Origin of the sequence: Jeotgalicoccus coquinae (assembly GCF_014207425.1) — a bacterium.
Classification (GTDB): domain Bacteria; phylum Bacillota; class Bacilli; order Staphylococcales; family Salinicoccaceae; genus Jeotgalicoccus; species Jeotgalicoccus coquinae.
In genome coordinates, this window is record NZ_JACHFF010000003.1 from 115,344 (window position 1) to 230,686 (window position 115,343).

Annotated in this window: 117 protein-coding genes, 2 tRNA genes, 3 pseudogenes and 1 riboswitch (2 of these 123 cut by a window edge); of the genes and pseudogenes, 86 read left to right on the forward strand and 36 right to left on the reverse strand. The window is 40.5% G+C overall.

Annotated features, from left to right (window positions below):
- Positions 1-956, forward strand: a pseudogene (locus HNR41_RS09350) (alcohol dehydrogenase catalytic domain-containing protein); it begins 175 nt to the left of the window's first position.
- A gap of 185 nt (positions 957-1,141) precedes the next feature.
- On the opposite strand, the gene HNR41_RS09355 reads toward HNR41_RS09350, so the two are convergent.
- From HNR41_RS09355 to HNR41_RS09380, 6 genes are all read right to left on the reverse strand, one after another.
- On the reverse strand, positions 1,142-1,978 hold the full coding sequence (locus tag HNR41_RS09355) for a PPK2 family polyphosphate kinase (RefSeq protein ID WP_184284003.1): 837 nt from the start codon (positions 1,976-1,978) through the stop codon (positions 1,142-1,144).
- 145 nt (positions 1,979-2,123) lie between these two features.
- A complete protein-coding gene (locus tag HNR41_RS09360) occupies positions 2,124-3,146 on the reverse strand; it encodes a tellurite resistance/C4-dicarboxylate transporter family protein (protein WP_184284005.1) in 1,023 nt (340 codons plus the stop codon).
- A gap of 47 nt (positions 3,147-3,193) precedes the next feature.
- Positions 3,194-3,472: a hypothetical protein gene (locus tag HNR41_RS09365; protein WP_184284007.1), complete on the reverse strand. Its 279-nt coding sequence runs from the start codon at positions 3,470-3,472 to the stop codon at positions 3,194-3,196.
- A 21-nt stretch (positions 3,473-3,493) separates the two neighbouring features.
- Positions 3,494-4,366, reverse strand: a complete 873-nt coding sequence (locus HNR41_RS09370) for a hypothetical protein (RefSeq protein WP_184284009.1) — start codon at positions 4,364-4,366, stop codon at positions 3,494-3,496.
- A gap of 750 nt (positions 4,367-5,116) precedes the next feature.
- Complete coding sequence (locus HNR41_RS09375; RefSeq protein WP_184284011.1) at positions 5,117-6,058, reverse strand: ornithine cyclodeaminase family protein; 942 nt, start codon at positions 6,056-6,058, stop codon at positions 5,117-5,119.
- Positions 6,059-6,079: 21 nt separating this feature from the next.
- Positions 6,080-7,390, reverse strand: a complete 1,311-nt coding sequence (locus HNR41_RS09380) for an MFS transporter (RefSeq protein ID WP_184284013.1) — start codon at positions 7,388-7,390, stop codon at positions 6,080-6,082.
- A gap of 147 nt (positions 7,391-7,537) precedes the next feature.
- Here HNR41_RS09380 and HNR41_RS09385 point away from each other — a divergent pair.
- The 5 genes from HNR41_RS09385 (at position 7,538) to HNR41_RS09405 (ending at position 10,293) form a co-directional block, all read left to right on the forward strand.
- Positions 7,538-7,609 (forward strand) — tRNA-Val (locus tag HNR41_RS09385).
- Between the two features lie 141 nt (positions 7,610-7,750).
- Positions 7,751-8,473 (forward strand): ABC transporter ATP-binding protein, encoded by a 723-nt coding sequence (locus tag HNR41_RS09390; protein ID WP_184284014.1) that lies wholly within the window; start codon positions 7,751-7,753, stop codon positions 8,471-8,473.
- Entirely contained in the window at positions 8,470-9,546 is a 1,077-nt protein-coding gene (locus HNR41_RS09395; protein WP_184284016.1) for an ABC transporter permease, read from the forward strand. Before HNR41_RS09390 ends, HNR41_RS09395 begins: the two co-directional genes overlap by 4 nt.
- A gap of 22 nt (positions 9,547-9,568) precedes the next feature.
- On the forward strand, positions 9,569-9,952 hold the full coding sequence (locus HNR41_RS09400) for a VOC family protein (protein WP_184284018.1): 384 nt from the start codon (positions 9,569-9,571) through the stop codon (positions 9,950-9,952).
- Positions 9,953-9,963: 11 nt separating this feature from the next.
- A complete protein-coding gene (locus HNR41_RS09405; protein ID WP_184284020.1) occupies positions 9,964-10,293 on the forward strand; it encodes a GNAT family N-acetyltransferase in 330 nt (109 codons plus the stop codon).
- Positions 10,294-10,379: 86 nt separating this feature from the next.
- Here HNR41_RS09405 and HNR41_RS09410 read toward each other — a convergent pair whose 3' ends face one another.
- Positions 10,380-11,264, reverse strand: a complete 885-nt coding sequence (locus HNR41_RS09410) for a hypothetical protein (RefSeq protein ID WP_184284022.1) — start codon at positions 11,262-11,264, stop codon at positions 10,380-10,382.
- 163 nt (positions 11,265-11,427) lie between these two features.
- Here HNR41_RS09410 and HNR41_RS09415 point away from each other — a divergent pair, with 163 nt between their 5' ends.
- The 7 genes from HNR41_RS09415 (at position 11,428) to HNR41_RS09445 (ending at position 22,623) form a co-directional block, all read left to right on the forward strand.
- Positions 11,428-13,005: a UvrD-helicase domain-containing protein gene (locus tag HNR41_RS09415; RefSeq protein WP_184284024.1), complete on the forward strand. Its 1,578-nt coding sequence runs from the start codon at positions 11,428-11,430 to the stop codon at positions 13,003-13,005.
- Positions 13,002-13,700 (forward strand): DarT ssDNA thymidine ADP-ribosyltransferase family protein, encoded by a 699-nt coding sequence (locus HNR41_RS09420; RefSeq protein WP_184284026.1) that lies wholly within the window; start codon positions 13,002-13,004, stop codon positions 13,698-13,700. The genes HNR41_RS09415 and HNR41_RS09420 overlap by 4 nt, the downstream gene beginning before the upstream one ends.
- A 13-nt stretch (positions 13,701-13,713) precedes the next feature.
- The gene (locus HNR41_RS09425) at positions 13,714-14,364 is read left to right on the forward strand and encodes a DarT1-associated NADAR antitoxin family protein (protein WP_184284028.1); all 651 of its coding nucleotides are present in this window, start codon (positions 13,714-13,716) and stop codon (positions 14,362-14,364) included.
- 72 nt (positions 14,365-14,436) lie between these two features.
- Positions 14,437-16,833 carry an McrB family protein gene (locus HNR41_RS09430; protein ID WP_184284030.1) on the forward strand — a complete coding sequence of 799 codons (2,397 nt, stop codon included), beginning with the start codon at positions 14,437-14,439 and terminating at the stop codon, positions 16,831-16,833.
- Positions 16,830-18,158, forward strand: coding sequence for an McrC family protein (locus HNR41_RS09435; RefSeq protein ID WP_184284032.1), 1,329 nt, complete (start codon positions 16,830-16,832; stop codon positions 18,156-18,158). Before HNR41_RS09430 ends, HNR41_RS09435 begins: the two co-directional genes overlap by 4 nt.
- A gap of 109 nt (positions 18,159-18,267) precedes the next feature.
- Positions 18,268-21,147 carry a DEAD/DEAH box helicase gene (locus HNR41_RS09440; protein WP_184284034.1) on the forward strand — a complete coding sequence of 960 codons (2,880 nt, stop codon included), beginning with the start codon at positions 18,268-18,270 and terminating at the stop codon, positions 21,145-21,147.
- 297 nt (positions 21,148-21,444) lie between these two features.
- On the forward strand, positions 21,445-22,623 hold the full coding sequence (locus tag HNR41_RS09445) for a DUF5780 domain-containing protein (RefSeq protein ID WP_184284036.1): 1,179 nt from the start codon (positions 21,445-21,447) through the stop codon (positions 22,621-22,623).
- Positions 22,624-22,733: 110 nt separating this feature from the next.
- On the opposite strand, the gene HNR41_RS09450 is transcribed toward HNR41_RS09445, so the two are convergent.
- The 3 genes from HNR41_RS09450 to HNR41_RS09460 form a co-directional block, all read right to left on the reverse strand.
- Complete coding sequence (locus tag HNR41_RS09450; RefSeq protein WP_184284038.1) at positions 22,734-23,486, reverse strand: GntR family transcriptional regulator; 753 nt, start codon at positions 23,484-23,486, stop codon at positions 22,734-22,736.
- A 111-nt stretch (positions 23,487-23,597) separates the two neighbouring features.
- Complete coding sequence (locus HNR41_RS09455) at positions 23,598-24,638, reverse strand: threonine aldolase family protein (RefSeq protein WP_184284040.1); 1,041 nt, start codon at positions 24,636-24,638, stop codon at positions 23,598-23,600.
- Complete coding sequence (locus HNR41_RS09460) at positions 24,631-25,833, reverse strand: cation:dicarboxylate symporter family transporter (protein WP_184284042.1); 1,203 nt, start codon at positions 25,831-25,833, stop codon at positions 24,631-24,633. Before HNR41_RS09460 ends, HNR41_RS09455 begins: the two co-directional genes overlap by 8 nt.
- A 187-nt stretch (positions 25,834-26,020) precedes the next feature.
- On the opposite strand from HNR41_RS09460, the gene HNR41_RS09465 reads away from it, so the two are divergent.
- The gene (locus HNR41_RS09465; RefSeq protein WP_184284043.1) at positions 26,021-26,653 is read left to right on the forward strand and encodes a hypothetical protein; all 633 of its coding nucleotides are present in this window, start codon (positions 26,021-26,023) and stop codon (positions 26,651-26,653) included.
- A 92-nt stretch (positions 26,654-26,745) separates the two neighbouring features.
- Here the strand turns inward: HNR41_RS09465 and HNR41_RS11535 are convergent, their stop codons facing one another.
- From HNR41_RS11535 to HNR41_RS11545, 3 genes and pseudogenes are all read right to left on the reverse strand, one after another.
- Complete coding sequence (locus HNR41_RS11535; protein WP_407929348.1) at positions 26,746-26,904, reverse strand: hypothetical protein; 159 nt, start codon at positions 26,902-26,904, stop codon at positions 26,746-26,748.
- Positions 26,905-26,970: pseudogene (locus HNR41_RS11540) on the reverse strand (hypothetical protein); the annotation flags it as partial.
- 8 nt (positions 26,971-26,978) lie between these two features.
- Positions 26,979-27,278: a sodium/glutamate symporter gene (locus tag HNR41_RS11545; protein ID WP_446496959.1), complete on the reverse strand. Its 300-nt coding sequence runs from the start codon at positions 27,276-27,278 to the stop codon at positions 26,979-26,981.
- Between the two features lie 169 nt (positions 27,279-27,447).
- Between HNR41_RS11545 and HNR41_RS09475 the strand changes: the two genes are divergently transcribed.
- On the forward strand, positions 27,448-28,623 hold the full coding sequence (locus HNR41_RS09475) for a benzoate/H(+) symporter BenE family transporter (RefSeq protein ID WP_184284045.1): 1,176 nt from the start codon (positions 27,448-27,450) through the stop codon (positions 28,621-28,623).
- A gap of 30 nt (positions 28,624-28,653) precedes the next feature.
- On the opposite strand, the gene HNR41_RS09480 is transcribed toward HNR41_RS09475, so the two are convergent.
- A complete protein-coding gene (locus tag HNR41_RS09480; protein WP_184284047.1) occupies positions 28,654-29,538 on the reverse strand; it encodes a diacylglycerol/lipid kinase family protein in 885 nt (294 codons plus the stop codon).
- 115 nt (positions 29,539-29,653) lie between these two features.
- Between HNR41_RS09480 and HNR41_RS09485 the strand changes: the two genes are divergently transcribed.
- The 3 genes from HNR41_RS09485 to HNR41_RS11430 all read left to right on the forward strand — a co-directional run bounded on the left by HNR41_RS09485 (position 29,654) and on the right by HNR41_RS11430 (position 30,238).
- A tRNA-Thr gene (locus HNR41_RS09485) sits at positions 29,654-29,724 on the forward strand.
- Positions 29,725-29,747: 23 nt separating this feature from the next.
- Positions 29,748-30,041 (forward strand): hypothetical protein, encoded by a 294-nt coding sequence (locus HNR41_RS09490; RefSeq protein WP_184284049.1) that lies wholly within the window; start codon positions 29,748-29,750, stop codon positions 30,039-30,041.
- A 71-nt stretch (positions 30,042-30,112) separates the two neighbouring features.
- A complete protein-coding gene (locus tag HNR41_RS11430; RefSeq protein ID WP_260399604.1) occupies positions 30,113-30,238 on the forward strand; it encodes a hypothetical protein in 126 nt (41 codons plus the stop codon).
- A 36-nt stretch (positions 30,239-30,274) separates the two neighbouring features.
- Here the strand turns inward: HNR41_RS11430 and HNR41_RS09495 are convergent, their stop codons facing one another.
- Entirely contained in the window at positions 30,275-31,009 is a 735-nt protein-coding gene (locus HNR41_RS09495) for a YsnF/AvaK domain-containing protein (RefSeq protein ID WP_184284051.1), read from the reverse strand.
- A 118-nt stretch (positions 31,010-31,127) separates the two neighbouring features.
- Here HNR41_RS09495 and HNR41_RS09500 point away from each other — a divergent pair, with 118 nt between their 5' ends.
- The 4 genes from HNR41_RS09500 (at position 31,128) to HNR41_RS09515 (ending at position 33,867) form a co-directional block, all read left to right on the forward strand.
- Complete coding sequence (locus HNR41_RS09500) at positions 31,128-31,901, forward strand: serine hydrolase (RefSeq protein ID WP_184284052.1); 774 nt, start codon at positions 31,128-31,130, stop codon at positions 31,899-31,901.
- 24 nt (positions 31,902-31,925) lie between these two features.
- Positions 31,926-32,447 carry a hypothetical protein gene (locus HNR41_RS09505; protein ID WP_184284054.1) on the forward strand — a complete coding sequence of 174 codons (522 nt, stop codon included), beginning with the start codon at positions 31,926-31,928 and terminating at the stop codon, positions 32,445-32,447.
- Between the two features lie 260 nt (positions 32,448-32,707).
- A riboswitch (TPP riboswitch) is annotated at positions 32,708-32,804 on the forward strand.
- A gap of 76 nt (positions 32,805-32,880) precedes the next feature.
- Positions 32,881-33,561 (forward strand): thiaminase II, encoded by a 681-nt coding sequence (gene tenA, locus HNR41_RS09510; RefSeq protein ID WP_184284056.1) that lies wholly within the window; start codon positions 32,881-32,883, stop codon positions 33,559-33,561.
- A gap of 141 nt (positions 33,562-33,702) precedes the next feature.
- Positions 33,703-33,867, forward strand: coding sequence for a hypothetical protein (locus HNR41_RS09515; RefSeq protein ID WP_184284058.1), 165 nt, complete (start codon positions 33,703-33,705; stop codon positions 33,865-33,867).
- A gap of 80 nt (positions 33,868-33,947) precedes the next feature.
- Here HNR41_RS09515 and HNR41_RS09520 read toward each other — a convergent pair whose 3' ends face one another.
- Together HNR41_RS09520 and HNR41_RS09525 are read right to left on the reverse strand one after the other, a co-directional pair.
- Positions 33,948-34,346: a RidA family protein gene (locus HNR41_RS09520; RefSeq protein ID WP_184284060.1), complete on the reverse strand. Its 399-nt coding sequence runs from the start codon at positions 34,344-34,346 to the stop codon at positions 33,948-33,950.
- Positions 34,347-34,357: 11 nt separating this feature from the next.
- Positions 34,358-35,578: a pyridoxal phosphate-dependent aminotransferase gene (locus tag HNR41_RS09525; protein ID WP_184284062.1), complete on the reverse strand. Its 1,221-nt coding sequence runs from the start codon at positions 35,576-35,578 to the stop codon at positions 34,358-34,360.
- 121 nt (positions 35,579-35,699) lie between these two features.
- Between HNR41_RS09525 and HNR41_RS09530 the strand changes: the two genes are divergently transcribed.
- From HNR41_RS09530 to HNR41_RS09560, 7 genes are all read left to right on the forward strand, one after another.
- Positions 35,700-36,605, forward strand: coding sequence for a LysR family transcriptional regulator (locus HNR41_RS09530; protein WP_184284064.1), 906 nt, complete (start codon positions 35,700-35,702; stop codon positions 36,603-36,605).
- A 117-nt stretch (positions 36,606-36,722) separates the two neighbouring features.
- Entirely contained in the window at positions 36,723-37,973 is a 1,251-nt protein-coding gene (locus HNR41_RS09535) for a dicarboxylate/amino acid:cation symporter (RefSeq protein ID WP_229714994.1), read from the forward strand.
- A gap of 16 nt (positions 37,974-37,989) precedes the next feature.
- Positions 37,990-39,264, forward strand: coding sequence for an aminotransferase class V-fold PLP-dependent enzyme (locus HNR41_RS09540; RefSeq protein WP_184284068.1), 1,275 nt, complete (start codon positions 37,990-37,992; stop codon positions 39,262-39,264).
- 167 nt (positions 39,265-39,431) lie between these two features.
- Positions 39,432-39,623 carry a hypothetical protein gene (locus HNR41_RS09545; RefSeq protein ID WP_184284070.1) on the forward strand — a complete coding sequence of 64 codons (192 nt, stop codon included), beginning with the start codon at positions 39,432-39,434 and terminating at the stop codon, positions 39,621-39,623.
- 156 nt (positions 39,624-39,779) lie between these two features.
- Positions 39,780-41,156 (forward strand): MFS transporter, encoded by a 1,377-nt coding sequence (locus HNR41_RS09550; protein ID WP_184284316.1) that lies wholly within the window; start codon positions 39,780-39,782, stop codon positions 41,154-41,156.
- A 78-nt stretch (positions 41,157-41,234) separates the two neighbouring features.
- Positions 41,235-42,053, forward strand: a complete 819-nt coding sequence (locus HNR41_RS09555) for a putative phosphoesterase (protein ID WP_184284072.1) — start codon at positions 41,235-41,237, stop codon at positions 42,051-42,053.
- 154 nt (positions 42,054-42,207) lie between these two features.
- Positions 42,208-43,188, forward strand: coding sequence for a nuclease-related domain-containing protein (locus tag HNR41_RS09560; protein ID WP_184284074.1), 981 nt, complete (start codon positions 42,208-42,210; stop codon positions 43,186-43,188).
- Between the two features lie 171 nt (positions 43,189-43,359).
- Here the strand turns inward: HNR41_RS09560 and HNR41_RS09565 are convergent, their stop codons facing one another.
- Positions 43,360-43,794, reverse strand: coding sequence for an acyl-CoA thioesterase (locus tag HNR41_RS09565; protein ID WP_184284076.1), 435 nt, complete (start codon positions 43,792-43,794; stop codon positions 43,360-43,362).
- A gap of 132 nt (positions 43,795-43,926) precedes the next feature.
- Here HNR41_RS09565 and HNR41_RS09570 point away from each other — a divergent pair, with 132 nt between their 5' ends.
- Positions 43,927-44,784 (forward strand): fumarylacetoacetate hydrolase family protein, encoded by an 858-nt coding sequence (locus HNR41_RS09570; RefSeq protein ID WP_184284078.1) that lies wholly within the window; start codon positions 43,927-43,929, stop codon positions 44,782-44,784.
- 6 nt (positions 44,785-44,790) lie between these two features.
- Positions 44,791-45,501: an MOSC domain-containing protein gene (locus tag HNR41_RS09575; protein ID WP_184284318.1), complete on the forward strand. Its 711-nt coding sequence runs from the start codon at positions 44,791-44,793 to the stop codon at positions 45,499-45,501.
- A 43-nt stretch (positions 45,502-45,544) separates the two neighbouring features.
- Here the strand turns inward: HNR41_RS09575 and HNR41_RS09580 are convergent, their stop codons facing one another.
- From HNR41_RS09580 to HNR41_RS09600, 5 genes are all read right to left on the reverse strand, one after another.
- Positions 45,545-46,312 carry an alpha/beta hydrolase gene (locus tag HNR41_RS09580; RefSeq protein ID WP_184284080.1) on the reverse strand — a complete coding sequence of 256 codons (768 nt, stop codon included), beginning with the start codon at positions 46,310-46,312 and terminating at the stop codon, positions 45,545-45,547.
- A gap of 65 nt (positions 46,313-46,377) precedes the next feature.
- The gene (locus tag HNR41_RS09585) at positions 46,378-47,067 is read right to left on the reverse strand and encodes an ABC transporter permease (protein WP_184284082.1); all 690 of its coding nucleotides are present in this window, start codon (positions 47,065-47,067) and stop codon (positions 46,378-46,380) included.
- Between the two features lies 1 nt (position 47,068).
- Positions 47,069-47,998 (reverse strand): osmoprotectant ABC transporter substrate-binding protein, encoded by a 930-nt coding sequence (locus HNR41_RS09590; protein WP_184284083.1) that lies wholly within the window; start codon positions 47,996-47,998, stop codon positions 47,069-47,071.
- Between the two features lie 10 nt (positions 47,999-48,008).
- Positions 48,009-48,644, reverse strand: a complete 636-nt coding sequence (locus HNR41_RS09595) for an ABC transporter permease (protein ID WP_184284085.1) — start codon at positions 48,642-48,644, stop codon at positions 48,009-48,011.
- A complete protein-coding gene (locus HNR41_RS09600; protein WP_184284087.1) occupies positions 48,641-49,795 on the reverse strand; it encodes a betaine/proline/choline family ABC transporter ATP-binding protein in 1,155 nt (384 codons plus the stop codon). The genes HNR41_RS09595 and HNR41_RS09600 overlap by 4 nt, the downstream gene beginning before the upstream one ends.
- Positions 49,796-50,187: 392 nt before the next feature.
- Here HNR41_RS09600 and HNR41_RS09605 point away from each other — a divergent pair, with 392 nt between their 5' ends.
- From HNR41_RS09605 to HNR41_RS09650, 10 genes are all read left to right on the forward strand, one after another.
- Entirely contained in the window at positions 50,188-51,366 is a 1,179-nt protein-coding gene (locus HNR41_RS09605) for a M20 metallopeptidase family protein (protein WP_184284088.1), read from the forward strand.
- Between the two features lie 370 nt (positions 51,367-51,736).
- Positions 51,737-53,341: an ABC transporter substrate-binding protein gene (locus HNR41_RS09610; RefSeq protein ID WP_184284090.1), complete on the forward strand. Its 1,605-nt coding sequence runs from the start codon at positions 51,737-51,739 to the stop codon at positions 53,339-53,341.
- 71 nt (positions 53,342-53,412) lie between these two features.
- Complete coding sequence (locus HNR41_RS09615) at positions 53,413-54,330, forward strand: ABC transporter permease (RefSeq protein WP_184284092.1); 918 nt, start codon at positions 53,413-53,415, stop codon at positions 54,328-54,330.
- Positions 54,331-54,343: 13 nt separating this feature from the next.
- Complete coding sequence (locus HNR41_RS09620) at positions 54,344-55,264, forward strand: ABC transporter permease (protein WP_184284094.1); 921 nt, start codon at positions 54,344-54,346, stop codon at positions 55,262-55,264.
- 16 nt (positions 55,265-55,280) lie between these two features.
- Positions 55,281-56,291 (forward strand): ABC transporter ATP-binding protein, encoded by a 1,011-nt coding sequence (locus HNR41_RS09625; RefSeq protein ID WP_184284096.1) that lies wholly within the window; start codon positions 55,281-55,283, stop codon positions 56,289-56,291.
- 2 nt (positions 56,292-56,293) lie between these two features.
- Complete coding sequence (locus tag HNR41_RS09630) at positions 56,294-57,310, forward strand: ABC transporter ATP-binding protein (RefSeq protein ID WP_184284098.1); 1,017 nt, start codon at positions 56,294-56,296, stop codon at positions 57,308-57,310.
- A gap of 17 nt (positions 57,311-57,327) precedes the next feature.
- Positions 57,328-58,467, forward strand: coding sequence for a M20 family metallopeptidase (locus HNR41_RS09635; protein ID WP_229714988.1), 1,140 nt, complete (start codon positions 57,328-57,330; stop codon positions 58,465-58,467).
- A 145-nt stretch (positions 58,468-58,612) separates the two neighbouring features.
- Positions 58,613-59,146, forward strand: coding sequence for a thioredoxin domain-containing protein (locus HNR41_RS09640; protein ID WP_184284100.1), 534 nt, complete (start codon positions 58,613-58,615; stop codon positions 59,144-59,146).
- A gap of 57 nt (positions 59,147-59,203) precedes the next feature.
- Entirely contained in the window at positions 59,204-59,476 is a 273-nt protein-coding gene (locus HNR41_RS09645) for a YciI family protein (protein ID WP_184284102.1), read from the forward strand.
- Positions 59,477-59,491: 15 nt separating this feature from the next.
- Positions 59,492-60,835: an anthrax toxin lethal factor-related metalloendopeptidase gene (locus HNR41_RS09650; RefSeq protein WP_184284104.1), complete on the forward strand. Its 1,344-nt coding sequence runs from the start codon at positions 59,492-59,494 to the stop codon at positions 60,833-60,835.
- A 227-nt stretch (positions 60,836-61,062) separates the two neighbouring features.
- Here HNR41_RS09650 and HNR41_RS09655 read toward each other — a convergent pair whose 3' ends face one another.
- Entirely contained in the window at positions 61,063-62,214 is a 1,152-nt protein-coding gene (locus HNR41_RS09655; RefSeq protein ID WP_184284106.1) for an aminotransferase class I/II-fold pyridoxal phosphate-dependent enzyme, read from the reverse strand.
- A 139-nt stretch (positions 62,215-62,353) separates the two neighbouring features.
- Here HNR41_RS09655 and HNR41_RS09660 point away from each other — a divergent pair, with 139 nt between their 5' ends.
- Genes HNR41_RS09660 through HNR41_RS09680 form a run of 5 tightly spaced genes read left to right on the forward strand, consistent with a single transcriptional unit; the run spans position 62,354 to position 66,246 of the window.
- A complete protein-coding gene (locus HNR41_RS09660) occupies positions 62,354-63,355 on the forward strand; it encodes a DctP family TRAP transporter solute-binding subunit (RefSeq protein WP_184284108.1) in 1,002 nt (333 codons plus the stop codon).
- Between the two features lies 1 nt (position 63,356).
- Positions 63,357-63,818: a TRAP transporter small permease gene (locus HNR41_RS09665; RefSeq protein ID WP_184284109.1), complete on the forward strand. Its 462-nt coding sequence runs from the start codon at positions 63,357-63,359 to the stop codon at positions 63,816-63,818.
- Positions 63,818-65,101 carry a TRAP transporter large permease gene (locus HNR41_RS09670; protein ID WP_184284111.1) on the forward strand — a complete coding sequence of 428 codons (1,284 nt, stop codon included), beginning with the start codon at positions 63,818-63,820 and terminating at the stop codon, positions 65,099-65,101. The genes HNR41_RS09665 and HNR41_RS09670 overlap by 1 nt, the downstream gene beginning before the upstream one ends.
- Positions 65,102-65,114: 13 nt before the next feature.
- Positions 65,115-65,450 (forward strand): cupin domain-containing protein, encoded by a 336-nt coding sequence (locus tag HNR41_RS09675; RefSeq protein WP_035810739.1) that lies wholly within the window; start codon positions 65,115-65,117, stop codon positions 65,448-65,450.
- 55 nt (positions 65,451-65,505) lie between these two features.
- Entirely contained in the window at positions 65,506-66,246 is a 741-nt protein-coding gene (locus tag HNR41_RS09680) for a 2-keto-4-pentenoate hydratase (RefSeq protein ID WP_184284113.1), read from the forward strand.
- A gap of 118 nt (positions 66,247-66,364) precedes the next feature.
- Here the strand turns inward: HNR41_RS09680 and pdxS are convergent, their stop codons facing one another.
- Complete coding sequence (pdxS, locus tag HNR41_RS09685; RefSeq protein ID WP_184284115.1) at positions 66,365-67,219, reverse strand: pyridoxal 5'-phosphate synthase lyase subunit PdxS; 855 nt, start codon at positions 67,217-67,219, stop codon at positions 66,365-66,367.
- Positions 67,220-67,313: 94 nt separating this feature from the next.
- Here pdxS and pdxR point away from each other — a divergent pair, with 94 nt between their 5' ends.
- Positions 67,314-68,642: a MocR-like pyridoxine biosynthesis transcription factor PdxR gene (gene pdxR / locus HNR41_RS09690; RefSeq protein WP_184284117.1), complete on the forward strand. Its 1,329-nt coding sequence runs from the start codon at positions 67,314-67,316 to the stop codon at positions 68,640-68,642.
- A 170-nt stretch (positions 68,643-68,812) separates the two neighbouring features.
- Here the strand turns inward: pdxR and HNR41_RS09695 are convergent, their stop codons facing one another.
- Both HNR41_RS09695 and HNR41_RS09700 read right to left on the reverse strand, forming a co-directional pair.
- On the reverse strand, positions 68,813-69,577 hold the full coding sequence (locus HNR41_RS09695) for an SDR family NAD(P)-dependent oxidoreductase (RefSeq protein WP_184284119.1): 765 nt from the start codon (positions 69,575-69,577) through the stop codon (positions 68,813-68,815).
- 156 nt (positions 69,578-69,733) lie between these two features.
- On the reverse strand, positions 69,734-70,813 hold the full coding sequence (locus HNR41_RS09700) for a branched-chain amino acid aminotransferase (protein WP_184284121.1): 1,080 nt from the start codon (positions 70,811-70,813) through the stop codon (positions 69,734-69,736).
- Positions 70,814-71,029: 216 nt separating this feature from the next.
- On the opposite strand from HNR41_RS09700, the gene HNR41_RS09705 reads away from it, so the two are divergent.
- The 9 genes and pseudogenes from HNR41_RS09705 to HNR41_RS09745 all read left to right on the forward strand — a co-directional run bounded on the left by HNR41_RS09705 (position 71,030) and on the right by HNR41_RS09745 (position 80,020).
- The gene (locus HNR41_RS09705) at positions 71,030-72,136 is read left to right on the forward strand and encodes an NADH-dependent flavin oxidoreductase (RefSeq protein WP_184284123.1); all 1,107 of its coding nucleotides are present in this window, start codon (positions 71,030-71,032) and stop codon (positions 72,134-72,136) included.
- A gap of 67 nt (positions 72,137-72,203) precedes the next feature.
- Positions 72,204-72,812: pseudogene (locus HNR41_RS09710) on the forward strand (AbgT family transporter); the annotation flags it as partial.
- 88 nt (positions 72,813-72,900) lie between these two features.
- A complete protein-coding gene (locus HNR41_RS09715) occupies positions 72,901-74,070 on the forward strand; it encodes a M20 metallopeptidase family protein (protein ID WP_184284125.1) in 1,170 nt (389 codons plus the stop codon).
- A 116-nt stretch (positions 74,071-74,186) separates the two neighbouring features.
- Positions 74,187-74,483, forward strand: coding sequence for a metal-sensing transcriptional repressor (locus tag HNR41_RS09720; RefSeq protein WP_184284133.1), 297 nt, complete (start codon positions 74,187-74,189; stop codon positions 74,481-74,483).
- A gap of 18 nt (positions 74,484-74,501) precedes the next feature.
- Positions 74,502-76,886 (forward strand): heavy metal translocating P-type ATPase, encoded by a 2,385-nt coding sequence (locus HNR41_RS09725; RefSeq protein ID WP_184284135.1) that lies wholly within the window; start codon positions 74,502-74,504, stop codon positions 76,884-76,886.
- 47 nt (positions 76,887-76,933) lie between these two features.
- Positions 76,934-77,143 (forward strand): copper chaperone CopZ, encoded by a 210-nt coding sequence (copZ, locus tag HNR41_RS09730; RefSeq protein ID WP_184284136.1) that lies wholly within the window; start codon positions 76,934-76,936, stop codon positions 77,141-77,143.
- A gap of 129 nt (positions 77,144-77,272) precedes the next feature.
- A complete protein-coding gene (locus HNR41_RS09735) occupies positions 77,273-78,520 on the forward strand; it encodes a hemolysin family protein (protein ID WP_184284144.1) in 1,248 nt (415 codons plus the stop codon).
- Between the two features lie 10 nt (positions 78,521-78,530).
- Positions 78,531-79,391 (forward strand): metallophosphoesterase, encoded by an 861-nt coding sequence (locus tag HNR41_RS09740; protein ID WP_184284146.1) that lies wholly within the window; start codon positions 78,531-78,533, stop codon positions 79,389-79,391.
- Complete coding sequence (locus tag HNR41_RS09745; RefSeq protein WP_184284148.1) at positions 79,388-80,020, forward strand: LysE family translocator; 633 nt, start codon at positions 79,388-79,390, stop codon at positions 80,018-80,020. The genes HNR41_RS09740 and HNR41_RS09745 overlap by 4 nt, the downstream gene beginning before the upstream one ends.
- Before the next feature lie 321 nt (positions 80,021-80,341).
- Here the strand turns inward: HNR41_RS09745 and menC are convergent, their stop codons facing one another.
- The gene (menC, locus tag HNR41_RS09750; protein WP_184284150.1) at positions 80,342-81,481 is read right to left on the reverse strand and encodes an o-succinylbenzoate synthase; all 1,140 of its coding nucleotides are present in this window, start codon (positions 81,479-81,481) and stop codon (positions 80,342-80,344) included.
- 154 nt (positions 81,482-81,635) lie between these two features.
- Between menC and HNR41_RS09755 the strand changes: the two genes are divergently transcribed.
- Both HNR41_RS09755 and HNR41_RS09760 read left to right on the forward strand, forming a co-directional pair.
- Positions 81,636-82,748 (forward strand): amidohydrolase, encoded by a 1,113-nt coding sequence (locus HNR41_RS09755; protein ID WP_184284152.1) that lies wholly within the window; start codon positions 81,636-81,638, stop codon positions 82,746-82,748.
- Positions 82,749-82,813: 65 nt separating this feature from the next.
- Entirely contained in the window at positions 82,814-83,698 is an 885-nt protein-coding gene (locus tag HNR41_RS09760; protein ID WP_184284154.1) for an SDR family oxidoreductase, read from the forward strand.
- Between the two features lie 310 nt (positions 83,699-84,008).
- Here HNR41_RS09760 and HNR41_RS09765 read toward each other — a convergent pair whose 3' ends face one another.
- The 4 genes from HNR41_RS09765 to HNR41_RS09780 form a co-directional block, all read right to left on the reverse strand.
- Positions 84,009-84,605 (reverse strand): hypothetical protein, encoded by a 597-nt coding sequence (locus HNR41_RS09765; protein ID WP_184284156.1) that lies wholly within the window; start codon positions 84,603-84,605, stop codon positions 84,009-84,011.
- Positions 84,606-84,698: 93 nt separating this feature from the next.
- Positions 84,699-84,944 carry a hypothetical protein gene (locus tag HNR41_RS09770; RefSeq protein WP_184284158.1) on the reverse strand — a complete coding sequence of 82 codons (246 nt, stop codon included), beginning with the start codon at positions 84,942-84,944 and terminating at the stop codon, positions 84,699-84,701.
- Positions 84,945-85,015: 71 nt separating this feature from the next.
- Positions 85,016-87,655, reverse strand: a complete 2,640-nt coding sequence (locus tag HNR41_RS09775; RefSeq protein ID WP_184284159.1) for an MMPL family transporter — start codon at positions 87,653-87,655, stop codon at positions 85,016-85,018.
- Complete coding sequence (locus tag HNR41_RS09780; RefSeq protein ID WP_184284161.1) at positions 87,639-88,109, reverse strand: MarR family winged helix-turn-helix transcriptional regulator; 471 nt, start codon at positions 88,107-88,109, stop codon at positions 87,639-87,641. The genes HNR41_RS09775 and HNR41_RS09780 overlap by 17 nt, the downstream gene beginning before the upstream one ends.
- A gap of 160 nt (positions 88,110-88,269) precedes the next feature.
- On the opposite strand from HNR41_RS09780, the gene HNR41_RS09785 reads away from it, so the two are divergent.
- From HNR41_RS09785 to HNR41_RS09795, 3 genes are all read left to right on the forward strand, one after another.
- Positions 88,270-89,262 (forward strand): hypothetical protein, encoded by a 993-nt coding sequence (locus tag HNR41_RS09785; RefSeq protein ID WP_184284163.1) that lies wholly within the window; start codon positions 88,270-88,272, stop codon positions 89,260-89,262.
- Between the two features lie 118 nt (positions 89,263-89,380).
- Positions 89,381-90,307 carry an EamA family transporter RarD gene (rarD, locus tag HNR41_RS09790; RefSeq protein WP_184284165.1) on the forward strand — a complete coding sequence of 309 codons (927 nt, stop codon included), beginning with the start codon at positions 89,381-89,383 and terminating at the stop codon, positions 90,305-90,307.
- 69 nt (positions 90,308-90,376) lie between these two features.
- A complete protein-coding gene (locus HNR41_RS09795; protein WP_184284167.1) occupies positions 90,377-91,201 on the forward strand; it encodes a hypothetical protein in 825 nt (274 codons plus the stop codon).
- A 95-nt stretch (positions 91,202-91,296) separates the two neighbouring features.
- On the opposite strand, the gene HNR41_RS11505 is transcribed toward HNR41_RS09795, so the two are convergent.
- On the reverse strand, positions 91,297-92,223 hold the full coding sequence (locus tag HNR41_RS11505; protein ID WP_184284169.1) for a VOC family protein: 927 nt from the start codon (positions 92,221-92,223) through the stop codon (positions 91,297-91,299).
- A 74-nt stretch (positions 92,224-92,297) separates the two neighbouring features.
- Here HNR41_RS11505 and HNR41_RS09805 point away from each other — a divergent pair, with 74 nt between their 5' ends.
- Positions 92,298-92,936, forward strand: coding sequence for an alpha/beta hydrolase (locus HNR41_RS09805; protein ID WP_184284171.1), 639 nt, complete (start codon positions 92,298-92,300; stop codon positions 92,934-92,936).
- Here HNR41_RS09805 and HNR41_RS09810 read toward each other — a convergent pair.
- A complete protein-coding gene (locus tag HNR41_RS09810) occupies positions 92,931-93,782 on the reverse strand; it encodes a Cof-type HAD-IIB family hydrolase (RefSeq protein ID WP_184284173.1) in 852 nt (283 codons plus the stop codon). The two genes, HNR41_RS09805 and HNR41_RS09810, sit on opposite strands and share 6 nt — an antisense overlap.
- Positions 93,783-93,905: 123 nt before the next feature.
- Here HNR41_RS09810 and HNR41_RS11510 point away from each other — a divergent pair, with 123 nt between their 5' ends.
- The 8 genes from HNR41_RS11510 to HNR41_RS09850 all read left to right on the forward strand — a co-directional run bounded on the left by HNR41_RS11510 (position 93,906) and on the right by HNR41_RS09850 (position 98,494).
- Positions 93,906-94,946, forward strand: a complete 1,041-nt coding sequence (locus tag HNR41_RS11510) for an SEC-C metal-binding domain-containing protein (protein WP_308807850.1) — start codon at positions 93,906-93,908, stop codon at positions 94,944-94,946.
- A gap of 56 nt (positions 94,947-95,002) precedes the next feature.
- Positions 95,003-95,551 carry a chromate transporter gene (locus HNR41_RS09820; protein ID WP_184284175.1) on the forward strand — a complete coding sequence of 183 codons (549 nt, stop codon included), beginning with the start codon at positions 95,003-95,005 and terminating at the stop codon, positions 95,549-95,551.
- Positions 95,548-96,078 (forward strand): chromate transporter, encoded by a 531-nt coding sequence (locus HNR41_RS09825; protein ID WP_184284177.1) that lies wholly within the window; start codon positions 95,548-95,550, stop codon positions 96,076-96,078. The genes HNR41_RS09820 and HNR41_RS09825 overlap by 4 nt, the downstream gene beginning before the upstream one ends.
- A gap of 84 nt (positions 96,079-96,162) precedes the next feature.
- Complete coding sequence (locus HNR41_RS09830) at positions 96,163-96,669, forward strand: GNAT family N-acetyltransferase (protein ID WP_184284179.1); 507 nt, start codon at positions 96,163-96,165, stop codon at positions 96,667-96,669.
- A gap of 72 nt (positions 96,670-96,741) precedes the next feature.
- Entirely contained in the window at positions 96,742-96,954 is a 213-nt protein-coding gene (locus tag HNR41_RS09835) for a hypothetical protein (protein ID WP_184284181.1), read from the forward strand.
- 51 nt (positions 96,955-97,005) lie between these two features.
- Positions 97,006-97,347, forward strand: a complete 342-nt coding sequence (locus tag HNR41_RS09840) for a carboxymuconolactone decarboxylase family protein (protein ID WP_184284183.1) — start codon at positions 97,006-97,008, stop codon at positions 97,345-97,347.
- 21 nt (positions 97,348-97,368) lie between these two features.
- Positions 97,369-97,785: an OsmC family protein gene (locus tag HNR41_RS09845; RefSeq protein WP_184284186.1), complete on the forward strand. Its 417-nt coding sequence runs from the start codon at positions 97,369-97,371 to the stop codon at positions 97,783-97,785.
- A gap of 1 nt (position 97,786) precedes the next feature.
- Positions 97,787-98,494, forward strand: coding sequence for an ATP-binding cassette domain-containing protein (locus HNR41_RS09850; RefSeq protein ID WP_184284188.1), 708 nt, complete (start codon positions 97,787-97,789; stop codon positions 98,492-98,494).
- Here the strand turns inward: HNR41_RS09850 and coaW are convergent.
- Both coaW and HNR41_RS09860 read right to left on the reverse strand, forming a co-directional pair.
- A complete protein-coding gene (coaW, locus tag HNR41_RS09855; RefSeq protein WP_184284190.1) occupies positions 98,487-99,281 on the reverse strand; it encodes a type II pantothenate kinase in 795 nt (264 codons plus the stop codon). The genes HNR41_RS09850 and coaW overlap by 8 nt on opposite strands.
- A gap of 82 nt (positions 99,282-99,363) precedes the next feature.
- Positions 99,364-100,947, reverse strand: coding sequence for a BCCT family transporter (locus HNR41_RS09860; RefSeq protein ID WP_184284193.1), 1,584 nt, complete (start codon positions 100,945-100,947; stop codon positions 99,364-99,366).
- A gap of 178 nt (positions 100,948-101,125) precedes the next feature.
- Here HNR41_RS09860 and HNR41_RS09865 point away from each other — a divergent pair, with 178 nt between their 5' ends.
- The 16 genes from HNR41_RS09865 to upp all read left to right on the forward strand — a co-directional run.
- A complete protein-coding gene (locus tag HNR41_RS09865; RefSeq protein WP_184284194.1) occupies positions 101,126-101,956 on the forward strand; it encodes a GNAT family N-acetyltransferase in 831 nt (276 codons plus the stop codon).
- 73 nt (positions 101,957-102,029) lie between these two features.
- Positions 102,030-102,539 (forward strand): DNA-directed RNA polymerase subunit delta, encoded by a 510-nt coding sequence (gene rpoE / locus HNR41_RS09870; RefSeq protein WP_184284196.1) that lies wholly within the window; start codon positions 102,030-102,032, stop codon positions 102,537-102,539.
- Between the two features lie 130 nt (positions 102,540-102,669).
- Entirely contained in the window at positions 102,670-104,289 is a 1,620-nt protein-coding gene (gene pyrG / locus HNR41_RS09875; RefSeq protein WP_184284198.1) for a CTP synthase, read from the forward strand.
- Between the two features lie 224 nt (positions 104,290-104,513).
- The gene (fsa, locus tag HNR41_RS09880; RefSeq protein WP_184284200.1) at positions 104,514-105,155 is read left to right on the forward strand and encodes a fructose-6-phosphate aldolase; all 642 of its coding nucleotides are present in this window, start codon (positions 104,514-104,516) and stop codon (positions 105,153-105,155) included.
- Between the two features lie 34 nt (positions 105,156-105,189).
- Complete coding sequence (gene murA / locus HNR41_RS09885) at positions 105,190-106,455, forward strand: UDP-N-acetylglucosamine 1-carboxyvinyltransferase (protein WP_184284202.1); 1,266 nt, start codon at positions 105,190-105,192, stop codon at positions 106,453-106,455.
- A gap of 93 nt (positions 106,456-106,548) precedes the next feature.
- Positions 106,549-107,514 (forward strand): class II fructose-bisphosphatase, encoded by a 966-nt coding sequence (glpX, locus tag HNR41_RS09890; RefSeq protein WP_184284204.1) that lies wholly within the window; start codon positions 106,549-106,551, stop codon positions 107,512-107,514.
- 235 nt (positions 107,515-107,749) lie between these two features.
- Positions 107,750-109,042, forward strand: a complete 1,293-nt coding sequence (rho, locus tag HNR41_RS09895; protein WP_376698674.1) for a transcription termination factor Rho — start codon at positions 107,750-107,752, stop codon at positions 109,040-109,042.
- A 116-nt stretch (positions 109,043-109,158) separates the two neighbouring features.
- A complete protein-coding gene (locus HNR41_RS09900; RefSeq protein ID WP_035810842.1) occupies positions 109,159-109,419 on the forward strand; it encodes a type B 50S ribosomal protein L31 in 261 nt (86 codons plus the stop codon).
- A gap of 100 nt (positions 109,420-109,519) precedes the next feature.
- Positions 109,520-110,599 carry a peptide chain release factor 1 gene (gene prfA / locus HNR41_RS09905; protein ID WP_184284208.1) on the forward strand — a complete coding sequence of 360 codons (1,080 nt, stop codon included), beginning with the start codon at positions 109,520-109,522 and terminating at the stop codon, positions 110,597-110,599.
- Complete coding sequence (prmC, locus tag HNR41_RS09910) at positions 110,586-111,431, forward strand: peptide chain release factor N(5)-glutamine methyltransferase (protein WP_184284210.1); 846 nt, start codon at positions 110,586-110,588, stop codon at positions 111,429-111,431. The genes prfA and prmC overlap by 14 nt, the downstream gene beginning before the upstream one ends.
- Before the next feature lie 2 nt (positions 111,432-111,433).
- Positions 111,434-112,483 carry an L-threonylcarbamoyladenylate synthase gene (locus HNR41_RS09915; RefSeq protein ID WP_229714986.1) on the forward strand — a complete coding sequence of 350 codons (1,050 nt, stop codon included), beginning with the start codon at positions 111,434-111,436 and terminating at the stop codon, positions 112,481-112,483.
- The gene (locus HNR41_RS09920; RefSeq protein WP_184284212.1) at positions 112,476-112,886 is read left to right on the forward strand and encodes an arsenate reductase/protein-tyrosine-phosphatase family protein; all 411 of its coding nucleotides are present in this window, start codon (positions 112,476-112,478) and stop codon (positions 112,884-112,886) included. The genes HNR41_RS09915 and HNR41_RS09920 overlap by 8 nt, the downstream gene beginning before the upstream one ends.
- A 63-nt stretch (positions 112,887-112,949) precedes the next feature.
- A complete protein-coding gene (gene rpiB, locus HNR41_RS09925; RefSeq protein ID WP_184284214.1) occupies positions 112,950-113,378 on the forward strand; it encodes a ribose 5-phosphate isomerase B in 429 nt (142 codons plus the stop codon).
- Positions 113,347-113,895, forward strand: coding sequence for a TIGR01440 family protein (locus tag HNR41_RS09930; protein WP_184284216.1), 549 nt, complete (start codon positions 113,347-113,349; stop codon positions 113,893-113,895). The genes rpiB and HNR41_RS09930 overlap by 32 nt, the downstream gene beginning before the upstream one ends.
- A 13-nt stretch (positions 113,896-113,908) precedes the next feature.
- The gene (glyA, locus tag HNR41_RS09935; RefSeq protein WP_184284218.1) at positions 113,909-115,144 is read left to right on the forward strand and encodes a serine hydroxymethyltransferase; all 1,236 of its coding nucleotides are present in this window, start codon (positions 113,909-113,911) and stop codon (positions 115,142-115,144) included.
- Between the two features lie 63 nt (positions 115,145-115,207).
- Positions 115,208-115,343, forward strand: the 5' portion of a protein-coding gene (gene upp, locus HNR41_RS09940; RefSeq protein WP_184284220.1) for a uracil phosphoribosyltransferase. 494 nt of this gene lie beyond the right edge of the window; the window shows 136 of its 630 coding nt (coding positions 1-136); its start codon is at positions 115,208-115,210; its stop codon lies off the right edge, out of view.

The following is a 115,343-nucleotide window of genomic DNA, read 5'->3' on the forward strand; positions in this document are numbered from 1 at the left end:
ACGAACCTATGGGAATTGTTGAGGAAGTCGGTCCCGGCGTGAAGAAAGTTAAAAAAGGAGACCGCGTCGTTATTCCGTTTAACGTGAGCTGCGGACACTGTCACTTCTGTGAAAATCAGATGGAAAGCCAGTGTGACAACTCCAATCCGCATCAGGATACAGGCGGTTATTTCGGCTTTTCAGAGCAATTCGGGAACTACCCGGGCGGCTAGGCTGAATATTTAAGAGTCCCTTACGCTGATTTCACTTCGTTTATCGTCCCGGAAAGAAGCGAACTGGAAGATGAAAGTGTACTGTTCCTGTCGGATGTAATGCCGACAGCATACTGGAGTGTCGAAAACAGCGGTGTTAAAAATGGAGATACAGTTATTATATTAGGATCCGGCCCAATCGGTCTCATGACGCAGAAATTTGCGTGGATGAAAGGGGCTAACCGTGTAATTGCTGTCGATAATAACCAGATGAGACTCGATCATGCGAAGCGGACTAATAATGTTGAAACATTCAATTATAAGCAGCACGATAATCTGGGTAAACATCTTCACGAAATTACTAAAGGCGGCGCGGAAGTCGTTATCGACTGTGTCGGGATGGATGGTGAAATTACCGGCAAGGACCGCATCAAAACGCTCGGCGGCCAGATTGGTACCATTGATCCGATTATTATGGCGACGGATATGGTTAAAAAATTTGGTACTATTCAGCTGACGGGTATATACGGCACACCTGCAACAGGTTACCCAATCCATAAAATCTTTACACGTAACGTAACCGTCAAGGCCGGACAGGCACCGGTAATCCATTACATGCCTGAACTGTATAATATGGTTGAACAGGGTAAAATTGACCCGACAGATTTAATTACTCATCAGGTGCCTTTAAAACAGGCGGAAAAAATGTACAAGATGTTTAACGATCGCGCAGACGGCTGTATTAAAGTAGTAATGAAACCGTAAATTTGAACTTGCGGCGGGCGGCACGGACAGTGTGGACGTGCGCGCCATCGAGACTCCACGGTGGCACAGAAAGTGTGATTGCGCGCCACCGAAATTCCACGGCGGCACGGACAGTGTGGTTGCGCGCCACCGTGCCTCTTTAAATCAAAAAAGTGCTGAATCCCTCGTGGATTCAGCACTTTTTATTATTCGTTTTCCAATTCTTTAATATATTTATCAAGTTTCTTCTTATCCTCACCTGATATCGCCGGGAATTCTGGATTAATGCCCTCCAGCACGTGAATCATCGCTTCCGTTATAATTCGGCGCGTATGCCATTCATCATCCGCCGGCAGTATATACCATGGACTGTGTTGTGTTGAAGTATTATTCAGCATATCTTCAAATACTTTTTGATAATCATCCCATTTTTTTCGCTCTTCAACATCTGAAAATGAGAATTCCCACTGCTTATCTGGATCTTTCATCCGTTTTAAAAACCGTTCTTTCTGTTCATCTTTCGACATGTTAAAGAAGAATTTTACGACAGAGAAACCATTTTCCGATAAATACTGTTCATAATTATTAATCTGACGGTAGCGTTTTTCAATTTCAGCATCACCATCTTCGAGTAAATCATGAATGCGTGTCGCAATCACATCTTCATAATGCGAGCGGTTTAAAATCGCAACCTGACCGCGTTCGGGTTCACCGTCGTGCAATCTCCACAAATAATCATGCTTCTGCTCATTTTCATTGGGTTTGCCGTAAGTCGTGACTTTCAATCCCTGTGCATTCAAGTTCGAAAAGATATAGGAAATAGCTTCATCTTTACCTGCGGCATCAATTGCCTGCAACACGACCATAATGCCGTTCTTCCCCTCAGCATGCAGTTTCAGATGGAGCGCCTTCATCTGTTCCACGAGCGGCGGAATTATATTTTTTTTTATATAATCGTTATCTTCTTTTTTACCTTCAGATGTCTGATAATCTTTCAGATTTATATTTTTCGTACTCGGTACTTTGTAATCCGATAAATTCATTAGAAACACTTCCAATCTTGGGATATGTCATGATAATACCCGATAACAGCAGCAGGAAAACTGTTTACTGTGTCAAAGAACAGACGTCACTGTCACAGTAAAAGGTTTACTGTGCCAAAGAACAACCCTCATCAACCGATATCCATTAAATTTTCAGCCGTTTACCATGATGAACAAGCAGTCCGGCCATAATCAGCAGCCAGACGATTACTGCAGCAAAAATAGTTATCTTCGGAATGACCATTAATAACTCCAATTCCAATGCCATCGACAGATTCACCGTACCGACTGTGTACATTGCAATCGGGAAGGCCATGCCCCACATATCAGGTGTGTACGAGAGCGGATAATGGTTTATCACATGTCGCCAGACCCCGAGTGTAATTAACAGCGGAATCCACCATGTACCAAGTGCCCAGAAGAACAAGGTAAATCCTTTAATAAAGATTTCAAGTTCAGCAGCAATCCCGGTACCGTTCAGCACCAGTACAGATCCTGCGAGTGTTGTTATCGCAAGTGCGCCCATGCTGATCCAGTAGGGCGGTGTTAAAGCCATTGCTTCGATTTTTAAAAACATCAGACGGTAAAATATAAACGCAATAATATTTAAATATAACGCACAGCCTAACAGAAACAGACATAACGAAATAAATAACATTACTTCTGTGAATTCAGTACTGCCGGCAATCAAAGTGCCCAGCACTGCAAGTGACTGTGTAGATACAACAACGAGCAGCCATCCGCCGTTTACCGATTCATCGACTAACGGCTTAGCTTTTTTAATAATTATAAGAGTAAAGAATGTATACATCAAAATAAGCCAGATGATTAACGCCGCAACCCAAAAGACAAATCCGGTCTCAGCCATATTTTTAATAATAACGAACTGGCTGCCTAACACACCTGAAGCGGCAATCAATGTAAAGAAACCCGGACCTTTGCCGTTATCGTTTAAATCCTGCACAAAGTCATTGGTATTAAACAGCAATCTGACACCGTTCAGAACGAGCAGCAGTACAAATATAAAAACGTTAAAATACAGCAGCACTTCAGCTGCCAGTGGAACATCCAGGTACCACAGGGATAATGATAAAGCACCAGTCGCCATTACCATTGCAAAGTAGCCTGGATATAAATGACGGGACTGGCGCTGTAAAAATTCAATCATGAGTTTCACGCTTTCTTCATAAAAAATAAATTCAATTTCAAGTGGTGTTATTCTTTTCTTTTCTCGAGCTGACGTTCACGTGTTTCCTGGATTAACCAGGGGCTGTCTTTTTCTGTCTCGAGCCGTCTGTTATCTTCTTTAATCCGGTCGAGCACAATTCTCATTTCTTCATTCTCGAGCAGATAATTTTCCTGTTTCAGCCGCTGAAGTTCGATTTCTTTATCGATATGTTTTAATTTAATCTTTTCCATGCTTCTTTTGTGGGAAAGATAGTTATTAATAATACCGGCAGAAATACCGGCCAGGATAATAATGAGCAGCCACATAGTATTGCCCCCTAAAGAAACTTATTTAATTTCACCATTGGCATACGGAATGAACTCGCCGTATGCATATTCGCCGTTCTCGTTTATATACTCAACCTGACCGTAAAGCCAGACTCTGAAGTGGCCGGTTAAGCCGTGATGAATATTGACGAAAGGCACTTCGAAGTAGCCTTCAGTCTCGTTTAGTACAGGATCTTCAAAATTGATGAGCGACATATCAATTACATTTTTATCGTAATACGCTGAAATGAAATCCAGCACATTATCTTCGTTTACGACTGCAGCATTGGATGTATAAGAAGGGTAAATCAGACTAACGTTATCATCTTCGTCACCTTCCACCACGATGTAGAAGTTTGCATCCTCAGCCGGCTGATACGTTAAAATGCGCACATTCGTCCCGGTATCTTCAGGCGATAAATCCTGCGTCGGCTCACCGAAAGATTCGATTACTTTATCTAAAGAAATATCTTCTTCAGGAGTAACCAGGATCTGTTCAACAGTATCTGACGGCGAAGAATATCTTACGCCAATGTCGTTGAACACTTCGTCTACGGGCACATCATCTTCATCTGACGGCTCACCTAAGGTCGCAGCAACTTCATTTTTAGTCATACCGCGTTCAATACCGCTATAGCTGTTGTAATAATAATTATTTAAATAATCTTTGTGAAAGTCAGGTGAGAGAACATCAACGTTCCCGGTACTGTCGTAAGCCGGCTCCAGTTCAGGTTCTTCAGGCTTTTCTTCTGATTCTGAAACTTCATCGTTTTCAGCAGAGTTTTCTTGATCTGTTTCTTCTTCAGCAGTTTCCGGTTCAGGTTCATCAATGGGCTGGGCATTGCTGCAGGCAGCGAGCATTAAGATGAAAAACGATAATATAAGTAATCGCATTACAAAACACGTCCTTATTTTAAGTTTCGGTGTGCCGGTAAATCTGTGAACATATTATCTTAATTTAAATTATACCTTAAATACTTCCATGAGTTAAATCGGGGAAGTGAGGGGGAGAATATGATGTTAGGAATTCGATGAGCCTCTTTCATAGGAATCCGTAGCGTTTGGGAATTCGATGAACTTCTTTCATAGGAACCCGCGGCGTTTAGGAATTCGATGAGCCTCTTTCATAGGAATCCGTGACGTTTGGGAATTCGATGAGCCTCCTTCATAGGAATCCGTGACGCTTAGGAATTCAATGAGCGTCCTTCATAGGAATCCGCAGTGTTTAGGAATTCAATGAACCTCTTTCATAGGAATCCGTGACGCTTAAGAATTCAATGAGCGTCCTTCATAGAACTCCAATAGCCAAATTCACACGAACCTACCTGTTTACCTTCTCATTTCTCATCAGTAAGTACTTAATCAGTAACCCGCATAAAGCTCCACCAGTTAAAACGAGCCCGCTTACAAGAAACTCACGAGATTCTGAAATGAATAAATCAGAATCAACGAAAAAATAAATGATTGCAAAGATAAAAACCATAATTATAAAAAACATCAAAAAGTCGCGCATAACATTTCCCCTTTGTTTTACTTTTAACAACCTGCCAAACGATTTATTTCTTTAAGTGTAAGTTAACTTCACACAAAAATAAAAAACAGGCAAACCCTTCCGGATTCACCTGTCAACATTTCATTTAAATATTAAGCAAACATCTTCATAACGCCGCCGGCAACTGCCAGGTCGAAGTAGCCTGCGCCAACGCACTTGTAAATGGTGATGTCTGTATTGTTCTGGCGCAGGTGGCCCTGGTCGTATATATCAGCGAGTGTGCCTTTGATATCATCCCAGCTGATAATCCCCGCTTCAACTGCATCGATCAGTTCACCGGCTTCGTCTTTTACCCCGTCCATGTCATCGACATAGATATGGTCGGCGCGCTCAATCGCTGTGCGGTCCATTTCTTTCATTTCGTGAGTAAATGAGCCTACACCGTTAACATGGGTTCCCGGCTTAAGCAGCTCACCTTTATAAACGGGCGTCTTGCTCTGTGTAGCACAGTTAATAATATCACTCTGCTCAACGAGTGCATCGACATCTGTAATGACTTCGATATCTGCCCAGATACCAAAGTCTTCTAGACGCTTTTTAAACGCTTCCGCTTTTTCTGCAGTACGATTATACAGATAAATTTTCTGGATATCGCGGACTTCAACGACGCCTAAAACCTGTTCAAACGCCATATTGCCTGTACCGATAACGCCTAGTGATTTCGCATCGTCTCTTGCCAGTTTATCGGTCGCAATCGCAGTCATCGCACCTGTACGGAGTCTCGTTAAATACGAGGCGTCCATACTCGCCTTATGGGCGCCGTCTGTCAGGTCCGTTACTAAAATATTACCCTGCGTTGTCGGCAGATTTTTATTAGTCGGAAAAATCGATACTGTTTTAATAATCGATACCTGCTGAGTTAAGCTGATGCACGGCATGTACAGCATTGAACTGTCTTCGCCGGCAGGCAGCACCGTGCGGATTGATTCAACAATCTTATCTTCGTTGTAATCTTTTAAAATCGCGTTGACGTCTTTGATCGCATGGCTGATTTTATATTTTTCTTCGATTTCTTTGTCTGTTAATGTAATCAATGTCTTCACTCCATAATAATATTATTCGGCGTTCATTAATCTGTCTTCTTTATCCTGAGCAGATTCCCCGCGCATTGCGAATACTGCAATAAGTGACACAATTGCTGTCATAACAATGTACAGTGACACCGGAATGCTTGAACCATTGAACTGGTTCATCAGGAATTCAGCGATAAGTGGTGCAGAACCGCCGGCAACTGCAGCACCAATCTGATAGCCGAGCGTAACCCCAGTATAACGTACTTCTTTACTGAATGATTCAGAGAACATCGTTCCGAGTATTGCGGTAATCGGCGGCCAGATTACAACCAGTCCGATGAATGTTGCTAAGATAACGAGCATCGGTTCATGTGTATTCACGATAAAGAAATACGGGAATGCATAAATCAGCATGGCCGTCGCACCGATCAGGAACATCTTTCTTCGTCCGACTCTGTCGGACAGACTGCCCATAACTGGAATCATAATTGTCGTGAGCACAGATACCGCCATAATGGCCAGCATCATAAATTCGAATGATACGTCGAGACTCGAGACACCGTAACCGACGATGAACGTTGTAAAGATATAGAACGGTCCGGTTTCAACAAATTTAGCACCTGTCGTAATCAGTACTTCTTTCGGGTGCTTCTTAAAAATTTCAACGATCGGCAGACGTCTGACTTCGTTTTTTTCAGCTGCTTCTTTCTGCATTTGAACAAACGCCGGCGTTTCATCGAGACCTTTACGGATTAACAGGCCGACAACAACGAGCAGCAGACTGAAGATAAACGGAATTCTCCATCCCCATGCGAGGAATATTTCTTCAGGCATTGCCCATGTGAGCAGGAAGAATGAACCGTAAGCAAGAACGAGACCGATAGGAATCCCCATCTGCGGGAAACTTCCGAACAGCCCGCGCTGTTTTTTAGGCGCATATTCTGTTGCGAGGAGCAGGGCGCCGCCCCACTCTCCGCCGATGCCGAGCCCCTGAATCAATCTGAACAGGAGTAAGAGCAGCGGTGCTGCGATACCGATTTGCGCGTATGTAGGTAACAAGCCGATTCCGGCAGTTGCGAATCCCATTAAGCTTAAAGTAATAATTAATGTTTTCTTACGTCCGATTCTATCACCGATATGTGCAAAGATGACTCCCCCTAAAGGACGTATAAAGAATGACAATGCAAGACCGAAGTAGGCCAGAATCGTCGACAGGAACGCATCATCTGTAACGAAGAACTGCGTATTAAAAATAATACTTGCAACAGCCGCATACAGGAAAAAGTCGAACCATTCGATTGATGAACCGATCAGACTTGCTGATAATACTTTTCTTCTTAACTTTTTATCCATAGTAAACCTCCCCTTTGTCTGGCTATAGATTAGCACATATTAAAAATCATTAACATAAAAATTATAATATTCAGGAAATATAAAATGCTTAGTATAAGTTGATTTATTTTCAGAACTGGCTTAAAGTATATAAGTAGTCAATAATACGATTCCGTAGCTCAGCGGGAGAGCGCTTCGTTGACATCGAAGAGGTCGGTGGTTCAATCCCACTCGGAATCATTATTTATAAAAGCTGTCTGATGGATTTTTCATCGGGCAGCTTTTTTTATTTGTCAGATTTACAATATTTGTTATATGCTTAAGTGAATGTAAGAGAGGGTATTTGACAGTATAATTGTATACATAAAGGTCGTGATAACTGTGACTAAAATAATTGCTTCACTGCAGGATGCTGATAAAAAATTTTTCTTTAATCAGGTGCTGGCTGATATTAATTTAACTGTTAAAGCCGGAGAAATAGTTGGACTGATCGGCCCGGAGGAATCCGGCAAGACAACGTGTATCCGCTGCCTGATTGGTATGGAAGATTTAACAGACGGAAAAGCACATGTGCTGGATGAACAGATGCCGAAGCGGAAAATGCTGAGTAAGATTGGCTATATGGGCCAGGAAGCAGCAATTTACGGAACGATGACAGCGCATGAGAATATGGTGTTTTTCGGCAAACTGAAAAACCTTAAAGGACAAGAACTTAAAAGCGAAATCGATAAAAACCTCAAGCTGGTTGGACTGCATGAAACTGGGAGTAACAAGGTATCGAAGTTTTCAGGGGACATGAAGCGGAGACTGTCACTGGCTATTGCTTTGCTTGGCAGTCCTAAATTGATTGTGCTGGATGAGCCCGGGGCAGGGATTAATCCAGGGCTGAGATTGTCGGTATGGAATCATCTGAGGACGCTCGCAGATGAAGGTGCGGGCATTATCGCAGCAGCTCAATGGATGAGCGGAGTCGAACAATACGATAGAGTGGTGCTTCTTAATAAGGGCAGAATAGTGGCAGCAGGGCGGCCTGAAGCATTGATGAATGAATATAAAGCAGCTTCAATCGAAGAAGTGTTCATAAATATGGAGGCGGTTACATGACGGGGGTCGGGACAATTGCTGTGCAGACATTCAGGAGTATGCTCGGTAATGTTAAAATGCTGCTGTGGGTTCTGTTGGCGCCGCTCGTTGTCATTACGCTGATGTATCTGGTTTTTGATGTCAAAAATGAAACGGATATACGTATAGGCGTACCGGATACGATGGACCCGACCTTTACAGAAGGACTGCCGGAAGATGTGGAAGTTCTGACCTATGAACTGACACCGGTGCTTGACACACTGCTTGATACCCATGAACTGGACGCCTTTGTCAGCATGGAAGACAAGGGACTTAATGTCACTTATAAAAATGAAGACCCGCCGAAAACAGCTGCTGTAGAACAGGCGGTTGAGACAGGTGTCCGTGCTGTGGAGGATGAAAGACTGAAGGGAATTATGGCAGCTCTGCCGGAAGAGGCCGAGATTCCGAAGATTGAAATTGAAACATCTTTTCTATACGGTGATTCAGCAAGTACGTATTTTGAAAAAATGTTCCCGATACTGACAGGTCTGGTATTGTTTTTCTTTGTGATGGTCTTTACCTGTATTACACTGTTCCGGGAACGTACATCAGGCACGCTGGAACGGGTGCTGGCAACGTCAATCAGACGGAGTGAGGTTATTCTCGGCTATTTAACGGGACTCGGTCTGTTTGTCCTGCTGGGAACAGTAATGATGGTGCTGTATGCGATTTACCTGCTGGATGTAACGATTGCCGGGAGTATGATATGGGTGTTTGTCATTTATATACTGGTCTCATTCAGCGGTGCTGCGGCGGGTATGCTGATTGCGCTGCTGTCGAAAAGCGAAGTCCGGATGATGGTGCTGATTCTTTTAGTCACTGTGCCGCAGATATTTTTATCGGGATTAATTCCCTTTGACTATATTGGAGACTGGTTTAATAATATCGGCTACGGCTTTCCGCTGAGATATGCGGGAGACGCGCTGACGGAAGTGATGATTAAAGGAAACAGCTGGTCGTATATTTGGAATGAACTGCTGGCTTTAGCACTGTTCATTATTGGCTTTACGGTGCTGAGTATTTTAGGACTGAAGAAACACCGGAGAGTGTAAACTTTTTAAAAGGACTGATTGAATGATAAAAAAACTGGCGAACGTCATGCTGTATGTGCAAGATATCGATATGGCGGTGGACTTCTGGACGAATCAATTGGGCTTTACGGTGAAAGAAAAACTGGATCTGATGGAGAACTATAAAGGATATGAAGTGGCGCCGGATGCTGAATCAGAAACGACGATCGTGATGTTTCCGTTGGAATTTATCGAGAAATACAGTCCGGAAGTGAGCAGGGAAACGCCGTCATTAATGTTTGAAGTGGAGAATATTGAAGCGGTGTATGAAGAGCTGAAAGAAAAAGGCGTGAATGTCGGAGAACTGGTGGAGATACCGGGGATGAAGACATTTAACTTTAATGATGGACAGGACAACTACTTTGCGGTGAGTGAAGCGGTGAAATAGAGGACGGATTGATGATTGAATTTGTGGAGATAAATGAAAAGAACTATGAAGCGGTGGTAGGATTTGTGCTGCTGGATGAAGACGAGGAAGAAAAAGAATTAATGATTTGGCGGATGATGGTGGATAAGGACTATCAGGGTAAAGGATACGGCAGAGCGATTGTGGAGAAAGTGATGAAGCAATTTGAAGCGGATAGCAGGTTTGATGTGCTCATTGCGGATTATGTTAAAGGCAATGACGTGATGGGCAAACTGCTGGAATCGCTGGGATTTGAATATGGAGAGTTTGATGAAGAAAATAATGAGTATGTGATGAAGTTCATTACGAGGAGTAATATTTAACGAGAAAAGCAGACCTAAGCCGAGGTCTGCTTTTCTCGTTAGTAAGTAAGAACGTTGTTAATAGTCACAAGGATGTTATTAGAATGTCACAAGCCAAGCCAAATTGGGAGGTTAATGAGTTTCGAATACCTTAGTTCGTGCTCATTTATGTATTTATTATTATTATCTAAATACATTCCTGGGAAATCAGAATCTTTTTCATAATATAATTTATCTTTTTGAGTAATGTTTCTTTCAATACTTCTGGAATTATTCTTAGAACCCGACTCAGAAAAAACATATTCAATGATACCGACTTCATTAGCAGCTGTTTTAAAAGTAATTATAATTTTATTGTCGATAATATTATTAGGAATATGATGAATTTCAGGTTTTGTTGTTTTAAAATCACAGTCTACATTATTATCTAAAACATTTTTCATTATATTATCAATAATAAAATATTTAGATTGGCCTTCAGAAAGCTTCCCAACAGAAATTGATTTTGTATATGTAGTATTATTTTGAGCTTTAAAGTTATAGTAAATAACGATGTTTGTTGCGACCTGATGTTGACATTCTATTCTAAAAGTTAAAGGGCTCTTCTTTTTATCTAAGTAGATTTTTTTAAGCAACTCTAACTTTTGTGAACCGATAAGGTTTATATAGTAGTGTTCGGAAAATAGATACGCATCTTTGTCTGTGATATCAGCTCTCTCAAGGGAAAAACTTAACTTCGTTCTATTATTCAATCTAAAATTCTTATTTTGCATAGATTTTTGATAGACTACTTGGAAAATAATAAATAAACCAGCAATGACAGCAGTGAGTATAGCTGCTGAGTAATTCCATAAATCTTCTGAAGTAGCGGTAGTAGAATCTTCAAAAGTACTTACATATTCATCAACGGCTATAGGAGAAAGAATTATAAGAGTGATCAAGATAAAAATAGATAAGACAAACATTATATATACTTTGTATTTTTTAAACATGGTTATCTCCTATCCTTTAAGAATAATTTCAGTATATATCTAAAAATATTATTTTTCTATTAAATATGCTAATTATTCCATTTATTAAGAAAATTCACATAAATGAGTGGGATTCCACGGTAAATTTGATATACTTTAATTAATAAAATAGGGAGGGATTTTTATGGAGATACCTACTTTGCAAGGTGAACAGACATCTATATTATATTTGCCTAAAGAACAAAATTTACTGATAGTTGGAAGTGCGGGAACAGGAAAATCTTTACTTGCTATGTATAAATCTATTTATTTAGCGGTATCTAATCCAAAAGAAAAAATATTGTTGCTGACATTTAATAAAGCCGTGAACAATAAGATTAAAGAAGATTGTAAAAAAGTTTGTGACAATCTAAAACAAGAATACCCAGATAATTTAGAGATAAATACAATTTATTCATTTAGTCAAAGAATGATCGCAGAACTTTCTAGTCACTTTCATAAAAATGGATATGATAGTACACATGCAGAAAAGGTTATACAATTTCTAAAAAACGTTGATAGAGATGTTGTTCCGGCATTAACTGCAGACAAGAAAGCATCACTAATTACACAAGCACTTGAAAAAATCTCAAAAAAATATAATGGAGAAAGAATATTCGAAAGAGATAAATCAACATACATTGAAGAGATTGGTTGGATTGAGCGATGGGATGTTCAAAGTATTGAGGAATATGAATCCATAGAGAGAATTGGAAGAAGTAAACATAGAATTATTAGAAATGATAGAAAATACATCTGGGAGATTTATGAGAGCTATAAAAACTCGATGCAAAGTTCAGGGGTGAACAGGTTATATAGCTTTGAAAGTGTATATAGATATTTTAATCAATTACTTGAAACCTACAAAGAACTAACATTTGAAGATGAAGGAAAACTGAAATTTTATAAATATGTGATTATTGATGAATTTCAAGATTTCACTCCGGCTATGGTCAATGCGATAAGGACTTTAGTAACAAGTGAAACCCAAAGGAATGCTAATAAATCGACATACATAATAATAGGCGACGTTGCACAAAGTGTCTTTGGGAAAAGAATATCGTGGAAAAAATTGGGTTTTAATCAGCATAAAAAACATCAATTATCTATTAATTATAGAAATTCATATCAGATAGCTAATTTGGCTGAGAAAATTGCAGAATCTCCATATTTTGATAAACAAAATGAAGACTATGTAAAGCAAGTAATCAGAGATGTAGATAAGGTGCTGCCAACTATATATCGTTTTGAAAGTATAGAAGCTGAAATAAAAGAAATTTGCAATTTGGCTATTGAAAAAGGAAAAGTGGGAAGTGTAGGTATAATACTTCCTAAAAAGTACATAAAAAATGTTCAAAATTACTTTGATGAGTTAAATATTAGAGTAAAAGGATTCAGTAATTCATATTCTTATTCAAAAATACAAATAGGGACAATATTACAGGTGAAAGGACTGGAATTTGAGACTGTAATACTTCCTTTCAAAAGTGAAAATCAATACTTGAAAGATTTATTGGAAGATGGTTTCGAAGTGAAAAAAAGCAAAGAAGAGAATATCTTACCAGAAAATACAGAAGAGATACTAGAGTTATTTATAACCAATTTATATGTAGAAGTTACAAGAGCCAAAAGCGATCTAATTATTAGTTATTCAGGTGAACCAACGCCAATTCTACCTGAAATTAAGGATGTTAACTTCATTGATAGGGGATATATAAAATGAATGAATTTAGTGAATTTATACGTGAAAGAGGAATAACTACATTGGTCCATTTTACGAAAACCAAAAACTTACCTTTTATTTTAGGTAACGATCCAACTATGAATAGCGGAATAGTAGCAAATGAATTTATATCAGATAAATCATTACTTGAAAAAATAGATCCAAATAGGTGGGATGGTAAAGAAGACTATATTTGTACGTCTATTCAAGTTCCTAATCCTTATTATTTCGACACAGCAAAGAAAAGAAATGAGACGACTCTATTCAATGATTGGGTTATCCTTAAAATATCACCGGATGTGATTAATAAATCATCTAATTTCTGTTCTTTTAATTCGGCCACTGGCAAGGGTAGATATATAGAATCAAATATAGAAGCATTTAAAAAAATATTTAACAATAAGATCATTAAACCAAATCGTAAGGTTATCACAAGAAAACCAAATGAATATGCGAATAGACCTACAGATATACAAGCTGAAGTATTAATTTATAAACAAATTCCGAAGGAATATATCACAGGATTGGTTTTTCCTAACGAAGCAATTGCTAAAGTTGAACTGCTCAGATTAAAATTATGTGGTGTTGATACAAGTGAATATAAGATTTATTTTTCTGAGAGTTATTTTGAAAAGAGTAATAGATACCAAAAAAACATTGAAGATGGAGCTTCTGAGCTAAAAGTACTAACTTGATAAAGGAGGATATATGGCGAAAAGATACGTATACACAGTTGATCATAAAAATGAATATACAAAAATAGAAGTGAATTTTGAATGGTTCCCAGGCTTCTCTAAAGAACAGAAAAGAAAATCTGTTGAGAGTCTACACTCAAGTTTCTTAAAAGATTATAATGAAAAAGTTTTAGAAGTTTCAACTGCTTCGACAGAGGAAATAGGAGTGAAATTAAGTGCTTTTAATCTCAAAGTGAAAACTGCAAAAGGATACGAGTTTACAGTAGAACAGCTATTTCAAACTTCTAAAGTTTTTAAAGAAAATGGGGTGCAGACTAATTTATTGGAACAAGGATTGGATTCGAGAGAAGTGAAGAAAAGATTGAGAACTCTTCATGAGAATGATGAACTGATTGGTTTTGAATGTTTTGGTAGAAAGTTTCCACTGGAACCTAAAACGTTGTTTTATAATTGGCTCTATCTTCAGACATTGTCATCTAATGATGAACTTTCTGAGCGAATAATGGATTATGGGGCTTTTTCTGATATTAGTTTTAATCCTAACAAATCAATCAATTGCCAGGCAGAAGCCTGTGCAATATATGTGATGTTGAAAAGAAAAAAACAATTAGAAATCGCCTTGAAGTCACCTGAATCATTTAAAGAAACTGTTTATAACATATAATAAAAACAATGCCGGTGTAATAGCCGGCATTGTTTTATCTAATGTTTGGAAACTTAAAGGAGTTTTTTGATAATGAACGATAATAAACAAATTTATATAAGTGCTGCAAAAAAGATAAAAGAAATATTCGATAATAACAAGGGAAATATTTTGAATCAAGTTAATGAAAATCTCCAGGGGAACCCAGAAGATATATCTGAAGTTTTTAAAAGTGAGTATGGTTTTGTAGCTCTTGAAAATTTATCTGATGAGGGAAAATTAAGTAAATTAGTATGGAAAAATCAAGGGAAAGAATCTATGTTCTATGAAATAACATCAGGGAAATATAAGAACCAAGGCTCGGTAGTTATGGGGAATGGAACATATTCATATTTAGTTAGATATGACGAACAGAGTGGTGTATATGCTATAGGAAATAAATGGACGAAGAAGGAAAATGTTAGAGAGTCTAGGGTAATGGAAGAAATTAATAATTTCATAGCTGGTTTGAGAGAAGCAGATGCCCTTATAGGAGCATTGAATAGTGAATCCACACCGGAAGACTATCAGAATATTTATACTGCTGTTCTCGATAAAATAATTAACGGATCTATGATTATTGTTCTAAATAAATATTTTTCATTACTATATCCTGAAAAATGGAGTAAATTTATTGGGAAAGAGTATGGGAAAGACGCTGTACAAAAACTTTTAAATAAAAGGATAACAACATATGCTCAAGCTCAATCAGAACTCATGAAAATACAGTATGTACTCACCTCTAGTGAAAAGATAACCCCATATCAATTCATGTTAGTATATGATGAATATATTAAAAATAACACCGCATTTAATAATGAAGTAATAAAAGAAGAAAAATATTTATATGAAGATTATAAGACGGGATTATCCATAACGGATTGGATAGAGATTCTCAATGATCGAGAATATACCAATGATAATCAACTAATTTCATTAAAACGATTATTAAATTTTGGTGGAGAAGCTACATGTAAACAATTATCACAAAAATATGGTGAATCATGGAGCTTTTACCGTACTAATTTAACAAGTTTGTCTAAAAAAATAGTGCAGAAAAATAAAGCTAAAGTTCCTGGCGAGTCTAAGTACTGGCCAATAATGTTTACAGGGCGATATATAAAAGATAAAAGCCAGGGAGTATTTTCTTGGAGGCTAAGGAAAGAATTAAAAAAGGCTTTGAAAGAGTTAGATTTGAATCACTTACCCTTATATTCAAAATCCATTTCCATAGAAGTTGACTATACAGTGTACGCACAGAAGTTAATATCATCTAAAAATATTATTTTTCGTGGAGCGCCGGGCACTGGAAAAACCTACTTAGCTCGAAAAATAGCTGCAGAGATAATCAGTGAAGGGAGAAACCAAAGTTTCGAAGAATTAACAAACGAAGATAAAAAACGGATTGAATTTGTTCAATTCCATCCTAGTTATGACTATACAGATTTTGTTGAAGGATACAGACCGATTAATTCAGAAAAAAATCAGATGGGTTTTGAATTGAAAACGGGAGTTTTTAAGAGTTTTCTAAACAATGCATTAGAATCTCAACAGTTTGATGGAGTTGATAACTTTGATGAAGCATGGGAGATTTTCTTTGAAAATATTAATGAGATAATAAAAGTTGAGAGTGAAACATATAAAATAAAAGATCTAAATGATATCGCATTCAGTGTACGACCATTTGTTAGAGGGAATATGGAAGGAATTCAAAATATGGATTCTACAACATTGTACTTTAATAAAGAGCAATGTTATAGAGTCTACCGCGATCTTTTAGGAGTACCTTCGGGAGTATCTGATGGCTATAGAAAAGCAATTATTAAACATTTAAAAGAAGAATATGGACTATTAGATTATGAGAAACCATTAGGTAAACCCCATGTATTTATTATCGATGAAATTAACCGTGGTGAGATATCTAAAATATTTGGTGAACTATTCTTTGCTATTGACCCTGGATATAGAGGTAAATCTGGAGCAGTTAAAACACAGTATAGCTCACTTCAAAATGACGAAGATAAATTATATATTCCTGAAAATGTTTATATTATCGGTACGATGAATGATATTGACAGAAGTGTTGAGAACTTTGATTTTGCAATGAGACGAAGATTCCGATTTATTGAAATAAAATCTGATGATAAAGAACAGCTGAAAATGTTAGATAACCTGGTCGTAAGAGAAGAAGCGGTTGCTCGTCTTAAACGATTAAATATTCAAATAAGTGAAACAGAAAATTTGAATGATCATTACCATATTGGACCAAGTTACTTCATGAAGCTTGAAGAACTGAATAATGATTTTGAACTGCTTTGGAATGATTACCTTGAACCGCTGTTGGAAGAGTATGTCCGAGGGTTCTTTGATGAGAAAGAAATTCTTGGAGAATTAAAGAGAGTATATGATGGAGCCAATCAGAAAGAAGTTACACAGGATGATTTTGAATGAAGGTAACTGATAATAATCGAAATATACCTCGTGATACGGTTAGTATTTCTGAAGCGTTCATAAATCAGGTTGCAAACAAAGAACTCAGTGAACTTGAAATGGAACAGCTCTTTCTATTTCCACCCAGATTAGAAGAAACAGATGATCTATCTTCAGATCAAAAAGTTCTGGAAGCAAACTTAAAAACACTTAAAACAACAAATATAATGGGGATTATTGGTTACAATGCTGAACAACTTTTTATAAGTTCAAGATTTGATACAGGTAACGATTTCTTTTTTTATTATCTATTAAAAAAGGTATTAAATATAAACATCGTTAATGAAGATGTCAACATGGAGATGAAGAAAGGATATTTAGATATCCTACTATTCTTATTCCCTAAATATTTAAATCTTGCTCTAAGAAAAGGATTGTTCAAAGAATACCAAGAGAAGAGATATAATGATTCAAATGTAAAAGGGAAACTTGATGTTAAAAGGCATTTGACGGAGAATTTTACATTTACAGGTAAAGTCGCATATAACATAAGGGAATTCAGCTATGATAATCCAGTTATAAATCTTGTAAGGTACGCGATTGAATTTATTAAGATGAGAAAAGACTTTAGAAGTGTTTTAAATCTTAATGATGTTACACGTAAAAATATTAAACAGATAGAAGAACACTCTTTTAATTATAAACAACGAAATGTGTTATCTGTGATCCAAGAAAATTTAAAGAAACCAGTGAGGCATGGATACTATTTTGAATATCGAAAATTACAGTTACTATGCTTAGCTATTCTAAGAGCAAATGAGAGTATGTATAAGCAGACGAATGATCACAAAATATATGGCATATTATTTGATGGTTCATGGTTATTTGAAGAGTATGTTAATTTGCTGATCAAAGATGCTTATTATCACCCTCAGAATAAGACGGAAATTGGGAAACAGTACTTATTTGAAGGATCTGTTGGATTAATTTACCCGGATTTTATTTCTAAAAACAATATAAATAGAAGTATCGCGGATGCTAAGTATAAACGTTATGGGAGCATCCATGGAAAAGACTACCTTCAGTTAGTTGCTTATATGTATCGATTTGATGCAAAACAAGGATATTATATATATCCGAAGAATTATGATGATCGAGAAGAAGCCAATGAAACTCTATATTTGAAACAAGGCATAAATAAAGAAACAGCTAAGAAAGATGAAGATATTACCGTAAGAAAAGTCGGAATAGGAATTCATTATGACGCTGACACATTTCAGGAATTTGAAAAGAGAATGGCTGAAGAAGAAAAGATGTTAAGGAAGACTCTAGGGATAGAACTATAGTAGTTATTAATACTTCTACAGGTGTCTAGGACATGTTTTAATAATTCACTTCATTTATTTGCCATGCTTTCTTATACTAGAGACAAATCAACTGATCAGGCGGGATGTTATGGAATCAAGAGAAGCAAATTTATTGAATGCTTATGAACGTGGTTTTATTGATCGTTTTACTACTAAGACGTCACATTATCCACCAGAATTGATTATAAATTCTAAAGAAGAAAATGTATTGTCGCCGATGCTGGATGCATTGGAAACATGTGAGTCTTTTGTAATATCGGTTGCCTTCATTACAGAGGGGGGCATCGCGTCCCTTAAAACGGTATTATATGAGCTTAACAAGCGTGGTATAAGTGGAAAGATTATCACGTCTACGTATTTAAATTTTAATAAGCCTAAAGTTTTTAAAGAGTTACTTAAGATACCTAACATAGATGTTCATATTACGGATCAATCAGGCTTTCACGCCAAAGGTTACGTATTCGATAAAAAAGATTATTCGATTATGTTTATTGGCAGTTCAAACTTAACTGATGCTGCGCTAAAGAAGAACTATGAATATAATTTGAAACTGACTTCTCTTGATAATGGTGAAGTGATTCAACATTTCAAATCACAGTTTGATACGTTATGGATTAATTCTTCTCCTTTAACAGAGCAATGGATTAGGAAATATGAAGAAATATATGCAGAAACGAAACACGATGATAAAGTCCTTCAGTTAATAGAAACGAAAAAACCTTATCGTTATGACAATGTTGACCCTAAAGAGATAACACCGAATTTAATGCAAGTAGAAGCATTAGACTCTTTGGAAAATCTACGCTTAACTGGTGAGACAAGAGGATTAGTTGTCTCAGCGACAGGTACGGGTAAAACTTATTTATCAGCGTTTGACATAAGAAATGTAAAACCAGAACGTGTACTGTTTATAGCACATAGAGAACAAATATTAATGAAATCATTAAATGATTATCGTGATTTACTTGGAGGAGACCCTGCTGATTACGGGATTTATAGCGGCTCTAAAAAAGATATCAATGCTAAATATATGTTTGCTACGGTTCAGACGTTTTCTAAAGAGAGCCATTTAGAACAATTCCCTAAAGATGCCTTTGATTATATTGTGATAGACGAGGCACATCGAAGTAGTGCAAATTCATACACTAAAATTATAAATTACTTTAAGCCAGATTTTTTATTAGGTATGACAGCTACTCCAGAACGTACAGATAACAATGAAATATTCGGACTCTTCGATTTCAATATTGCTTATGAAATCAGATTACAAAAAGCATTAGAAGCAGAGATCTTATCACCATTTCATTATTTTGGTGTAACTGATTATGTTGTAAATGGAGAGACTATTAGTGATACAAGTTCCTTGAGTGAACTATTAGATCAAGAGAGAATTCAACATATCATTGATAAATTATATTACTACTCCCATGCAGGTGAAGAAGTACGTGGTTTAATGTTTGTATCCAATAGAGAAGAAGCACATAAACTATCAGAGCTACTTAATCAAAGAGGCTACAAAACGAAAGCATTAACAGGCATGAATTCTCAAGAAGAACGTCAAGAAGCGGTTAAATTACTCGAAGCTAATAAACTAGACTATCTAATTACAGTTGATATCTTTAATGAAGGTGTCGATATACCCTCAGTAAACCAGGTTGTAATGCTAAGACAAACAGAGTCGAGTATTATCTTTGTACAACAGCTGGGACGAGGTTTACGTAAACATGAAGACAAAGAATTTCTAACGGTAATTGATTTTATCGGTAACTACAAAAATAATTACTTGATCCCTGTAGCATTAACAGGAGATAAATCATTTAACAAGGATAGACTACGTAAAGATGTAGTTGATAGAAGTTTAATTACCGGAGAATCAACGATTAACTTTGAAAGAATTGCTCAAGATAGAATATTTAAATCTATTTCAAAGGCAACGTTAGATTCTTTAGCGAACTTAAAACGGATGTATCATTATACAAAGAACAAGCTGGGTCATATTCCAACTTTAGTAGACCTTCAAACAGATCAAGATTCGATGAATCCAATGCTGATTTTAAATAAGTTTGATCATTATGTTGGATTTCTATCAAAGATAAAAGAAGAAACAGAGCCGTTAACGAATGGGCAAGATCGTATCCTAACTTTCTTATCTAAAGAAATAGTAGATGGTAAACGTATGACTGAAGTTTTATTACTTCAGCAGCTTTTCAAGGGACCTGTAAATAAAGTGGAATTCCAGAGGGATATGTGTGAGAAGAAATATTATATGTCTGATGAAACGATGATCTCAATCATAAGAATGTTTGAATTAGAATTTTATACATTGCAGAAAACTAATAAATATAAATATCCTCTTATAGAAGTCAGAGGTGAAATTATTTATCTGACGAAAGAATTCAGATCATCGTTGAAAGATGGATACTTTAGAAAACAGGTAGAAGATGTACTGGAACTAGCGATGTTGAATTCTAAAGAATACGATCAATCTGTACAGTTAACAATTAATGAAAAGTACAGTAGAACAGATGTATGTAGATTGCTAAATTGGGAAAAAGATGAGACAAGTACGATTTATGGTTATAAAAACAAACATAATACCGCTCCTATCTTTGTGAATTACAATAAGAGTGATGACATCGATGAATCTGTTCGTTATGATGATAAATTTTTAGATTCACATGTATTCCAATGGTATACGAGAAAAGGTACAGATCTCACTTCGAAAATTAATAGAGAAATTATCGAAGACTATAAAAATGACGACACAGTTATACATCTGTTTGTAAAACGAGACGACGATGAGGGTGTATATCATTATTATATGGGAGAAGTAGATATAGATCTAAAATCTACAGAGAATGCATCGATTGGTTTGAGTGATAACAAGCATAAAGTAGCTAAAATGAATTTCATATTAGAACATCCGGTCGATTATAATATGTATAGATTTATAGATAGAGAGAAATAGACTGTAGGGATTAAGCATTCTTACAGTTTTTTTATTTGTTCTCCATCCATATTACAAAAAAAATCTAGAATATATACTAAAACTAAGATAATGATAATTACTTAGCTAATATTATAACTTTCAATAGGGGCGTCTAAGAGGGAATTGAGAGTACAACGTTCGATGTGGCCTTCATATTAATTCTATGGAGAAAGGATGATATGTCCTAATTTTGTAAGATTTTAGCGGGTGTTGTGGTTGCTTATAAAGTAAAATTAATATTAAGAATTTATTACTAAATAGAAGAGAGAATAGTTCATGAAAAACTTTTTACTTAGTTCTATAGTTATTTTATTGTTAGGTATTTTGGTCTTTCTCGGATTAATATTTTTTACTAATGATACTTCAGAAGAAACAGCTGTTACTAACGTTGAACAAGATGATGAAGTGGAAGCGAATGATGATTCAGAAAATAATAAGGGAATTGAAGAAGTGTCAAGAGAAGAGGAGTCTTCATCAAGCCAACAAGAAGGTTCTAAAGAGAAGACTTCTTCAACGAAAGAAGACAAAGATAGTACAGAGCTCTCACCAGCTGCTGATCTCGAAAAGAAATTGAATAAGCAGGATATTGTTGTAGAAAATGTTGAGTATATGATTCAAGATGACCAGTATAAAAATTTATATCCTGACATGCTCTCAGCTATAGCAACAAATAACACAGGTACAGATATCAGAGATATTACTTATGCATATGTTGCATGGGACAGGAATGGACTACCTTTGAAAATCAAAGGATCGTTTGATTTCTCTGATGGTCAATACGTCTATGGTGGTACAGGTGGGAATGTTAACGTTGCACCTGGTGAAACCTTTGGTCAGGGCTACGGTTTTGAAATAGATAGTGATATGGATGAAGTTTATACGATGAAGGCTATCATAGTGGATTATGAAGGATTCAACGGAGAGAAATGGACGAATCCTTTATATAATGAATTTAAAAACGTATATGAAGGTAAACGTTTAGCAGATGTCGAGGGTCACGAAGATACTATTTATTATCGTTACGGCGGGCAAGCTAATTCTAATAGTAAGAATGAAGTAGAAAACAGTAATGCAAAATCTCTAGATGAACCAAATGAAAATACAGATGAGATTAATAATATTGATAACGAAGTAAATAGTTTTATCACTCAATATTTAAATAATCTTGAAGATGCATATGCAACATCAGATTTTTCTTTAATATCGGATGACGTAGTTACGGGTACAGTAGCATATACAGAACTGAGAAATAATATTACTAACAATAGTTTTCCAAATTTAACTATATTCTCAATTAATGTAATTGAGATACAAGAAAATGGTAGCAGTGTGTATATAGAGGTAATAACAGATCGTACTAATGATAACCTTGATGGCGTCTATGAATTTGTTACGAGTTATAATCTGATTTATAATAACGGAACATTTAAAATTGAAGGATATAGTGACTTATAATTGGAAAAGCCAAATGCAGAATAGCATTTGGCTTTTTTAAAATAGAGAAAGTATCATTTTCACTAACTCTATTTAAATAATCATAAACAGCTTTAGGATTTTATCAACCTTTATTTTGTTGGCCACATTGGCGTAATACTTATACTGTTAAGTTTTACTTTGAATGCAAAAGCATCATAACGATAGTAAAATATAATTTTTTCTATTAGCTCATTGTCTGAACTAAAGACTAATCTTTTTGCTTTAAGTAATGGTGTACCTACATCTACATTCAAAATATCACTAAGTTCTTGACTAGCAGGACATGCTTCAATTGATTGGTCTGCTTCACCAAGTTCGATATTAAACTTATTTTCTAATAACTCATAAATAGTTTTACTTTCCAATTCATCTTTACTAATTTTTGATCCGTATACGGTTGGAATATATGCTTGAGCAATTGCTATTACTTCGTCTTCTAGACTATGTACTCTCTCGATATACAAGCAATCCAAATCATTTGGAGCAGAGTCAGAAAAACTTTGTGATGTTTTTCTATTTTCTTTTTTAATAACTCTAACTTGGGGTTTGTAACCATGTGTTTTTATAATATCAGTTAAACTTTTTAACTCATCTAGCTGTTGTTCTACCTTATCGTGTTTAACAAATGTACCTTTACCATGTATTGTAGTAACTAAATTTTCTGATGTTAAAACTTCTATAGCTTTTCTTATAGTAATCCGGCTAACTCCAAATTGATCACATAGTTTTTGTTGTGAACCTATACTTTGCCCACCTTTAAACGTACCAGTCAGTATATCTTCTTTTATTTTATTTGCTACTTGCAAATAAAATGCTAAGGGTTTATCTTTTGAAACTGTCATAATTTCACCTCTACATCTCTATATATAATTATATCAATAATACCCCTATTGAAATATAGATGAAATAATAACCTCTAAGTATCGTATTGAACTAGATACTTAGAGGTTATTTTAAAGTGTGCTTGAAAAATTTTCTAATGCTGAAATGATGCGATTTAATTCTTCTTGCTCAATTTGATAATGAACAATCATTCGAACTTGTTTCTCTGCTATGTTCTTTACTTTAATACCTTCTTCAAGAAGATAGTTTATAAGTTGCAGGGAGTCAGTTTGATCATGAGTTATTATCGGTGAAACAATATTTGTACGCATTCCGCCTGTTTCAATTTTGAAATGAGGAATATCAGAAATTTTTTGAGCAAGCCAGTCAGCTCTGTCATTATCGTCTTTTAAACGGTCAATCATGTGATTAAGCGCATATATAGCAGGTGCGGCTATAATGCCGGCTTGCCTCATACCTCCTCCAAGACGTTGTTTATTAAATCTTGCTTTATCAATGAATTCTTTAGAGCCTGCTAATATAGACCCAATCGGTGCAGCAAGACCCTTTGTTAAACAGAACTGCACTGCATCTACTTCTTTACAAATATCAGCTGGGGAAATACCTAGTTCAATTGAAGCGTTAAATAGTCTTGCTCCATCCATATAAATCGGAATTTCATATTTGTTTGCCAGTAATTTTATTTCTTTGAGATTATCCATCGGTATAATTTGACCGGCATTTAAATTGTAAGTATTCTCTAAAGAAATTAAGCTTGTTTTAGCACGCTGTATATCACCAATGTTGATGTTCTTCTCTATTTCCTTAAGGTCATAAACTCCATTGTCTACTTGTACCGTTTTAATTTGCACTTGTGCCACTGCTGATGTGGCTGCACCCTCGAGATTATATATATGGGACTCTTTACCCATGATGACTTCTTCCCCTCTTTGACAAAAGGTCATCAAAGCAACCTGATTTGCCATTGTTCCAGAAGTTAGAAGTAAAGCATCTTCCATTCCTAGTAGCTCAGCTGCTTGTTTTTCCAGCTCATTAACAGTAGAGTCTTCCCCCATAATATCATCGCCGAGATTAGCAGTTAAAATTTCTTTTAACATAGCTTGAGGTGGAGTTGTTACAGTATCGCTTCTCAAATCAATCATTTTATTCATTTATAATCTCACCTTCTTTTACTACTTCTGCTTCCTCATTATGGTCATTTCCAAAAATCTTATTTACTATCATAGCTATAGCACCATCACCTGTAATATTTGTGGCAGTACCAAACGTATCTTGGACCATGAATAGGGCAAGCATTAATCCTAAAGCAACTTCATCAAAACCTAAAATTGATTGTAAAATTCCAAGAGTGGCAAGTACAGAACCGCCTGGAACTCCAGCCGCACCAGTTAATATCACTGCAAGTACAATAATAAAAACAGTCATTAAGCTAATTTCTGGCAAGGATCCTTGAGTAATGAGAGAGACAGTAACAGCACTAATTGTTAGAGTAAGCGCTGCGCCTGCGGAATGTATATTTGCACAGAGAGGCATAACGAATTCAGCGATTCGTTTGTCCATCTTAGGTAACTTAATGCCTTGTCTTAATGAAACTGGAATTGTTGCAGCACTGGACATTGTTCCCATAGCTGTGAAATAAGCGGGAATCATCGTTTTAATAGCTTTGACGGGATTTGTATTTGTATAAAATGAAGCAATCGAATACTCAATTGTAAGCCATAAAAGTTGTAAGACAATAATTAATACTAGCATCTGTCCAAATATTAGTATCGCACCACTGACTTCACCTTCTGCAGCAATACCCACAAAAATGAAGAAGATGAAGAAGGGGATTACAGGTATAATAAATCTTTTTATTACGATATCTATAATACCTTTTAACTCTTCTACAACTTTAGCTATGATATTAGCTTTACCCCAACTTGCAGCAAGTCCAATAACTATGGCGAATATTAGCGCAGACATAATATCCATAAAAGCTGGGAACTCAATTGAAACAATAGGATCTGGAATAGAATTTGCACCAGGCTCATTAAAAGTTTTACCTTGAACGATATTTGGGATAATTAAATATGCTGAGATAGCAGCAATACTACATGCAATTATAGTGTCAATATAAGAAATAATGAGAGTAAAGGATAGCAGTTTACCCGCATTTTTACTCAACTGTGCAATGCTGTAAGCAATGAAACTAAAGATAATAAATGGAATAAAGAAGTTGATAATATTACCTAGTAATACGCGTCCTGTTTCTGTCACACTCAATAACCAGATAGGTGCAATCATTCCTACTAATATTCCTAAAACAATACCTACAAGCAGACGTGGAATTAAACCAAATTTCATAACTTACTCCCCCTTTTCTTATGACATATTATATGATGTCATATGCCAAGTGTCAATATTTAATTCAAATATTCAGAAATTTTAATTTTGAAAATTATGTACTATTATCGACAAAATATTAGAAAAGAAGAAAAAAATTAGATTTCGAAGTAAAATGATTGTAAAGAACGTTAAAGGAGAAAATATTATGAAAAAAATAGCTAGATTATTTTTTCTAACAGTAATTATAAGTTTAGCAGCGTGTTCTAATGAAACAGAAACCATTGAACAGGAAGACCAAAATGTAACTGCACAAGAAAGTAGTGATGAACAGATAGATATAGAGGAACAGGAGGTCGATAATCTGGACAATGTTATTGAAGAAGACTTAGACACTAATCCAGCAGAAATACTTAATAATAATGTTCGTGCCTTAAATTTGTTTTTAGAGAATGATATAGTTCCTGAAATGGAAGGGGCTAATTATGTTGATTTACATAGTTTCATCTATGAACCAAAGGTTGAAGGTGAGGATAAATACTTTATAGACGTTGGTTTTATAGAAATGTCAGATTACTATAATTATGAATTCAGAGAATTAAGAGATTATTATCAGGCCTTTGAATTAGAGGATTATGAAGGGAATAGAGTATTTCTTTACGGATTGAGAGATGAAGAATCAACACAGAGACTTGTTGAAGATATTAGAAAGGGTATCGCTGTTGGATATTTTATATTAGCAGATTTATATGATTTCGACACTGGTGGACAGAATATGGCTGTTATACATACTTATTTGGACTTTGAAGATGTTGATGCTATAACTGAATATTATAATTAAAAATATCTTAAAGCTTTTTTATATACCCCTCAAAATGTCTACTTTAGAGGGGTATATAAATTTACATTTGGTATATTTATTAGCTTGAAAAATTAACTAAATAGATTTATATAGAATACTATTATTGAGATATTAATCGTATCAACCAGGAATGCAGCAACGATTGGTACTATTAAAAATGCGGTTCTTAATGGACCGAATTTCTGTGTTAAAGTATCCATGTTTGCCATTGCAGTTGGCGTAGCAGCCAATCCGTGTCCAATCATACCATTTAGCATAACCACCGCATCGTAGTTCTTCCCGAGAACTCTAAACACGATAAAAATTACATAAAGTATGATGAAAAGAACATGTGCAGATACGATGAGAAGAATAGGCAATGCCAGATCAGCAAGTTCCCACCCATTTTAATCAGTTTAAAATTGGCTCCAAGACTTGCGGTAGTAAAGAATACCAGCATAAATAGACTCTGCAATGATGTATAGAGACGTATTGTAATAACATTGGTACTATGAAGTGCAAATATTATTAAAGCGAACAATAAACCACCTACTACAGGTGACGGAATAGAAAATTTGTTTAAAAAGCTGATCTTCTTAACTAAAAATGCATCAATAAAAAGCACGAGAATTGCTAGAAATAAAGATGTGACCTGATTGAACTCTATTTAAATCCCCTTTTATATTATTAAACAATAGTTTAATAATATAGAATATTGATTCATTTCTACTCATACATTAATAACTAATGTTATCATCAGAGTATTACATATCTAACGTGACGGAGATCATTATATGAACAATACTTATAATAGAGGATTTATAAATGATTTAAATACACAGAATATCTCTGCCGGTATTATCACCGGGACGCTCGGCATCGTCGGTGCACCGATTATCGTCATTGAAGCGGCTGCTGCGGGCGGATTTACTCATATCGAGACGATCTCATGGTTTTACGCCGTGCAGTTCTTTGGTGCCTTATTCGGCCTGATTATGGCATTCTATTACCGCATGCCGATTGTCGGAGCCCATTCTATTACCGGCGTCGCATTTTTAGTCACAGTTACTCCGCATTTTACATATTCAGAACTGGTCGGCGGTTTTATAATCACCGCCATTATTATTATGCTGTTCGGTATTTCCGGCATATTTAAAAAGGTTATGAGCTGGATTCCAAGGGAAATCATTTCCGCCATGCTCGCTGGTATTATAACGAGCTATGTGGTCGGATTAATTCCCGCAGCACAGGAGCTGCCAATTGTTGGTGTGACCGCAATTGCCGTCTACTTTATATTAACGAAGTGGGATTTAAGAATTCCGCCGATGCTCGGTTCAGTGCTCACAAGCGTATTTGTATTCTTCGTATTTCATGAATTTGATATGTCGGCACTTGGAACGGAAGTTGTCATGCCAATTGTGCATATGCCGGAGTTTTCACTGGCAGGGGCAATTTCAATTTCGATTCCGCTGGCACTGATGATTTTAAGCAATGATGCGACACCGGCTGTCGGTGCGCTTGAACGCAGCGGTTATAAGGCGCCGACAAATAATATTTTAACGGTGAGCGGAATTTTGTCGATATTCACCAGTTTCTTCGGCGGACAGTCAGCAAACGTTGCAGGCATGATGACGACAATTGCAGCTGATGAAGAGTCGGGTGAGACTGATAAACGTTATGTCGCTTCAGTGATTTCGAGTGTTATTATGCTGATTTTTGGGCTTTTCGCATGGGCCCTGGTGCCATTGATGTTTGAACTGCCTGAAGCGCTGATGGCAATGCTGGCAGGTTTTGTACTCCTCGGGGTATTTGCGTCAACGATGAGAACAAGCTTTGGGAATTCCAAATACACAATGGCAGTCATCTTTACCTATATTATTTCTGTGTCGGGAATTTCTATATTTTATATCAGTGCGCCGGTATGGGCGCTCTTAATCGGAACAATACTGGCAAAAGTCGTAAGGAAATAAATAGAAGCCGGTCTTTAAAAAGATCGGCTTCTATTTATTATGGTTATTTATAAGCATCAGGCCATCTTTAACAACCCATACCTTCACATCTTTATAGTCGTATAAATCTCCATCGATATTCATTTCAGTTAAGTCTTTTGTCTTAATCTCGACCTGTTCTGCATTTACATACATTACTTTTGGATGCTTCGTAATGTTTCCTGTGAACGCCATATAAATTAATTGGACGATGTCTTTAAAATTAATCGGTTCGATATTTAATATATGAAGCAGCCCGTCATCCGGCTTCGCCTCAGGCAGCAGTTTCTCAACGCTGCCCACTGATGAAATTTTAGATGCAAGTGTAAACACTGAATCGACTTCCATCTCCAGTTTATCGATTTTGATACTTACCCGGTATGGTTTTAATTTTATCAGCGTTCTGAGTCCTTTGATCAGATAGGCACCGCGGCCGACTTTGTTTTTTACCGAGCTGTTCACTTTAGCGAATGACGTCATAAAGTTGCCGAAGGCCACCATGTAAGCTGCATATGTATTATTGATTTTAATGGTGTCTATTGTTTTTGTTATAGATGTGTCCAGCTCCTTTGCTGCCGTAATGGGATTAAGCGGAATGTTGTTAGCTCTGGCAAAGTCATTGACTGTACCTGCAGGTATTACCGCAATGGGGATATTAATATTTTCTTTGCCGAGTATACTGACAAGCTCACTGATTGTCCCGTCACCGCCCGCAGCAACAATGAGGTCAGTATCCGGTGCGTGTTCCTGAATGATATGTTCAAATCCTGTTGCTTCAGTGTATCTGATCACCGGTTCATAATCTTGAGACTTCAAATTACGGATTAACGTATTTTCCAGCTGTGCTTTTTTTCCCATACCGGCAGTCTTGTTAATAATAACCAAGGCTTTCTTCATATTCCGCCCTCCGTTCTTTAAAGGTTTGTTACATTTATTATACCGCACCTGACGAGGACAGAGGGGTAGATAAAACCTGAGAATTATACTATAGTAATAGCTGGTAGTAAAACATGCCGACATAGTTTAATGGCAGAACACAGCCATGGTAAGGCTGCAATGCGAGTTCGATTCTCGCTGTCGGCTTAAATTAAAGGAGAATATGCAATATGATTACGATAGGTGCAGTGCTCCTTATTGTTTTAATTTATGCGATAGTTAATAGTGTAAAGTTTTTTAAAGATACAGAGCTCAGTAAAGCAGTGAAAGAGAAGATGCTGGCAAAAGCTTTTAAGGCTGCATTCATTACTGTGATAGCCGGCTGGGGTTTCTTTGAATTATTCATGATTATGAGAATAGATCCTTCATTTGAAATATACCGCCTGGTAATATTGATCATCGTTGTTATTTCATTTATCGTCTTCGGGCTGAATTTAAAAGTACAGAATCAGCGTCCTGAATAAGTAATCTTTTATTTTAATGCCTCTTCATGATAAGATTAAGAAAATTTAAATAGAAGATTGTAGGTTAATATATGAAGAACTTAATTATTAGAATAATTAAGGAAACAATGAAAGATCCTGTTAAAAGAGAAAAAGTGATGAATTACGTTAAGCCGATTATTTCCAACTATACAAATAAGAATAATAAGAAGAAATAGAGAAAAATCCGGTCCTCAAAGAGGTCCGGGTTTTTATTATTTATCAATATCTATATTCTTTACTTCTCTGACCTTAACGTCTTCATTCTTCACTTCATTGACTCTGATATCATCATGCTTCACAGTGCCTGATACATGCTCCATCTTCTCAACGACTTCTTTTGTAATTACAATTTCTTCTGTTACCACATGTTCCTTAATTACTCTGATACGTTCTTTCGTTACCGGTATTCTTATTATACCGAGATCATCATCGCCGTCTTCTGTGTTGTTGTAAGTTTCAAAAAGAGGCTCGCCTTCAACGGGACGGCGTTCTACCGTGACATTGTCCATATTTACAGGGACATCAAATTCTTCAACTTTTGAATCCGTATATTTCTCAACGACAACTTCTCCTGTTTGGACTTTTTCTTTACTTACTGCAAGCCGTTCTTCACGAAGTTCAAATGTTTCTTCGCCTTCAGGTGTATCGAGCTCTGAATCATTATCAATATATAATAAAAGTTCTCCATTATTAAGAGCGTTCGAGTAGTTTTCACGTTCCTGATTTGTCATCGTAAGACGCTGGCTGCCGTCGAGCTGGATAAGCAGTTCTTCCAGAGTATTGCCGGCAGTCATACGTTCGTTCACTCCCGGATAATCCAGAAGGAAATCCTCATAACCGCGGGTCGATACCACAGTTAATTTTTTCTCGGGTACATTTAAATCTCTGTAATGCTGCAGTCTTTCCTGTAAATGACGTTCATTTGCAATCAATTCAATTTGCCCCATAATGTCAAACCTCCATGTAAATTATTAATTAATGCTTTATTCCCCGTATAGACTAAGTGCAAACGGATACCTTGTTGTGATACTCTTTACTTAAACAGCAACAGGGGGAGATGACTAGATGTTTATAGATGAAATCAACGCATTGATTGAAAGCCAGCCGACGAAAGATATTTCTTACAAGATTCAGTTTGATAATAAGGTGTACGTACATAATGAACACCAGGTATACCCTTCTGCCAGCACGATAAAGGTGCCGATTGCACTTATTAATCTGCAGCAGCATTTTCATAACTATGAAGATATTTCGCTCACGGTCGGTGAGAAGGTTGGCGGCTGCGGCGTGCTGCACACCCTTCAGAGTGTTAAACGTCTGACACTGTGGGATACGATTGTACTGTCGATTATCGTCTCTGATAATACCGCGGCGAACATGCTGATCGATAATATCGGTATCGAGCGGATCAATGAAGGATTTATGGCACTTGGTCTGCATGACACAACTCTCGCACGGAATTACTACGACACGACAGGGATTAATGAAGGCAAACGCAACGCAACATCTGCCGCTGATATGTTCACGTCGATGCAGTATGTCATTAAAGAAAATGATGTACTCCCTGAAGAACTCAGACAGGCTTTCTTTGAAGTCATGAAAAAACAGCAGATTAACGACAGAGTCGGCGGATTTTTTAATATTGATGAAGACCATGAAGCGGAATTTATCGCGTCGAAAACAGGATCTGTGACAGCGCTCGAGCATGAATTTGGTATGATTCAACAAAACGACAAACAGCTGATTTTCTCAGTCTTCTCAGACAACTGGCCGTCGAATCAGGAAGGTAAGCATTTCCTGAATGAGCTGGGTAAAATATTTAAGAATTATATGAGTTAAATTTTAAAAACCAGGGAGGCACTTATGACAGAACTCACTTTGCAGGAAGCAATTTTTACAGTCAGCAATCTCCGTAATCAGCTTAATAAGGAATATACGAAATTCGATACTGAATATCGCGTGCCGGTTGCCGTAAATAACGAAAGTATCGTGAATGACGGCAAGGCGGCGGATGTAAAAGATTCTCTTAAAAAGATTGAACAGCTGAAACACGATATTATTACGCTGAAAGCTGCTGTTCATCATAAGAATACAACAGGGAAGCTTATGATTGATGATGCTGAATATACGGCATCCGAAGTGCTGGAATCACTGAAACTGGAACGGGATATCGTCAATAATCTGCAGAATAATACGGCTTTCGGCTACCATCGTGAGCGTATTAAAACTGTAGCCGGTGTGGGTATTGTTGAAGAGGGTATCATTAGTGAAAAAGAAGTACTCGAATATATTGAGGCGCTTGAAGTTAAGGTGAATCGCAAATCCATGCTGATCGATAAGTTCAACAGTACGGAAACAATTGAAGTAAAACTCAAAACGATGTGAAAATTTTGGCAGAAATCAGGTCCAACTCCTTATTCGAAAAATTGATGGATTACCATTTACGGCTTACTTATCTATTACGTTTTAAGAATACGGATACCGGATACGAACACAATTGTGCTGATGATCTGATTTCGACGGGGATTTCCCAAAAACTTCCGGTCGGAAAGTTTTGCCTTTATGACCGTCCTTACATAAATATTATCTAATGATTTTCGGAGTGTTTTTTTAAAAACTGTAGTACAGTGGGATTGTAATTAAATATAAACGGCTGGGGGCGCACTGAAGGTGCTGAGAGATAATATCGACCCTTTGAACCTGTAGGTTAGTACCTGCGCAGGGAAGTCTGAGCTGATATATGTATAAAATTTCAGCCCGGGCCTCCTCATGAGGTTCGGGTTTTTATCGTCTTCAGCTAAAAAAAGGGGATAATATAATGAAGTTTACTGACAGATTATGGAATAGTGTGGAGGATATTTGGAATGGATATCTTCGTCATCCGTTTGTGACCGGGCTTGGTGACGGTACGCTTGAAGTAGATAAGTTTAAGCACTGGCTGAAGCAGGACTATGTCTATCTGGTTGAGTATTCAAGACTGATGGCAATCGGTGCCGAAAAAGCGCCGGATTTACAGACGATGAATATGTTTTCTGAAATGCTTCACGGGACGCTGTTTGGTGAAATGGAATTGCACAGACAGTATGCGGCAAGTTTTGATATTGAAGAGAGCGAGCTGCTTAAAACAGAGCCGTCCGCAGTCAACACAGCATATACGAGTTACATGCTGAATCATGCACAGCGCGGGGATGCAGCGGCTGTCGCAGCATGTCTCCTCGCCTGTGCGTGGAGTTATAACTATATCGGCAGAGCGTTAGCTGATAAAAACCCGGATCTGGAAAGTAATCCTTATAAGCAGTGGATTGAAACGTATTCCGGTAAAGATTTCAGTGAATTGAACGGCACAGCAATGACGCTCTTAAATGAACTGGCAGACGGCAAACCGGAACGTGAACTGGCACAGCTTGAAGAGATTGTTGTGAAAACAAGTTTGTATGAATATATGTTTTGGGATATGTGTGAAACACAAGAGGAATGGCCTGTTCAGCTGAACTTATAGCAGGTTATGTTTTTTAATAAGTTTTAGAAATTGTTAAGGCTCGGTAAATTATGCATATAGATGTTTTATCTGAGGTATGGTGACAATAACATCAATGATCAGTCTGGAATCTACTATACTTTTAAGGAGCTGGAACATTAGATGAAGAAACTTTTAACTGTCGGATCACTTGTAGGTGTATTAGCACTTGCAGCATGCGGAGGCGGCTCGGAAGAAGAAGGCACTGAAACTGAAGAAACAGGCACAGAAGGTACAGAGACTGAAACAGAAACAGAAGATACTGAAACGGATGACGAAGGCGCTTAATTAAAAGAGAATACTAAAAGGACGACTGTAGATCGAAATAATCGATTAAGTCGTCCTTTTTTTATATAGAATTATTTTTTCTATTTAATGCTTGCGACTAGTGAAATTTCTAAAGGAGCATTTCCAGGCAAGGAATTAACACCAACAGCAGCTCTTGAGCCGATTACTCCATCTCCAAAAACTTCTACGAGATATTCTGATAAAAAGTCTGCAATTTTCGAATGAAAAATGAAATCATCAGATGCATTGATATACACAGTCATCATCACTATCTTATCTATGAGTTCTTCATCAAAAATCTCTTGATTAATGACCTGAATTGCGTTTTTAATTGCCTGTTGAGCCACTGATACATACCCAGTTAAATCAGTTGTGTTATCAAGTTTACCAGTTTTTACTAGCTGTCCGTTTATTTTAGGTGTGATACCCGAAGTATAAACTCTATTTTCGTCTCGGGTAGCTAGCCTGTAATTACCCATTTGGTATGACTTTATTTTTCGTTTTTATAATACCCCGCAACTGTAATAAGTCTTTTCACTGCTTCTACGGCTTTTTCTTTATCTTGAGAGAAATTTAGTCTGATACAATCAGTAAACTGCGGGCCGAACTGTGTACCAGGTGTCACAGTTACTTTGGCCTGCTTTTTCAAGACTTTAACAAAACTCTCACAATCAATTGAAAGATTATTGATTTTAGGGAAAATATAGCTGCCGGCCTCTGTCATTCTTACTTCAAAACCTGCATCTTTGAATAATTCTAGCAAGGTATCTCTAATATCCTGATGAGCTCTAATTCGTTCATCCATCCAGCCAGGAGGCTCGCTAAACCAATTCTTCAGCACAATCTGACTATAGCCACTTGCTCTTAATGAAACGATAGCTTGTAGTTGTTCCATTCTGCTTATAATCTCTTGTGAACCATACGCGACACCTAGTCTGAATCCACTGAGTGATTCTGTTTTTGATGGGCCGATAATAGTTAAGATATTTTCTTTAGGCACAATATTTAAACTTGCTAGGTGCGTATAGGTTCTATTATCAAAAAGTTGACGCGAATATAATTCATCGACAATTACATTAACATCATATTTCTTGATGAGATGAGCAATTTTAGTAACTTCATCTTTACTATAAACAACTCCACTTGGGTTGTTTGGATTTGAAAAAATAAAAGTTTTTACACCATCTTTAAAACTGTGCTCTAGTTCTTCTAGATTGATGCCAGCCTTGTCTAGATGATTCAAATAGTCTAGTTGGACAGGATACAATTCACCTTGAAAGAAATGGACGAGTTTTCTGTTCGCATAATAATCGGGTTCAATAATAGCAACTTTGTCTCCCCGTGAGATAGTAGCCCCAGCAGCAAGAAATAGAGCACCCTGAGTCCCAGGCGTGATAATTATTTCATTATTGGAGTTGATTGGTGTGGAAGAGTATTTGAAAAGTTTTGCTGCTACATCCTCAAGAATATCTTCGCGTCCGCGATAAACAGTATAAGCTTGGCTGCTGCCAACTTCTTTGAAGCCGTAATTGAAGTTGTCGAGAGAACCGGGGATCGGTTCAAATACATCAACATCACCATGAGAAAAATCGACGGGGTCTCCATCCAATTCTTCTCCCTTAAGTACAATATTGTCAAAATTCAAAAGTTTTTCTTGACCGGGTGCTAAGTCAGCATTGAGTTTGTTGAAAAGATTTTCTACTTTAGACATATGACACACTCCTTTATTGTATTTACATGAAATTATGTTTAGAATAGCATCAATCTTCATATGATGTAAAATACGATATAATGTGATTAATTACTATTAAATACGATATTTGGAGGTTTTTATGAATTCATCTGAAATTGAAGCTTTTCTTGCTGTGGTTAGGTCTGGAAATATATCTAAAGCTTCTAAACAACTATTTATATCTCAATCAACAATAAGCCAGAGAATTAAAACTTTGGAAACTAAACTTGACGTTAGACTTATAGAAAGATCCAAAGGAATCACTTCTATAAAACTGAGTAACGAAGGAGAGAAATTTTATAAGATTGCTTTGCAATGGGAACAGCTCATGACTGATTCAAAGATGCTGAAACAAAAACAATACGTTCAAAATATATCGATAGCAGGTGTCGATAGTATTGTTAACTTTGTATTAAATGATGTTTTTCGCAATATAGTTAAAGAAAATCCATCAATCAGTTATTTCTTTAGAACTCATCAATCTGATGAGATTTATACATTGATTGAAGAAAACTCTGTCGATATTGGTTTTATTCTTCAAGAAAGAGTTTCTGAATCAATTATTAAAGAAGAGTTTTTTAGAGAAGAACTCGTTCTTGTACTGAACAGAGAACCTGATAAATCACTAGTTTCTCTAGACTCACTTGATGCGACAAAAGAGTTATATATAAATTGGGGTCATATGTTTGCACTATGGCATGAAAAGAATTTTGGTTACGCAGGAACGCTCGGGGTGGAAGTCCATACAGGTGTGTTGATTAATGAATTTTTAAAGACCGAAGAATATTGGGCAATCATTCCTGTGTCAATGGCTAAAGAATTTACTAAAGAGAGAAATCTGCAGATTATTAGATTTAATAAAAATAAACCAATCAGAATATGTTATCTAATATACGATAAAAACAATAGGAACTTGGAAGATATATATAGTAGTATCTTAAGAAATAACGACTTGATCAACGGTAAATTAAAACTGGCTACAGATGAAATTACAGAAGAAATATAGTGAAATATCGTATTTTGTAGTAATTATTATGAAAAACGTGTATTTTACAATATTCTGAAAAATTGATATTCTTCTTTATGAAAGGGTTTTCATAAAGGGGGGGAGAAGCGTTTGAAAATGTGGTTTAAGTTGCCTTTATATACTCAAATAGCGATAGGAGCTGTTATCGGGGTTATAGTTGGGTTTATATTAGGAGAAAATGTAAGATTTATTGCACCAATAGGAGATGCGTTCTTACAGTTACTAAAAATGCTTATTATCCCATTGGTCATTACGACTATATTATCTGGAATATTAAAATTGAATGATATAAAATCATTCGGTAAAGTTGGCGGAGGTTTTTTATTCTATTTAATAATTACAAGTCTAATAGCAACGACTATCGGTTTTTTAGTTGCGATGGTAATACAGCCAGGTAAAGGAAACACAAGTTTTTTAAATCATGGGGAAAGTGTTGAAGCGGAAGAATTTAGTTTTTCAGATCATTTCTTAAGTATGATTCCTGCTAATATATTTGAATCATTAGCGAATATGGATATGCTGCCAATAATTATTTTTACAATAGCAATTGGTCTAGTTATTTTAAGTTTAGGAAAAGAAAAAAATTCTACAGTTGTTAAATTTATAGATGAAGCTGCTAATATTATGCTGAGATTAACTGAATTCGTAATTCAACTTGCCCCATATGGAATTTTTGCTTTGCTTGCAAGTTTAGTTGGGACTTTTGGTTCAGATATGCTGAGTGCGGTGGCTTCATTTATTTTGGCCGATTACATTGCAATGGCTATAGTATTCTTGGTCGTATATCCATTGATATTAAAATTCATAACAAAGTTAAGTCCGTTTCAATTTTATAAGAATGTTTATCCATCTATATTATTCGCATTTACAACTTCAACGAGTTCAGCGACAATACCTGTCTCTTTAAGAGTAATGAAGAAGAATGTAGGAATCTCTGAAAAAACTGCTGGATTTACAATTCCTTTTGGTGCTACTGCAAATATGGATGGAATGGCAGTAGCCCTTGGTGTAATCAGTGTGTTTGCCACTAATTTATATGGTATAGAACTGACATTCGGTTTGTTCTTACAAATAGTGTTTTTAGGTTTAGTTTTGAGTATTGGTGCAGCGGGTGTCAGGGGCGCAGGGATAATATTTTCGATGATTTTACTAGAAACTTTAGGTATGCCATTAGAATTGGTGCCGGTACTTGCAGCAATTTGGCCCATCATAGATATGGGGCATACGACAGTTAACGTTACAAGCGATTTAACAGGAACTACATTAGTTGCCAGAAAAACTGGAGATTTTGATGAAGAAATATTTTATCAGAAAAATGTTAATGAAAATAGTAATAATAAAGCATAATTTAAGGGGGATTTGAATGACTAACAGAAATACAGAATTTTTTCCAAAAGATCTTCAGGATAAGCTGAGAAATCAATTTTACTTTTTAGATTCGGATTTAAATGGCAATAAAAGAATATTTTTTGAAAATGCAGGTGGAGCGCTAAGATTGAAAAGTGCTGTTGAAAAGTATGTGGAAGTATCAAAAATTCCAGATTCACCTGTAAGGGATTACGATATTGCTCAGATGATTAATCAAGATATCACTGACGGTAAGAAAGATATCAGCATGTTGCTGAATGCAGAAGGTGGAGAAATTGCAATATCTTTGACTGCATCTAAAATCATGTTTGAAATGATCACGGTCGCTGCAATAAATTTACCTAAAGGTAATATAGTAACGACCTCGATAGAACATCCTTCATCTTACGATGCTTGTGAATTCTCTTCACAGCAATATGGACACGAATTAAGAGTGGCAAAAGCTGACCAGGGTACCGGAAGTGTATTTTTAGAGGAATTACTTTCACATATTGATGAGGAAACAAGAATAGTTTCATTGATTCTAACATCTAATATTACTGGAGGTATGCATGATTTGAAGAAATATACTCAAGCTATTCATGAGAGAAATAGTGAAGCAATCATTATAGTGGATGCTGTTCAAGGAGCACCCCATGAGCTGATTGATTTGAGTAAATGTCATGTGGATGGAATAAATATCGCACCTTACAAAATGTTTGGATTGCGAGGTGTAGGGTTTGCTTGGTTGTCAAATAGACTTGCATGCATGCCGCATCATAGGTTACTTGCAACGGCAGAAACAAACTGGGATTTAGGAAGTGCTACACCAGCTCATTATGCTTCATTTTCTAAAATTGTAGATTATATCTGTGAAATTGGAATGTATTATATAGGAGAAACTGATAGAAGAACTTTAATAGAAGAAGGTATGAACAGAATTAAACTGCAGGAACAGGCAATACTGAACAGATTGCTTAACGGTTCAGAAACAATACAGGGTACAAAACAACTAAACAATGTAATGATTCATTTCGAAAAAGAAAATGGTATTGACCAGGATTTAATACTGGCAATGACTTTCAGTAATATTTCAAATAACAAAGCTGTTGAAGTATATAAAGAGAACAGTATACAAGTCTTTGCTAGAGAGGCAAGTAGTCATTATTCAAAACGTATTCTTGAATCAGTAGGGTTGGATTCATTGGTCAGGGTGTCTCCAATACATGTTCATAATTCAGAAGATGTAGATGAGTTTTTAAGAGTAACGAAAATAATAAATAATATGTAATACAAAGGAAATTTGAATCTCATTTCTTGTTCAGATTATTTTAATATCTTACATAAAAACAGTAATTGCTATCACTTTTGGTAATTACTGTTTTTAATTTAAGCGAGTTAAAGTAATAAATCCCGGGTATATACATATTAATTCAGAAATTAGGAGTGATCGGACTTATGAAGAAATTTGCAGTTGTTTCAACAATGCTTGCAGTGCTCGCACTTGCGGCATGCGGCGATGATACAGAGGATGAGGATACAGGGACAGATGAAACAGGTGTTGAAGAGTCTGATGTGGAGGACGATATGCTGGATGATGACGAGGACCACGGAGACGATGACAACAACGACAATGAGAACGACGACTAAAGAATAATGAGGTGCTGCCTATTTAGGCAGCATCTTTTCAGTTTAAAATGACTATTTAGTGACTTTGCATGTTCTGACAAATAAATTTTTCCGCCTTCATTTATAATGGACAGGAAGCTAACAAATACAGAGGTGAAAATTGTGTCTCAGACAATTATGAAAGCGCAAACACCCAACAGGATTATTCTAGGTATTATATTAACAATCCTGACATACTGGCTGTTTGCCCAGGCATTTTTAAACATTGCTCCCGAAGTGCAGGAGACATACAGCAGCACCAGCAGCAGTATTATCAACCTGTCCGTCAGCCTGACGTCACTCATTACAGGAATTTTTATGGTGGCAGCAGGGAACATTGCAGATAAAATCGGTTATAAAAAAATTACGATTATTGGTATCTTTTTAAGCATAATCGGTTCTATTATTATTATTCTGCCATTCCATACATCGTTTTTAATTATCGGCCGTATTGTCCAGGGGTTCTCGGCAGCAATGATTATGCCGGCAACTATTTCAATTTTTAATCATATATTTGAAGGAGAAGAGCGCCGCAAAGCACTCAGTTACTGGTCGCTTGGTGCGTTCGGCGGTACCGGTCTTGCATCGCTGTTTGCCGGGACGATGGCAACTTTTGTGGCGTGGCAGTGGATATTTATCGTGTCGATTGTACTGTCTCTGATCGGTCTGTTTTTACTTAAAAATATTCAAGATGTACACGATAAAAACCGCGGACCGATTAATTTCGACTTTGCCGGATTATCTATTTTCGTCGTCATGATCGGGGCGCTCAGTATTTTTATTACACAGGGTGAGGTGCTCGGATGGACGAGTGCCGTATCATTTATACTGATAGTGATATTCGTTATCGGACTGATTGTTTTTATCGCACTGGAAAAAAGAAAACGTGCACCGTTCCTTGAGCTGTCACTGTTTTCGAACAAAGCATTTTTAGGCACTGTTGTAACGAACTTCCTGCTGAATACGGCAATCGGTTCGCTCGCGCTGTTTAATATTTATACTCAGCAGGCGCTCGGTATGACTGCTTTTTCAGCCAGTCTGGTGACCATTCCTTATATTTTAACGATGCTCGTTGCGATTAAAGCCGGCGAAAAGAGTATCGCTAAATTCGGTCCGAAACGTGCGCTGGTTACGGCGCCTGTCCTTCTAGGGCTCGGTTTAATTATGCTGTCGCTGACATTTTTAGAAGGCACTGTATATATTATGTCATGTCTGATCGGTTTTGGATTTTTCGGAATAGGTATCGGTCTGTTTGCGACACCGGCACTCGACACGGCAGTGTCAACAACACCAAGAGACAAAGTTGGGGTTGCTTCTGCAATTTTCAAAATGGCATCGACGCTTGGCGGGGCATTCGGTATTGCGATTATCGTTTCCGTTTACTCAGCACTGTCGAATACATTTTCAGTGGCTGCAGCGGGAAGCGCGGCGTTTATCGTTAACGTTGTACTGCTCGCGGTTGCATTCATCTTCGCTCTTGTTGTGATTCCAAAAGTGAGTATGAAGGACAAGTAGGGTCAAGCGGAACTTTTTATGAAGGATAAAAGTTGTGGTAGCATTGAATCAACAAATTGATGCGGGAGCGAATGAGTAATGAAAATTGGTGTTATTTCAGATTTGCACATCGATCGTTATAACAGCGAGACGCTGAAGCAGAAAGATTTTTCTCTGACGCTCGCAAACGAAGTGTCACGGGCGGCGCTGGATATACTGCTGATTGCCGGTGATATTTCTAACGATCACGTCCGTTCGTACCGTTTTATGCAGGAACTCGAACAGCTGACCGGTGTGACGATTTACTTTGTGCCGGGCAACCACGACTTTTGGAACTTTAGCGGGGATGCGAAAAGTACCCGGGAAATATATGAATACTTTAAAGATACGAAGTACTTTAAAGAAGGTTCACCGATTGATCTTGGTGACGACTGGGCGCTCGTAATGAATCCGGCCTGGTATGACTACACGTATGCGAGCGACCGTTTTTCGCTGGAGCGTTTAAGTCAGCGGGAATTTTACGGCGGCACGTGGCAGGATAAAGTTAAAATCAACTGGGGCATGACGGACCCGGAAGTATCTAAAATGATGGCGGAACGCGCCGCAGCTGATTTGGAAACGGTGCGGGATAAGAAGATTATTCTGATGACGCATGTCGCGACGCACAAAACATTCAGGGTGCCGATGCCGAACCGTCTGTTTGATTACTATAATGCGTTCATCGGCACGTCGGACTTCGACTCTTTTTATGAAGATTACGATATCCGCTACAGCATTATGGGACACATTCACTTCAGACATCAGGTCAGTGAAGGCGGCACGGATTACATCTGTGCATGTCTCGGTTACAAACGCGAGTGGCGGACTAAAGATATCGTGCATGAGATGCGGGACGCTTTGCAGGTTATAGAAATTTAATAAGAGAACCATCAACCACCTTTTCCGGTGGTTTTTGTATTTTTCTGGGAATTCATTGTATCTATCCAGGAAATTAAAATAACTTGTACGAAATAAAAATAAATCGCTGATTTTCCCTATATATAGTATGAGAGGACTTTTAAGGAGGAAATCAATGATTATATCAGAACGGAAAATCAGTAAAGAACTGGCATTTTACAGAGCACTCAGTTCCCGCTTTTGTCTGGAAGAAAAAGATGCGAAAAAATTGTCGGTGCTGGAGCGCGGTTATAAGGGAGAACGTATTTATGACGAAGTGTTTGATGAAGAGGGCCACAGTTCGGTATTTGTCTTCCGGGATATTTATTTGAGAATCGAGGACAGTACAGCGCAGTACGACGCTCTGATTGTGAGCGATGCGGGAATAACAGTGAATGAGATAAAAAACTACTCGGGTTTTTATCGTGTGGAGAGAGGAAAATGGTATGCCGGAAACTTTGAGGTGCCGGATGATCCCCCGGCGCAGCTGAAACGCGCTATGAATAAGCTGCTCAAACTGAAGTATATTCACCGGTTAAATTTCGATATAGAGGGGAAGGTTGTTTTTCCGCATATAGATTTCCGGCTGAATTTTGATAATCAGGATGTCCGTGAGAGATTGGTGATGAGATCTGAGCTGCGTGATTATTTAAAGAGATTTTCGAACGAGTACGCCGGCCGGTACGCGGAACGAATTGCGGAAGCGGTGTCTTCACATATTATTGATAATCCATTTTTTGATAAGAGCGCGAATTTTGATTCAGTGAGTAAAGGATTGTACTGCGGGAATTGCGGGGGATTTGAGGTTGAAACATGGGCATATCATTTCTTCTGTACTGCATGCAAATCCAGAGAAACGAAAGAATCTCATGTTATTCGCGCGCTAAGTGATTATACTGCATTATTTACGAACGAAAAATTAACGAGAAAACGCTTATTGGAATTTATCGATTACAAAGTCAGTCCGCGTACGATTGTAAGAATGCTGAGTAAATATTGTACTCGATTTGGTGCGGGGAATGCGACTTATTATGAGTTTAATTATGAAAATTACGAAGATGTGGTAGAAAATCATGAATATATTAGAAGGTATAAGAATCATATGATTAAAATCTAGGATTACCTACTTGTGCGCGCCACCGAAAAACGACGGCGGCACAAGAAGAGGAACTGCGCGCCACCGAGCGCTGACGGTGGCACAGAACAGGGAATTGCGCGCCACCGAGCGCAAATCAGCCACTCTTAAAACAAAAAAACGCGCCGACAGGCGCGTTCCCTCAATCAAATCTTATTTCTTAACTTTAATTTCTTCGTATTTCGCGTGCCATTCGGGGAATACGCGTTTAAAGATAACGGGCTGGAAGTCGCCGTCGACTTTCTTCACAACAATCAGTGTTGTTGTGCCGTGTGTGCAGACTTCACCGTTGCCATTGACGATTTCAAAACCATAAATAGTACGGACGCCGGTATTTTCTTCGACCCATGTGCGGACGAATGCACGGTCGCCGTATTTTAATGATTTCGCATATGTGATGTTGACGTTATGGACGGGAGCGAGGTAGCCTTCGCGTTCCATTTTTAAATAGTCGTAGCCGATATCTTCAATCAGCTGCATGCGTCCAAGTTCCAGCCATTTAATATAGCTGCCATGGTATATAACACCCATCATGTCAGTATCTGCATATAATATCTGTATTTCTTTTTCTGCTACATAAGCGCTCATGAAAGTTCCTCCTAAAAATAACTTAGTGTTATTATATCACTCCATATCCGCATTTTTCTAAAGGAGTTTATCGTTTTTGCTTAAAGGGGTATGATAGATAGAGAAGGCAATCAGAAATGGGGCAAAATGGACATGAAATTACTGACTTTTGTAGATGAGATAACGGGAAAGTATCATCTTGGTGTACTGACAGCGAAAGGTGTGCTGGATATTTCCGGGGATTTTGAAACGCTGCAGGATGTCATGGCGAACAAAGAAAAGGCAGAGGCTCTTATTGAATTTTACCTGGAAGCTGAATATATCGAACTGAAAAGTATAGATGAACTCAAGCTTGGGCCGGTTGTGCCGAACCCGGAGAAAATTATTTGTGTGGGTGTGAACTATAAACGTCATGCAGAAGAAATGAAGATAGATATTCCGGAACTGCCGATTATCTTTTCGAAGTTTAATAATACGCTGGCGGCGCACAACAGTACGATAAAAATTCCGGAAGACACATACATGATTGATTATGAAGGGGAGCTCGCGATTATTATCGGTAAAACAGGGCGCAACATTCCGCGCGAAGATGCGATGGATTACATCTTCGGTTATACTAATGCGAACGATGTGTCCGACCGCAGCGCGCAGTTTGCAACAAGCCAGTGGCTGGCGGGTAAATCGTATGACGGTTTCTGTCCGGTCGGACCGTATATTGCGACGCTTGGTGAAATCGGCGAACCGCATAAGCTGCGTATTAAAACATATGTGAATGACGAGCTGCGCCAGGATTCGAATACGAACGATATGGTATTTAAGAGCAGAGGACTCGTGAGCCATATTTCAAAATACATGACACTGAAACCCGGAGATATTATTCTGACGGGCACGCCGGAAGGTGTGGCGTCGGGTTACAAAACTGCGGACAAGCCGTGGATTAAAGCGGGCGATACAGTAACGGTAGAAATAGAATCGCTCGGCAGTCTGACGAATCGTTTTGAAAAGGAATGATAATTGATGTCGATATATGGAAAAGTTCGTACACTTTATACAGGCAGTGTTAAAACAGTCGGAGATCCTGAAGCAGAAAGCAAAATGAATCAGCAGTGGGAAACGGGAGCGTTTAAAGAAAAAACGGACAAACCTGTATTTTTATCTGAAGAAGGTCTCAAAGGAGATGAATGCGCAGATAAAAAAAATCACGGAGGCCCTGAGAAGGCATTGTTTGCATACAGTCTTGCTCATTATGACGAATGGCAGCGTGAACTCGGCAATCCGGACATTAAAGCCGGCGGCAACGGTGAAAATATTTCGGTCATTCATATGGATGAAACAAGTGTGTATATCGGAGACATTTATGAACTGGGTGAAGCGGTTGTCCAGGTATCTCAGCCGCGCCGTCCATGCTGGAAACCGGCACGCCGTCACGGTGATATTGATCTTGCGAAAAAGATTGAAGACTCCGGCCGTACCGGCTGGTATTTCCGTGTGCTTAAAGAAGGCAAAATTAAAGCGGGCGATACATTCCAGCTTATTGAACGTCCATGTCCGGACTGGACGATTGCCAGGATGAACGAAGTGCTGTACCATAACCGCGACAATATCGGGCTGATGGAAAACCTGAGAGACGGCGAATACACGCCGCCAAGCTGGAAAGCCACACTCGGTAAACTGCTGGCGGGCGAAGAGATAGACGACTCTAAACGTCTGTACGGTCCGAATATATAATATAAAAAGGAGCGCGGCTGAATTCAGCCGTGCTCCTTTTTGCTTAGTTCCCGCTCATCCACTGCATCGCCCTTAAAATACCCTGATCCCAATATGCATAGTCATGTTCGCCTGGTCCTTCTTCGTATTTAAATGAAATATCTTTTGATTCAAGATATGCCTTGAACTCAACGTTATCATCATAAATGAAATCTTCAGTCCCGCACATCATATACAGATCAGGCAGTCCGTCAACTCCAGCCAAATCAATTCCCCGCTCAACAATCTGTTTAATATCGAGCGAAGTGCCGGAAGTTGTATTAACGTCACCAATAATACCGTGCATTTTAAAGTCGGGCCAGTTGTAATTTAAGAGACGCTCAATATCTGTCGCACTCGACATAAAGCATGCTTTTCCGAACAAATCAGGATTTTCAAATGCAGTTTTAATTACACCGAATCCGCCCATCGAATGTCCAGCAAGGAAATTATCCTCCCGCCGTTTTGACAGGGGGAAGACCTGGTGGGCATAACGCCAAACTTCAAGAATATGGTCTTTATAGCTGTGTCCGTACAACATATTCGCATAAAAACTGTGATCGCCGTCCGGCAGAATCACTGCGAGATTATGTTCATTCGCGTAACGTTCAGCATTCGTAAACCGCATATATGAATTATTGTCGCTCGATAATCCATGAAGTATCATAACCGACGGCAGGAGCGGCGGTGCCGCATTTATATCGTAATGTTCATTCTGTTCCGGCAGTATTAAATTAAAATGATGATGCTTGCCGAGAGCTTCCGAGAAAAAGTTAATACGCATTAAAGCCATAGAGAAATCTCCTTTTATAATGTAATGATAAAAAAAGCCCCGCCAAAAGACGGGACTGTAAAATTTTAATTGTTAACTGTCTGAGCTTTCGGTTCTTTATCGTCTGGATTATGAGTCGGGTCGAGCTTGCGTTCAAGAAAGCGCAGCGCGAAGTCGATAATAACCGCGATGAGTGCAATCGGAATTGCACCGGCTAAAATATATACCGTACCATCAGTCGCGTTCGTCCCGCGGATAATTAAATCCGACAGTGTCGGCGCACCAATGAATGAACCGATTGCAACGATACCGATTGCAACAACTAGGGCGATGCGCAGTCCGCCGATAATAACGGACAGTGCAAGCGGCAGCTCAATTATGCGCAGTACCTGGTTGCGTGTCATCCCCATACTTTTACCGGCGTCGGTAATATTTTTATCGACACCTGTAATACCTGAGTAAGTGTTTTTAATAATCGGCAGCAGCGCATACAGAAATACCGTTACAATAACCGTATTCGTTCCAAGTCCCATAACGAGCATTAAAATCGACAGCATCGCAAGTGCGGGAATCGTCTGAATAATATTGGCGGCTGTAATAATCACACCTGAGAGTTTTGCATAGCGCGCGATAAAAATCCCGATCGGAATACCGGCAATTGCGGCAAACAGCACGCCGTAAATACTCATCAGCAGGTGGTCTGTAAAAAGACTCAGCAGGTAGGCGAAGTTGTTGACGAAATAATTATATAAATCTGTTAATAGATTACCTGTCACGTTACTCACCATCCTCTTCAAAGTAGTTGTGTTCTTCCAAAAATTCTTCCGCAACGAGCGCAGGCTCAATGCCTTCCTCATCTGAACGGTAGTTTAAGTTCTGCATTGTTTCTGTAGAAATTGTACCTGTCATACGGGATAACGCTTCGTCGATTTCCGGATATTCTTCAATAATTTCATGTGTTGCAAACGGTGATGCGTCATACGGCGGGAAGAACTGCATATCGTCCTCCAGCACGACTAAATCATAAGCCGGAATACGGCCGTCAGTCGTATAGCCGAGTGCAAGGTCCAGACTGCCTGTGCTTAATGCTTCATACACAAGACTGATCTGCATTGCACGGATGTTGTCGAATGCAAAACCGTAGGCTTCCTGGAAGGCAGGGTAGCCGTCACCGGGACGGTTAAACCATGATGTATCGACACCGACTGCGAATTCATCTGTATATTCTGCTAAATCTGATGTTGTTTCAAGGTCGTACTCTTCGGCAGTTTCGCGAGTCACCATAAAGGCATATGTGTTATCGAAACCGTAAGAGTCATAGAATTTCATATCGAATTCTTCATCAAACGCTTTTTGCGTCTGTTCAAGTGCAACTTCCGGATCACTTTCCGCGTCTTTGTTTAAGACACCGGTAAGTTCAGTACCGGTATAGCGTACACCTGACACTTGTGCATCTCCCGAAAGAAGTGCGTTGTGCTGGATTGTTGATGAACCGAGGTTGTTAATCATTACCGGTTCGATTTCACCGTAGCTGTAATGTTCAATCATTAAGCGCGACATATGAGAAACAATTTGCGATTCTGTTGTCGTCATTGATGTGATTGCAATACCATCGCTGGAACTGCTGCTGAGTCCGGGCAGGCTGCACCCGGCAAGGACAGTCAGAGATACCAGTACGACGGCTAATAATTTTTTAGTTTGTCTCATGATACTCCTCCTATCTTGATACTTTTAAGCCTTTCGGCGTTGCCCATTTTTCTGTAAGCGATAAAATATAGTCGGCAATTAATGCAAGCAGCGTTACCATAATTGCAGCACTGATAATCAGTTCAGGCTGATATGAGTTCAGTCCGTTAAAGACGAAGTCGCCAAGGCCGCCTGCGCCGATGTAGCTGGCAAGCGTTGCCCATGAAATAACGTAAACCGATGATAATCTGATGCCGCTTAAAATCAGCGGAATCGCAATCGGCAGTTCAACGTTCCACATCAGCTGCATGCGTGTCATACCCATACTTTTAGCTGCTTCCCTGATGTTCGGATCAATATTTTTAACACCGATAATCGTATTATTTAAAATCGGCAGTAAAATGTATGCACTGAGTGCAATGATTGCAGGCACGCGTCCAACTCCAAAGAGCGGAATCATTAATGCGAGCACTGCAAGTGTCGGTACTGTTTGAAGCACGCCGGCAGTTGTTAATACGTAACCGCTCAGCTTTTTAGTGTTCGCCATTGCCATACCAAGCGGAACGGCAATCAGAATACCGATAATTAATGAGATGATTGACAGATAAAAGTGCTCCCATGTTTTAACGAGCAGCTCTGAACCGTTGACGCTTAAAAATTCCATCATGCCTCATCAGCTCCTGACGTAACCGGAGCGGACGTCTCCTCGCCCCAGATTGTGTCGTATACGATATCTACTAAGTTAGAACGCGTAATTAATCCGATTAGTGTATTATTGTCATCCACTACAGGAATGATTCTGACGTTTCGCTTTAATATTGTACGGACCGAATCCTGAAGTTTGGAATCGATGCCGATTTTATATATGTCTCGGCCCATTAAATCAACGATGTTCATACCTTTGCGGTAACCTTCGTTAATATCTTCAATGTCGATAAACCCGAGCAGTTTTTTATGACTGTCGGTAACGAGAATCGTATCGATACGTTTTTCACGCATCAGTGCGATACAGTCGTTAATCGACTTGTCGACTGTAATACTGACCGGCGTAATCATAGCATCTGCAACAGTACGCATATTCGGTCTGTCCTGAATCAGGCGGCCTTCGCCGATGAAGTCGCGGACGAAATCATTTGCGGGATTGCGCAGAATTTCGTCAGGTGTATCAAACTGCACGATTTCGCCGTGGCTCATAATACAAATTCTGTCTGCCAGTTTAATCGCTTCATCCATATCGTGTGTCACAAAAATAAATGTTTTGCCGAGTTTCTGCTGGAGTTCTTTAACTAAATCCTGCAAAGTATCACGGGTAATTGGATCGAGTGCACCGAAAGGTTCATCCATCAGTATAATGTCCTGTTCAGCAGCAAGTGCCCTGATAACTCCAATACGCTGCTGCTGTCCGCCAGAGAGTTCGGAAGGATAGCGCTCTAGAAATTCTTCAGGCAGGTCAACGAGTTTAATTAACTCTTTTGCCTTTTTGTCTTTATCTTCTTCAGTCCATTTTAATAGTCTCGGAACGAGTGTAATGTTCTCTTTAATCGTCATATGCGGCAGCAGACCAATCTGCTGGATAACATAACCGATCTTGCGGCGGAGTTCCACCGGGTTTTTCTTGGTGATATCCTTGCCGTTTATCGCAATTGTTCCTGATGTCGGTTCAACCATGCGGTTAATCATACGAAGCGCAGTCGTTTTACCACTCCCGCTCGTACCGATAAATGCAATAAATTCACCTTCCTGAATATCGAGAGAAATGTCGTTGACGGCTTTCTTATTACCACCGTAAATCTTAGTTAAATTTTTTATACTTAACATAGTCGTCTCCTTTACTTTATAAAGTTGAGCAAATTTATACTTAACAATTATAACATAATAAGTGAGAAATTTCACATTTATCTCTTATTTCACATATTAAAAACTTGATTTGACAGGCTCAAAGCAATACATTGTGAAAATATTGATTAAAATTATATTGATGAAAAATCCGAGGTAAAATTTCAGTTGCTTTTGATACTGATGATAAAAAATACTCATCCTTATATAGAAGGGGAGCGCCACTGCCTGTTAGGCTGAGGATGCCTGGAATCGGGGATAATCTGCATTAAATACTATTATACAATATTAACAGAGTATTCTAATAATTATTTGACGAATATATTTTATTGATGTAGTTTAAAGGAAACTAAAAGACTAAGGGGATGCATAAAATGGAACAGGAGAGTACTTTATCAAAAGCACATGAGCTGAAGGATAAAATTATCGAATGGCGCAGGCATTTACATAGGAATCCTGAATTATCTTTTGAAGAATATAAAACATCAGAATTTGTAAAAGAAAAACTGGAGAAGCTTAATTTTGAAATTGAGTACCCGGTAGCAAAAACGGGGTTAGTTGCAACGCTGAAAGGTAAATCGGAAGGACCGACGGTAGCATTGCGTGCTGATATGGATGCCTTGCCGATTCAGGAAGAAGGCGAGACGGAATACAAATCAACAGTGGATGGTGTCGGACATCTCTGCGGTCATGATGCACACACTGCCATACTGCTCGGTGCTGCTCATATTCTCAGCGAAAACCCGCCTGAACGCGGTAACGTCAAGCTGCTGTTTCAGCCGGCTGAAGAAGGATACGGCGGAGGAGAAGTGATGGTTCAGGAAGGGGCCTTAAAAAATCCTGATGTCGATGCGGTTGCCGGCCTCCATGTTCATCCAACAATTAAAACGGGGGAAACATCGATTACAGAAGGATTTGCAACAGCATGTACAGATTCTTTTGATATTAAAATTATCGGTAAAGGCGGGCATGCGGCACACCCTCATTTATCTATAGATCCGATAGCAATATCCTCAACTGTAATTGCATCGCTGCAGCAGATTGTCAGCAGAAATATAGATCCTCTTGAAAATATTGTACTAACTATTGGCAAAATAGAAGGCGGATTTGCTAGAAATGTCATCGCGCCTGAAGTAAGAATGGAAGGGACGGTTCGTTTATTAAATCCTGAACTTCGTTCGAAAGTAAAAGAAACGATGCACGAATATTTAAATGGTGTAACTAGCGGAATGGGTGCTTCATATGAAATGGAGTACACATACGGTTATCCATCGGTGTATAATGAACCGTCACTGATTCCGACATTAAGATCCACAGTCGATAAAATTCTCGGAAAAGGCCAGCTGCTCGACGTCAATCCGAGTATGGGCGGCGAGGATTTTTCTTACTTTGCACGTGAAGTGCCCGGCGTATTCTTCAGACTGGGGACAAATGGCGGCGAAGACACCGCGTATCCGAACCATCATCCGAAATTCAATGTAGATGAAGATGCACTGCATTACGGTGCAGCGATACTCAGCCAGTTTGCTTATGACTATATTGATAAAAATTAATTTAATAGAAAAAATTATAAAAACTCTCAAATATTTTTGAGAGTTTTTTTCATAAAAAATTAATAAAATACTTATAAAGTTACATTGATTTTGTATAAAAATAATATCTATTCAATAGTCATAAATCCAATATTTGTAAGGTAATAATACAAAAAAAATATAATTATATCAATGAAATTAAAATTAAATTAAATTAAATTTTTAAAAATAATTGTAAGCGATTTATAGTTTTAATAATTAAAACTTTCTGACTTCTTATTGACACAATAATTTATATGAGGTAATTTATAAAAAATGAATAAAATAAAGAGGTGAATTAATTACCTGTCAGAAAAATGTTCTACCAAATTAAATTATAAGAGGTGTGTGTATGAAGAAAAAAAGAATTTACTTTTTTCTAATGGTTATGACATTGGTTTTAATTTTGGCAGCTTGTGGCAGCACAGATGATGCTGGAGATAGTGGAACGGAGGAGTCTGGTGCTGAAGAAGGAGAAGGTACAGCAGGTGAAGGGACAGCCGAGGGAAACAATAATGTCCTAACTATTGCTTTAGGTACAGATATGGTTTCTTTCGACGTACATAATCACACGAACACTTCAACTGAAGCAGTTCACATTAATATGTTTAATTATCTGGTCAAAAGAGACCCGGAAAGTGGAGAATATGTATCAGACTTAGCTGAATCATTTGAAGCAATTGATGATACAACATGGGAATTCAAACTAAAAGAAGGTGTTAAATTCCATAACGGTGAAGCTCTAGATTCTGAGGATGTTAAATATTCATTAGAAAGACCGGCCAATGATGATACAACATTGGAACATATTAACTATGAGGTCATCGAAAAGATTGAGGTAATTGATGATTTGACTTTCCAAATTCACACAGCTACACCTGATCCTGCATTATTAAATCGTATTGCTAGAATGGGCTCGGCAATATTACCTAGTCAATATATAGAAGAAAATGGGTTTGATCACTTCTTATCAGAACCAGTTGGTACAGGACCATTCCAATTCAATGAATGGGTTAAAGATGATCGCATAGTACTAGATGTTTACGAAGATTATTTTGAGGGCGTAAATGAAGAGTGGGAGCAGGTTGTGTTTAGGGTTATACCTGAGAACTCGACACGTGTATCTGAACTGTTAACTGGCGGAGTAGATCTCGCTGTCAACATGCCTCCAAGTGAATGGGACAGAATCGAGAATAATGAAGGCACACATATGGCGCAAGAAACTTCGAATAGAACAATGATGTTATTCGTAAGACATACTGAAGGATGGCCGACAGCTGATAAAAAAGTACGTGAAGCATTGGATTTAGCAATTGATAACAATGCGATATCTGAAAACTTATTATCGGGCCGTGCGGTGCCAACAATTACTCGGGTAGCACCAGGAAACTTCGGTTTTAATGAAGAACTGTATGATACTTATAATTATGATTTAGAACGTGCACGTGAATTGTTAGAAGAAGCAGGTTATGGAGATGGCCTGGATATCACTTTGCATTCACCAAGAGGTAGATATTTACAAGACGCTGAGATTGCTGAAATGGTAGCGGGAATGTGGAGTCAAATTGGGGTGAATGCAACAGTTGAGTTTATGGAATGGAGCAGTTTTGTAGATATGCGTAATGCTGGAGAGAATAAAGATGTGTATCTTTTAGCATTAGGAAACTCAATGTTTGATGCAGCAAATGCGCTAGATTGGTATGACTACGAAAGATTTGAAGGCCAAATTGATTACCAAAATGAAGAATTTGAATCATTAGTAGAAGCGGCGGAACAAAATATGGATCTTGAAGAACGTGAACAGCAGTATATAGAAGCGCAAGAAATTTTAGCCGAAGATGTTGCTCATCCTGTGCTTCATCAGGAATCAATAAATATAGGCGTAAGTGACTTTGTAAACTATACGCCTACTATTGATGAAATGATTTATGTTGAAACGATAACTAAATCAGAATAAGAGTGTTATTTATCAGGGTATGGTAGGTGAAACTTCCCATGCCCTGATTAATTTTAATGGGGGCTATGTGAATGAATAATTATTTCGTCAGACGAATTCTACAAATTATACCAGTTTTATTTATTATCTCATTCATTGTATTTACTTTAGTTTTTGTTGCAGGAGATCCTGTATCTCTTATGTTACCGGACGATGCTCCACCAGAAGCGAGAGAAGAGCTTAGAGAAACTATGGGGTTAAATGAACCATTTGTTGTGCAGTATATTACATATATGGGTAACATGTTGCAGGGGGATTTTGGAGAATCATATAGATTTAATCAGCCAGCTTTGGATATCGTGTTAGATAGACTGCCGGCAACAATGGAATTGGCAATTTTTGCAATAGTAATTGCAACGGCAGTAGCCATTCCACTTGGTATATGGTCGGCTACAAAACAGAATACAAGTTTAGACTTGATTGCTACAGGTGCGGCAGTCATAGGAAAAGCGATGCCTAACTTTTGGTTGGGGATTATGCTTATATTATTATTTTCTGTTACTTTAGGAATGTTTCCGGTATCTGGAAGAGGCACTGCAATGCATGTAATATTACCGGCTGTTACTTTAGCAACAGGAATTGCCGCCGAGATGACTCGATTAATTCGCTCCAGTATGCTGGATTCGCTTTCGCAAGATTATGTTCGGACTGCTAGAAGTAAAGGTTTAAAAGATAGAATTGTGGTTTACAAACATGCATTTAGAAACAGTTTAATTCCTGTTGTAACTATTACGTTTCTACAAACCTCTACGTTAGTCGGAGGAACGCTTATAACTGAAACAGTATTTGCCTGGCCAGGTCTTGGACAACTCTTAATTCAGGCAGTTAATACAAGAGATATGGCCATAGTACAAGCAAGTGTCTTCATTATAGCAATATTAGTTATTCTAATGAATCTCATTGCAGATATCTTGTACAGATTCCTGGATCCAAGAATTAAATATAATTAAGGAGGATTAAGACATGAGTCATGAATCTCAAGCGGTAGTAAATGATATTTCAAAAGATGAACTCGTAGAAAATCGTCCATCCTCCTTAAAAAGATGGATGCGATTATTATGGCGCAGTAAAACCGGAACAGTTGGTTTAATTATTGTAGTTATAGCACTTTTAGTAGCGATTTTCGCACCACTTATTGCACCATATCAACCTCAGGAAATTAATCCGGTAAATATGTTAAAGCCGCCATTCTGGATGGAAAATGGTTCTATGGAAAATATATTAGGTACGGATAATTTAGGACGAGATATATTTAGTAGAATACTCTACGGATCGCAAATCTCTATTTTGGTAGGTGTAATGTCCGTGGTTGTAGCAGGCTTCATAGGAGTTACTGTAGGATTGGTTTCTGGTTATTTTGGAGGGATTATAGATAATATTTTAATGCGCCTGGTAGATTCATTTTTAGCAATCCCGACAATTCTTTTTGCTTTGGTAATCTTGGCAATTTTTGATTCAGGAGTCTTTACACTGATTATTGTTCTTGGTGTAACTAACTGGGTGAACTACGCAAGATTGGTTCGGGGAGAAGTATTGACATTAAAAGAAAGAGATTATGTTAAAGCAGCACATTCAATTGGTGTTAGTAACTTTAAAATTATAGTAAGACATTTACTACCAAATGTTATTTCGTCATTTATAGTTATATCTACACTAAGTGTCGCAACAACAATCATTCTAGAAGCATCTTTAAGCTTTTTAGGACTCGGAGTACAGCCGCCAACTGTATCGTGGGGATCAATATTAAGCGATGGCAGAGATTATTTATCAACAAGCTGGTGGTTAGCGACATTCCCAGGAATTGCAATCACAATTACCGTACTTGGAATAATTTTCTTAGGTGACTGGTTGAGGGATGTTCTTGATCCACGTACACAAAAATAACGAAAGGTGAGAAATTATGAGTGAAAAACTATTAGAAATCAATAATTTAAAAACTCATTTTTTTACTGAAGCAGGTGTAGTGCCTTCCGTTGACGATGTATCATTCTCTATAAAGAAAGGTGAAATCGTTGCAGTTGTAGGTGAATCAGGCTCAGGGAAAAGTGTAACATCTTTATCTATCATGAATTTATTAGACAAAGCAGGAAAAGTAGTTAACGGAGAAATTTTATTTGATGGAAAAGATTTAACTAAAGCTAGTGAGAAAGAGCTGAGAAATTTACGCGGTGATGATATCGCAATGATTTTCCAGGAACCTTTAACATCGTTAAATCCTGTGTTTACAATAGGTAATCAAATGATGGAACCGATAAGACTTCATTTAAAATTAAATAAAAAGGATGCTAAAGCCCGCTGTATCGAAATGTTAGATAAAGTAGGCATTCCTAGAGCTGAGAAAGTCTTTGATTCTTTTCCGCACTCATTAAGTGGTGGAATGAGACAAAGAGTTATGATTGCAATGGCTCTGTCTTGTAATCCAATGTTACTTATTGCAGATGAACCAACCACAGCTCTGGATGTTACTATCCAGGCACAAATATTAAATTTGATGAGAGATATTGTAGAAGATTTAGGAACTGCGATTTTACTAATTACCCACGATTTAGGTGTAGTAGCGGAGATGGCCGATAAAGTAGTAGTTATGTATGCCGGACAAGTTGTAGAGTATGCAGATGTATTTACGTTATTTAAGAATCCCAAACACCCTTATACACAGGGCTTAATAGAAAGTACTCCTAAAATTAATCAGCTATACGAAAAGTTACATTCAATACCGGGTACAGTTCCCAACCCATTAAATTATCCATCAGGTTGTCGATTTGTAGACCGGTGTCCATTTGCTATGAAGCAATGTATAACTCATGAACCAAACAATACCTATACAGCCGATGGACATACTGTGAAATGTTGGCTCCACGAAATGGATCGAATAGAAAATGAAACTCTTAAAGAGAAAGTGAGGAATTAACCATGCAGGATGAAAAATTACTTGTTGTTAATAACTTAAAAAAGCACTTTGATGTAACTAAGGGTTTCTTTAAAAAAGATAAAAGTTATGTTTATGCTGTCGATGGTTTAAACTTTGATGTTAAAAAAGGAGAGGTTTTAGGAATCGTTGGGGAATCAGGCTGCGGTAAATCTACTGCTGGAAATATGATTGGTCAGCTGCTTGAACCAACTGAAGGTGAAATTATTTTTGAAGGAGAAGATTTATTAAATTTGTCTAGAAGCGAGCTTCGTAAACGAAGAGCAGATATCCAAATGATATTTCAAGATCCTTTTTCCTCATTAAATCCAAGAATGAGGGTGTTTGAACTCATAGCAGAACCTTTGAGGACACATAGAAAACTAAATAAAAAAGAACTACGTAATCGTGTGGAAGAAATGATGGATTTAGTGGGTTTAAATAGAGCATATATGAATCGTTTTCCTCATGAATTTAGTGGGGGACAAAGACAGCGAATAGGTATTGCAAGAGCGATAGCATTAAATCCTAAATTAATTATTTGTGATGAACCTGTATCGGCTCTGGATGTATCAATACAATCACAAATTTTAAATTTATTAGTGAAATTGCAGAAGGAATTGGATTTAACATTTATCTTTATAGCGCATGGTCTACCTGCAGTAAAATATATCAGTGATCGAATAGCTGTAATGTATCTTGGTAAAATTGTTGAACTGACAACAAAAGAAAAATTATTTGAAGGAGCATTGCATCCGTACACAGAAGGATTATTGTCTGCAGTACCTATTCCAGATCCTGAAGAACGGACTAAAGAACGTCATATTATTGAAGGTGACATTCCGAGTCCTGAAAATCCGCCGAATGGGTGTAATTTCCATACACGGTGTCCATTTGCACAAGACATTTGTCGAAATGAAGAACCAGAGTTTGAGGAAAAAGCAAATGGTCGTTTTGCTGCCTGTCATTTCCCATTAAATACACATTTATTAGAGAAAAATGAGACTGTGCAAAGTACATAGTAAAAGGGGATGTTAATGTGAGTGATTTAGAAGATAAACAGCAGGAGATGATTAAACTTCTGGAGAAATTAGTGAACATTGACAGTGGATCTAATTTTAAAGTAGGTGTGGATAAAGTAGGTTCTATCTTAAGAGAAGAGTATGAAGCGATAGGATTTACATGTGAAAAAATACAAGAGGAGAAGGTAGGCAACCATTTAATGTTACAGCATAAAACTGTGGACAAGCCCTCAATACTTCTCATTGCTCATATGGACACTGTTTTTAAAGAAGGAACAGCAGACGAGAGACCATTTTATATTGAGGGTAATCGGGCATATGGTCCGGGTGTCGCAGATATGAAAGGGAGTCAAGTTACTTTACTTTATGCAATGAAGTATTTATTGGAAAACTCACCTGAATCGTTGAAAAAAGTGATGATACTATTAAATAGTGATGAAGAAATTGGCTCTCCTACTTCTAGGAAGATCATTGAAAAATTATCGGTAAAAGTTGAATATGCACTCGTCATGGAACCGGCAAGAAAAGACGGTTCTATTGTAACGTCAAGGCGGGGCGGTGGTACATATAAATTGAGAATAACAGGTAAATCAGCTCATTCAGGTGTTGCACCTCAAGATGGACACAGTGCTATCGAAGAAATGGGACATAAGATTGTAAAATTAAGTGAATTAACAAATCATGATGAAGGTGTATCGATTAACGTTGGTAAAGTTAACGGTGGAGAAGCAACAAATGTTGTTCCTGATGAAGCTACATTACACGTTGATGTCAGGGTAAGCAATGTAGAACAAAGTGAGTATATCGAGCAGCAAATAGAAGATATTTGTGCAACTCCCGATATTCAAGGTACTAAAATAGAATTGACTGGTGGTATTAGAAGACCACCTATGGAGTTAGATCAAGAAAATATGGAATTATTAAATATTATTCAAGATGTTGGTGAATCACTGGATATTGAAGTATCGCATACACATACTGGTGGCGGCTCTGATGCATCTTTCCCATCGCATTTAGGTGTAGCCACTGTAGATGGACTGGGACCGGTAGGTGGAGAAATGCATAGCGAGAAAGAATACCTGGAAATAGATTCAATTACAGAGAGAACAGTGCTTCTCGCTGAAACGATTCATAATTTAACAAGTAATACACATTAAATTTGCTTAGCTGTTTTAAAATATATAACCCCTTAGCAGGCGTCTTCCACCCGGGAAGGTGCCTGTCCTCTTTTTAGGAGATTGCGAAGGATGAGTTATGGGTATGATTAATATTATAAGTGATATAAAAATAGGGGGAGTTTTTGTGAAGAACAGATATACTGCTGATATAGAATACTTAACGGTAGGCCTTGAGCATGCATCGATTGAAGTGGAAGCATTTGTGAATCTCGGATGCCCGTACAGTGCGAAGTTTTTTGAAATTGCATCTGAAGTAATTAAACCGTACACGGATAACGGTCATGTAAAATTTGTTGTTAAGCATGTAGACCGGACGAAGGGGCAGCTGCTCCGCGGTACTGTAGCAAATAACTATGTCGATCATGATGATCCTGCAGAAGGTTTCGCGGCAATGAAAAAATTATTCCAGACGCAGGAATCTTGGGTGAAGAGTTTCAGAAAAACACTCGAAATGTGTGAAGATACTTTAGGACTGCCAGAAAAAACAGCGGCGTATGAACGCGGTGTGGCAGTACTTAAAGATTTTAATGAACGTGGTTTGAAAATTGTTCCGACAGTATTTATCAACGGCGAGCATTTAACGGCTTATAAGCCTGCAGAACAGAGTAAAGAAGAAATCAGTAAAATTTTAACAGAGCGTATAGAGTCACTGAAATAGGCTGGAGTTTCCAGTCTGTTTTCTTTTAGTGTATATTACTGGTAAGGAGATGAAGTGATGAAGTATTTCGCAGTGTTTTTATCGATGCAAGATGAAGAATTATCGCGTGTACACAGACCGGAACATTTGGATTTTTTAGCAGGTCAGAGAGAGGCTGGTACCGTACTGATGAACGGCAGGTTTACCGACGGTGCAGGCGGTCTTATTATTTACCGTGCTGAAGATGAAGAGTCAGCGGTCTCACTCGTAAAGCAGGATCCCTACATTTCGCTGGGTGCGAGAGATTATGAAATTCATGAATGGGATATGGAAACAAATTACGAGTTCTAAAAGTTCGGAGTGATAATGATGAAGCCAGCTAAGAGAGTTACATTATTAATACTGGGAATACTATTGTTGTGGGCACCGGGAATTCATGCACAGGAAGCAATAAATCCTTATTTGCAGAATATGGTGGATGTGCGGGCATCATCGGATGAAAGCTGGCAGGAAGCCCAGCAGATGATCAGCCGTCTGAATCACGTTGAAAACAGCATTCTATACCAGACAAGCAGCAATGGTGCTGTGTTTATACTCGCTGATACACCGATTACAGAGCAGCCGGAATTTGCACATTTAAAAGGAGTGGTGCCGAGAGGCCATACAAACTCCTGGGATGACATTCCAGGTGCAGGCGGTCATGTGTCCATGGCACGTATCGGATACAGTGAGTACGGTAAAGGTCATTCGGCAATTAACCTGGAACTCCATGAATACGGACATGTCGTCGATGCATTTACGGTCGGCGTGCAGGTCAGTGAAACAGAAGAGTTCAGAGCGATTCATGCTGCTGAGGTGGATTCTCTGATGAACAGCAACTCACAGCGTGATTATTACGATATCGTTGAAGAATATTTCGGTGAAACATTCGCGATGTATTACTACACAGCGGAATCACGTGCGGAACTGGCAGAGAAAGCACCGAGAACATTTGCGTTCTTTGATGACTTTAACCACCGTATTTTATCGACCGGAGAAGTGACAGGGAACACTGTAACAATGTACTGGGATCTGCATGAAGATGCCGTAGAATACGAAATGTTCCGGAACGGTGAATCTGTCGGTACGACAGCAGGCAGCAGCTTCAGAAACGAAGGATTAAATACGGATACAACTTACGATTTTAAAGTTGTCGCAAAAAATGCGGGCGGTGAAGAAATCTATACATCCTATACACGTTCGGCACTGACAGGCAGCGTGCCGGATGCAGATACGACCGAACTTGAAGCAACAATTTCAGAAGTTGAAGCGGCCTATCAGGACCGTGAGATGGGACAGCCGCTGACAAGAGCGCTGGCCAATGCAAAGAGTTATATATCTGATGTGTATAGTCCGAAACAGGATGAAGTGGATAACTTAAACAGCTATCTACAGGAAACATGGGAAGCCGATGAAGCAGCACAGCAGGCAGCAGAAGAACAGCGGCTGCGTGAAGAACAGGAAGCTCGTGAAGAAGCAGCACGTAAAGCTGAAGAAGAACGAATAGCAAAAGAAAAACAAGAAGCGCAGGAAGCGGCAGAACGTGAAAAAGCTGCGGAAGAAGCAAGAAAACAGGAACTTCAGGATACGATTATTAAAATAGCAATTGGTGCAGGAGTAATTATTGCTGCAGTTATAGGAATAATTGTGTACAGGAAGAAGAGAAAATAATAAGTAATGAAACAGGGCGGATTCTTTTAGTGGAATCTGTCCTTTTTCATGTTTTTTGTCGGAGCGTGCCACCGAAAAAAGACGGTGACGCGCAAAGCGTGATTCTGTGCCACCGAAAAACGACGGTGGCGCGCAATGTATGATTCTGTGCCGTCGAAAAATGACGGTGGCGCGCAACGCATCAAAAAAGGTTCACCGGCATGTACCGGTGAACCTTTCTTTCTTTTCTAACTTATACTCTTAACAAATGCTTCCAGTCTGTCCATGCCTTCTTTAAGCGTGTCGATTGAGCTCGCGAAAGAGATGCGGATATGGCCTTTGCCGTGTTCTGAGAATGCTGATCCCGGAACGACTGCCATATGTTGTTCTTTCAGTAATGCTGTTGCGAAGTCCCAGTCATCCATTCCCGTAAATGCAATATTAGGGAATATATAAAAGGCGCCGCCCGGTTTTTCGACTGTGCAGCCGATGTCAATGAGTCTGTCGTAGACGTAGTCCCGGCGTTTTAAGTATGCTTCATTCATGACTTTCGGATAGTCCTGGGCATTCGTCAGTGCTTCAAGTGCTGCATACTGGCTCGGTACCGCCGCACAGATTGAGTTACTTAAATGCACTTTCAGAATTTCATCGCTCAAGTGTCTCGGCGATAATGTATAGCCGACTCTCCATCCCGTCATCGAATGTGATTTCGACACACCGTGAATGAGTATTGTTTTATCGCGGATATTTTCTTTGCTGCCGAACGAAATGTGTTTATTCTCATAAACATTTTCGCTGTATATTTCATCGCTGATCAGGAATAAGTCCTTGCTGCTGATGTATTCAGCAATCGCGTCGACGTCTTCTTCCGATAAAGATGCGCCTGTCGGATTCGAAGGGTAGTTTAAGAGCACAGCTTTAGTGTTATTAGTAACTAGAGCATCTAATTTCTCAATATTCGGAACGAAGTTTGTATCGCTGACATCGAGATATTTCACAACGCCGCCGTTCAGCTCGATTAATGATTCATATGCAGGATATGCAGGTGCGGTAATAATGACTTCATCACCTTCCGTTAATATCGTGCGGAGTACTGAATCGAGTGCTTCACTGGCACCGTTTGTAATAACGACTTCATCAGCAGTGTAGTGAGCGTTATACTTATCTGCAAAAAAATCTGCTGCCGCCTGCCGCAGTTCGACGATGCCGGCGTTTAATGAGTAGCCGGTTTTATTATTATTAATCGCAGTAATTGCCGCGTTTTTAACACTTTCAGGTGTAGGGAAGTCGGGCTGGCCAATTGTTAAATTGACACCGTCTTCAAACAGCTGAACCTGATTTGAAAATACTCTGATTCCGGGTATTGATAGTGCGGTTGCACGCGGATTTAATTCTGGCATGTATTTCACTCCTGTATTTAGCTAGTCTTCTTATTATAGAATTTTCAGTCAATAGATTGCAAATAGAATTCATATTTGTATAATATTACAGTATAATTTATAATTATAACAAAAATAACAAAGGGGAGCTGACAGCGTCTTGAAAAAATATACGTTATTATTCAGCATTTTATCGTTTTTACTGGTACTCAGCGCATGCAGCAATGAAGATGAAAGTGTGACATTACAGTTTGGACATGCTTTGCCGCCGGATACGAATCAGGCAATCAAGATTAATGAAATGGCCGAAGCGGTGGAAAAACAGACTGACGGCAGAGTGAGGTTTGAAATATATCCTAACTCGCAGCTCGGCAGTGAAACTGAAATGCTCCAGCAGCTGGATGTCGGTGCAATGAACGGGCTTGCAATCATGGTCGGTTCGATGCAGACGATGGATATGAGACTCGCAATTGAGGATCTGCCTTATATGTGGCCGGACGCCGAAGCGGCACGTGAGGCGTATAAAGGAGAATTTGGGGATTACATAGCAGATATTGCCGGAGAGTACGACATGCATACGGCGGGATATTTGGAATGGGGATTCCGTCACGTGACGAATAACAAAAGACCGATTGTGCAGCCGGAAGATTTAAAAGGAACGAATATCCGGGTCGCTGAAACGGCACTCCGTGTAGATACGTTTGAACAGGTGGGTGCATTGCCGACAGTTATGGCATTCAGTGAAGTATACGGCGCGCTGCAGCAGGGTGCGCTCGATGCGCAGGAAAATCCGCTCGCGAACATCGTTGCACCGCGTTTTAATGAGGTGCAGGATTACTTATCGCTTACCGGACATTTTTACAATACAGTGATGATTGTTTTCGACGGTAAAACGTGGGAGAAAATCAGTCCCGAAGATCAGCAGATTATTACAGACGAAATCGATAAAATTTCCAAAGAAGTGCAAATGGCAAACGACGATACTGAATCGGAACATATAGAATTCCTTGCCGAAAATGGTATGAAAGTGAACGATGATGTGGATAAGGAAGCATTCAGAGAAGCGATGATGCCGGTTTATGCACAATGGGAAGAAGACGTGTTCGGTAAAGAAATGATGGATATGTACCGCAGAAATTCCGGATGGGAGGAGGAACAGTAATATGACAAAAGCATTGGTGAAAACCTTATATATTGCATGTGCAGTCGTCATTGCACTGCTTACTTTAATCGTGCTGACTCAGGTCGTATCGAGATTTTTTGATTACTCCATGCCGGGAACAGAAGAGCTGTCCCGTCTCCTTGTAGTCTGGATGACATTCCTCGGAATGAGCGTTGCTGTTTATGAACGCGGACATCTCGCAGTGAACTTCTTTGTAAAACGTGCAGGCGATAAACTCCGCCCGTATTTATATTTAACAGTGAATACACTGCTCGGGCTGTTTTTCTTAGTTATGACAGTCTACGGTTTTATATTCTCATACCAGTCACTGGATTTTACATCATCTACTTTACAGCTGCCGATGACGGTATTTTATCTTGCGATACCTGTAAGCAGTCTGCTGTCGCTTTACTTTTTAATATTAAATTTCTGGAAACCCCAGAATGAAAGTGAGGCGGTATAATGCTCGCAATCAGTATGCTTATATTATTCTTTGCACTTCTGTTTCTCGGAATGCCGATTGCTTTTGTAATCGGGATTGTCGGGCTGGTTATGCTTGTTCTCGGCGGCGTACCTCTTGAAATCATTATTCAGCGCGCCTTTGCCGGAGTAAATAACTTTTCATATTTAGCTATACCATTATTTATTCTCGCCGGGGACATTATGGGGAAAGGCGGACTGACGAAACGTTTAATGGCATTTGCGAATGCCTTCGTCGGTAAGCTGTCAGGCGGCACTGCCATTACGACAGTCGTGACGTCAGCGCTGTTCGGAGCGGTTTCCGGTTCAACAGTCGCTACAACTTATGCAGTCGGTTCGGTACTGGTACCGAGACTGAAAGAAGAGAAATACTCGAACTCATTTATTGCGAGTATTATCGGACCGGCCGGTGTGCTCGGGCTGATTATTCCGCCGAGTATTACAATGGTTATTTTAGGAATTACAGCAAATATTTCAATCGGTGATTTATTCTTCGCCGGTATTATACCAGGTGTGCTGCTGGCACTCGCGTTATGTATTTACGTCTGGTTTATGAGTAAGAAAAAAGGATTCGGAGAAGTGCGTACAGAATCGATTTCCGGTAAAGAGTTCTGGAAAGTAACGAGAGAGGCATTCTTCCCGCTCCTGACGCCGATATTTATTTTAGGCAGTATCTTCTCAGGATATGCAACAGCGACTGAAGCTGCGGTTATTGCAGTGGTTTACGGCTTTATTTTATCGCTGTTCTATAAAGAGCTGAACTGGACTAAAGTAAAAGGGATTTTGGCAGGTTCGGCAATTACATCAGCAACTATTTTAATAATTATTTCAATGGCGAACGTCTTTACATATGTACTGACAGTTAATCATATACCGGATGCGGTATCAGGATTCTTCCTGAATTTCGCTGACTCACCGCTTGTCTTCCTTCTCGTCGTATCTCTGATACTGTTAATATTAGGAATGCTGACAGAAGTGACGTCACTGATTGTACTTTTAACACCAATTTTTATGCCGATTGCAACGGAGTTCGGTATTGATCCGATTCACTTCGGTATGGTGCTGATTATGAACTTTGCACTCGCGAACATTACACCGCCGGTCGGACTGTCACTGATTGCAGGGGCATCCGTTACGGATAAGAAAATGGGAATCGAAGAAACGCTCCCGTATATTTTACACGTGCTGCTAATTGTAGCGATTATGGTGGTGCTGATTATATTCGTGCCGTCCATCTCGACGTTCCTACCAAACTTACTTAAATAAAGGGGCAGATTAAATGATTATCAATCCGGAAGAAACTATCGAGTTAAAGAACAGATTTGATGGTAAAGGAAGTATTTTTTCGACGTCTTATATTAAAGAAGATGACTTTGAAGGAATCCGCAAAGTACTGGAAATTGAACTTGAGCCTCACGCATCAATCGGCTATCACCAGCATATCGATGAGGGCGAAATTTATCATATAATAGAAGGTAAGGGTGAATTTCAGGATTCGGATGGTACGTTTAAACCTGTATCAAAAGGCGACTGCTGTGTTATTACGAAAGGCCAGTCACACGGTTTAGTGAATACAGAAGATAAACCTCTCAAAATAGTTGCAATTATATTTTAGAATTGCGTGAATATTATGATATATTTATTGTATTGTAATATTCAGGAGGGGTAGCATGAACGATGCACAGAAATTATACGATGCAAGATTAAAAGGGGTTAATTTAAAGCCGGGACAGGATATTGAAACGGATTCTGTTGAAGCGGCGTACCATATTCAAACTGAGGTTTTAAATATGCAGGATGAGACTGCGAAAGGATATAAAATCAGTATGACGAGTGCAGAGACACAAGCGCTTTTTGACAGCCATGAACCGGTTTACGGACCGTTTACTGCAGCACAGGTTATTACTGAAATGAGTCTGGCTGATTATAATATTCCGCTCGCGGAACTTGAACTTGTATTTTATGTAAATGAAACATTGAGCACGGATGATGATGCCGAAAGCATTTTATCAAAATGTACTGTGGCACCGGCACTTGAACTGCCGGATGGAAGATATGAAGACTGGTTCCCGAATATTTCAAAATACGAAGTCGTTGCAGACTGCGCGGTTGCTGGGGCGATTGTGATCGGTGAAGCAAAATCCGTGAGCTATGATGAGCTGGATAATATTTCGGGGAAACTTTTATTTAATGGAAAAGAAATTAAACGCGGAAAGTCGAGTGAAGTGATGGGACATCCTGTGAGTGCAATGAAATGGCTGATTGAAAAATTGGGCAGCCAGGGCAAGCAGCTTGAAGCGGGACAATTCGTTTCGTCAGGAACATTCATTCTGCCGGTGCAACTGGAAGTTGGAAAGTATGAAGGCGTATTTGAAGGGTTAGGAAATGTTGCAATAGAAATTACGAAATAAAGAAATAAGCCTCTCATTGCGAGAGGCTTATTTCTTTATGACTAGTGATATTGAGTTTTTATGGGGATTGGTTAACAACGGCAGTTTCCTGCTGTGAATCCACCCGCAATCTAACTAATTACCAGCCGCGTTCTGCCATACGTTCTTCAAGTGACATACTGTGAACATCCAGACCTCTCATCGCGCTGCCGAGTTCCTTAGACAGTTCGCCGATTAATTTATAGTCTGTATAGTTTTCAGTCGCCTGCACGATTGCTCTTGCGAATTTTTCAGGGTTCTCTGATTTGAAAATACCTGAACCGACGAATACGCCGTCTGCGCCAAGTTCCATCATTAACGCCGCATCCTGAGGTGTTGCGACACCGCCTGCCGCGAAGTTTGTCACAGGCAGTCCGCCTTCAGCTTTGATCTGTTTCAGCACATCGTACGGTGCTCCTAAATCTTTCGCTGCAGTCATTAATTCATCATCGCTCATCACTGAGATCTGTTTAACCTGCTGATTTACTAAGCGGATGTGACGAACGGCTTCAACGATATTTCCGGTACCGGGTTCACCTTTTGTGCGGAGCATTGATGCGCCTTCACCGATGCGTCTTGCGGCCTCCCCTAAATCTTTACAGCCGCAGACGAACGGTGCTTTATACTCATCTTTTTTCAGGTGATACTCTTCATCCGCCGGAGTCAGCACTTCAGACTCATCTATGTAATCAACACCCATCGATTCAAGAACGCGTGCTTCAACGATGTGCCCGATTCGACATTTTGCCATTACCGGTATTGATACAGCTGCAATAACTTCTTCAATAATTGTCGGATCACATGCACGCGCCACGCCGCCTTCAGCTCTGATGTCAGATGGCACACGCTCCAATGCCATTACTGCAACTGCACCGGCAGCCTCCGCGATTTTTGCCTGTTCTGCGTTAACAACGTCCATAATGACGCCGCCTTTTAATTTTTCTGCTAATCCCATATTTATCCCTCTTCCTTTTGAATTTAATATCAGTTTAAAATACAATGTGATATTCTATAAGTGTCAGAATACATAAAAAAATAGGGGTCAGATTATGTTTATCAATCTCGATAAAGAAAATACCGTACCGTTATATGAACAGCTGTATCAGGATATGAAAAAGAAAATTTTAAATAATCATTTGGCTGGTGATGTGAAGCTTCCGAGCAAACGCCAGCTGAGTGAGGACTTATCAGTCAGTATGACGACAGTGGAGCGTGCATATAATCTGCTGATTGATGAGAACATGATTTATACGAAGGAAAAGAGCGGTCATTACGTTGTGCCGACAGAAGTTCTTTACACGCAGGATAAAAAGCTTACAGCTATAAGAATTCCGAAAAAGCGGGAATCCGTTCTGCCGCTTGGAAAAGTGGACACGTCCATCGTCCAGAACGATGTGATTAAACAGCTGAGTACTGCAGTGTTTTCAGATTTGTCATTGCTGAACAGCGGAGATAAGAGCGGGGAAGCGGTCTTAAAAGAAGCAATCCGTGAATACCTCTATGTTAACCGGGGAGTGCAGTGTCAGACGGAACAGATTTTTATCGGCCCCTCTACAGAACATTTGCTGGAGCAGGTATTTTATCTTCTGGATTATCCGAAAGTGACACTGGAAGACCCGGGGTATCCGACAGTGAAGAGTGTACTGAACAGACTTAGGATTCCATACGATACAGCGCCGGTTGAAGAAGATGGAATCAATATTGAGACGGTGAAACAGCTGAAGAACAAACTGACGCATATAACACCGTCGCATCAGTTCCCAAGCGGAGCGGTAATGTCATTAAATAAACGGATACGTCTTTTGAATGCGGTTAGTGAGCGGGACAGCTATTTAATAGAAGATGATTACGACAGTGAGTTCCGTTATACAGGACGGCCGCTGTCATCGCTGCAGGGACTGGATAAAAACGACCGGACTATATATATGAACACATTTTCGAAGTCTGTTTACCCGTCGTTAAGAATTGCGGTAATGATTCTGCCGCCGGAACTCGCGGAGAAATATTTTGAGAGCGGGCTGTCATGCAATGTCTCGAGACAGATGCAGCATATCGTCGCGAAGTTTATCAGTGATGGATATTTAGTCAGACATGTAAACAGAGTCCGGAAATTTTACGGGGAAAAGATGAAAAATGTAGTTATTGATTTGAAAAAGCGTTACCCCGAAGTTGAAATCAGCGGGGAACATACCGGTATGCATTTTGTCCTGCGGCTGCCAGGTGCGGATTTGCGGTGGGCCGCGGAAAAACACAAGATTATCTGTATGTCGGCGTATTCTTCCGCTGAAGATTTCAATGACACGGTGCTGGTCGGAATAGGCGGTAAGAGTGCAGAGGAGATAGTTGAGATACTGGATGAATTTTTGGGGGAAGTTTAAAGCTGGCAGCTGGGGCGAGCCCGGGATTCATATGAGACACTGTCATGCGAACCCGGCCAACCCCGGATTCATATGAGACGCTGTCATGCGAACCTGGCATCAGAAAGCCGCTCTTTTTCACAGAAAAAAGCACGGAAATATTAATTTCCGTGCCGCTGACTTTCTTATTGTTACATTGAAGTGTAACCGCCGTCTACGTTTAGTACGGTTCCTGTCACATATGACGACAAGTCTGATGCGAGCCATGCGTTTGCCTGTGCAACTTCTGATGATTCAGCAAAACGCTGGAGCATACTTAATTGTTTAGCGTAATCATCAGGATTGAATCCGAATTGCTCCAGTGCCCCGCGCAGCATCGGTGTATCGATCGCACCTGGTGCCACTGAGTTGATGCGGATTCCTTTAGGTGAATAGTCCATTGCAGCACTCTTCGTTGCACCGATAACTGCGTGTTTAGCTGCAACGTATGCAGGGTTTGCCGGCTGCGGACGGATACCGCTGACTGATGACGTATTGATGATTGAGCCTTTTGTACCATCTTTTTCCATTTGCTGCAGTTCATATTTCATTGATAAAATGACACCGCGCAGGTCGACTGCCATTAATTTATCGTAATAATCCATATCGATATCTGCAAGAGGTTTGTCATCCGGAGTAATTGCTGCGTTGTTTACTGCAACGTCGAGTTTGCCGTATGTGTCTACTGTGAACTGAACCATGTTTTTAACTTGTTCTTCGTTCGATACATCCACTTTAACGAATGATGCTTCGCCGCCGTCTGCTTTAATGCTCTCGACAACTTTATTACCTTCTTCTTCGTTATAGTCTGCAACGACAACTTTCGCGCCGAGTTCTGCGAACAGTTCTGCTGTCGATTTACCCATACCCATTGCTGCACCTGTGATGATTGCTACTTTACCGTCTAAAGTTAACATCTGATTCCTCTTAGTAATATTCTATCTATATTAATTATATCGGTATATTCAGATAATTTCACCGGTTAAGGGCTATAAATAATAAAAATTGTTCAACTTTTCACAAATAAGACAAAAACAGACCCCGGCATCATACCGGGGCCTGTCTGATTTATCCTATTTAACCGTCGATGTCACCTGGTGAACCCAGCCGTGCTTGTCTTCAAGCCTGCATGTCTGGATGCCTGTAAGGTTATCGTACAGTTTTTGTGTCACTTCACCGATGTGGTTATCGTTAATTCTGTAGTCGGTTCCGTGGATATTCATAATGCCGACAGGGGATACTACCGCAGCTGTTCCTGCACCGAATACTTCCGTAATTGAGCCGTCTTTAATGCCTTTTTCAACATCATCGATATGGATGCGTTCTTCAACGACATTAATGCCGAGGTCAGCTGCCAGTGTGATTAACGATTTTCTCGTAATCCCAGGTAAGATTGAACCGTTTAATTCAGGTGTCACCAGTTCTCCGTCTCTTACAAAGAAAATGTTCATGCTCCCAACTTCCTCGACGTACTCCTGGTGCACACCGTCGAGCCATAATACCTGTTCGTAGCCTAAATCATTGGCTTTCTGCTGTGCTGTCAGACTTGCAGCATAGTTTCCTGCAAATTTAACTTCACCGACACCGCCGCGGACTGCACGTACATAATTATCCTCAACGAAGATGCTCGTCGGATTCAGCTGAGCGCCGTAATAACCTGCAACAGGTGACAGTACAATCAGCATTTTATAGCTTTTCGCCGGACGGATCCCAAGATATGCTTCATCTGCAAAAACGATAGGGCGCACATATAATGCCTGGCCTTCGCCGTCTGGAACCCAGTCGTGTTCCAGTTTCAGCAGTTCGCCTAATGCACGTACTGCGAATTCGCCATCGACTTTCGGCATAGACATGCGTTCGAGAGAACGGTTTAATCGTTTAAAGTTTTCGTCCGGTCTGAACAATGTCACATCACCGTCAACATTGTACGCTTTCATGCCTTCAAATACGGTTTGTCCGTAATGAAGCGCCTGTGCACTTGGTGAAATTTCAAATGGTGCATAAGGTACGATTGCTGCATTGTGCCAGCCAAGTTCCGCCGAGTAGTCCATTGAAAACATGTGGTCTGTAAAATAACTCCCGAAAGGAATACCCGCCACTTCAGGTTTTTCTTTTAAAGTACGTGCTTTAGTTATTTGAAGGTGCTGTGTCATATATTGGGTCCCCCTATATTATCTCTCTATTGGAATTTGAAAATTGTTATCATTGTATCAGCTGAGAAATAAAAAGGCAATATATTATCTGACAATTTAGAATTAATTTTAAATTTATAATTCATACTAAAGTAATATGTTATTTTGACCGGATAACATGTAGAATGAATGTATATGTAAAAATTATTTTATCAGCAGAAGACAGGAGAATTTATAATGACTAAAAATCTATTCGATAAAGTCCAATTATCCTCCGGGCAGACATTTGAGAACCGGCTGGTGATGGCGCCGATGACAACGCAGTGTTCATTTCACGACGGCTCGGTAACCGATGAACTCGTTCAATATTATACCCGTCGTGCAGGCGGACCGGCAGCAGTTATCGTAGAGAGTACTTTTATCGACAATTACGGACGTGCATTCGAAGGTGCGCTTGGTGCTGATTCAGACGATAAAATCCCGGGACTGACAAAACTCGCTGAAGGTATTAAAGATAAAGGCTCGAAAGCGATTATCCAGCTGTATCATGCAGGACGTATGGGAACCCCTGAACTGAACAAGGGCCGTCAGCCAATTTCAGCAAGTAACGTCGCAGCATTGCGTGATAATGCTGTAGTACCGAGAACGCTTGAAGTTGAAGAAATTGAAGAGATGATTCAGCTGTTTGCGGATGCTGCAGCACGTGCAATCAAAGCTGGTTTCGACGGTGTTGAACTGCATGGAGCAAATACATATCTGCTGCAGCAGTTCTTTTCACCGCATTCCAACAGACGCGACGATGAGTGGGGCGGATCAAGAGAAAACAGACTGCGCTTTCCAAGACAAGTTACGGAGAAAGTCCGTCAGACAGCAGAAGAAATGGGGAAAACCGACTTCATTATCGGCTACCGTTTTTCACCGGAAGAGCTTGAAGAACCCGGTATCACTTTCGAGGACACGATGTATCTGTTAAATCATCTCGCGGACTATTCAATAGATTACTTCCACTTCAGTATCAATAATTGGCAGCGGACATCTATTATCGACACAACAGATGAGCAGCTGCTTTTAGAGAAGTATCTCGATAACGCGAATGACAAGCTGAAAAAAATCCCGATAATGGGAGCAGGGGGAATTAAATCAGTTGAAGATGCAGAAGAAGCAATTGCGGCCGGTTTTGATTTAATGAGTGTTGGCAAAGCACACTTAATAAACCCGGATTTTGTTGACTGCTTAAAAAATAACGAACTGCCGAAATCATTGCTGACTGAGGGCGACGATGAAAAGCTGATAATCCCGGCCCCGCTGTGGAATATTCTCGGATTTTTAAAAGAGAAGAAGTAATGAAATTTTGATAATATTTACAAACCTGTGTATATTTTCTGCACAGGTTTGTTTTTATTTGTTTCCGATTACCATATTATTCTTTGTACCTGGACTTGTATTCGGTGCATTAATGAAAAATCTTGACGGTACTAAAGGTTTTGCAAAAATGCTCGGAGAATCGATGGGTTCAATGGGGCAGTACATCGTACTTGTGTTCTTTGCAGCACAGATGCTCGCGTACTTTGACTGGAGTAACCTCGGTCCGATTCTTGCAGTATCCGGTTCAAATCTGCTTGAAACGATTAACTTAACAGGTATTCCGCTGTTTATCGGATTTATACTTGTCGTCGCACTGATTAACTTACTAATCGGTTCGGCAAGTGCCAAATGGGCAATTCTTGCACCGGTATTCATTCCAATGTTTATGTACCTCGGTTATGATCCGGCATTTACACAGATGCTTTACAGAGTCGGGGATTCGTCAACGAATCCGATTGCACCGATGATGCCGTTCCTGCCGCTGATTATTATGTATGCACAGCGCTATCAGAAAGATATTAAGATGGGTACGGTTATAGCCAACCTGCTGCCGTATTCAATCGCTCTGCTGGTAACGTGGACAGCATTCACAATTATCTGGTACTTAATCGGTCTGCCTGTCGGTCCGAATGGTCCAATTTACCTGCCGGAATAAAAAAGTGCTATACTATATTTGAAATGTCAGAAGACTTCGATAACTGTCGGGGTCTTTTGATTTAAAAAACAGGGAGATGAACAGTTTTATGCTAGATGATGCAATTAAAGAAGTTGAACCTCAGGTAATTGAATGGCGCCGTGCTATGCACAGACATCCGGAACTTTCATTTGAAGAGTACTGGACGAGCGAATATATAGAATCTGCGTTAAAGGAAATGAACGGTATTGAAATCAGCCGTCCGACACCTACAAGTGTGCTCGGCATTATTAAAGGCGATCATCCGGGACGCAAAGTCGGTCTTCGCGGTGACATTGATGCGCTGCCTATCCAGGAAGACCGAGATGATCTTGATTTCGTTTCTGAAATAGACGGGGTAATGCATGCATGCGGACACGATTCACACGCTGCCATGCTGCTTGGTGCCGCAAAAGTTCTTGCAGACAACAAAGATAAAATTCACGGTGAAATTTATCTTATATTCCAGCATGCAGAAGAACTGCCTCCGGGCGGCGCGCAGGAAATGGTTGCAACCGGACTGTTCGATGACCTTGATGTTGTGTTTGCACAGCATATTATGACATCGAAACCGCTTGGTGAAATTCACATTAAATCCGGTCCTGTAACGGCAAACTCAGATCAGTTTGAAGTGACAATCAACGGCCAGGGCGGTCATGCATCACAGCCTGAAAACTCAGTAGATCCGCTCTTAATCGGTTCGAGAATTGTGACGCAGCTGCAGGATATTGTGTCGCGCCTTGCTGGTCCGATGGATAATCTTGTTATCTCAGTAACGAACTTTAATGCCGGTACAGGTGCTAAAAATGTTATTCCGCACACGGCGGAACTGAGTGCCAGCGTACGATCGGCAAGTACTGAAATCAGAGAACTTGCACGTGAAAAAATTGAATCAGTCATTAAAGCAAACTGTGAAATATACGGTGCGACGTACGATTTGAATTACGAATACGGCTATTCAGCAGTAATGAATGATGAAACTGAAACAGCACGTGTAAGAGAGTCATTAAATGAAGTATTCGGTGAAGACAGAGTGATTGAACAGGAAATGATGATGGGCGGCGAAGACTTCGGTGCCTTCACTGAGAACCTGCCTGGGGTATATATTCTTCTTGGAACTTATAATGAAGAAAAAGACTATGTGTACCCGCATCACCATCCGAAATTTGCGATTGATGAAGATGCATTTATCGACGGTGTCCGGGCACATGTGAACGTGGCGCTTGGATTAGGACAATAGAATAAAAGCTTTAAGCCGGCCCATGAACGGAGCCGGCTTTTTCATGATTTGACTAATACCCTGTGGGGGTATATAATTAAAGTAATGACAAACACAAAAGAGAGCGGGTGCAAATAATGGAAGAAGTAAAGCATATGTCGAGACCGCGTCCGGATGAAGAGAAACAGAAAGTTTTAAACCGGCTGAAGCGTGTTGAAGGACAAATCAGAGGAATTCAGAAGATGGTTGAAGAAGATCGCTATTGTGTCGATATTTTAGTTCAGCTGAGCGCAGTCCAGAGTGCTTTAAAGAATACAGGGCTCACAATTACTGAACGCCATATGAAACATTGTGTTACCGATGCAATCAATTCAGGTGCCGGTGAAGATTCAATTGAAGAGTTAATGGCCGTACTTAAACAGTTTTCCAAATAATAAAAAGGAGGAGTATTCATGGCAGAAAAAGAACATGTTAGTTTAAATATAAGCGGCATGACATGTGCGGCGTGTTCAAATAGAATAGAAAAAGTATTGAACAGAATGGACGGTGTCGAAGCAAACGTAAATTTAACGACTGAAAAAGCCAGTGTGGATTATCAGCAGGATAAAACATCGCTCGAAGATATTACGAACCGTATTGAAAGTATCGGCTATGGTGTTGTCTATGAGAAAAGTGATTTGGATATTACCGGCATGACGTGTGCGGCATGTTCAAACAGAATCGAAAAAGTGCTGAATAAAACCGACGGTGTAAAATCAGCAACGGTTAACTTAACGACAGAAAATGCGATGATCGAATATAACCCGGGAGTGATTGACGAGCGCGATATTATTGACCGCATCGGAAATCTCGGATACGGTGCACAGCCGAAACAATCATCTGAAGATAAGATTTCCCGCAAGGATTCAGAACTTAAAAAGATGAAGTGGAAAGTAATTATCGCATCATTATTATCACTGCCGCTATTGGTAACAATGCTCGACCACCTGTTTGGCATGAGTCTGCCGGCAATCTTTATGAATCCCTGGTTCCAGCTCGCATTCGCAACACCGGTACAGTTTATACTGGGCTGGCAATTCTACGTGGGCGCATATAAGAATTTAAAAAACTTTACAGCGAATATGGATGTCCTTGTTGTAATGGGGACGACCGCAGCGTTCGGTTTCAGTTTATACCAGACTTATTTATGGATGACCGGTGCTGTTGAACATCCGCATCTGTACTTTGAAGCCAGTGCGATAATTATTACGCTGATCTTATTCGGTAAATATTTGGAAACGAGAGCAAAATCAGAGACGACAGGGGCAATTTCAAAACTGCTCGACATGCAGGCAAAAGAAGCACGTGTTGTACGTGACGGAACAGAGTTTATGATACCGGTTGAAGATGTTCGAGTGAACGATGTCCTGATTGTTAAACCGGGCGAGAAATTCCCGCTCGACGGAGAGCTGGTGCACGGCCGTACATCAGTTGATGAATCGATGCTGACAGGTGAATCAATTCCGGTTGAAAAAGAAACCGGCGATTCGGTTATCGGTGCGACGATGAACCAGAACGGTACGGTAAATCTAAAAGTCACGAAAACAGGAAAGAATACGGCACTTGCAGGAATTATTAAAGTCGTTGAAGAGGCGCAGGGCAACAAAGCACCGATTCAGCGTATGGCTGATATTATTTCAGGCTACTTCGTGCCGATTGTTATCGTTATAGCGCTTGTGACGTTTACCGTGTGGTACTTCTTCGCTTCACCGGGCAATCTGGAGCCGGCGCTTGTGGCAGCAATTTCAGTATTAGTTATTGCGTGTCCATGTGCGCTCGGACTTGCAACACCGACATCAATTATGGTAGGTACAGGTAAAGGTGCTGAAAACGGTATTCTTTATAAAGGCGGAGAACACCTTGAGAAAACGCATCAGGTTGATGTTGTTGTACTTGATAAGACAGGTACAATTACAAACGGTACACCTGAAGTGACGGACTTCTCAGGTGACGACGCGGCACTTCAGCTTCTTGCGAGTGCTGAAAACGGATCTGAGCATCCGCTGGCATCGGCGATTACGTCTTATGCAAAAGAGAAAAATATTGAATTGTCGGATGCAGCAGAGTTTGCTGCGATACCGGGACATGGTATCCGTGCATTAATTGACGGCCGTGAAGTGCTTGTCGGTACACGTAAGCTGATGACAAAAGAAAATATAAATATCTCTTCAATTGAAGAAGATATGCAGCAATTTGAATACGACGGCAAGACTGCGATGATTGTTGCGGTTGACGGAGAACTGCGCGGTACTGTAGCAGTTCTTGATACAGTTAAATCAACTGCGAAACAGGCTGTCGAAGAAATGCAAAAAGAAGGCATCGAAGTAATCATGCTGACAGGTGATAACACGAGAACAGCAGAAGCAATTGGCCGTGAAGTCGGTATCGATGCAGTTATCGCTGAAGTTCTGCCAGAACAGAAAGCGGAAGAAATTCGCAAAATTCAAGGGTCAGGAAAAGTTGTCGCGATGGTCGGAGACGGTGTGAACGATGCGCCGGCACTGGCACTGGCAGATGTGGGTATCGCGATGGGTACAGGAACGGAAGTTGCGATTGAAGCGGCTGACCTGACAATTTTAGGTGAAGATTTAATGCTAATTCCCAGAGCAATTAACTTAAGTCATAAAACAATTAAAAATATTAAACAGAACCTGTTCTGGGCATTTGCCTATAACACGCTCGGTATTCCAATTGCCGCGCTTGGATTTTTAGCGCCGTGGGTAGCGGGTGCGGCAATGGCATTCAGTTCTGTGAGCGTTGTAGCAAACGCTTTACGTTTAAAACGTGTTAAAATATAGGTATATAAGAGTATGAAAAAATTTTAAAAGACAAGGGGACGGATATTATGGCAAAAACAGTAATTGATGTAGAAGGCATGACTTGCGGGCACTGCAAGTCATCAGTAGAAGGCGCTCTTCACAATCTTGATGGGGTCTCAACAGCGGAAGTCAACCTGGAAAAAAACAATGTCACTGTAGAATACAACGACACGATTATCGACCGCGGTAAGATGACGGCGGCGATTGAAGATCAGGGATACGACGTAAAACAGTAGTTCAACAATAATATTGAAGATAAGAATCACCAGCTTGAATCAGCGGGTGATTCTTTGTTTATGTAAATTTAAACTGTAAAATGATAGAATGTTTTATAAGATTATAAGTACATAAGGAGGATACCAGGTTTGATATTTGTAGTTATATTACTGCTTTTCGGTTCGTTCTTCTTCTCCGGAAGTGAAACGGCACTGACAGCGGTCAACAAAATTAAATTACAATCGAAGGCAGCAGGGGGTGATCAGAGAGCTGAAAAGCTTTATAATCTGGTCAGTAAACCGAGTCAGTTTATTACGACAATCCTGATTGGTAATAATATTGCGAACCTGGTTGCTCCTGTATTAGTTACATCAATGGCAATAGAGTATGGCTGGAGTGTTACAATCGCTTCCGTAGTACTGACGATAACCATTATAATTTTCTCGGAAATTATACCGAAATCAATCGCAGCGGCATTTCCGGAACGTATATCGTATCTGGTAAGACCGATTATTGCATTTCTGAATATCATCTTTTATCCGTTAACTGTCGTTCTTAATAAAATGACGGATGTTATTACCGGATACCTGTCAAAAGGCTCTCAGCCGAGCTGGACAGTTTCCCGCGAGGAAATTGTCAATCTAGTACAGATTGCAGATAGTGAAGGGGCTATCGAAGGTGTGGAATCACAGCGTCTTAAGGGAATTCTTGATTTCAGGGATTTAAACGTTAAAGATGTTATGACGACACCGCGTACAGAAATGGTTGCGGTGCATGTTGATGACAGCTTTGAAACTGTGAGAGACAGAATTATTGATGAAATGCATACGAGATATCCTGTCTACGATGAAGACCTCGATAACATTGTCGGTGTATTTCATTCGAAATATTTGCTGCAGTGGTCTCTAAACCCGACTGAGCCGCTGATGAATTACTGTGACAACAATCCGTTTACGGTAAGGGAATTCCAGAGTGTTGAAGATGTGCTTCGCCGAATGAGCAAGCAGCGCCGCCATCTGGCTATCGTACTTGATGAATACGGCGGTACGGAAGGTGTGCTGACGCATGAAGATATTATTGAAACGATGCTCGGATTTGAAATTGAAGATGAAACGGATCTGAAAAATGATTCAGTGGTCCGCGCATTCAGTGAAGATAAAATTCTCTGTGATGGTAAAATTACGCTGCATCGCCTGAATCAGCTGTTTAATACAGAAATACCCCAGGATGAAGATACATTGTCAGGGTTCCTGCTGTCTGTGTTCGAGGAAGTCCCGTCGGAGAATGATATTGCACATCTCAACAATCTTGAATTTAAAGTAATAGAGATGGAAGATAACATGATCCGTCTCGTGAAGATTACAAAATTAGATGCTGAGCTGATGCAGGGAGAATGAGGCGTGGTTAATGAAAATATTTAATAAGTTAAAAGTGAGCCAGGTTATTCTGGGTTTCATAATCGCTTCGGCCCGTTTTTTATGGACAGAAGATAAGCATATAGTGACGACGAATTATACGTACAGTTCAAAGAGAGTACCGAAAAGTTTTGACGGCTATAAAATCGTTCAGGTATCGGATTTCCACAATGCTTATTTTGGAAGGCGCTCGAAACACCTTTTGAAAGCTGTTGAGGCGGCCCGGCCTGATGCGATTGTCATTACGGGCGATATCGTTGACCGCCGGACACCGTATTTAAAACGTGCAGCGGTTTTAATCGAAAAAATTACTAAAATACAAAAGACATTTTACGTGACCGGGAATCATGAGGCGCATTATAAGCATTTTAATAAGCTTTATGATGTTATCGGCAGGTCAGATGTCAGGAATATTACGAAACACAGTGCGGAACTTGAAAAAAATGGTGAAAAGATTAATTTGGCAGGGATTAACGATGTCTGGTTTTTCGGAGATGAAGTAAATCCTAAAACGTACCGGAATTTTAAGCAGGAGCTTGCCGATAAAGTAAACACTCTGCCGCATGATTTTACAGTGCTGCTGGCGCACCGTCCGGAGCTTCTGCCGGTATACAGTGAAAATAATATTGATATTGTGTTTTCGGGACATGCACATGGCGGACAGATTCGCCTGCCTGTCGTCAAAGGTCTGTATGCGCCGCATCAGGGTGTGAATCCGAAATATACAGAAGGAACACACGAACAAAATGGCACAACGATGGTCGTGAGCCGGGGACTCGGCAACAGCCGCTTCCCGTTCAGGGTGTTTAATCATCCTGAAGTTGTGGTCGTTGAATTGAGGTCGGAAGCATGAATGAACTGATATCTTACATCCTGGTCGTGACAGTGCTGACAATTATGCCGGGTGCTGATTCGATGATCGTAATGAAAAATACACTCGTCTACCAGAAGTCGGCGGGGCGCATGACGGTGCTCGGCATATTGGCCGGACACTTCTTGTGGATTGTCATCTCAGTACTCGGGCTTGCGGTGATTATTACGAACTCGCCGATGTTATTTAATATTATTAAATATATGGGTGCCGCGTATTTAATTTATATCGGTGTGAAGAGCTTTATGGCGAAAACGTTTGTGTCGGCATCATCGCTGGATCACGCTGAAGGTGAAAAGATGAAATCAAACGGTTTGCGCACGTCTTATATGAATGGCTTTATAAGCAATATACTGAATCCTAAAGTTCTTATATTTTATATTACAATTCTGCCGCAATTTGTTATGCAGCAGTCGGATGTATCCGGCGTCGTTCAGCTGATAATACTTGCGGCGATTATGCTTGTTATTTCTATGAGCTGGTTCCTGCTCGTCGTTGAGACAGTGAACTATATGAAACGCTGGCTGCATAAACCGGGCTTCCAGAGCCTGCTCGGAAAAGGTGCCGGTATTATTATTATTCTGTTTGGAATACGGACGGCGCTGTCGTAAATGTTTTGGGGAGAAGCGCTTACTCCGCAATGAGCGGGTGTCATTCCCGAGCAAGAGTGTTTGCTCCGCAATGAGGGGGTGTCATTCCCGAGTAAGAGTGTTTGCTCCGCAATGAGCGGGTGTCATTCCCGAGTAAGAGTGTTTGCTCCGCAATGAGGGGTTGTTATTCCCGAGTAAGAGTGTTTGCTCCGCAATGAGCGGGTGTCATTCCCGAGTAAGAGTGTTTGCTCCGCAATGAGGGGTTGTTATTCCCGGGGAAAACAAATATTCCAAAGAAAAAAACCACTTTCCAGGTAAGTTTCCTGAAAAGTGGTTATTTTTTTAGTTATACATAATCATATCGAGTTCGTCTTCTTCAGTAAGTGTTTCAGTTTTAACTAAATACTGCTCCATTTTACCGAAATCAACTTCTGCACCGATTCCCGGTTTGTCACTGACTTTCACGACGCCGTTTTCTGCAACGACTTCCGGTGTAATGATGTCCTCGAACCAGTATCTTGATGAAGATGCTGTGTCTCCTGGAAGTACGAAGTTGCTGAGCGTTGTAATGGCGACGTTGTGGAGACGCCCGACACCGGCTTCAAGCATGCCGCCGCACCATAATGGAATATTGTGTTTTTTAGCAAGGTCATGGATTTTTATCGACTGGGTAATTCCGCCGACACGTCCGACTTTAACGTTGATAATTTCACAGCTGCCGAGTTCGATTGCAGCTGCAGCTGATTCGTATGAATCGATACTTTCATCGAGACAGACAGGTGTTTTAATTTGTTTCTGCAGTTTCGCGTGATCGATAACGTCGCCTGCCATTAACGGCTGTTCAATCATCATCAGATTGAATTCATCGAGTGCTTTCAGCGTATCGATATCATCGAGAGTGTAAGCTGAGTTCGCATCAGCCATTAAAGGAATATCCGGATAAACTTCGCGGATACTGCGAATCATTTCAATGTCACGGCCAGGTTTGATTTTAACTTTAATGCGTTTGTATCCTTCTTCAACTTTTTCACCGATGCGTTCAAGCAGCAATTCGTCGGTATCTTCAAGGCCAAGTGATACGCCGACATCGACTTCTTTTTTAGTACCGCCCATTGCTTCAGCTAAAGTGATGCCTTTTTTCTTCGCATATAAATCCCAGACAGCACCTTCAATAGAAGCTTTCGCCATATTGTTGCGTTTGAACGGTTTGTAGATTTCCCAAACTTCGTCAGGATGTGAAATCTCTTTGTTAATTACGAGCGGGCCGAAATATTTCTTCAGTGCGATAAGTGTCGCATCCATGAATTCTTCAGAGTAGAGCGGATCTTCACCGGATACACACTCGCCAAAACCGCTGACGCCGTCTTCATCTATTGCTTCGACGATAGTGATAAAACGTTTCTGCTGCGTACCGAACGACGTAGTGAACGGGTTTTTCATAGTCATTAACAGCTGATGCAGTTTAATTTCTTTTATTTTCATGTTAGAACCTCCGTAAGATTTTTTATTTCTGATACACATATAAATATATTATACATCTAGCCACCTCATATACGAACTAATTTAAATTTTCTTACAAATTAATATATGATATATTACAATGTAATAAAGTTTATCCGGATGAAAGAGGGATTTCATGATTACTGAAAAGATAACAGAAATATTCAATCACGTTCATACCAATGCAGAATTGAGCAACGAGGAATACAAAACGACAGATTACATATATGACTTATTAAAAGATGAAGGATTCGAACCTGTTAAATTTAAAAATATTACAGGTCTGTACTGCGATGTCGGTAACTGGAGCGGGGATTATCCGTTAATCGGAATCCGTGCTGATATTGACGCACTTTATCAGGAAGTGAACGGCACACTGCAGGCGAATCATTCATGCGGTCATGACTCGCATATTGCGATGGTTATGGGTGCAATGATGAAGATAAAAAATCACGAAGCGTTAAGCACCCGCGGTGTGCGTTTTGTGTTTCAGCCTGCGGAGGAAGTTGGCACCGGTGCGCTTGATGTACTGAAAGAGGGTGTTATTGAACCGCTGGATTATATGTTCGGTATTCATCTGCGTCCCATCGAAGAAGCGGCAGACGGGTATTTATCGCCGAGTATTGAACACGGTTCTGCCGGGTCATTTGAATTTAAAATTGTCGGAAACGATGCACATGGCGCACGTCCTCATTTAAATCACAACGCGATTGAAGTCGGTACAGATATCGTGAATATGCTGTCGAAAATCCACATCAATCCAATGGTGCCGTCGAGTGCGAAAATGACAAAATTTATGGCGGGTTCGAAATCACTGAACATTATTCCTGGCTCTGCAGAGTGTGGAATTGATGTGCGTGCACAAACGAATGAAGCAATGGATGCCTTGAAATCGCGCGTCCACAATATTTTAAAATATATCGAAGAGTTTTATGATGTGAAAATTGAAGATCTTGAAGTGTCGAGCATGGTCGCAAGTGAAAGTAATGATGAAGCAATTGAAGTATTTCGTACTGCAATCATCGATACTGTAGGCGAAGAGTACCTACTGGATCCGCTCGTGACGAGCGGGGGAGACGATTTCCATAATTACACAGTCCAGTATCCTGAACTGAAAGGTGCGATGCTCGGCCTCGGATGTGATTTAACACCGGGACTGCATCATCCGGATATGACGTTTAACCGCGACCGTATGGAAACAGGTGCAGATGTTCTGTACCAGGCAATTTTAAACGTCCCTTCCGAATAAAATTATGTTTAAATTCTTCAGTGCGTGGAATTATATATAGTATGCAATTCTGAAGGAGGATAATTATGACATCACCTAAAGATCCAAGAAACGAATTTTATACTGGAGATTATGATAAGCAGAAACAGGAGTATCCCGGTGTTCAAAAAGAGATGAAGCAAATTCCCGACTGCGGAGAAGAAACATATAAAGGCACTGGACGTTTATCTGGCAGAAAAGCTTTAGTTACAGGCGGTGACTCAGGTATCGGCCGCGGAGCGGCGATTGCATATGCTAAAGAAGGCGCAGATGTTGCAATTAACTATATGGAAGACGAACAGGCGGATGCTGAAGAAGTGAAAAAAGTTATCGAAGATGCAGGACAGAAAGCTTATCTGTTACCGGGCGACCTGCGCGATGAAAAATTCGCAAGACAGCTGATTCACGATGCCCATGAAGCACTCGGCGGTCTTGATACGCTCGTGCTGAACGCGTCAATGCAGCAGGCAGTTGAGAAATTCGCAGACTATACTGCAGAACACCTGGAAACGACTTATAAAATTAACGTCGTAGCACCCGTGCTGCAAATGCAGGAAGCTGAAAAATTAATGCCTGAAGGTTCAAGCATTATTATTACTACTTCAATCCAGTCATTCTCACCATCAGCTCACATTGCTGACTATGCGATGACTAAAGCAGCACAGACAAACTTAATTAAATCACAGGCGCAGCATTTTATGGATAAAGGTATCCGGTTAAACGGTGTTGCACCGGGTCCAATCTGGACACCGATTCAAATCTCAGGCGGCCAGCTGCAGGAATTCCTGCCTGATTTCGGTAAAGACTCATTCGTTGGACGCAGCGGGCAGCCGGTGGAACTTGCCGGCACTTATGTTCACTTGGCAAGCGATGAATCAAGCTATACGACAGGACAGGTATATGGTGTAACAGGCGGCGCACCAATTAACTAATAATATTTAATTTTGGAATAGGAAAAGTCGAAATCCAGATTACGGGTTTCGACTTTTTATTTGTACAGGAGGAGCTCAGTGTCACAGTAAACGTTTTAGTCTGACAAAGAAGGGCGTTCAGTGTCACAGTAAACGTTTTAGTCTGACAAAGAAGGGCGTTCAGTGTCACAGTAAACGGTCTACTCTGACAAAGAAGGGCGTTCAGTGTCACAGTAAGCGTTCTAGTCAACCAATGAGAGCAGCAACCCTCCCGTATAACACAAAAACCCGAATCCTCATAAGGTCCGGGTTCAAATCAAATCAATATAATTTAAATGTCTCTATTTAAATTCGGGTCGTTTGGATGTGAGGGTCGTGAGCTGTCGTTGTGTTTCTGATCAGCTCCGGCTGCGCCTGTTAAATCGTCCTGTCCAAAATTATTTGTGCCGTCAAATTCATCTTTTAATTTGCGGCTGTAGAGGAAGAGGATCACAATTGCTACGATACCTGCAGTCACAACGTTTAACAGTGCAAGCAGTACACCGATAACCGGCTGTTTAACATATGCGGTGAAGAGTCCGATAAATGCAACGGATTCAATCAGGAGATACGTAATAACCAGGTCACCGATTGACAGTCCCATCAGGTAAAGTACCAGTCCTGCAATCGCAAATGCGAGACCGATATGTTTAGGATCGAATGATTCTTTCTTTAAAATATTTCCGTCGTAAGCTTGTCCGCCAATATAAAATGTACCAAACGGAATGAAGGCAAGCCATGGCAGGTGATACGATTTAATGTCAGCTACTCTGAACAGGAAGTATCCCTGCAGAAGCCATTTCAGCAGCCCGGCTATAAATACCACGAACAGGATAAAAAGTCCGAGTGCAGCGGCGCCAAAGAAAAATGCTATAAATTCCCAGCCCATATTTTCACATCCTTTATAAGTTCTTCCCATTATATCATTTTTCTGTATTCGAAAAAATAAATAGGGACTGGAAAGTCCAGCCCCTGAAAACATTTACCTGTGAGAGTTATATATTCTCCGGTTTACACGTTCAGCATGTCGATAGGCGTTTATAACACCGTAAAGCCACACGATCGGGAATGTAAAGAACCCGATTAAAACATACATCAGCAAACCGTTAATCGCCTGTATGATGATGAGCAGGATACCTTTAAATATCTGCCCGTTATATATTTGTCCGAGACCGGTAATGAAAAAGCTGAGTACAGCAGCTATTCCCGAATTTTTTGTTCCTGGCATATGGTCAGCCTCTCTTTCTGTTTAAATTTAGATATTTATTTATACCCTTTTTTATATCTTTTGAAACTAAGTTATCTGTCGTCAAAACGGTCTTCACGCGCCTTGCCGCCAGGCATTCTGAGCGGCCACCAGTTGCCCCGTTTCAGCGTGACAATCATTGCCGGCACTAAGAGCGGCAGTACGATAAATGCATAGAACAGCAGCGCAAATATAATAACGCTTGTTACCTGTACGAGAATTGCAATTCCTGATGGGTATAATGCTGCGAATGTACCTGTCAGAATAATTACTGCAGTAATAACAACAGTACCCATGCGGCGGATTGATGTTTCAATCGCATCGCGGATCGTACGGTATTTCACTTCTTCTCTGAAGCGGTCGATAATGAATATCGAGTAGTCAATACCCAGTGCAACAAAGATAATTAAACTGAAGAATGGTACAGCCCAGTTCAATTGGTCGATACCGAACATCGACAGAATCCACTGTGAAATTGTCATCGATGCAAAGTACGTAATGAAAATTGAACCGATCATCATAACCGGAAGGATCAGTGATCTGAACAATACAGTCAGAATTACAAACAGTGTCACGATAAACAGTATGACAACGTTTGTATAGTCATCGCTTGTTAATGTGTCGAGGTCTCTGTTCATGCTCGTCACACCTGAGAAGTAAGCTTCCGTATCAGGACGGTCGAGTCTGCTCAGTTCACCGTTAACAGCTTCCTCAACATCATCGAGCACACCAAGCGCTTCATTACTATATGGGTCTACTGAAAGTACAACGTTCATCTTCACAGCTTCGCCTTTTGCAAATGAGTACTGATTGATTGCTGCTTCAAAGTCTTCATTTTCAAGTATTTCCGAAGGAACGTTAATTCCTGTCGCATCAACAGCTTCATTTTCTTCAAATGAAGTCATTAAATCACTGATGCCTGTCAGTCCTTCATTAATATCTTCAATGCCTGATGACATTTCTCCAAGTCCTGCTGCGAGTTCTTCCATTTGTGCAGCTGCTTCAGCTGACATTGTTGTCATTTCAGTGTTTGCCTGAGACACACCCTGGCTCAGCTGCTGGGCGCCCTGCGATAATTGCTGGAGCTGTGTAGCTGCACCTTCGGCATCTCCTGTCGCTGCAAGGTACTGATTCACACCGTCAATACCTGCGGAAATTTCATTCACACCTGTTTCCAGTTCTGATAAATCACCTGATGCTGTGTCTGAATTTGCAAGCTGTTCATTAATATCTGACAGTGCTGTCGACATTTCTGTCAGGCCGTCCTGGATTTCAGTCATTCCTGAATTTGCTTCACCAAGCTGGTATGAGACAGTCAGTTCATCCATCTTATCTCCAACTGGACGGGTCAGCGTCTGTACTTCAGTTACACCGTCAAGCTGTGATACTGCTTCAGCTACTGACTCAAGACGGGATAATCCATCTTCTGTAACAAGGTCTTCACCGTTTGTGAAAATAACTTCAACCGGGAACGTAGATCCCGCATCAAAGCTGTCGCTGATTACATTTACTGCATGAACTGCAGAGTATGAATCGTCGAGCTCGGCTAATGAATCATAGTGTACTTCATCGTCGTAAAAGTAAATTAATGCGATTAATACTGCAACTACCGAGAAAATAACACGTGTCGGATATTTAAGTGACAGCATACCGAGCGGTGTCCAGATTTTGCTTTCGCCTGAACCCGATGTCTGTTTGCTTGGCCAGAAAATATATTTTCCGAGCAGTGCCATCATTGTCGGCAGCACTGTAAACAGGGACAGAAGCAATGCAAGAATACCAATTGCCACACCGACTGCCGAACGGTAAATTTCGAAGTTTGCAAAATAGAGTACTCCGAATAAAATTGCGCCTGAAATACCGCTGATAAATACCGTCTTGCCGGCTGTCTGGAAAGTATTAATTACAGCCTGGTGTTTATCGTGGTGCTCAAGTTCTTCTTTAAATCTGTTTAATAAGAGAATAACGTAGTCGGTTCCGATACCGAACAGTATTACGATAAGGAAACTCTGCGTCTGCGGCGACACCGGGAAGCCGAACCATTCCACAGCCCAGCCGACAAATGACTGGCCGAGCAGGTAGGCGATACCAACTGCTGCGAGCGGTACGAATGGTGTCACGACTGAACGGAACATTACGAGCAGTACGATAACGATAATTGCAATCGTAAATATTTCTGTCGTGCGGACACCGTTCATCGCATCTTCTTCAAGCGTGCGCTGAATCATTTCATTCGATGTCGATGAAATTTCTGCATCTGTATTATTCAAACTTTCAATCTCATCTGCGTTACTTAAAATTTCAGGTGCCTCGCCAATGTATTCAAGGGGAATCATAATAACGCCCGAATCTTCATTAATGAAGTTTTCCTGCATATCGTCATTGAATGTAAAAGGGTTAATCACGTTGTCCGTGTAGTCTAATCCGTCAAGCTCTTCTATATAAGCTTCAATATCTTCCTGATGATCCACCGGGTTGTCTTCAAACTCCAGCACAACCGACATCATTTCAATATCCTGATCATGCTCCTCCAGGAACTTACGGGCCTGTTCGCTCGGCATGTTGTCAGGAAGCTGGACATCGCCTTTCTCTGCAGCGAGCTGCGTCAGGTTGGGTGAAATAATAAATGACACAACTGCTGCGATAATCATCAGTGCAGTGATCGGCCATTTAAACTTAAGCACGTGTTTCATTAGGTAATCCTCCATCTATATTTATAGTTTTAATAATTGTTCGCGTCGCTTCTAAGAGCGCCTTTGAATCTTCTGCTGACAGCTCCCGAACATGCGTGCCGATGACGTTATGAATATTGCTGATAAAATCATCGACCAGTTCTGCAGCGGCAGGGGTCAGTGAAATGAGCTTCGAGCGTTTATCGTTTGTCAGCTTATTTATTCTTGAAGTAACCAGCTTTTTTAAACCGAGCTTCCTGAGTGCGTGTGCAATGGAACTTTTATGTACGTTCAGTTCAGCGGCCAGCTCAGTTGGTGTCGCTTCTTTATAAATATGGAGATATTCAATAATTGCCATCTGTTCTTTGGAAATATGCATTTTCCTGACCGACTCTGTAACTTCCGAAAAGACATGGGCATATCCGTAGGCGAAAATATGTGCGAGATTGTGAATCGATTCATCTTTAGCCGGCACCTTTACTTCATTCCTTCCGTTAATAATTTTTTTATGAGCAAAAGTAGTTTAACATGCTCAACTAAGTTACGCAAAGTATAGATTTAGTGTATTTTTTTCTTAAAGATGTATGTGTATAATGAAAAGCGGGTACAGATAAAAAAAGGAGTGTGTCTTAAATATGTTTCAATATGTGTCACTGTACAGGCAAAATGCTGCAGGACAGCATGGAAAAGTAATAGGCTTTACAATTCTGCAATTCATATTATGTGTATTTCTGCCGATGGCGGTTATATTCGGAGCAATGATGCTTCCACTGCTGTTGACGCTCGGAGATGCCAGCGGTGAAACGGTCGGCGTAACGATGGGGATAACGGCTTTCATTCTCATAATTGTCTTTTTCCTTGTTATGATTTTTATTATTTATCCTATAATGGTTGGTATGCTGCGCTATTTTGCAAGTGCGTACAAGGGTGTCGATTTTACATTTGGAGATGCTTACAAAGTATTTAAAAATGGAAATTATTCAAAACTGATTAAAATCGCACTGCTTATTTTTGTCATTAATATGGCACTGTCCATGGTTATCGGATTTATGGTTAACCTGCTGATGACAGTTGTACTGATTCCGCTTATGCCGCTCGGTCTGCTTTTGGAAGACCCGAATGCAGCGATGACAGGTACATCCATTGCACTGATCGCAACAGCCGTTGTACTGTTCTTTGTCGTAGTAATCGTGTCGTACATTCCTTATATTATTCTATACATTTATTCAGCAGTCGTATTTATGGTTTATATTGATCAGCCGAAAATTCCGACTGTCGACAAGCTGAAAATTGGATGGGATGTATTATTCAAATCAGATGCGAGTATGGTTAAACTGTTCTTCAGCAATCTGATTCTGTATATCCTGCTCACAGTAGTTATGTTTGGAATTATGATTGTTGCTGTAATACTAAGTATGTTCCTTGGAGATATCCAGGCATTGATACCGGTTATCTTTATTGTGGCAATGATAATTTCAGTTATAGCCAGTATCTGGATAACGTATCTGATTATCGGTTCAATTGTGGCATATTATTTCGTCGGCCGGGATTCGCTCGACAATAAAAATGAAATGATTCACGAGAACACTGAACCTGCTTATAACAATGAAAATCCTGATCTGCAGTAAAATCTAAAGGAACCGCCGGACAAAGCGCCCGGCGGTTTTTATAATGGTTTAAATATTTGCATAATTCAATTTCAGCGTTAAAATTAATTTATACATAAACAGAATTGCAGGTGAGTGAATGTCCGAAAAAAGTAAAGGTATACTGTTCGTTGCAGGTGCATACATAATATGGGGAATTCTTCCGATATACTGGCGTCAGATTGAAACAGTGTCGCCGTTTGAAATTATTGCACACCGTATATTCTGGTCTTTTGTTTTTATGGTGCTGTACATAATGTTCACGGGCAGATGGCAGTATTTAAAAACGAATTTAACATTTATTTTCAGCAACAGGAAGAAAGCACTGAGTCTGATTGCCGCTTCGATTATTATTTCGGTGAACTGGCTGACATATATACTCGCTGTTAATGAAGGACACATACTGGAAGCAGGGCTTGGATATTATATCAATCCGTTTGTCAGTATTCTGCTCGCATTTTTCATTCTGAAAGAACGCTTTTCAAAAGGTGAATGGCTGGCGATTTTTATCGTTTCGCTCGGCGTCATTTATATGGCGCTCGGTGTCGGTCATATTCCATGGCTCGCATTGACGCTTGCTGTAACTTTCGGCGTATACGGACTGATTAAGAAAACGATAAATATCGATGCCACATACGCCCTGGCAGTAGAAACTGCTGTACTGGCCCCGCCGGCGCTTCTGTATATACTATACTTGAATGTTTCCGGAGTGAATACGCTCGACTTCGGCCTGAACAGGGACACGGTATTTACGATGGGCACAGGTGTTGTTACGGCAATACCGCTGCTGCTTTTTGCACTTGGTGCGATTCGGATCCCATTGTCGCTGACGGGACTTCTGCAGTACATCGGTCCGACACTGATGCTGATTATCGGGATATTCCTTTACGGAGAAGCATTTACGGATACACATAAAATCGCATATTCATTTATCTGGTCAGGACTGATTATTTACACGCTGCTGCGTTTCAAATCATCGAGGCCCCGCCGCCGTCCAAAGGGCAGTATTAAGCTGACCGGTGATTAGCTTATCGTTAGATATAAAGATAACTCCATGTTACTATTTAGAAAGATTTTAGTGTAAGGGGAATGAGTCATGCGATATTTAAAAAACTTTGGCTTATTATTGGCAGTGACGGGTGTTTTGGCAGCGTGTCAGGATGCGAAACTTGAGAACGGCGAGGAAGCGGTCTCTGAAGAAACAAACGTCACAGCAACCGATGAAGAATCTGCAGAAAATACAAACAGAGCATCTACAGAAGAAGAGACTTCGGCGGCCGAGCCGGCTGATATAGAGAACATAGATGAACAGGAAATTGAAGATGATAAACTCGCAGCAATCGTAGAAAAAGCAGAAGAGATTGAGAGTTACAGAGCAGAATTGAATATCTCGGCAGCACTGGATAACACGGATCCGCGTGATTTGAACGCAGAAGTGTTTTTCATCAACAGCGCACCGCCGCAGCTTTTATTACGTGAGTTCGGTGAAGACCGTACAATTTCAAAAGCCGGTAAGATTTACTATAATAACAATTCAGAATGGATTGATGTGAGTGAATCAGTAGATGTGAACGTACTTTACAGCGTGACGTATGATAATGCGGCTGCATCATTTGCAGAAATTGCACCGTATATGGAACGTGAAGAGAAGGATGATAAAGCTGTTTACACATATGAAGGCAGCCGTACTGATATTTATCAGACAATCGAATCATTGGTCCAGGTCAACTTTGGAAAAATGGAGATTGAAAGTGTTGATTCAACAGTAGAGGTCACAGTGGATAAAGAAAACAAACTGATCGAAGAAATAAAATTTGAGGCATATGGTACAGATACACAGGGTACATTTGAACTCAATGGCAATGCAGCATTTGATACGTTCAATGAAGTGGAAGAAATAGAGATTCCTGAAGTGGAATAATAAAAAAATAACCCGTACGCCAGACTCCCGGGAGTCTGACGTACGGGTTTTTTATTTATCTGTATTTAACTTGTGATTGAGTTAAGCAGTTTTAGTTAATTAAGCGGATGAAGTCTCATTTCAATAAAGTCTCTGTTTTCTTCCAGGAATGGTGGCAGTGACAGGTTTTCACCCAATGTTTCAAGCGGTTCATCGATAGTGAATCCGGGTGTGTCTGTTGAGATTTCCACCGTTATATTACCGACTGCACTGATGTACAGTGCTTTAAAGTAATGGCGGTCGACGATGCCTGAACTTCGCCATTTGTCAGCAAACACGCGATCCTGAATTTCTTTCAGTGCCGCTTCATCTTTTACGCGGAGTGCAAAATGATGCACACTGCCGTAGCCCTGCTTCTCGACGTTTGTCGAACGTGATTCCATAACGAAAACCGAGTCCTGACCGAAGCGGACGCGTGCTTCTGTATCGCTGTCGATGTCACCGTCGTATTCTCCGCCGAGCATTTGTAAAAACTGAACCATCGGTTTTAAATACTGCACTGTCAGTTCAACACCGAATATTGCTGTGACCGCATATTCAGCGGGAATTGTTCCGCCGCCTGCGTATGGCTCAGACTCATTGTATTCAGGGTCTGCAACGAGCGCAAAACGCTGACCTTCTTCATCCGAGAAATTCATCAGCGTTTCCCCGAAGTAATCGATAATTCCTTCGTGATACACACCGTGTTCGTCCATACGCGTTCTAAAATATTCAATAGCCTCTTTGGAAGGTACTCTTAAAATTGTACGGGAAATGGAATTTGTTCCCGGTGTATATTTCGGTGCGAGACCGATTTCAAAAAATGTGACGTCCGTTCCTGGTGTTCCTTTATAATCACTGTAAAATAGATGGTACATATCAGGACTGTCCTGATTGACTGTTTTCTTAACGAGTCTGTGACCGAGAAACTCTGTAAAGAAGTCATGATTGCCGATAATATCTTTTGTAATTGCCGATACGTGATGAATGCCGAATACGCTCACAGTGCATCCTCCTTTAATCTCTTTGATGTTATTATATAATATAAGTATATGTAACTCTATTAGGAGGACTTGCCATGAAACACTTGTACATTAAATCGAGAACAGAAGAAGCGAAAGAAACGCTCATATTATTTCACGGGACCGGCGGACGCGAGACGGATCTGCTGGATGTTGCGACGACCGTAAACAGCGAAGCGAATATTTTAAGTTTACGCGGTGATATCGACGAGAACGGGCAGACCAGGTTTTTTAAACGCCTGACTCCGAAACAGTATGATGAGGAAAGCTTAAAAGAGGAAGGCGGTAAAATTTACGCTGAACTTAAAAAGCTGAGTGAAGAATATAATTTCGAACTCAGGAAGGCCGTTTTAATTGGATACTCCAACGGTGCAAATATCGGAGCGTATCTGCTCTTAAATTACGATTTGAATGTAAGAGGTGCAATGCTTATGCACAGCGCATACCGCAGTGAAACAATCGGCAGGGGCATGCTGTTTGATACAGATGTACTGCTTACAGCCGGTGCGCAGGATATGGTGGCTACAGCAGGCGAGGCTTACACACTGAAGAGCAAGCTTGAAAATAAAGGTGCCGAAGTCAGTGTTAAATTAACGGACGGCGGACATGAAATATCCCCTATGGAATTAATGGAAGGGCACGTCTGGTACATGCCAATCAAGAAATCCATAAGGGATGAGGATAAATTATTATAGGTAATGTTTTCTTAAATACTGTTCGAGACCGTCTTCATCGCAGCTGAATTCGGTCACATCATCAGCGATGGCCTTAACGTCTTCTTTGCCGTTTGCCATCGCTGTTGATTTACCGGCAATTTTAAACATTGGAATGTCGTTCATTGAATCACCAAAAGCATGAACTTCATCGATTGAGATATCCATCTTCTCAAGCAGTGTTAACAGACCTGTGCCTTTATCAGTACCGTAAACCATAATCTCAGAGTTGTGATCTGATGTGCGGTATATCTGAAAGCCTTCATCAGTCGTAAATCTTTCATGCAGCAGTTCAGCCCAGCTTTCGAGCTTATCTTTACTGTTTGAGAAAAAGTAGAATTTTATAATATCAGAACGATCAATGTCTTCCGGATCAATCCACTGTTCGGTACTGTTAAGTGTCCTTGCAGTGCCGATATTTTCATATTCAAGCACAGTCGCATCCGGCGTCTGTGTCAGATCTTTTTCAATGTAGCTGCGGTCTTCATTAAATGTATACGGGCCGCCGTGCTCGCTCGTCGTCATTTCATAGTACATCTCATGTTCACGGACCTGCGACAGAACGAATTCAACCTGTTTTTTCGTAAATGCTGTACGTGACAGCAGTGTATCACCGTGGTGCACAGTCATGCCGCTTGCACCGACATAGCCGTCAACAGGCACATCGCGGGGTACTTTCGTATGAATCATCGGCAGTGAACGTCCGGTAGCGATAATGATTTTAATGCCTTTATCGTGAACCGCCTGCAGCGTTTCTTTAAGCGAATCGGGGAATTCACCTGCATTATTTAAAACTGTCCCATCCAAATCGAGAGCAATTGCCTTCATAATTTATAAGCGCTCCTATCTTCAGTTTATATTTTAGTGTTGTGCTTCCGCTTAAATTTTAGCATATTACGGCATATATGATAAAATTACATTACCAACAGTTCAGTAAAGGAGTCGTTATATATGACAAACACTGCAGCTTATTTAAAAAAGTATGACCTGGAAGATCTTTATCAGCTTGCGGTTAATACCGGGGTCACTGACGAAAAAGCGCTTGAGAGAGACGAGCTCATAGAAAGAATCTCGGATAACCTGCTGAAAGAGGAAGTTCTCGAATACGCATATCTTTACAGCGATGACGCGGCGCTCGACAGCTGGCAGCAGGGAGCAAAAGACAGGGAATTCGGTGAGAATCTCAGCCTGACAGACGTTTACGGTTTATATATAATGGGACTCGCTTATGAATCTCTGAACGAAGAAGACAATTTTTTTATACTGGAAGAAGTGCTCGGGAAGTTTGAGACGGTCGATACTGAAGAAAACCGCGAAGCACGTACAGCAGTTCAGCGTCAGCTGAATTTAATACGTTCTGCACTGCATCTTTACGGTGTCGTTGAGTTTAAGCAGATTGTTCATTTATTTAAAAAATATTACGGTATGGACGTCACGATTGAAGAAGTGGTGGATCTGGTCAACCGTTCGCCTTATGTCATTACAGTCAACGAGAAGAACCAGGAGTTTATTATTGATGATATGACGGATGAGCAGTATGAAATCATCCGCAGCGCCCAGCAGAAATATAAATATTATGAACCGGAATTCGGCAAGTTTATTAAATTCAGCAATCCGGGATATATCGATGAATCGACAGCTCATGAATCATTGAAAAAATGGGTGTCCGGGCATCTGAATACGGATGTGGCATCGGATTATGAACTGTATCTCCACGTGCTCCGCATGGTAATCAGCGGACGAAAACGAGAAGATATTTCCGGGGAAATAAAAAATCTCGGCCATGCATTTGAATCGAAAGCAGAAGAAGATGAATTTTTCGAACTGATTCGGGATGTCGTCAGACAGACTAGGCATTTCCAGTACCGTGGCAAGAGCGAAGCGGATCTTGGACAGAAAACGATAGTTAAAGAAGTTAAAGTCGGACGCAACGATCCATGTCCGTGCGGCAGCGGTAAAAAATATAAAAAATGCTGCGGTAAAGCAGTATAAAAAAAAGTGGCTGGTATAACTACCATCCACTTTTTACATAGTGAAAGGTGAAGGTCATGCATTTAAAAATATTTATGGTGTTTTTCAGAGTCGGCATACTCGGCTTTGGCGGCGGGCCGTCATCGATACCGCTCGTGAAAATAGAAGTCGTGGACAAATACCGCTGGATGACCAACGAGGACTTCCAGGATACGCTCGCAATTGCGAATGTGCTGCCCGGACCGATTATAACGAAGCTCGCGGGTCATATCGGTTACCAGCTGAAAGGCTGGACAGGTATTGTGACGGCACTCATTGCAATCATTCTTCCGACAGCAGTATTAATGACAGTGCTGCTGACACTGTTCTCAGAATTTAAAGATCTTGCATGGGTACAGGGAATGAGTGCAGGTGTCGTACCGGTCGTACTCGTTATGCTTGCGGTACTCACTGTGGAATTTATGCAGACAGCAAAAGCGGCAGCGACATGGAAATTTTTAATTCCGTTTACGCTCGGCATGCTCGTAATTCTTGAAGTACTGAACATTCATCCGGCGATAGTAATCGGTATTATTATAGTATTCAGCCTGCTTCAGAAGAGCGGCAGAAAAGCAGGTGACGCATGATTTATCTGGAAATATTTATGGCCTTTTTAATACCGGGTATACTCGGGTACGGCGGGGGACCGTCATCGATACCGCTCGTTGAACGTGAGGTTGTCGGTACATATGAGTGGATGACTACAGCGGAATTTGCAGAGGTGCTCGCACTTGGAAACGCACTGCCGGGACCGATACTGACTAAGATGGGTGCATATATCGGCTATGAAGCGGGCGGTATCCCCGGAAGTATTATAGCGATATCAGCAAGTGTGCTGCCGTCACTTCTTTTAATGATATTCCTCGCTGCAGTGCTCTATAAGCTGAAAGGCACGAACAAGTTCAAAACACTGACATTATTAATCCGTCCGGTCATCGCGATTCTGCTCGGTGTTATCGTGTTTGATTTCCTGTTCAGTTCACTGGAAGTATCGGGTACATTCCATACTGTCTTTCTAATCGGACTGGCATACGTGCTGCTGCAAATAGTAAAAGTGCATCCTGCTCTCGTTATTATCATCGGACTAATATACGGTGCGGTCTTTATCCGGTAAGTAAGCACAAAATTTAAAACGACTTTCTGAATGTACTATACTTGATAAGATGAACAGTTAATCCAGAAAGGAAGTTAGCACAAAATGGCATATGATATTCGTAAAATGGAAGTAAGAGATGCTGCAAGTATTATTGCTCATAAAAAACAAGTGACAGCAGAAAATCCGGATACGCTGGCAACAGCAATTGAAAACAGAACAATTACTATTGAAGAGGAAGAAGCAACGATAAAGTCCCTTGGACCGAATGATCTCGGGATCGTAGCAGTCGACGGTGATAAAGTAATCGGCATGCTGAATCTCCGTCAGGATCACCGTAAAAAGTTCGAACATATCGGACAGTTCGGTATCAGTCTTCAAAAAGCTTACACAGGTTCCGGCACGGGCACTGCGATGGTGGAGCAGGCTGTGGAATTTGCACGGGGCAACGATAAGCTCGAAAAAGTAATATTAACTGTCTTCTCCAACAATCCGGGAGCGATTAAATTATATAAACGACTCGGCTTTGAAGAAGAAGCAACATTAAAAAATCAAGTGAAATTAGCGGACGGCTATACAGATTTAGTCTATATGGCGAACTTTTTAAAATAATGAACTATCTGATTAATTAAAGTGATATTATAACGTTAAGAATGACTATACTTTTAAAAATCGGGTGATTAAATGAAAGTTGTCCATGTACTGATGTACGCGCTGCTCTTAACGTTATTCACAGCAGGTATCATCTTCTCAACGATGGCATCCTATACGGAGACATCACCGCTGTCCTACACAGTAATCGGGATATTTATGACAGTTTTATTTGTCATTTATACAGCTGTCTTAATTAAGTACCGTCAGAGAAGAATCGAAAACAATAAAGAGAATCGCGCCTAAGCGGTTCTTTTTGCATTTTAAGTCCAAAACTATTGAGGGATGGTGTATTTAATGGGGAATTTTGAAGAAATTAATAAGAGAGCTCAAAAAAATACGGGCCGTATTCAGGAAGAACAGCCTGATTTTATGAGAGCATTTAAAAAGCTTCAGCAGGAAGGCTACAAAGACAATGCACTGGATGAGAAAACGAAAGAATACATCGCGTTAACTTATGCAATTGCTGACAAATGCGAAGGCTGTATCGGCAACCATGTAAACAAACTCGTTAAGCTCGGTGCAACAAGAGAAGAAATCAGCGATATAGTTGCGGTCTGCATCGTTATGGGCGGCGGACCCGGAAGTGTATACGGCGGCAAGGCGCTTGAAGCATACGATGAGGCAGCAGCAAAATAATTCAATACGGGAGGAAACGGCATGAAAGTTAAATTAAACTGGCAGGGTAAATTAAAATTTGAATCCACAGGTGAAACAACGGGATACACAGTCGCAATGGATGCGAACGAAGCGGCAGGCGGGGATGCATCAGCACCGTCACCGATGGAAATGGTGCTGCACGGTGCGGCAGGCTGTATGGCCATCGATATCGGAGTGATTTTAAGACATCATATGGATAAAGTAACGAAGCTAGAAATTGAAGCGGACGGCGATCGTGCAGATACGGAACCTAAATACTATAAACATATTACGATGAATATTTTAATCGATGGGGATATTACTGCAAAACAGGCGCAGCGTGCTGCGGATCTGTCGAAAGATAAATATTGTTCTGCGGTACATTCACTCGTTGCGAATATCGATGTTAAAGTAATCCTGAATGGTGAAACATTGTAAGATGCTGCATATAAAAAATCTCGGTATTTATTACGGCGGTTTCAGCGCAGCAGTCAGCGATGTGGAATTCGGTCCGGGAATTCATGTGATGCTCGGTGAAAACGGCAGCGGGAAAAGTTCTGTTCTCACCGGAATTACAGGCTATAATATGCCGGTCATTACTGAACGGGAATTGGAATACAACGGTGTACCGCTCGACAGAACTGCTGATTACATCAGTTATCTGCCGCAGCAGAATGTTCCGTTTCAAATTACTGTGGAAGATTTTATTCAAATGACTGCATCAATACGTCTGCCGAAAAAAGATGTTAACTGTACTTTAAAAGAATTTGGACTGGAGCAGTTCAGAAATACATCAGCTGACAATTTAAGCGGCGGTGAATTTAAACGGGCGCTGTGCGCACAGCTGCATCTTGAAGATAAGCCTGTAATGATGTTCGATGAAATCGAGCAGGGACTCGATATTAATTACCAGCATCTGGTCATGAACTGGCTTAAACAGTTAAGTTCAGAAAAAGTAATAATTATGGCGATGCATGATCTGAATCTCGCACTCAGTTACGCGGATACAGTAACATGTATGAAAAAAGGCACTTTAACCGAAGTTAAAGTGCCTGTCAGAGAAGTGAATGAAAAAATGCTGGCGGAAACTTTTTCACGTGAAATGAAAATTATTCATCACGACGGGAAAGTGATTGCGCTCAGCTGATTGCTCCGAGTGCACCGCTGTATTCGCCGTCCGGCACGACATAGGCCTCGGCATTTTTTAATTCGCTGTATCTGTAAATAATATCGGTCATAACTGTGTTATCAAGCAGTGTCGAACCAATAAAAACCATATTTTTCGTCTTGAATGCATCGGCTAAATTAATCGCCATTGCAGTGACAGTTTCTGCCACGAGTCCGATAACAGCAATCAGCTGATCTTCGATCGAGGCATTTTTTTGTGCGTTGATTATATGTCCGAAGTTGCTGGCAGTCAGATCACCGGGAATCGGTGAAGGTCTGCCATTATAAATATGGTGGACTTTTAGATCGATGATATCGCGGTCTCCATCTTTCGCCCGTTCGATAATCGTATCGAAATCACCGATGCCCGTCAGCAGATAGCTGAGGCCGATCAGTGTACCACCGCCGACTCCGGAGCCGCCGACACGTTTTTGGGATTCGCGTGTGGCTTGATGAAAGCTTGTTCCAGTGCCGACGTTTAAGTAAACGTATCGGTCCAGGTCTATATCTGCTTCTTTTAACAGCTGTGAAAGTCCGCGGAATGTAGCATCAAACTCTATGGAAAGTGTTGCGTTGAAATTGAGTTTCTCCTGAATGTATTCGGCTTTGCCACCCGTTAAATAAACATCCTCACCGGCATATTCGTTATTCAGCATATCGATGACCTGATTGATTTCTGCAGCGGGATATTTTTTAAATGTCCGTCCTTCGTCAGTTACCAATGCGACTTTAATCAGTGTGCCTCCGGCGTCGATTCCTATTTTCATATTTTTACTCCTCACAGTTGTGAAATATTAAGCAGCGCTCAATGATTTTGAGCGCTGCTTAATTTTAATCATTAATTCTATTTTAATACTTTTTGCGTCGTTGTCTACGTTTCATTGCCTCATTCGGCTCTCGTCTGAGTCCTTTGGACACTGAAGCGATCATCATTATGAGAATGGCGGCGAACGGCAGACCGGCGAGCAGTGATGCTGCCTGCAGACTAGTCAGACCGCCGGCAAGAATCAGTGCAATCGTCAGGAGACCAAGAAGCAGTCCCCAAAGAATTTTCAGGCCGGTAGGCGGATTATCGGTATTTCCGATACTCATACCCGCAACGATAAACGTTGCCGAGTCGGCTGATGTGACAAGGAATGTAAAAATCAGGACGATTGCTATTGCTGACGTCAGCCATGAAATAGGCAGCGTATCAAACAATGCGAACAATGCCTGAGTCTGATCGTTTAATACGATTTCCCCAATGTTTGTATTATTCATAAGATCTGAATAAATTGCCGTTCCTCCGAGTGCACCGACCCACAGGAAAGAAAGCATCGGCGGTACGATTAAAATACCCATGACATATTCACGAATACTGCGTCCGCGTGATACACGTGCAACGAATGAACCAATAAATGGACTCCATGCGATTACCCATGCCCAATAGAATACTGTCCATTCCTGAACCCAGGATTCGCCTGAATACGGCTGCAGACGTAATGAATAGCCGACGAAATTTGTCAGATAATCACCGAGACCTACAATGATAGTTTCCATAATAAATGTAAATGGACCAACAGCCATAATAAATACGGTTAATACAAGAGCAAGAATCATATTTAAGCTGCTCAGAAACTTCATTCCGCGTTTAAGACCGGTAATCGTCGAGAAGATGAATAACCCTGTCATTAATGCAGTCAGAATAATTTGCGTTACGGGACCTGACGGGATACCAAATGCGATATCAAGACCGCCGTCCATTTGCATAATACCTAAACCGACAGATGTTGACATACCTGTAATTGTTGCGATAATCGCCAGAATATCTATTGCTTTTCTGGCTTTTTGATTGTAATCGAGACCGAACAGCGGCTCGAGTGCGGTCGATACCAGGCCATCGCGGTTTTTACGGAATTGGAAATACCCGATTGCGAGACCTGCGACACCGAAGATTGACCACTGTGAAATACCCCAGTGGAAATAAGTATAACCCATTGCGACTCTGGCAGCTTCTGCTGATTCAACAGGTCCGCCGAGGAATGGTGATGTCATAAAGTGCTGCATTGGTTCGGCAACACCGTAGAATACTAACCCGACACCGAGACCGCTTGAGAATAACATCCCGATCCATGACCAGAATGAAAACTCGGGCTTCGAATTATCGCCGCCGAGTTTAACGCGGCCGTATGGCGAAAGTGCCAGGAATAAAAGAAATACTCCAAATCCAAATACAACAAGTAAGAAGAACCAGCTGAAGTATTGTGAGATTACCGCATAGATGTTTTCCGAGGCGGCTTGGAACTGATCTGGAATAATCATTGCGATTGCAGAAACAACCAGAATTATTGCGGTAGATATCCAAAAGACAGTACCGAGCTGTTTCAGATGAAACTTATCCGGTTTTTCCGGATTCGTATCTTGCTTTGACGTGGTGTTATTATCATTCGTCAAGAGAGTTCCTCCTAAATTAATTAATAGTTTCTTATTCCTATTACCCTTACAATACCAACAAAAAACGCTGAAATAATGAAAGTTGTAATGTAATGTCTAAATTGTCACTAGAGGGGGTATGGCACTATAATAGCAAACTATAATAACATGTCAAAAAAGAGGTAAAAGGGAGAAAAACATGGAAATCAATATTAGGGAATTTACAGAACAGGACAGAGAGCACCTTGAAAATTACATATTGAGTGACAGGCAGCAGGTCTATTCGAGCATGCCGCTTGAAGTGCTGGACGATGCTCTTAATGATAAGAACCGCACTGCGAATGTTGTCGTTACAGATGACGGCAAAGTCATCGGTTTCTTTGTGCTTCATAAACACTACCAGCACGAAGGGTACGACACGCCGCACGAAGTCGTCTACGTGCGTTCTTTATCGATTAATGAAAAGTATCAGGGGAACGGATACGGTACAGCGGTTGCCCAGCATCTGCCGGTATACGTGCAGGAAAATTTTTCATCATTCGATCATTTATATTTAGTTGTTGACGGCGAAAATGCAGGTGCGTGGAACTTATACGAACGCGCAGGTTTTCTGCATCTGGCGACAAAAGAAGAAGGACCAATCGGTAAAGAGCGTTTGTACTATCTCGATCTGAACCGCAGTTACGTGCCTAATTTAAGACTTGAAGTCGACGCAGGGACAGCAGCGCCTGCAGTGAAAATTATACTGAAGCGGGAAAATAAGGAAGTTGGCCATATCGATGCGGAACAGGACGATGGTACGCTTGAAATTAAGCATATATATGTAGATGCAGAACACCGGGAAGAAGGTGTTGCCGAAAGCGCGATGCGCCAGTTTGCAACAGTCGTCAGAAGAAAACTGTCCGGCGTGGATAAAGCAACGGTAACTGTGTCTGATCCGGCATTTGAAAAGCTGTTTACGAACGCGGGATTTGTACTGATTGACAATCCGGAAAATACGAATCGATATGTGAAATTAGTAAGATATTAATATAAAGCTTGAAACATCGCATAAATATTTGTATTATATCCTAAGGTATTTCCATCTTGAAAGGATGACGTAAATGAGACTGGACAGCTATACAAAAGAAATGATGGACGAGCATTCGTTTATAGATATGTCGCACATATATTTAGAAGATAAGGGCAAAGAAACAAATCTTTATGAAATGATTGATAAATTTAAAGAGGTTGGAAGCTATACTGAAGGTGAAATTGAGAACCGTGTGCTGCAGTTCTACACGGACTTAAACACTGACGGACGTTTCCTGAGCACGGATGACGGCGTATGGGGTCTTCGTGAATGGTATGCAGTTGACGATATCAGCGATAAAATCGCTCCGACAATTCACAAGATTGAAATTGCAGCTGAGGAAGAGTACATCGAAGAAGAAGCCGATGCAGACTACCCGGGTGCAAAAGAATTAGGTGAAGAACAGGGAGAAATCGACGAGACATTGCACGGTGAAGACGACGAGGACAACATCGACGGTAAAGAAGCTGACGATGAAATCGAGTTTGTAGAAAAAGAAAAACTCGAAGATGATTATGACGATGAAGCCGATGCATACTAATTTTTAATTGACTTTTTTTCTGAAAGTGATAGTATTTTATTTGGGCTCCCTTAAACAGGGACTAGTAAACGGGCTCCTTTTCACGGTAGTGAAAGGGAGCTATTTTTATTTTATACAGGAGGATACTTACATGACAAAATATATCTTTGTAACAGGTGGCGTAGTGTCATCATTAGGTAAAGGAATTACAGCTGCATCTCTAGGGCGATTATTAAAAGACAGAGGATTTAACATTACGATTCAGAAATTCGACCCCTATTTAAACGTTGATCCGGGGACAATGAGCCCTTATCAGCACGGTGAAGTATTTGTAACAGAGGACGGCGCGGAAACTGACTTGGACTTAGGACACTACGAGCGTTTTATAGATATTAATGTAAGTAAATATTCCAACGTTACAGCAGGGAAAGTATATTCCGAAGTAATCAGAAAAGAACGCCGCGGAGACTATCTCGGCGGAACTGTGCAGGTTATTCCTCACATTACGAACGAAATCAAATCACGTATTAAAAAAGCAGGCGAATCTTCTAATGCGGATATCGTTATTACTGAAATAGGCGGAACAGCAGGGGACATTGAATCACTGCCGTTTATCGAATCAATCCGTCAGTTAAGAAGCGACCTTGGTAAAGAAAACGTTATGTTTATTCACTGTACACTGCTGCCTTATATTAAAGCTGCCGGTGAAATGAAAACCAAGCCGACTCAGCACAGCGTTAAAGAGCTTCGCGGTCTCGGCATTCAGCCGGACATGATTGTTGTGCGTTCTGAATATCCGATGACAGAAGATCTGCGCGACAAGATTGCACTATTCTGTGATATCGATGAGAAGAGCGTAATCAACGCCAAAGACGAGGAAACAATTTACGAGCTTGTAATGTCACTGCAGGCACAGGATATGGATGATCTTGTTCTTCAGAACCTGAACATCGAAGCGACAGGCGAAGCACAGCTTGATGACTGGAAACATCTGCTCGACAACTTAAGTAAAATTGATAAGACGATTAAAATCGGACTTGTCGGCAAATACGTTGAACTTCAGGATGCGTATTTATCAGTAGCAGAATCACTGCGTCACGCAGGCTATGAAGTCCATGCGGATATCGATATTCACTGGATTAACTCACAGGATGTTACACCGCAGAACTATAAAGAAATATTAAGTGAAGTGGACGGTATTGTCGTACCGGGCGGATTCGGCGACCGCGGTATCGAAGGTAAGATTCTTACGCTGAACTACGCACGTGAAAACAATGTGCCGGTTCTTGGAATCTGTCTTGGAATGCAGCTTGCAACAGTTGAATTTGCACGTAACGTAGCAGGTTTAACAGGTGCAAACTCATCTGAACTTGATGAGCACACACCTCATGCAATTATCGACTTAATGCCGGACCAGAAAGATGTTGTCGACTTAGGCGGTACACTGCGTCTTGGAAGCTTCCCGTGTGTTATTAAAGAAGGAACAAAAGCACGCGAACTTTATCAGGTGAGCGAAGTGGACGAACGCCACCGCCACCGTTTCGAATTTAATAACGCTTATAAAGAACAGCTTGAAGAAGCAGGCATGATTTTCAGCGGAACATCACCTGACGGCCGTCTGGTGGAAATGGTTGAACTTAAAGATCATCCTTATTACGTCGGTGTTCAGTTCCATCCGGAATTCCAGTCACGTCCGACACGTCCGCACCCGTTATTCAGCGGTCTGATTAAAGCGTGCCTGAATGAAGAAGTACAGGAAGAAACTAATTAATCAGCGATATAAGAAAGTTTTTAACTATTAAAATAGTGAATGGAAATGACTGCGTTTCTAAAGCGCAGTCATTTTTTAATAATATGTGTTAAAATACCTTTGCAGCAGTGAAAACAGTAATTATTAAAATATTTTAATGAACGGTTAATGGTAAAGCATTGTCAGTTCGTGAAGCTTTAATTTATAATGATAGTAATATCACAATATTGGAGGACGAAGACAAGATGAAATACTTTATAGATACAGCTAATATGGATGAAATTCAAGAAATAAACGAGTGGGGCGTACTGAGCGGTGTGACAACAAACCCGTCATTAGTAGCCAAAGAGAAAGATATTTCTTTCCACGACAGACTTGTGGAAATTTGTGAACTGGTAGGCGGACCTGTCAGCGGTGAAGTAATCGCGCTTGACGCTGAAGGCATGATCGAAGAAGGTCGCGAACTTGCGAAACTTCACGAGCATATTATCGTTAAAATTCCGATGACAGAAGACGGAATGAAAGCAGTTAAAGTACTTTCTGAAGAAGGAATTAAAACGAACGTTACTTTAATTTTCAACACAGTACAGGCACTTACAGCAGCACGTGCAGGTGCAACGTACGTATCTCCGTTTATCGGACGCCTTGACGATATCGGTCTTGACGGGCTGCAGCTGATCGAAGATATCGCTGCTATTTTTGCAATTCATGATATTGACACTGAAATTATTGCAGCATCGATCCGTAACGCCGGACACATGCACGGAGCGGCAGTACGCGGTGCTGATATCGCAACAATCCCTTACAAAGTAATTAAAACGTTAACTCAGCATCCTTTAACTGATAAAGGTATCGAGCAATTCTTAAACGACTGGAACAACAAGTAATCTCCATATAATTAAATGACAAGGAGCTTTCTATATGGCTGAAGATGTAATTAAAGTCCGCGGCGGCAGCAGATTGACTGGACAAGTTGACATCAGCGGTGCTAAAAACAGTGCAGTTGCACTGATTCCGGCATCACTTATGGCCTCCAGCGGTACAGTGAAACTGGAGGGCCTGCCTGAAATCAGCGATGTTAAGACGCTGATGAGTCTGTTGAATGACTTGAACATTAAAACAGACTTATCGGGTACAACTCTCGAAGTCAATGCAGAAGAAGCAGTGAACATGCCGCTGCCAAACAACAAAGTACAATCTTTACGCGCATCGTATTATATGATGGGAGCAATGCTCTCACGCTTTAAAAAATGTGTTATCGGGCTGCCCGGCGGATGTCCGCTCGGACCGAGACCGATTGATCAGCACATTAAAGGGTTTGAAGCACTCGGTGCAAAAGTAACGAACGAGCACGGTGCGATGTATCTGACAGCAGAAAAACTGACAGGCGCTAAAATATTCTTCGATGTTGTATCGGTAGGTGCAACGATTAATATGATGCTTGCAGCAAGCTGTGCAGAAGGACGCACGATTTTGGAAAACGTAGCAAAAGAACCCGAAATCGTCGACGTTGCTTCACTTTTAAACAACATGGGTGCAAACATTAAAGGCGCAGGTACGGATACAATCCGTATCGAAGGTGTGGAATCACTCCACGGCACGACGCACAATATTATTCCGGACCGCATTGAAGCGGGTACTTATATGATTGTCGGAGCAATTGCCGGCGAGAATTATAAAGTGAATAATATTATTCCGACACACATGGAATCACTGTCTGCAAAACTGGAGGAAATGGGTGTTGAACTCGACATCGGCGATGACTATGTCGTAATTAACAAACCGGAATCATACAATGCTGTTTCATTGAAAACACAAGTGTATCCCGGATTTGCAACAGACCTGCAGCAGCCGATTACACCGCTTATGTTTTTAGCTGACGGTGTGAGCAAGATTACCGAGACTATTTATCCTGCAAGGTTCAGACATGTTGATGAACTGTCCCGTATGAACGCTCATATTGAGAAGAAAAGCGGCAGTGCGTTAATTTACCCGTCACAGCTTAAAGGTGCGGAAGTATATGCAAGTGACCTGCGTGCAGGTGCCTGTCTGTTAATTTCCGGTCTGATAGCAGACGGTGTAACGACAATTCACAACGTCAATCATATCGACAGAGGCTACGCTGATATTGTTAAGAAATTAGAAGCACTCGGTGCAGATATATGGCGTGAAACTTTAAAAGATTAAATGTTCAAAGACTGGAATTTGTAAAAATTCCAGTCTTTTTTCTGTGTTATAATAGTTAGGGAAATTCAGCACGGTATACAGGGGGAGACAGTTTTGGAAAGAGGATTATCGATGGAACTCGTAAGGGTGACTGAAGCAGCTGCGCTGGCGAGTGCCGCGTGGACAGGAAAAGGTCAGAAAAATGCAGCGGACGATGCAGCAACAACAGCGATGCGCAGACTGTTTGAAACGATTCCGATGACGGGGAAAGTAGTTATCGGCGAAGGCGAGATTGACGAAGCGCCGATGCTTTATATCGGTGAAGAACTCGGAACAAAAGATGGTCCGGAACTCGATATCGCAGTCGATCCGCTGGAAGGCACAACGACTGTTGCAGAGGGCAGTTTCGGTGCAATGACTGTACTTGCAGTTGCTGATAAAGGAAATCTGCTGCATGCACCGGATATGTATATGCAGAAACTTGCTGTCGGACCCGGCTGCCGCGGTGTTATCGATATTGATATGTCTGTCGGGGACAATATCCGTGCAGTGGCCAAAGCGAAAAACAAAGATGTGAGCGACGTCACTGTAACGATTATTAAACGCGAACGAAGTCAGGAAATTATCGACGAGGTCCGCGCACTCGGTGCACGTATCATTATGTTTGATAATGGTGATGTCGGTGCGGCGATTAATACGTGCTTTGACTGGACGGGAGTCGATATTCTTATGGGTATCGGCGGTGCGCCTGAGGGCGTAATTGCAGCCGCCGGAATTAAAGCACTCGAAGGAGATTTCCAGGGACGGCTTCTCCCAAGAAACGATGAAGAGCGCATACGCTGTACAGCTATGGGTGTTAATCCCGATGATAAACTGGAACTTGAAGATCTGGTAAGCGGGGACGATGCAATTTTTGCGGCGACTGCAGTGACCGACGGGGAATTGATGAAAGGTGTGCAGTTTAAGAGCGGCTACGCTGAAACGTCTTCAGTCGTTATGCGTGCGAAGTCAGGGACAGTACGTTTTGTAAACAGCCGCCACAGCATGAAGAAGAAACCGAATATGGTGATGGAAAAGTAAGCAGCAATGCCGGGAGATTCTCCCGGCATTCCATGTTTTCTTTGACACAGCACGTGTCAGGGATGTAATATATGTATGCCTTTTAAAAACTTCAGCTTCGTGCCCCGTGGAGAATTATACCCGCAGATCCAGCGCAATTACTAAAATTATTTCGACTATAAAAATTAATATATAAAATAAATAAAATCAGTATTGGGAAGTGGAAATTTTGTCTGAAAAACCAAAGACACAGGATATGAAATATGAAACATTTGATGCGTTGTATAAAAATAATACGACGAAAGCATTAACAGAACGTGCAAAAAGTTTACGTCTGTCGAACTACAGCAAACTGAATAAAAAAGAATTGGTTCTAGCGATTCTGGAAGCTGAAATGGAGAAAGACGGCAACTATTACATGGAGGGTGTCCTTGACGATATCCAGCAGGACGGCTACGGATTCCTCCGTACAGTCAACTATTCAAAAGGTGAGAAAGATATTTATATTTCTGCATCGCAGATCCGCCGTTTTGAACTGAAAAAAGGGGACAAAGTTACAGGTAAAGTCCGTAAGCCCAAAGAAAATGAGAAGTATTACGGACTTCTGCAGGTCGATTTTATTAACGACCATAACGCTGAAGAAGTTAAAAAGCGTCCGCATTTCCAGGCATTAACACCGTTATATCCTGATGAGCGCATCCGTCTTGAAAATGAACCGGCAGATATGTCGACACGTATTATGGATTTAGTGACACCAATCGGTTTTGGCCAGCGCGGTATGATTGTTGCGCCGCCGAAAGCAGGTAAAACATCACTGTTAAAAGAAATTGCGCAGGCAATTACGGCAAATCATCCGAACGTGAAGCTCTTTATTCTGTTAATCGGCGAACGTCCGGAAGAGGTTACAGATCTTGAACGTTCAGTTGAACATGCTGACGTTGTGCATTCGACTTTCGATGAGCCGCCCCAGCACCACGTTAAAGTGGCAGAGCTGCTTTTAGAACGCGCGAAACGTCTCGTTGAAATGGGTGAGGACGTTATTATTTTAATGGACTCGATTACACGTCTTGCACGTGCGTACAACCTGGTTATACCGGCATCCGGCCGTACATTGTCAGGTGGTCTTGATCCTGCAAGTTTACACCGTCCGAAGCATTTCTTCGGTGCGGCGCGTAACATTGAAGCAGGCGGGAGCCTGACGATTCTGTCGACGGCATTAGTCGATACGGGCAGCCGTATGGACGATGTCATTTACGAAGAATTTAAAGGGACAGGTAACATGGAACTGCACCTTGATCGTAATTTAAGCGAGCGCCGTATTTATCCGGCAATCGATATCAGACGATCAAGTACGCGTAAAGAAGAACTGCTGCTCGATAAGAAAGAACTTGAAATTTTATGGCAGCTGAGAAATCTGTTCACGGATTCTTCGGACTTTACAGAGCGTTTCTTGAGAATTTTAAAAACGACGAAAACAAACGAAGAGTTCTTCGATGTACTCAGAGAGCGTATGATCAGCTCTCAGAAAACAGGGAAACCCGTAATATAAATTTCTTCACAGATATTGCTTTTTACACTGTGAGAATGTATAATGGCAAAGTAATGCGTGGTGATAGCCACAAATAACTCTGTTCCAGATGGTCCAGGGCAAAGGAGCTGACAATTATGAAACAAGGAATTCATCCTGAATACAAAAAAGTAATCTTTTTAGATTCAACTACAGATTTTAAATTCTTAAGTGGATCTACACGTACTTCTTCTGAAACTATGGAGTGGGAAGATGGTAACGAGTACCCGGTTATTCGTTTAGATATCTCTTCTGATTCACACCCGTTCTACACAGGACGTCAGAAGTTCGCATCTGCAGACGGCCGTGTTGAGAAATTCAACAAAAAATTCGGTCTTAAATCAAGCAACGAACAATAACGAAACTTCAACTGCACTGAGATACTCAGTGCAGTTTTTTTGTCTCAAAAATATGCTATAATAAAGTAACTAAAAAGTACCAGGAAAAGGACGTATTCTTATGTTTGATCAACTCGAAATAATAGAAAACCGATATGAACAGCTTACTGAATTACTCAGCGACCCCGATGTTGTCAGTGATCCGGACAAACTCCGCACTTATTCCAAAGAGCAGAGCGACATTCATGATACTGTCGAAGTGTTCCGCGTATACAGAGGGCACATGGAAACTATTGAAGAATCGAAAGAAATGCTGAAAGAAACAGACGATCAGGAAATGATTGAAATGCTGAAAGAGGAAATTTCAGAATCAGAAAGCATGCTGCCGAAACTGGAAGACGAATTAAAAATTCTTATTATCCCGAAAGATCCTAACGATGAGAAAAACGTTGTTATGGAAATCCGCGGTGCAGCCGGCGGAGACGAAGCGCAGATTTTCGCAGGAGATCTGTTCAGAATGTATTCAAGATATGCTGAAGAGCAGGGATGGCGCACGGAAATCGTTGATTCTTCAAGCAGTGATCAGGGTGGATTTAAAGAAATAAGTTTCTTAATCCATGGTAAAGGTGCATTCTCCAAACTTAAGTTTGAGAACGGTGCACACCGCGTGCAGCGCGTACCTGAAACTGAGTCGGGCGGGCGTATTCATACGTCTACAGCGACTGTTGCTGTACTGCCTGAAGTTGAAGATGTTGAAGTTAATATCCGCAACGAAGATATTAAAATTGATACGTACCGTTCAAGCGGCGCCGGCGGACAGCACGTTAACACGACCGACTCGGCAGTACGTATTACCCACCTGCCAAGCGGCACGGTAGTAACATCTCAGGATGAGAAATCACAGATTAAAAACAGAGAGCGTGCAATGAAAGTCCTTAAAGCACGTGTCTACGACATGATGCAGCAGGAAGCACATGCGGAATATGCAGAGAAGAGAAAATCAGCAGTTGGTACAGGGGACCGTTCTGAACGAATCCGTACTTACAACTATCCGCAAAACCGTGTAACGGATCACCGTATCGGTTTAACAATTCAAAAACTCGACCAGATTATTAACGGAAGCCTCGATGAAATTATCGATGCGCTGGCAATCGAAGAACAGACTTCTAAACTGGAAGAACTGAATAATGAAACAATATAAGACAACACTTAAAGAGGCGGAAGCCTCTTTAAGTGTATCTGGACAGGAAACGAGAATCGCCTCGATTGTTATGGAAGAACTGTTCGGTATGAGTTTTACAAAGCTGATGGTGTACGGTGAAGATCTGATGCCGAAAGAAGATTATAGGAAATTCAAAGATGTAATCGAACGCGTCTGCCAAAATGAACCGTATCAGTATGTTCTTGGTGAAGCTTATTTTTACGACGGGTATTTCACAGTCACACCGGACACGCTGATTCCAAGAAATGAAACAGAAGAGCTCGTGGCATTTGTGCTGGATAACGAGAAAGACACAGGCTTAGCAATTGTCGATATCGGCACAGGCACAGGAGCAATCGGTCTGACTTTAGCCCGACACTGGAAAAAGAACAGGATCATCGTGACCGACTTATCCGGCGCTGCACTTAATGTTGCCCGTAAGAATGGAGAACGTCTCGGAGTGACGGCTGAATATTTGGAAGGCAGCTTATTTGCACCATTAGTGGATAAAGAAATTAAAGCTGATATAATCATCTCTAATCCCCCGTATATAAGCGAGGATGAGAAACACCTTATGACAGCGTCTGTGCTTGAACATGAGCCGGACACAGCGCTGTTTGCAGATGATAAAGGGCTTGCTCTGTACAAAGAAATGATCCGTACACTGCCGGACGCGCTGAAGCCGGGCGGACGTGTATATTTTGAAATCGGCTTTAACCAGGCAGAAGCATTAAAGACCTACATTGAAAATGTCCTGCCCGGTACTGATGTGCAGGTCGTTAAGGATATGAATCAGAATGACAGAATATTATATTTTACGCGGGGTGAATAATAGTGACTAAAATTTGGAAAATTACCGAAGCTGATTTAACAGACAAAAGTAAACAGACAAAGCTCGAAAAACAGCTTGAAGAAATCAAAATTGCATTTACTTACGGTGAAATCATCGGCATTCCGACAGAAACAGTATACGGTCTTGCAGCAGATGCGAGGAACTCAGAAGCAATCAATAAGATTTTTTCTGCCAAAGGACGTCCGGGAGACAACCCTTTAATCATACATATCCACGACATCAGCCAACTGGAAGACTTTACGGCAGCACTTGATGAACGCGTCATAAAATTAATGGAGGTGTTCTGGCCGGGACCGATATCATTTATACTCCCGCTGACAGGTGACTATCTGTCATCCAACGCAGTTGCGGAACTCGATTCCGTGGCAGTGCGCATGCCGAGCCACCCGGTAGGACGGAAAATTCTGCAGTATGCGGATATACCTCTTGCTGCACCAAGTGCGAATATCAGCGGCAAGCCGTCACCGACGAACGCCCAGCATGTTATTGACGATCTGGAAGACAGACTCTACGGTGTTGTTGACAGTGAATCAGCAATATACGGTATTGAAAGTACGGTGCTCGACTGCACGCAGTTCCCGTACAGAATTGCACGTCCGGGAGCTGTAACGAAAGAACAGCTTGAAGAAGTGCTGGAATCCGTTGTCGATACGGTAAACGACCAGATGGACAAGCCGATTTCACCAGGCATGAAATATAAGCACTATGCACCATCCCAGCCTTTAATTGTTATTGAAGGCGGAATAAACAATAATACGAAGCTGCCTGTGGAACGCACGCAGAAAGTAGGCATTATTGCTCCGGAAACGAGCAGGGAATTCATCGGTGAGGACATACAGTTTATCAGCCTGTGCAGAGACCGCGACAGTTACAAAGAAGCGGCGCGTAATCTTTACTCGGCACTCCGTGTTATGGATACGTCAGATGTTGATATTATTTTTATTCATGGATTTGATAAAGTCCCGGAATCAGCAGGATTGATGAACCGTATATACAAAGCGACAGGAAATGAAGTGATTCAGGGTGGATAAATTTATTTTTGTCTGTACAGGAAATACTTGCCGCAGTCCGCTTGCAGAAAGCTATGCACGTATGAAATATCCGGATAAGGATATCTCATCACGGGGGCTTTTCGTAATGGAACAGAGTACTAACAGTCATTCACTTAATATAATAGAAGAAAACGGTCTGCCGGCACCATCGGAACCGGAACAGCTGACAAAAGCCGATATTGAATCGGGGACACTGCTCGTTATGGGCAGAAGTCACAAACAGGCTATTCATACACAGTGGCCTGAAGCCGACGTGCGTCTTTTATCGGAATATGCCGGAGAGAGCACTGCAGATGTTCCGGATCCATACGGCGGTACAGCTGCCCGGTACGAAGAGGTATTTCTGCATCTGAAAAAGTACATTGATAAATTTAACTGGTAAGACCGGTAATCTTTTGAAACTCGCAATGCTGACGGTTATAATATGTTCTAAGGAGATGAGTGTATGAAAGTTGTTATTGCATCAGATCACGGCGGTCTTAATCTAAAGAAAGCCGTTACTGAATATTTATCTGAAAAAAAGATTGAATTTACAGATCTCGGACCTGACAGTACGGACTCTGTGGACTATCCGGACTATGCCAAACCGGTTGCAGAGAAAGTCGCTGCAGGAGAATATGATAAAGGTATTTTAATTTGCGGTACAGGTATCGGTATGAGCATTACTGCAAATAAAACAAAAGGTATTCGCTGTGCGCTTGTACACGATACTTTCTCGGCAAAAGCAACACGCGCACACAACGATTCTAACGTACTCGCGATGGGTGAAAGAGTAATCGGCCCGGGTCTTGCACTTGAAGTGGTGGACACATGGCTGAACACTGAATTTGAGGGTGGTAGACATGAAAGACGCGTTTGTAAGATTGAAGAGTGATTTACAGACACTGACAGATGATTTATATAAAACGGACTTCTTCACTCCTCAGAAAGTACTTGTTATCGGATGTTCGACATCCGAAACGATAGGGGAGCATATTGGTAAAAACAGCTCGGATGAAGCAGCTGAAGTTATTTATAAACATTTTTCTGAAATCGCAGCCGGAGAAAACATTCACTTATTATTCCAGGGATGCGAGCATATTAACCGTTCCCTGACAACGTCAAGACACACGATGGAAACATTGAATCTGGAAGAAGTTACAGTAGTACCGCACAAAGAAGCGGGAGGCAGCTTAAGCGAGCTTGCTTATAAGGAAATTGCCGATCCTGTTGTCGTTGAGTCTGTTACGGCAGACCGCGGTATTGATATTGGCCAGACGCTGATCGGGATGCACATGAAACATGTTGCCATACCGGTGCGGACGTCTGTGAAAAAAGTCGGCAAAGCAGTAGTGACGATAGCGACAACCCGCCCGAAACTTGTCGGCGGACCGAGAGCGCATTATAAATAAAGGGGAGAACACAATGTCATACATTAATTCACAGGATCCACAATTACAGGAAGTTATTAACAAAGAACTTGAAAGACAAAACAACAACATCGAACTTATCGCGAGCGAGAACTTCGTTTCACCTGCAGTACTGGAAGCTCAAGGTTCAATTTTAACGAACAAATATGCAGAAGGATATCCGGGGAAACGTTATTACGGCGGTTGTGAACATGTAGACGTTGTAGAAAACCTTGCACGCGACCGTGCCAAGGAAATTTTTGGTGCAGAGCACGCTAATGTGCAGCCGCACTCGGGATCACAGGCTAACATGGCTGTATATTTCTCCGTGCTTGAGCCGGGGGATAAAGTACTTGGGATGGACTTATCGCACGGCGGACATTTAACGCACGGTTCACCGGTTAACTTCAGCGGCAAGCTGTTCAACTTCTTATCTTACGGAGTTGAGAAAGAAAATGAGCAGATTGATTACGACAAAGTAATGGAAATTGCTAAAAAAGAGCAGCCTAAAATGATCGTTGCAGGCGGGAGTGCATATGTTAAAACACTGGACTTTAAAAAGTTCCGTGAAATTGCTGATGCTGTAGGTGCTTATCTTTTAGTTGATATGGCGCATATTGCAGGGCTTGTTGCAGCAGGACTGCATCCGAACCCGGTTCCGCATGCAGACTTTGTTACATCCACGACTCACAAAACATTACGCGGACCTCGCGGCGGCCTGATTTTAACGAAAGAAAAATATGCCAAAGCTGTAGATAAAAATATCTTCCCGGGAATTCAGGGCGGCCCGCTGATGCATGTAATCGGAGCGAAAGCAGTAGCATTCGGTGAAGCATTACAGCCGGACTTTAAAGACTATCAGCAGCGTGTGCTGGATAATGCGAAAGCTCTTGCAGAGTCACTTGCTGAGGGCGGCCTGCGCATAGTTTCAGGTACGACGGATAACCATCTTGTACTTGTAGACGTTAAAGCTTTCGGTCTGACAGGAAAAGTTGCTGAAGAAGCACTTGATGAAGTAGGAATTACTGTAAACAAAAATACGATTCCATTCGATGAAGCATCACCATTCGTAACGAGCGGTATCCGTCTTGGAACTCCTGCGATGACGACACGCGGATTTACAACTGAAGATATGACAGAAGTTGGTAAAATTATGGTAGAAACACTTAAACGTGCCAAAAATGAGGAAAATCTGGAAGGAATTTCAGATAAAGTAACAAAATTAACAGGAAAATATCCACTATACAAATAAACTGCGCTATAATATATACCGGATGGGATCATCCGGTTAATATTTGGAGTGGAGGAAGAAAAAATGTCGAAAGTACAAGTAATGGATCATCCGTTAATTCAGCATAAAATGAGCTATATCCGTGATGAAAATACATCGACTAAAGAGTTCAGAGAACTTGTTGATGAAGTGGGTATGCTGATGGCTTATGAGGTAACGA

Bases quoted from the DNA above. Each gene is read 5' to 3' on its own strand.
- murA (WP_184284202.1), top strand. From the start codon at position 105,190: ATGGCTGAAGATGTAATTAAAGTCCGCGGCGGCAGCAGATTGACTGGA.
- HNR41_RS09425 (WP_184284028.1), top strand. From the start codon at position 13,714: ATGGCGAAAAGATACGTATACACAGTTGATCATAAAAATGAATATACA.
- HNR41_RS09930 (WP_184284216.1), top strand. From the start codon at position 113,347: ATGAAAGACGCGTTTGTAAGATTGAAGAGTGATTTACAGACACTGACA.
- HNR41_RS09835 (WP_184284181.1), top strand. From the start codon at position 96,742: ATGAAAGTTGTCCATGTACTGATGTACGCGCTGCTCTTAACGTTATTC.
- HNR41_RS09725 (WP_184284135.1), top strand. From the start codon at position 74,502: ATGGCAGAAAAAGAACATGTTAGTTTAAATATAAGCGGCATGACATGT.
- HNR41_RS09595 (WP_184284085.1), bottom strand. From the start codon at position 48,644: ATGATGGAATTTTTAAGCGTCAACGGTTCAGAGCTGCTCGTTAAAACA.
- HNR41_RS09650 (WP_184284104.1), top strand. From the start codon at position 59,492: ATGATGAAGCCAGCTAAGAGAGTTACATTATTAATACTGGGAATACTA.
- HNR41_RS09865 (WP_184284194.1), top strand. From the start codon at position 101,126: ATGGAAATCAATATTAGGGAATTTACAGAACAGGACAGAGAGCACCTT.
- HNR41_RS09500 (WP_184284052.1), top strand. From the start codon at position 31,128: ATGTTTATAGATGAAATCAACGCATTGATTGAAAGCCAGCCGACGAAA.
- HNR41_RS09630 (WP_184284098.1), top strand. From the start codon at position 56,294: ATGCAGGATGAAAAATTACTTGTTGTTAATAACTTAAAAAAGCACTTT.
- HNR41_RS09370 (WP_184284009.1), bottom strand. From the start codon at position 4,366: ATGCGATTACTTATATTATCGTTTTTCATCTTAATGCTCGCTGCCTGC.
- HNR41_RS09525 (WP_184284062.1), bottom strand. From the start codon at position 35,578: ATGTCTAAAGTAGAAAATCTTTTCAACAAACTCAATGCTGACTTAGCA.
- HNR41_RS09700 (WP_184284121.1), bottom strand. From the start codon at position 70,813: ATGACACAGCACCTTCAAATAACTAAAGCACGTACTTTAAAAGAAAAA.
- HNR41_RS09575 (WP_184284318.1), top strand. From the start codon at position 44,791: ATGTCGATATATGGAAAAGTTCGTACACTTTATACAGGCAGTGTTAAA.
- HNR41_RS09465 (WP_184284043.1), top strand. From the start codon at position 26,021: ATGAAAAAAATAGCTAGATTATTTTTTCTAACAGTAATTATAAGTTTA.
- rho (WP_376698674.1), top strand. From the start codon at position 107,750: ATGAAATATGAAACATTTGATGCGTTGTATAAAAATAATACGACGAAA.
- HNR41_RS09900 (WP_035810842.1), top strand. From the start codon at position 109,159: ATGAAACAAGGAATTCATCCTGAATACAAAAAAGTAATCTTTTTAGAT.
- HNR41_RS09380 (WP_184284013.1), bottom strand. From the start codon at position 7,390: ATGGATAAAAAGTTAAGAAGAAAAGTATTATCAGCAAGTCTGATCGGT.
- HNR41_RS09645 (WP_184284102.1), top strand. From the start codon at position 59,204: ATGAAGTATTTCGCAGTGTTTTTATCGATGCAAGATGAAGAATTATCG.
- HNR41_RS09830 (WP_184284179.1), top strand. From the start codon at position 96,163: ATGGCATATGATATTCGTAAAATGGAAGTAAGAGATGCTGCAAGTATT.
- HNR41_RS09765 (WP_184284156.1), bottom strand. From the start codon at position 84,605: ATGGGCTGGGAATTTATAGCATTTTTCTTTGGCGCCGCTGCACTCGGA.
- copZ (WP_184284136.1), top strand. From the start codon at position 76,934: ATGGCAAAAACAGTAATTGATGTAGAAGGCATGACTTGCGGGCACTGC.
- tenA (WP_184284056.1), top strand. From the start codon at position 32,881: ATGAAGTTTACTGACAGATTATGGAATAGTGTGGAGGATATTTGGAAT.
- HNR41_RS09430 (WP_184284030.1), top strand. From the start codon at position 14,437: ATGAACGATAATAAACAAATTTATATAAGTGCTGCAAAAAAGATAAAA.
- pyrG (WP_184284198.1), top strand. From the start codon at position 102,670: ATGACAAAATATATCTTTGTAACAGGTGGCGTAGTGTCATCATTAGGT.
- HNR41_RS09605 (WP_184284088.1), top strand. From the start codon at position 50,188: ATGGAACAGGAGAGTACTTTATCAAAAGCACATGAGCTGAAGGATAAA.
- HNR41_RS09410 (WP_184284022.1), bottom strand. From the start codon at position 11,264: ATGTTTAAAAAATACAAAGTATATATAATGTTTGTCTTATCTATTTTT.
- HNR41_RS09755 (WP_184284152.1), top strand. From the start codon at position 81,636: ATGATTACTGAAAAGATAACAGAAATATTCAATCACGTTCATACCAAT.
- prfA (WP_184284208.1), top strand. From the start codon at position 109,520: ATGTTTGATCAACTCGAAATAATAGAAAACCGATATGAACAGCTTACT.
- HNR41_RS09675 (WP_035810739.1), top strand. From the start codon at position 65,115: ATGATTATCAATCCGGAAGAAACTATCGAGTTAAAGAACAGATTTGAT.
- HNR41_RS09520 (WP_184284060.1), bottom strand. From the start codon at position 34,346: ATGGGTAATTACAGGCTAGCTACCCGAGACGAAAATAGAGTTTATACT.
- HNR41_RS09405 (WP_184284020.1), top strand. From the start codon at position 9,964: ATGATTGAATTTGTGGAGATAAATGAAAAGAACTATGAAGCGGTGGTA.
- HNR41_RS09445 (WP_184284036.1), top strand. From the start codon at position 21,445: ATGAAAAACTTTTTACTTAGTTCTATAGTTATTTTATTGTTAGGTATT.
- HNR41_RS09475 (WP_184284045.1), top strand. From the start codon at position 27,448: ATGAACAATACTTATAATAGAGGATTTATAAATGATTTAAATACACAG.
- HNR41_RS09460 (WP_184284042.1), bottom strand. From the start codon at position 25,833: ATGAAATTTGGTTTAATTCCACGTCTGCTTGTAGGTATTGTTTTAGGA.
- HNR41_RS09505 (WP_184284054.1), top strand. From the start codon at position 31,926: ATGACAGAACTCACTTTGCAGGAAGCAATTTTTACAGTCAGCAATCTC.
- HNR41_RS09540 (WP_184284068.1), top strand. From the start codon at position 37,990: ATGACTAACAGAAATACAGAATTTTTTCCAAAAGATCTTCAGGATAAG.
- HNR41_RS09395 (WP_184284016.1), top strand. From the start codon at position 8,470: ATGACGGGGGTCGGGACAATTGCTGTGCAGACATTCAGGAGTATGCTC.
- HNR41_RS09740 (WP_184284146.1), top strand. From the start codon at position 78,531: ATGAAAATATTTAATAAGTTAAAAGTGAGCCAGGTTATTCTGGGTTTC.
- HNR41_RS09810 (WP_184284173.1), bottom strand. From the start codon at position 93,782: ATGAAGGCAATTGCTCTCGATTTGGATGGGACAGTTTTAAATAATGCA.
- HNR41_RS09820 (WP_184284175.1), top strand. From the start codon at position 95,003: ATGCATTTAAAAATATTTATGGTGTTTTTCAGAGTCGGCATACTCGGC.
- HNR41_RS09415 (WP_184284024.1), top strand. From the start codon at position 11,428: ATGGAGATACCTACTTTGCAAGGTGAACAGACATCTATATTATATTTG.
- menC (WP_184284150.1), bottom strand. From the start codon at position 81,481: ATGAAAATAAAAGAAATTAAACTGCATCAGCTGTTAATGACTATGAAA.
- HNR41_RS09600 (WP_184284087.1), bottom strand. From the start codon at position 49,795: ATGTTAAGTATAAAAAATTTAACTAAGATTTACGGTGGTAATAAGAAA.
- HNR41_RS09665 (WP_184284109.1), top strand. From the start codon at position 63,357: ATGACAAAAGCATTGGTGAAAACCTTATATATTGCATGTGCAGTCGTC.
- HNR41_RS09580 (WP_184284080.1), bottom strand. From the start codon at position 46,312: ATGGCTTTAATGCGTATTAACTTTTTCTCGGAAGCTCTCGGCAAGCAT.
- HNR41_RS09705 (WP_184284123.1), top strand. From the start codon at position 71,030: ATGACTAAAAATCTATTCGATAAAGTCCAATTATCCTCCGGGCAGACA.
- HNR41_RS09440 (WP_184284034.1), top strand. From the start codon at position 18,268: ATGGAATCAAGAGAAGCAAATTTATTGAATGCTTATGAACGTGGTTTT.
- HNR41_RS09535 (WP_229714994.1), top strand. From the start codon at position 36,723: ATGTGGTTTAAGTTGCCTTTATATACTCAAATAGCGATAGGAGCTGTT.
- HNR41_RS09360 (WP_184284005.1), bottom strand. From the start codon at position 3,146: ATGATTGAATTTTTACAGCGCCAGTCCCGTCATTTATATCCAGGCTAC.
- HNR41_RS09695 (WP_184284119.1), bottom strand. From the start codon at position 69,577: ATGTTAACTTTAGACGGTAAAGTAGCAATCATCACAGGTGCAGCAATG.
- HNR41_RS09655 (WP_184284106.1), bottom strand. From the start codon at position 62,214: ATGCCAGAATTAAATCCGCGTGCAACCGCACTATCAATACCCGGAATC.
- HNR41_RS09680 (WP_184284113.1), top strand. From the start codon at position 65,506: ATGAACGATGCACAGAAATTATACGATGCAAGATTAAAAGGGGTTAAT.
- pdxR (WP_184284117.1), top strand. From the start codon at position 67,314: ATGTTTATCAATCTCGATAAAGAAAATACCGTACCGTTATATGAACAG.
- HNR41_RS09715 (WP_184284125.1), top strand. From the start codon at position 72,901: ATGCTAGATGATGCAATTAAAGAAGTTGAACCTCAGGTAATTGAATGG.
- glyA (WP_184284218.1), top strand. From the start codon at position 113,909: ATGTCATACATTAATTCACAGGATCCACAATTACAGGAAGTTATTAAC.
- pdxS (WP_184284115.1), bottom strand. From the start codon at position 67,219: ATGGGATTAGCAGAAAAATTAAAAGGCGGCGTCATTATGGACGTTGTT.
- HNR41_RS09565 (WP_184284076.1), bottom strand. From the start codon at position 43,794: ATGAGCGCTTATGTAGCAGAAAAAGAAATACAGATATTATATGCAGAT.
- HNR41_RS09530 (WP_184284064.1), top strand. From the start codon at position 35,700: ATGAATTCATCTGAAATTGAAGCTTTTCTTGCTGTGGTTAGGTCTGGA.
- rarD (WP_184284165.1), top strand. From the start codon at position 89,381: ATGTCCGAAAAAAGTAAAGGTATACTGTTCGTTGCAGGTGCATACATA.
- HNR41_RS09845 (WP_184284186.1), top strand. From the start codon at position 97,369: ATGAAAGTTAAATTAAACTGGCAGGGTAAATTAAAATTTGAATCCACA.
- prmC (WP_184284210.1), top strand. From the start codon at position 110,586: ATGAAACAATATAAGACAACACTTAAAGAGGCGGAAGCCTCTTTAAGT.
- HNR41_RS09480 (WP_184284047.1), bottom strand. From the start codon at position 29,538: ATGAAGAAAGCCTTGGTTATTATTAACAAGACTGCCGGTATGGGAAAA.
- HNR41_RS09455 (WP_184284040.1), bottom strand. From the start codon at position 24,638: ATGAATAAAATGATTGATTTGAGAAGCGATACTGTAACAACTCCACCT.
- rpiB (WP_184284214.1), top strand. From the start codon at position 112,950: ATGAAAGTTGTTATTGCATCAGATCACGGCGGTCTTAATCTAAAGAAA.
- HNR41_RS09805 (WP_184284171.1), top strand. From the start codon at position 92,298: ATGAAACACTTGTACATTAAATCGAGAACAGAAGAAGCGAAAGAAACG.
- HNR41_RS11430 (WP_260399604.1), top strand. From the start codon at position 30,113: ATGAAGAACTTAATTATTAGAATAATTAAGGAAACAATGAAAGATCCT.
- HNR41_RS09825 (WP_184284177.1), top strand. From the start codon at position 95,548: ATGATTTATCTGGAAATATTTATGGCCTTTTTAATACCGGGTATACTC.
- rpoE (WP_184284196.1), top strand. From the start codon at position 102,030: ATGAGACTGGACAGCTATACAAAAGAAATGATGGACGAGCATTCGTTT.
- HNR41_RS09770 (WP_184284158.1), bottom strand. From the start codon at position 84,944: ATGCCAGGAACAAAAAATTCGGGAATAGCTGCTGTACTCAGCTTTTTC.
- HNR41_RS09450 (WP_184284038.1), bottom strand. From the start codon at position 23,486: ATGACAGTTTCAAAAGATAAACCCTTAGCATTTTATTTGCAAGTAGCA.
- HNR41_RS09610 (WP_184284090.1), top strand. From the start codon at position 51,737: ATGAAGAAAAAAAGAATTTACTTTTTTCTAATGGTTATGACATTGGTT.
- coaW (WP_184284190.1), bottom strand. From the start codon at position 99,281: ATGAAAATAGGAATCGACGCCGGAGGCACACTGATTAAAGTCGCATTG.
- HNR41_RS09560 (WP_184284074.1), top strand. From the start codon at position 42,208: ATGATTATATCAGAACGGAAAATCAGTAAAGAACTGGCATTTTACAGA.
- HNR41_RS09745 (WP_184284148.1), top strand. From the start codon at position 79,388: ATGAATGAACTGATATCTTACATCCTGGTCGTGACAGTGCTGACAATT.
- fsa (WP_184284200.1), top strand. From the start codon at position 104,514: ATGAAATACTTTATAGATACAGCTAATATGGATGAAATTCAAGAAATA.
- HNR41_RS09495 (WP_184284051.1), bottom strand. From the start codon at position 31,009: ATGGGGCAAATTGAATTGATTGCAAATGAACGTCATTTACAGGAAAGA.
- HNR41_RS09720 (WP_184284133.1), top strand. From the start codon at position 74,187: ATGGAAGAAGTAAAGCATATGTCGAGACCGCGTCCGGATGAAGAGAAA.
- HNR41_RS09785 (WP_184284163.1), top strand. From the start codon at position 88,270: ATGTTTCAATATGTGTCACTGTACAGGCAAAATGCTGCAGGACAGCAT.
- HNR41_RS09795 (WP_184284167.1), top strand. From the start codon at position 90,377: ATGCGATATTTAAAAAACTTTGGCTTATTATTGGCAGTGACGGGTGTT.
- HNR41_RS09490 (WP_184284049.1), top strand. From the start codon at position 29,748: ATGATTACGATAGGTGCAGTGCTCCTTATTGTTTTAATTTATGCGATA.
- HNR41_RS09625 (WP_184284096.1), top strand. From the start codon at position 55,281: ATGAGTGAAAAACTATTAGAAATCAATAATTTAAAAACTCATTTTTTT.
- HNR41_RS09515 (WP_184284058.1), top strand. From the start codon at position 33,703: ATGAAGAAACTTTTAACTGTCGGATCACTTGTAGGTGTATTAGCACTT.
- HNR41_RS09615 (WP_184284092.1), top strand. From the start codon at position 53,413: ATGAATAATTATTTCGTCAGACGAATTCTACAAATTATACCAGTTTTA.
- HNR41_RS09400 (WP_184284018.1), top strand. From the start codon at position 9,569: ATGATAAAAAAACTGGCGAACGTCATGCTGTATGTGCAAGATATCGAT.
- HNR41_RS09620 (WP_184284094.1), top strand. From the start codon at position 54,344: ATGAGTCATGAATCTCAAGCGGTAGTAAATGATATTTCAAAAGATGAA.
- HNR41_RS09545 (WP_184284070.1), top strand. From the start codon at position 39,432: ATGAAGAAATTTGCAGTTGTTTCAACAATGCTTGCAGTGCTCGCACTT.
- HNR41_RS09355 (WP_184284003.1), bottom strand. From the start codon at position 1,978: ATGAATTTATCGGATTACAAAGTACCGAGTACGAAAAATATAAATCTG.
- HNR41_RS09760 (WP_184284154.1), top strand. From the start codon at position 82,814: ATGACATCACCTAAAGATCCAAGAAACGAATTTTATACTGGAGATTAT.
- HNR41_RS09590 (WP_184284083.1), bottom strand. From the start codon at position 47,998: ATGAGACAAACTAAAAAATTATTAGCCGTCGTACTGGTATCTCTGACT.
- HNR41_RS09435 (WP_184284032.1), top strand. From the start codon at position 16,830: ATGAAGGTAACTGATAATAATCGAAATATACCTCGTGATACGGTTAGT.
- HNR41_RS09850 (WP_184284188.1), top strand. From the start codon at position 97,787: ATGCTGCATATAAAAAATCTCGGTATTTATTACGGCGGTTTCAGCGCA.
- HNR41_RS09570 (WP_184284078.1), top strand. From the start codon at position 43,927: ATGAAATTACTGACTTTTGTAGATGAGATAACGGGAAAGTATCATCTT.
- HNR41_RS09670 (WP_184284111.1), top strand. From the start codon at position 63,818: ATGCTCGCAATCAGTATGCTTATATTATTCTTTGCACTTCTGTTTCTC.
- HNR41_RS09555 (WP_184284072.1), top strand. From the start codon at position 41,235: ATGAAAATTGGTGTTATTTCAGATTTGCACATCGATCGTTATAACAGC.
- HNR41_RS11510 (WP_308807850.1), top strand. From the start codon at position 93,906: ATGACAAACACTGCAGCTTATTTAAAAAAGTATGACCTGGAAGATCTT.
- HNR41_RS09365 (WP_184284007.1), bottom strand. From the start codon at position 3,472: ATGTGGCTGCTCATTATTATCCTGGCCGGTATTTCTGCCGGTATTATT.
- HNR41_RS09420 (WP_184284026.1), top strand. From the start codon at position 13,002: ATGAATGAATTTAGTGAATTTATACGTGAAAGAGGAATAACTACATTG.
- HNR41_RS09840 (WP_184284183.1), top strand. From the start codon at position 97,006: ATGGGGAATTTTGAAGAAATTAATAAGAGAGCTCAAAAAAATACGGGC.
- HNR41_RS09550 (WP_184284316.1), top strand. From the start codon at position 39,780: ATGAAAGCGCAAACACCCAACAGGATTATTCTAGGTATTATATTAACA.
- HNR41_RS09775 (WP_184284159.1), bottom strand. From the start codon at position 87,655: ATGAAACACGTGCTTAAGTTTAAATGGCCGATCACTGCACTGATGATT.